The 115,343-nt window shown below is 68.7% G+C and carries 91 protein-coding genes, 1 tRNA gene and 5 pseudogenes (1 of these 97 only partly in view); 60 read left to right on the top strand and 37 right to left on the bottom strand.

Features of this window, described 5'->3' with window-relative positions:
* The first annotated feature begins 86 nt into the window (after positions 1–86).
* Positions 87–2,306, top strand: a complete 2,220-nt coding sequence (locus OG758_RS10600; RefSeq protein WP_326709755.1) for a peptidoglycan recognition protein family protein — start codon at positions 87–89, stop codon at positions 2,304–2,306.
* A gap of 55 nt (positions 2,307–2,361) precedes the next feature.
* Here the strand turns inward: OG758_RS10600 and infA are convergent.
* Positions 2,362–2,554: pseudogene (gene infA / locus OG758_RS10595) on the bottom strand (translation initiation factor IF-1).
* A gap of 142 nt (positions 2,555–2,696) precedes the next feature.
* A complete protein-coding gene (locus tag OG758_RS10590; RefSeq protein WP_326709754.1) occupies positions 2,697–5,744 on the bottom strand; it encodes a glycosyl hydrolase in 3,048 nt (1,015 codons plus the stop codon).
* A 584-nt stretch (positions 5,745–6,328) separates the two neighbouring features.
* On the opposite strand from OG758_RS10590, the gene OG758_RS10585 reads away from it, so the two are divergent.
* The 5 genes from OG758_RS10585 to OG758_RS10565 all read left to right on the top strand — a co-directional run bounded on the left by OG758_RS10585 (position 6,329) and on the right by OG758_RS10565 (position 19,175).
* Positions 6,329–8,683, top strand: coding sequence for an MGH1-like glycoside hydrolase domain-containing protein (locus OG758_RS10585; RefSeq protein ID WP_326709753.1), 2,355 nt, complete (start codon positions 6,329–6,331; stop codon positions 8,681–8,683).
* A 34-nt stretch (positions 8,684–8,717) separates the two neighbouring features.
* Positions 8,718–10,775, top strand: a complete 2,058-nt coding sequence (locus OG758_RS10580; protein ID WP_326709752.1) for a galactosylceramidase — start codon at positions 8,718–8,720, stop codon at positions 10,773–10,775.
* Between the two features lie 204 nt (positions 10,776–10,979).
* Entirely contained in the window at positions 10,980–13,052 is a 2,073-nt protein-coding gene (locus OG758_RS10575; RefSeq protein ID WP_326709751.1) for an alpha-L-rhamnosidase-related protein, read from the top strand.
* A 233-nt stretch (positions 13,053–13,285) separates the two neighbouring features.
* A complete protein-coding gene (locus tag OG758_RS10570) occupies positions 13,286–15,859 on the top strand; it encodes a beta-L-arabinofuranosidase domain-containing protein (protein ID WP_326709750.1) in 2,574 nt (857 codons plus the stop codon).
* A gap of 52 nt (positions 15,860–15,911) precedes the next feature.
* Positions 15,912–19,175 carry a family 78 glycoside hydrolase catalytic domain gene (locus tag OG758_RS10565; RefSeq protein WP_326709749.1) on the top strand — a complete coding sequence of 1,088 codons (3,264 nt, stop codon included), beginning with the start codon at positions 15,912–15,914 and terminating at the stop codon, positions 19,173–19,175.
* Between the two features lie 248 nt (positions 19,176–19,423).
* Here the strand turns inward: OG758_RS10565 and OG758_RS10560 are convergent, their stop codons facing one another.
* A complete protein-coding gene (locus tag OG758_RS10560; protein WP_266569625.1) occupies positions 19,424–19,756 on the bottom strand; it encodes a hypothetical protein in 333 nt (110 codons plus the stop codon).
* A gap of 34 nt (positions 19,757–19,790) precedes the next feature.
* On the opposite strand from OG758_RS10560, the gene OG758_RS10555 reads away from it, so the two are divergent.
* From OG758_RS10555 to OG758_RS10540, 4 genes are all read left to right on the top strand, one after another.
* Positions 19,791–20,894 (top strand): IS630 family transposase, encoded by a 1,104-nt coding sequence (locus OG758_RS10555; RefSeq protein WP_326709748.1) that lies wholly within the window; start codon positions 19,791–19,793, stop codon positions 20,892–20,894.
* A 665-nt stretch (positions 20,895–21,559) separates the two neighbouring features.
* Positions 21,560–24,649 carry an alpha-L-rhamnosidase-related protein gene (locus OG758_RS10550; RefSeq protein ID WP_326709747.1) on the top strand — a complete coding sequence of 1,030 codons (3,090 nt, stop codon included), beginning with the start codon at positions 21,560–21,562 and terminating at the stop codon, positions 24,647–24,649.
* Between the two features lie 16 nt (positions 24,650–24,665).
* Positions 24,666–27,149 carry a glycoside hydrolase family 28 protein gene (locus tag OG758_RS10545; protein ID WP_326709746.1) on the top strand — a complete coding sequence of 828 codons (2,484 nt, stop codon included), beginning with the start codon at positions 24,666–24,668 and terminating at the stop codon, positions 27,147–27,149.
* Complete coding sequence (locus OG758_RS10540; RefSeq protein WP_326709745.1) at positions 27,146–29,371, top strand: hypothetical protein; 2,226 nt, start codon at positions 27,146–27,148, stop codon at positions 29,369–29,371. Before OG758_RS10545 ends, OG758_RS10540 begins: the two co-directional genes overlap by 4 nt.
* Positions 29,372–29,589: 218 nt before the next feature.
* Here the strand turns inward: OG758_RS10540 and OG758_RS10535 are convergent, their stop codons facing one another.
* Together OG758_RS10535 and OG758_RS10530 are read right to left on the bottom strand one after the other, a co-directional pair.
* Positions 29,590–29,736, bottom strand: a complete 147-nt coding sequence (locus tag OG758_RS10535; protein ID WP_326709744.1) for a hypothetical protein — start codon at positions 29,734–29,736, stop codon at positions 29,590–29,592.
* A gap of 285 nt (positions 29,737–30,021) precedes the next feature.
* Positions 30,022–32,358, bottom strand: coding sequence for a hypothetical protein (locus OG758_RS10530; RefSeq protein ID WP_326709743.1), 2,337 nt, complete (start codon positions 32,356–32,358; stop codon positions 30,022–30,024).
* Positions 32,359–33,564: 1,206 nt separating this feature from the next.
* Between OG758_RS10530 and OG758_RS10525 the strand changes: the two genes are divergently transcribed.
* The 4 genes from OG758_RS10525 (at position 33,565) to OG758_RS10510 (ending at position 38,274) form a co-directional block, all read left to right on the top strand.
* Positions 33,565–35,622: a TerD family protein gene (locus tag OG758_RS10525; protein ID WP_326709742.1), complete on the top strand. Its 2,058-nt coding sequence runs from the start codon at positions 33,565–33,567 to the stop codon at positions 35,620–35,622.
* 231 nt (positions 35,623–35,853) lie between these two features.
* Positions 35,854–35,994, top strand: a complete 141-nt coding sequence (locus tag OG758_RS10520) for a hypothetical protein (protein WP_326709741.1) — start codon at positions 35,854–35,856, stop codon at positions 35,992–35,994.
* Positions 35,995–36,084: 90 nt separating this feature from the next.
* Positions 36,085–36,387: a GNAT family N-acetyltransferase gene (locus OG758_RS10515; RefSeq protein WP_382061555.1), complete on the top strand. Its 303-nt coding sequence runs from the start codon at positions 36,085–36,087 to the stop codon at positions 36,385–36,387.
* Positions 36,388–36,789: 402 nt separating this feature from the next.
* Positions 36,790–38,274 (top strand): UDP-N-acetylmuramoyl-L-alanyl-D-glutamate--2,6-diaminopimelate ligase, encoded by a 1,485-nt coding sequence (locus OG758_RS10510; protein WP_326709740.1) that lies wholly within the window; start codon positions 36,790–36,792, stop codon positions 38,272–38,274.
* 484 nt (positions 38,275–38,758) lie between these two features.
* Here OG758_RS10510 and OG758_RS10500 read toward each other — a convergent pair.
* Positions 38,759–39,073, bottom strand: a pseudogene (locus tag OG758_RS10500) (3-hydroxyacyl-CoA dehydrogenase NAD-binding domain-containing protein); the annotation flags it as partial.
* 269 nt (positions 39,074–39,342) lie between these two features.
* On the opposite strand from OG758_RS10500, the gene OG758_RS10495 reads away from it, so the two are divergent.
* From OG758_RS10495 to OG758_RS10485, 3 genes are all read left to right on the top strand, one after another.
* Positions 39,343–40,143, top strand: a complete 801-nt coding sequence (locus tag OG758_RS10495) for an AraC family transcriptional regulator (protein ID WP_326709739.1) — start codon at positions 39,343–39,345, stop codon at positions 40,141–40,143.
* A 74-nt stretch (positions 40,144–40,217) separates the two neighbouring features.
* Positions 40,218–41,063 (top strand): phytanoyl-CoA dioxygenase family protein, encoded by an 846-nt coding sequence (locus OG758_RS10490; RefSeq protein WP_326709738.1) that lies wholly within the window; start codon positions 40,218–40,220, stop codon positions 41,061–41,063.
* Positions 41,060–41,371 carry a hypothetical protein gene (locus OG758_RS10485; protein WP_326709737.1) on the top strand — a complete coding sequence of 104 codons (312 nt, stop codon included), beginning with the start codon at positions 41,060–41,062 and terminating at the stop codon, positions 41,369–41,371. The genes OG758_RS10490 and OG758_RS10485 overlap by 4 nt, the downstream gene beginning before the upstream one ends.
* Before the next feature lie 80 nt (positions 41,372–41,451).
* Here OG758_RS10485 and OG758_RS10480 read toward each other — a convergent pair whose 3' ends face one another.
* On the bottom strand, positions 41,452–41,574 hold the full coding sequence (locus tag OG758_RS10480) for a hypothetical protein (protein ID WP_326709736.1): 123 nt from the start codon (positions 41,572–41,574) through the stop codon (positions 41,452–41,454).
* Between the two features lie 236 nt (positions 41,575–41,810).
* On the opposite strand from OG758_RS10480, the gene OG758_RS10475 reads away from it, so the two are divergent.
* From OG758_RS10475 to OG758_RS10460, 4 genes are all read left to right on the top strand, one after another.
* Positions 41,811–43,280: an amidohydrolase family protein gene (locus OG758_RS10475; protein WP_326709735.1), complete on the top strand. Its 1,470-nt coding sequence runs from the start codon at positions 41,811–41,813 to the stop codon at positions 43,278–43,280.
* 42 nt (positions 43,281–43,322) lie between these two features.
* Positions 43,323–43,862: a DoxX family protein gene (locus tag OG758_RS10470; protein ID WP_326709734.1), complete on the top strand. Its 540-nt coding sequence runs from the start codon at positions 43,323–43,325 to the stop codon at positions 43,860–43,862.
* Between the two features lie 77 nt (positions 43,863–43,939).
* On the top strand, positions 43,940–45,091 hold the full coding sequence (locus OG758_RS10465; RefSeq protein WP_326715866.1) for a CaiB/BaiF CoA transferase family protein: 1,152 nt from the start codon (positions 43,940–43,942) through the stop codon (positions 45,089–45,091).
* Positions 45,066–45,905 carry a citryl-CoA lyase gene (locus tag OG758_RS10460; protein WP_326709733.1) on the top strand — a complete coding sequence of 280 codons (840 nt, stop codon included), beginning with the start codon at positions 45,066–45,068 and terminating at the stop codon, positions 45,903–45,905. Before OG758_RS10465 ends, OG758_RS10460 begins: the two co-directional genes overlap by 26 nt.
* A gap of 20 nt (positions 45,906–45,925) precedes the next feature.
* On the opposite strand, the gene OG758_RS10455 is transcribed toward OG758_RS10460, so the two are convergent.
* The gene (locus OG758_RS10455; protein ID WP_326709732.1) at positions 45,926–46,747 is read right to left on the bottom strand and encodes an IclR family transcriptional regulator domain-containing protein; all 822 of its coding nucleotides are present in this window, start codon (positions 46,745–46,747) and stop codon (positions 45,926–45,928) included.
* A 184-nt stretch (positions 46,748–46,931) separates the two neighbouring features.
* Here OG758_RS10455 and OG758_RS10450 point away from each other — a divergent pair, with 184 nt between their 5' ends.
* The 6 genes from OG758_RS10450 (at position 46,932) to OG758_RS10425 (ending at position 52,706) form a co-directional block, all read left to right on the top strand.
* Positions 46,932–47,837 carry a dioxygenase family protein gene (locus tag OG758_RS10450; RefSeq protein WP_326709731.1) on the top strand — a complete coding sequence of 302 codons (906 nt, stop codon included), beginning with the start codon at positions 46,932–46,934 and terminating at the stop codon, positions 47,835–47,837.
* Positions 47,838–48,249: 412 nt separating this feature from the next.
* Positions 48,250–48,984, top strand: coding sequence for a GNAT family N-acetyltransferase (locus OG758_RS10445; protein WP_326715865.1), 735 nt, complete (start codon positions 48,250–48,252; stop codon positions 48,982–48,984).
* 688 nt (positions 48,985–49,672) lie between these two features.
* Positions 49,673–50,581, top strand: a complete 909-nt coding sequence (locus OG758_RS10440) for an NAD(P)H-binding protein (protein WP_326709730.1) — start codon at positions 49,673–49,675, stop codon at positions 50,579–50,581.
* A 707-nt stretch (positions 50,582–51,288) separates the two neighbouring features.
* Positions 51,289–51,498 carry a hypothetical protein gene (locus OG758_RS10435; protein ID WP_326709729.1) on the top strand — a complete coding sequence of 70 codons (210 nt, stop codon included), beginning with the start codon at positions 51,289–51,291 and terminating at the stop codon, positions 51,496–51,498.
* Between the two features lie 652 nt (positions 51,499–52,150).
* Positions 52,151–52,435, top strand: coding sequence for an enolase C-terminal domain-like protein (locus OG758_RS10430; RefSeq protein ID WP_326709728.1), 285 nt, complete (start codon positions 52,151–52,153; stop codon positions 52,433–52,435).
* Between the two features lie 197 nt (positions 52,436–52,632).
* A tRNA-Met gene (locus OG758_RS10425) sits at positions 52,633–52,706 on the top strand.
* Positions 52,707–52,786: 80 nt separating this feature from the next.
* Here OG758_RS10425 and OG758_RS10420 read toward each other — a convergent pair.
* Positions 52,787–53,707, bottom strand: coding sequence for a LysR family transcriptional regulator (locus OG758_RS10420; protein WP_326709727.1), 921 nt, complete (start codon positions 53,705–53,707; stop codon positions 52,787–52,789).
* A 184-nt stretch (positions 53,708–53,891) separates the two neighbouring features.
* Between OG758_RS10420 and OG758_RS10415 the strand changes: the two genes are divergently transcribed.
* The 3 genes from OG758_RS10415 to OG758_RS10405 are packed head-to-tail and all read left to right on the top strand — an operon-like array spanning position 53,892 to position 57,715.
* Entirely contained in the window at positions 53,892–54,689 is a 798-nt protein-coding gene (locus tag OG758_RS10415; RefSeq protein ID WP_326709726.1) for an enoyl-CoA hydratase/isomerase family protein, read from the top strand.
* A 33-nt stretch (positions 54,690–54,722) separates the two neighbouring features.
* Positions 54,723–56,360, top strand: a complete 1,638-nt coding sequence (locus OG758_RS10410) for an acyl-CoA synthetase (protein WP_326709725.1) — start codon at positions 54,723–54,725, stop codon at positions 56,358–56,360.
* Complete coding sequence (locus tag OG758_RS10405) at positions 56,357–57,715, top strand: MFS transporter (protein ID WP_326709724.1); 1,359 nt, start codon at positions 56,357–56,359, stop codon at positions 57,713–57,715. Before OG758_RS10410 ends, OG758_RS10405 begins: the two co-directional genes overlap by 4 nt.
* A 334-nt stretch (positions 57,716–58,049) precedes the next feature.
* On the opposite strand, the gene OG758_RS10400 is transcribed toward OG758_RS10405, so the two are convergent.
* On the bottom strand, positions 58,050–58,487 hold the full coding sequence (locus OG758_RS10400; protein WP_326709723.1) for a type II 3-dehydroquinate dehydratase: 438 nt from the start codon (positions 58,485–58,487) through the stop codon (positions 58,050–58,052).
* Positions 58,488–58,654: 167 nt separating this feature from the next.
* On the opposite strand from OG758_RS10400, the gene OG758_RS10395 reads away from it, so the two are divergent.
* From OG758_RS10395 to OG758_RS10365, 7 genes are all read left to right on the top strand, one after another.
* Positions 58,655–59,473, top strand: coding sequence for a sodium:solute symporter family transporter (locus OG758_RS10395; RefSeq protein ID WP_406383889.1), 819 nt, complete (start codon positions 58,655–58,657; stop codon positions 59,471–59,473).
* 65 nt (positions 59,474–59,538) lie between these two features.
* Entirely contained in the window at positions 59,539–60,117 is a 579-nt protein-coding gene (locus OG758_RS10390; protein WP_326709722.1) for an IS607 family transposase, read from the top strand.
* Positions 60,110–61,759 (top strand): transposase, encoded by a 1,650-nt coding sequence (locus OG758_RS10385; protein WP_326709721.1) that lies wholly within the window; start codon positions 60,110–60,112, stop codon positions 61,757–61,759. Before OG758_RS10390 ends, OG758_RS10385 begins: the two co-directional genes overlap by 8 nt.
* Positions 61,760–61,774: 15 nt before the next feature.
* Positions 61,775–62,059, top strand: coding sequence for a hypothetical protein (locus OG758_RS10380; protein ID WP_326709720.1), 285 nt, complete (start codon positions 61,775–61,777; stop codon positions 62,057–62,059).
* Positions 62,060–62,143: 84 nt separating this feature from the next.
* Positions 62,144–62,491 (top strand): hypothetical protein, encoded by a 348-nt coding sequence (locus OG758_RS10375; protein ID WP_326709719.1) that lies wholly within the window; start codon positions 62,144–62,146, stop codon positions 62,489–62,491.
* Positions 62,488–62,640 carry a hypothetical protein gene (locus OG758_RS10370; protein WP_326709718.1) on the top strand — a complete coding sequence of 51 codons (153 nt, stop codon included), beginning with the start codon at positions 62,488–62,490 and terminating at the stop codon, positions 62,638–62,640. Before OG758_RS10375 ends, OG758_RS10370 begins: the two co-directional genes overlap by 4 nt.
* 46 nt (positions 62,641–62,686) lie before the next feature.
* A complete protein-coding gene (locus OG758_RS10365; RefSeq protein WP_326709717.1) occupies positions 62,687–63,898 on the top strand; it encodes an MFS transporter in 1,212 nt (403 codons plus the stop codon).
* Between the two features lie 91 nt (positions 63,899–63,989).
* Here the strand turns inward: OG758_RS10365 and lysA are convergent, their stop codons facing one another.
* A complete protein-coding gene (gene lysA, locus OG758_RS10360; RefSeq protein WP_326709716.1) occupies positions 63,990–65,390 on the bottom strand; it encodes a diaminopimelate decarboxylase in 1,401 nt (466 codons plus the stop codon).
* A gap of 13 nt (positions 65,391–65,403) precedes the next feature.
* Positions 65,404–65,820 carry an SAV_915 family protein gene (locus tag OG758_RS10355; RefSeq protein ID WP_326709715.1) on the bottom strand — a complete coding sequence of 139 codons (417 nt, stop codon included), beginning with the start codon at positions 65,818–65,820 and terminating at the stop codon, positions 65,404–65,406.
* Positions 65,821–66,356: 536 nt separating this feature from the next.
* Here OG758_RS10355 and OG758_RS10350 point away from each other — a divergent pair.
* Positions 66,357–67,313, top strand: coding sequence for a redoxin family protein (locus OG758_RS10350; protein WP_326709714.1), 957 nt, complete (start codon positions 66,357–66,359; stop codon positions 67,311–67,313).
* A 275-nt stretch (positions 67,314–67,588) separates the two neighbouring features.
* Here the strand turns inward: OG758_RS10350 and OG758_RS10345 are convergent, their stop codons facing one another.
* Positions 67,589–69,652 carry an alpha-galactosidase gene (locus OG758_RS10345; RefSeq protein WP_326709713.1) on the bottom strand — a complete coding sequence of 688 codons (2,064 nt, stop codon included), beginning with the start codon at positions 69,650–69,652 and terminating at the stop codon, positions 67,589–67,591.
* A 73-nt stretch (positions 69,653–69,725) separates the two neighbouring features.
* On the opposite strand from OG758_RS10345, the gene OG758_RS10340 reads away from it, so the two are divergent.
* The 7 genes from OG758_RS10340 (at position 69,726) to OG758_RS10310 (ending at position 79,224) form a co-directional block, all read left to right on the top strand.
* A complete protein-coding gene (locus OG758_RS10340) occupies positions 69,726–70,880 on the top strand; it encodes an ROK family transcriptional regulator (protein WP_326709712.1) in 1,155 nt (384 codons plus the stop codon).
* 55 nt (positions 70,881–70,935) lie between these two features.
* Positions 70,936–72,204, top strand: coding sequence for an ABC transporter substrate-binding protein (locus OG758_RS10335; RefSeq protein ID WP_326709711.1), 1,269 nt, complete (start codon positions 70,936–70,938; stop codon positions 72,202–72,204).
* A gap of 5 nt (positions 72,205–72,209) precedes the next feature.
* Complete coding sequence (locus tag OG758_RS10330) at positions 72,210–73,187, top strand: carbohydrate ABC transporter permease (RefSeq protein ID WP_326709710.1); 978 nt, start codon at positions 72,210–72,212, stop codon at positions 73,185–73,187.
* 19 nt (positions 73,188–73,206) lie between these two features.
* Positions 73,207–74,046 carry a carbohydrate ABC transporter permease gene (locus OG758_RS10325; RefSeq protein ID WP_326709709.1) on the top strand — a complete coding sequence of 280 codons (840 nt, stop codon included), beginning with the start codon at positions 73,207–73,209 and terminating at the stop codon, positions 74,044–74,046.
* A 33-nt stretch (positions 74,047–74,079) separates the two neighbouring features.
* Positions 74,080–75,420 (top strand): glycoside hydrolase family 27 protein, encoded by a 1,341-nt coding sequence (locus OG758_RS10320; protein WP_326709708.1) that lies wholly within the window; start codon positions 74,080–74,082, stop codon positions 75,418–75,420.
* A 27-nt stretch (positions 75,421–75,447) separates the two neighbouring features.
* Complete coding sequence (locus tag OG758_RS10315; RefSeq protein ID WP_326709707.1) at positions 75,448–77,808, top strand: glycoside hydrolase family 95 protein; 2,361 nt, start codon at positions 75,448–75,450, stop codon at positions 77,806–77,808.
* A gap of 141 nt (positions 77,809–77,949) precedes the next feature.
* Positions 77,950–79,224: an SGNH/GDSL hydrolase family protein gene (locus OG758_RS10310; RefSeq protein ID WP_326709706.1), complete on the top strand. Its 1,275-nt coding sequence runs from the start codon at positions 77,950–77,952 to the stop codon at positions 79,222–79,224.
* A 228-nt stretch (positions 79,225–79,452) separates the two neighbouring features.
* Here the strand turns inward: OG758_RS10310 and OG758_RS10305 are convergent, their stop codons facing one another.
* Positions 79,453–79,953 carry an MFS transporter gene (locus OG758_RS10305; protein WP_326709705.1) on the bottom strand — a complete coding sequence of 167 codons (501 nt, stop codon included), beginning with the start codon at positions 79,951–79,953 and terminating at the stop codon, positions 79,453–79,455.
* Positions 79,911–80,402: pseudogene (locus OG758_RS48930) on the bottom strand (MFS transporter); the annotation flags it as partial. The gene OG758_RS10305 and the pseudogene OG758_RS48930, both read right to left, overlap by 43 nt.
* Here OG758_RS48930 and OG758_RS10300 point away from each other — a divergent pair.
* The 4 genes from OG758_RS10300 to OG758_RS10285 all read left to right on the top strand — a co-directional run bounded on the left by OG758_RS10300 (position 80,305) and on the right by OG758_RS10285 (position 83,003).
* The gene (locus tag OG758_RS10300; RefSeq protein WP_326709704.1) at positions 80,305–80,526 is read left to right on the top strand and encodes a hypothetical protein; all 222 of its coding nucleotides are present in this window, start codon (positions 80,305–80,307) and stop codon (positions 80,524–80,526) included. The pseudogene OG758_RS48930 and the gene OG758_RS10300 overlap by 98 nt on opposite strands.
* Before the next feature lie 191 nt (positions 80,527–80,717).
* Positions 80,718–81,635 (top strand): sugar kinase, encoded by a 918-nt coding sequence (locus OG758_RS10295; RefSeq protein WP_326709703.1) that lies wholly within the window; start codon positions 80,718–80,720, stop codon positions 81,633–81,635.
* 4 nt (positions 81,636–81,639) lie between these two features.
* Entirely contained in the window at positions 81,640–82,386 is a 747-nt protein-coding gene (locus OG758_RS10290) for an IclR family transcriptional regulator (protein WP_326709702.1), read from the top strand.
* Positions 82,374–83,003: a bifunctional 4-hydroxy-2-oxoglutarate aldolase/2-dehydro-3-deoxy-phosphogluconate aldolase gene (locus tag OG758_RS10285; protein WP_326709701.1), complete on the top strand. Its 630-nt coding sequence runs from the start codon at positions 82,374–82,376 to the stop codon at positions 83,001–83,003. Before OG758_RS10290 ends, OG758_RS10285 begins: the two co-directional genes overlap by 13 nt.
* Positions 83,004–83,137: 134 nt before the next feature.
* Here the strand turns inward: OG758_RS10285 and OG758_RS10280 are convergent, their stop codons facing one another.
* The gene (locus tag OG758_RS10280) at positions 83,138–83,422 is read right to left on the bottom strand and encodes an SbtR family transcriptional regulator (protein WP_326715864.1); all 285 of its coding nucleotides are present in this window, start codon (positions 83,420–83,422) and stop codon (positions 83,138–83,140) included.
* Between the two features lie 138 nt (positions 83,423–83,560).
* On the opposite strand from OG758_RS10280, the gene OG758_RS10275 reads away from it, so the two are divergent.
* The 4 genes from OG758_RS10275 (at position 83,561) to OG758_RS10260 (ending at position 87,832) form a co-directional block, all read left to right on the top strand.
* Positions 83,561–84,280 (top strand): GntR family transcriptional regulator, encoded by a 720-nt coding sequence (locus tag OG758_RS10275; protein ID WP_326709700.1) that lies wholly within the window; start codon positions 83,561–83,563, stop codon positions 84,278–84,280.
* Positions 84,277–85,269 (top strand): ADP-ribosylglycohydrolase family protein, encoded by a 993-nt coding sequence (locus OG758_RS10270; protein WP_326709699.1) that lies wholly within the window; start codon positions 84,277–84,279, stop codon positions 85,267–85,269. Before OG758_RS10275 ends, OG758_RS10270 begins: the two co-directional genes overlap by 4 nt.
* A 119-nt stretch (positions 85,270–85,388) precedes the next feature.
* Positions 85,389–86,867 carry a purine-cytosine permease family protein gene (locus OG758_RS10265; protein WP_326709698.1) on the top strand — a complete coding sequence of 493 codons (1,479 nt, stop codon included), beginning with the start codon at positions 85,389–85,391 and terminating at the stop codon, positions 86,865–86,867.
* On the top strand, positions 86,864–87,832 hold the full coding sequence (locus OG758_RS10260) for a PfkB family carbohydrate kinase (RefSeq protein WP_326709697.1): 969 nt from the start codon (positions 86,864–86,866) through the stop codon (positions 87,830–87,832). Before OG758_RS10265 ends, OG758_RS10260 begins: the two co-directional genes overlap by 4 nt.
* 383 nt (positions 87,833–88,215) lie before the next feature.
* Here the strand turns inward: OG758_RS10260 and OG758_RS10255 are convergent, their stop codons facing one another.
* The 4 genes from OG758_RS10255 to dnaE all read right to left on the bottom strand — a co-directional run bounded on the left by OG758_RS10255 (position 88,216) and on the right by dnaE (position 93,483).
* Complete coding sequence (locus OG758_RS10255; RefSeq protein WP_326709696.1) at positions 88,216–88,593, bottom strand: nuclear transport factor 2 family protein; 378 nt, start codon at positions 88,591–88,593, stop codon at positions 88,216–88,218.
* Positions 88,594–88,946: 353 nt separating this feature from the next.
* The gene (locus OG758_RS10250; RefSeq protein WP_326709695.1) at positions 88,947–89,183 is read right to left on the bottom strand and encodes a hypothetical protein; all 237 of its coding nucleotides are present in this window, start codon (positions 89,181–89,183) and stop codon (positions 88,947–88,949) included.
* 344 nt (positions 89,184–89,527) lie between these two features.
* Entirely contained in the window at positions 89,528–89,881 is a 354-nt protein-coding gene (locus OG758_RS10245; protein ID WP_326709694.1) for a DUF6300 family protein, read from the bottom strand.
* Positions 89,878–93,483 (bottom strand): DNA polymerase III subunit alpha, encoded by a 3,606-nt coding sequence (gene dnaE, locus OG758_RS10240; protein ID WP_326709693.1) that lies wholly within the window; start codon positions 93,481–93,483, stop codon positions 89,878–89,880. The genes OG758_RS10245 and dnaE overlap by 4 nt, the downstream gene beginning before the upstream one ends.
* 748 nt (positions 93,484–94,231) lie before the next feature.
* Here dnaE and OG758_RS10235 point away from each other — a divergent pair.
* The gene (locus OG758_RS10235) at positions 94,232–95,596 is read left to right on the top strand and encodes a glutamate decarboxylase (RefSeq protein WP_326709692.1); all 1,365 of its coding nucleotides are present in this window, start codon (positions 94,232–94,234) and stop codon (positions 95,594–95,596) included.
* A gap of 985 nt (positions 95,597–96,581) precedes the next feature.
* Positions 96,582–96,770 (top strand): hypothetical protein, encoded by a 189-nt coding sequence (locus tag OG758_RS10225; RefSeq protein WP_326709691.1) that lies wholly within the window; start codon positions 96,582–96,584, stop codon positions 96,768–96,770.
* Between the two features lie 586 nt (positions 96,771–97,356).
* On the opposite strand, the gene OG758_RS10220 is transcribed toward OG758_RS10225, so the two are convergent.
* Positions 97,357–98,676 (bottom strand): RNA-guided endonuclease InsQ/TnpB family protein, encoded by a 1,320-nt coding sequence (locus tag OG758_RS10220; protein ID WP_326709690.1) that lies wholly within the window; start codon positions 98,674–98,676, stop codon positions 97,357–97,359.
* Positions 98,677–98,702: 26 nt separating this feature from the next.
* On the opposite strand from OG758_RS10220, the gene tnpA reads away from it, so the two are divergent.
* Positions 98,703–99,134 carry an IS200/IS605 family transposase gene (tnpA, locus tag OG758_RS10215; protein ID WP_326709533.1) on the top strand — a complete coding sequence of 144 codons (432 nt, stop codon included), beginning with the start codon at positions 98,703–98,705 and terminating at the stop codon, positions 99,132–99,134.
* A 607-nt stretch (positions 99,135–99,741) separates the two neighbouring features.
* On the opposite strand, the gene OG758_RS10210 is transcribed toward tnpA, so the two are convergent.
* The 8 genes and pseudogenes from OG758_RS10210 to OG758_RS10175 all read right to left on the bottom strand — a co-directional run bounded on the left by OG758_RS10210 (position 99,742) and on the right by OG758_RS10175 (position 104,964).
* Complete coding sequence (locus OG758_RS10210; RefSeq protein ID WP_326709689.1) at positions 99,742–100,206, bottom strand: hypothetical protein; 465 nt, start codon at positions 100,204–100,206, stop codon at positions 99,742–99,744.
* Entirely contained in the window at positions 100,206–100,625 is a 420-nt protein-coding gene (locus tag OG758_RS10205) for a hypothetical protein (RefSeq protein ID WP_326709688.1), read from the bottom strand. The genes OG758_RS10210 and OG758_RS10205 overlap by 1 nt, the downstream gene beginning before the upstream one ends.
* A gap of 757 nt (positions 100,626–101,382) precedes the next feature.
* The gene (locus OG758_RS10200; RefSeq protein WP_326709687.1) at positions 101,383–101,856 is read right to left on the bottom strand and encodes a hypothetical protein; all 474 of its coding nucleotides are present in this window, start codon (positions 101,854–101,856) and stop codon (positions 101,383–101,385) included.
* Between the two features lie 270 nt (positions 101,857–102,126).
* Positions 102,127–102,378: a hypothetical protein gene (locus tag OG758_RS10195; protein ID WP_326709686.1), complete on the bottom strand. Its 252-nt coding sequence runs from the start codon at positions 102,376–102,378 to the stop codon at positions 102,127–102,129.
* A 282-nt stretch (positions 102,379–102,660) separates the two neighbouring features.
* A complete protein-coding gene (locus tag OG758_RS10190) occupies positions 102,661–103,053 on the bottom strand; it encodes a hypothetical protein (RefSeq protein WP_326709685.1) in 393 nt (130 codons plus the stop codon).
* Between the two features lie 69 nt (positions 103,054–103,122).
* Positions 103,123–103,230 (bottom strand): annotated as a pseudogene (locus OG758_RS10185) (tyrosine-type recombinase/integrase); the annotation flags it as partial.
* Positions 103,231–103,555: 325 nt separating this feature from the next.
* Positions 103,556–104,560 (bottom strand): IS3 family transposase, encoded by a 1,005-nt coding sequence (locus OG758_RS10180; RefSeq protein ID WP_326708051.1) that lies wholly within the window; start codon positions 104,558–104,560, stop codon positions 103,556–103,558.
* 20 nt (positions 104,561–104,580) lie between these two features.
* Positions 104,581–104,964 (bottom strand): hypothetical protein, encoded by a 384-nt coding sequence (locus tag OG758_RS10175; RefSeq protein ID WP_326708052.1) that lies wholly within the window; start codon positions 104,962–104,964, stop codon positions 104,581–104,583.
* A 97-nt stretch (positions 104,965–105,061) separates the two neighbouring features.
* On the opposite strand from OG758_RS10175, the gene OG758_RS10170 reads away from it, so the two are divergent.
* The 4 genes from OG758_RS10170 (at position 105,062) to OG758_RS10155 (ending at position 108,968) form a co-directional block, all read left to right on the top strand.
* Complete coding sequence (locus tag OG758_RS10170) at positions 105,062–105,496, top strand: YrhB domain-containing protein (RefSeq protein WP_326709684.1); 435 nt, start codon at positions 105,062–105,064, stop codon at positions 105,494–105,496.
* A 329-nt stretch (positions 105,497–105,825) separates the two neighbouring features.
* Positions 105,826–106,641: a sulfite exporter TauE/SafE family protein gene (locus OG758_RS10165; RefSeq protein WP_326709683.1), complete on the top strand. Its 816-nt coding sequence runs from the start codon at positions 105,826–105,828 to the stop codon at positions 106,639–106,641.
* Between the two features lie 885 nt (positions 106,642–107,526).
* Entirely contained in the window at positions 107,527–108,453 is a 927-nt protein-coding gene (locus OG758_RS10160; protein ID WP_326709682.1) for an immunity 49 family protein, read from the top strand.
* Positions 108,454–108,668: 215 nt separating this feature from the next.
* Positions 108,669–108,968 (top strand): hypothetical protein, encoded by a 300-nt coding sequence (locus OG758_RS10155; protein ID WP_326709681.1) that lies wholly within the window; start codon positions 108,669–108,671, stop codon positions 108,966–108,968.
* 8 nt (positions 108,969–108,976) lie between these two features.
* Here the strand turns inward: OG758_RS10155 and OG758_RS48925 are convergent.
* The 8 genes and pseudogenes from OG758_RS48925 to OG758_RS10120 all read right to left on the bottom strand — a co-directional run.
* Positions 108,977–109,087, bottom strand: a pseudogene (locus tag OG758_RS48925) (GNAT family N-acetyltransferase); the annotation flags it as partial.
* A 22-nt stretch (positions 109,088–109,109) separates the two neighbouring features.
* Positions 109,110–109,997, bottom strand: a complete 888-nt coding sequence (locus OG758_RS10150; RefSeq protein WP_326709608.1) for an IS3 family transposase — start codon at positions 109,995–109,997, stop codon at positions 109,110–109,112.
* A complete protein-coding gene (locus OG758_RS10145) occupies positions 109,994–110,293 on the bottom strand; it encodes a transposase (protein ID WP_114041739.1) in 300 nt (99 codons plus the stop codon). Before OG758_RS10145 ends, OG758_RS10150 begins: the two co-directional genes overlap by 4 nt.
* 51 nt (positions 110,294–110,344) lie before the next feature.
* On the bottom strand, positions 110,345–110,836 hold the full coding sequence (locus OG758_RS10140; protein ID WP_326709680.1) for a GNAT family N-acetyltransferase: 492 nt from the start codon (positions 110,834–110,836) through the stop codon (positions 110,345–110,347).
* A gap of 476 nt (positions 110,837–111,312) precedes the next feature.
* A complete protein-coding gene (locus OG758_RS10135) occupies positions 111,313–111,525 on the bottom strand; it encodes a hypothetical protein (protein ID WP_326709679.1) in 213 nt (70 codons plus the stop codon).
* 503 nt (positions 111,526–112,028) lie between these two features.
* The gene (dctA, locus tag OG758_RS10130) at positions 112,029–113,396 is read right to left on the bottom strand and encodes a C4-dicarboxylate transporter DctA (protein WP_326709678.1); all 1,368 of its coding nucleotides are present in this window, start codon (positions 113,394–113,396) and stop codon (positions 112,029–112,031) included.
* Positions 113,397–113,591: 195 nt separating this feature from the next.
* Positions 113,592–114,647 (bottom strand): tartrate dehydrogenase, encoded by a 1,056-nt coding sequence (locus OG758_RS10125; protein ID WP_326709677.1) that lies wholly within the window; start codon positions 114,645–114,647, stop codon positions 113,592–113,594.
* A 72-nt stretch (positions 114,648–114,719) separates the two neighbouring features.
* Positions 114,720–115,343, bottom strand: partial view of a LysR family transcriptional regulator gene (locus OG758_RS10120; RefSeq protein WP_326709676.1) — the 3' portion only. Its footprint extends 261 nt past the window's final position; only the last 624 of its 885 coding nucleotides appear in the window; its start codon lies off the right edge, out of view; its stop codon occupies positions 114,720–114,722.

Below are 115,343 nucleotides of genomic sequence, written 5' to 3'. Positions count from 1 at the left end.
GACTGTCTTCGGTGGCCCTTCGGGCCCTTCTTTGGGGTGGAAACTTCGTGAGTCCTCGTGTGTCTCATGCGTACAGATCATTGAGTTTGAAGCGGAGGGCGTGGATCACCCTCGGCGCTGTCGTCCTGGGCGGCGGGGGCGTGGCGGCCTACGCCGTAGCCTCCCCGTCCGATGGCGGAGGCGGTGTGGCGCTGCGCGACAAGCGGCCCGTCAAGGTCTACGACCTCGCGCTGCCGGCCACCGCGACCGGCCGCCGCGAGCTCCCGCGCAAGGACACGGAGCAGTTCTCCCTGCTCGGCGTCTCCTGGACCGGCGCCACCAAGCGGCTCCACGGCACCGCGCAGGTGCGGACGCACAGCATCGCGACCGGCGAGTGGAGCGGCTGGCGCGACCTCGAGCTCGACGTCGATCCGCTGGAGAAGCCGGAGGCGGGCACGCGCGGCGCGTCCGAGCCCCTCTGGGTCGGCGCGTCCGACGGCGTTCAGGTGCAGGTGGCCCGCAAGAACGGCACAACCACGGTGCTGCCCAAGGGACTTCAGGTCAACCTGGTCGACCCGGGCGTGGTGACCGATGCCGAGGCCAAGCAGCCCGGGGTCACGGCTGAGCCGGCCGGGTTCGCCGTGGAGAGCGACAGCCCCGCCGCCTCGACGAGCGCGGCGCCCACGGATACGACCTCGTCGAGCGCGGCGCCCACGGACACGACCTCGTCGAGCGCTGCGCCCACGGCCTCCGCCTCGGCGTCCACCTCGCCGAGCGCGTCCGCCACCGTGCCCACCGCACCCCCGTCCACCGTGCCCAAGCCGCCGATCACCTCACGTGCCGGTTGGGGCGCCGACGAGTCCAAGGTCGATGACCCGCCGACGTACAACACGGATGTGAAGGGTGTCTTCGTCCACCACACGGACGGCGCGAACGACTACTCCTGCGCCGACTCGGCCTCGATCGTGCGCGGCATCTACGCGTACCACGTGGACGTCGAGGGCTGGAACGACATCGGCTACAACTTCCTCGTCGACAAGTGCGGCACCGTCTTCGAGGGCCGTGCAGGCGGCACCGACTTGCCGGTGCTCGGCGCGCACACGTACGGCTGGAACCGGGAGTCCACCGGCATCGCGGTCCTCGGCAACTACGTCTCCACCACCGCCTCGAATGCCGCGCTGACGTCGATCGCGCGCATCGCCGCCTGGAAGCTCGGCCAGTATGGCGCTGACCCGGCCGGCACCGTCCAGCTCACCGCGGGCGCGACCCAGACCAACTACTTCGCCAAGAGTTTCACCGCGGGCACCCAGTACACGTTCAACCGGATCTCCGGTCACCGCGACGGCTTCAACACCCAGTGCCCGGGCGGCTCCCTCTACGGTCAGCTGCAGACCATTCGTGACTGGGCGGCCGGTCCGGTCCAGGGCCTGAAGACCACGACGGTCGACGGCGCCGGCCTGTCCGGCACTACGTACTACGCCAAGGGCGCCATCACCCTGCACTGGTCGGCCACCACACCGGCCGCGCTGATCTCCAAGTATGAGCTGCTGGTGGACGGCAAGGCGGTCACCACCACGGGTGGCAGCGCCACCTCCGCCGCCGCGACCCTCGCGCTCGGCAGCCACACCGTCGCCGTCCGCGCCACGCACCAATCCGGCAAGACGACGACCACGCCTGCGCTGAAGGTCGTTGCGGAGACCACAGCGCCGACCTTCTCCACCACGCCGAAGATCTCCCTGCGCACCGGCACGGTCAACACCACCGCCGTCCCGGTCGCGCTCGGCTGGAAGGCGGCGGACGACAAGGCGCTGCGCGAGGTGAAGCTGCTCTCGCCGGCCACGGCCACCTTCGGCCCGACGACCACCACCTCCAACCGCACGGCGGCCTCTGGCACGGCCTCGACCTGGTCGATGCGGGCCTACGACTTCGCGGGCAACTACCGCACGTCGTCCCCCTCCTACACGCCCGTGATCCTGCAGGAGACGTCGGCGGTCAAGTCCGGTAGCTGGACGTCCCGTTCGAGCAGCAGCTACCTCGGCGGCAAGTCGTACTCCAGCGGTTCCAAGGGCGCGAGCCTGACCTGGACATTCACCGGCAGTTCCGCCTCGTGGGTGGTCTCCCGGGCGGCCAGCTCGGGTCAGGCATACGTCTATGTGGACGGCGTCAAGGTCAGCACCGTCGACCTGAAGTCCTCCACCACCCAGTACCGGCAGGCGATCTGGACCAAGACCTGGTCGAGCAGCGCCACGCACAAGGTGAAGATCGTGGTGGTCGGCACGAGCGGCCGCCCGACGATCACGACGGACGGGCTCGTCTACGTCAAGTAGTCACGGGGGGAGGTGTCGGCGCCTGGCTGATGGCCGGGCGCCGACACCTTTCACGTCACCGGTAGTGGATCCGGCCGCGCGTGAGGTCGACGGGCCGAGCTCCACGAGCACCCGGTCGAACGGCAGGATCCGGATGTAGGTCTTGCGGATCTTCCCGATGATGTACGCGAGCAGCTTGTGCCCGTTCTGGAGTTCCACGGTGAAGGTGCGTTGCGCAGGCACTCGAGGACGGTGCCCTCGAGCTCGATGCCCTTTGATGTTCGTGCCGTGCTCTCTCGCTCACTTCCATGGTCGGCGACTGTGGGGAACGGCCGGCCAGGGCGTCAGCAGTACACCAACCTTGTCGTCCCCCCTGCTGATCACGAGAGGCCCGGGCGCGCCCCGAGGCTGTCAGCCGACGCGGGCCTGTCCGTACGGGACCAGTCGGACCGGGCCGGTCAGGCCGTACTGCTGGCGAGCGAGCCCGCCGTAGACATCGGGGTCGCTCACCCGCAGCCGGTTGGCGAGGGTGGATGCCACCTCCACCTCGATTGTGTTGTCACCTCGCTTCAGCCACGGGCCGACGTCCACCATCGGGTTGATCTGGTCGACGGGGTCGAGCTGTCTGCCGTTGACGGTCACGCGGCAGGTGCCGCTCGGCGTGCCCAGTTCCAGGTAGGCGCCGTATCCGCCGGTCCATGGCCGTTCCAGGGTGACGGTGGTGCGATAGCGGCCCACCCCAGAGACGTCCTCCAGGCCCTCCAGCTGCGACCAGGGCGCAAGAGCGTCGAGCTTCAGGTCGTGCCCCGTCACGGTGGTCGTGGTGGGGGCACCTCCCGGTCGCCAGTCCTCCACGTGCAGCTGCCAGGCCGACAGCACCCTGGGCTCCGGCACCTCACCGATCGTGGTGCTGACGGTCGTTGTGGAAGCGTCCTGGGACAGCACGGTGTCGAAGGTGCCGGCGGCTGAGTGGCGGACCGTCAGCTCACCGTTCACGAACTGCACGGATTCGGCCTGGCTGCTCACGGCGTGCGGCTGTTTGCCGCCGCGGTCGCCGAACAGGCCCGGCCGGCCGATGGCCACGAGCAGCGTCTCGGCGGGGTGGAGGGCCACGCGCAGCCGGATGGAGTCGCCGTCCTCCGCATACTGGCCGATGCGGCGAGCGTCCCCGGTCCACAGGTCGAGCAGATAAGGAACGCCGTCGTGTCCGGTCCGGCGCAGAGTCACCTCGTGGTCCATGGGGGCGACCGGTGGCTTCACGTTCTCGGCGTGCTTGCCGTTGCACAGGTAGTAGTAGTCGACGCCGTCGGCGACCCGATGGGCATTGAGCAGAGTGGAAGCAGTCGCGTGCCGGACGTCCGGCTGTACACCCAGGTCGGACAAGGCCGCCGGGACGTCGGCCTTGTCCGACACCCTGCGCACCCGGGGCTGGGTGAGCAGCTCGCCGATGACCGTCCGCAGACGCTCGTTCTCGCCGTCGGCGGGCAGGCCGGGCACCGTCGCGGTGTCCCAGGCGCCCAGCATGACGATGGGAAGGCCGGCTTTGGTGAAGTCCAGCAGCCGTTCGGCGTCCCGCACTCGGAGTGTGCAGGCGGAACCGGAGAAGAAGTCACCCTCGATGAACAGCGCCTTGTAGGCGGGGCCTTGGGGAGCGAGCCGGCCGCCCGAAACTTTCGCGCCCGGCAGTTCCAGCAGTGGGGCGCTGATGAACTGGTGGGTCCAGCCGAGCGGAACGCCGCTCGCGGTGAACCACGAGGCGCCGATCCCGGTCGCGGTGTACCCGGTCTGGCGAAACACCGCGACGTCGGCTCGGGCGGTGCCGGACTGCAGAACCTGGTGGATGCGGCTGAGGTAGCCGGAGATGTCCGGGACATGCTGCCAGGTCGGCTGCCGAGGTCCCCAGGATTCCCCGTAGCCGACCTTGCCGTGGTACGGGGTGAACGCCGCGTAGCCCGGCCACTTGACGCCGGGCGTCGTGGCGTACGAGAAACCGTGCACCACGGTCTGGTTGACCCCGGCCGCGTAGGCACCGCCCATCGTGGTCAGGAACTTCTGCCATGTCGTGTTGTAGGCGCCTCCCGTGTAGGCGCCCGACTCGCAGGACAGGATGGTCCGGCCGGCCATGTCGCGTCCGCCCGCCAGGCAACGGTAGTCGTCGAGGTTCTTGAATCCGAGTGATTCGCCTTCGGGTATGTCCAGGATCGAAGCGGTGGCGATCGCGTCGGTCTGCAGTCCGTACGGCTGCATCCGCAGCTTCAGGCCGAGGGAGTGCGCCCACTTCTTCAGCACCGCGACATGGTGGTCGTCGAAGAGTCTGGAGACGGTCTCCCAGAAGTCGTGCCGGACCTGGCGGGTGAGTGCGGCGTCGAAGGCGAAGACCTGGTTGCTCTTGCTGAGGATCACCGCGGGCAGATACGGCTCCAACGCGTAGCCGCAGTGCTTCTCGAATGCGGCGGGCAGGCCGGGGGTCCACTGGAGTGCGGCGGTCTCGATCTCGAGCGAGTCCTCGAAGAGGGCGCCTCCGGCCTTGTTGAGCAGCCTCCGGACCGGGGCGGTGAGGATGTGCGCTTCCCAGAAGTCGATCACTGCCTGGGCGCCGGCCTCGCTGAAGTGGTCCACGACGTACGCGGTGGGGGAGGTGTGGGGACCGGACTCCGGGGTCTGGCCGGAGCCGCGCAGCCAGTAGGCGATGAGGACCCATTCGCCGTCCGGCGGTGCGGTCCAGCTGATGGATCCGTCGGTGACCTGGCCGGTCAGATCGCGCACGGAGGAGAAGCTGAGTCCGGTCTCCTTGCGGGTGGAGTTGGCGGTGTCGACCCGCGCCGCCTGTACGAGGACCAGCTGCTGGCGTGTGACGCCCGACGCGGCGGCGATAAGGGGTGCCGGGACCGGTCCCGTGTAGGTCGCTCCGCCCGCCACCTGCACCGAACCATGGGCGAGTTCCTTGACGGCGGCCTCGCTGTCCGCAGTGATGGAGGGGACTGCCGTCGGCCAGCTGGGACCCGCTGTGAGGTCGATGGTGATCCCGCGTTTGGCGGCCTGGTCCAGGGCGGCCTCGACGCGGGCCGTCCACACCGGAGTGCCCCAACCGTTCTCGGCGACGTCGAGCACCGTCTTGTCGTCCAGGCTGTGGGTGACCGCGGCGATCTCCGCGCCGCCGAACCCGGCGTCGGCGATCTGGTCCACCTCGCGTCTGATCTCGCGCGGGTCCACCAGGCCGTCCGGCCACCACCAGCGGAACCTCGGCTGCACCGGCCGTCCGGGGTGCGCGAGCCAGCCTGTGCGGTCGACCTGGGCCGCCGCGGACGTCGGGGAGGCCGCGGGCCCGGTGGATGCGGCCAGCGCGGTGCCGGCTGGGGTGCTCCAGGCCAGCGCGGTGCCGGCTCCCGCGACGGCCGCGGTCCGCAGCAGTCGTCGGCGGGTGAAGCCGTGGTCGTCCTGGGCGTCGGCGTCACTCATCGTGGTGTCTCTCCTTGCTGCACGTGCCACGCCGACGAACCAACCGGGCGCACGCATGAGCGAAGCCGCTACGGATGGACCGTCGACGCTTTCTGAGGAAGATTTGAATCGTTTTAACGCATCGGGACGTTAGGGCGACACGGCTTGGGAAGCAAGGGGTCTGCGCCCAGCCAGCGAAATTAAGCGGTTACTTGCAGGTAGTGAGCTCATGTCTCGGTAATCACGACAGCACTCCCCGTTGACGGTTCCGATGGAGGGTGCTGAGAATGACGCCGCGAGTGAAACATTTCATGTCCGTCCGTCAGGTCGCCGTCACGCGCGCCGCGTGGTCGGTCAGTCCTCCATGTCCAGACGGTGACCTGTACCTGTGTGCGGAAACGAGAGGCCAGATGACGCACGGTCATGTGCCCAGACGTCAATTTCTCAGGACGGTGGGCGCCACCGGACTCGGCGCATCGGCGGCCGCCCTGGCTGCCGGCTCCGGCATCGCTCAGGCCGCCCCGCCGGGCTCGGCGTCCGGAGGGCGCCCCGCTCAAGGCCGCGGGACGGCCCTGCCGTATCCAACGGTGCAACGACCGTTCGCGATGCCTGGCATCAAGGACCAGGACTGGACAGGCGCGCTCTTCGTCGGTGAGGGCGAGTCCAGATTCGCGCTCCGCATAGGCCTGCTCACCGAGACGGGCAAGGTCATCCGCGAGAAGATGACGAACAACCTCTGGCGCATGGGGCCGATGGCACCCGACGGCGCCTACAAAGAGGTCCAGGTCAGCACCGACGAACGCAAGGTCACACCGACGCATCTCGAAGCCCTGCGCGAGGTGATCGCACACCCGGAGCAGTGGTCCGCCGCCGAAGTCTCCGACGCCACCGCGAAACTGCCGTCACTGCAGAAGCAGTACGACGACACGCAGAGCCAGAAGCACACCATCCGGGTCCGCTACGCCCGTGCCGACGACGGCAGTTCCCTGGTCGGATCCGTCACCGCACTCGACGACGACACGACGGTTTTCCTTGAGGTCGCGACGCCCTGGGGCGAGGACGCGGCCTTCGCGCTGGACGGCCAGAACGTGACCGGCAGCGCGCCGGGTCTGCTGCAGACGTCCCGCACCGGCCACTTCCGGCTGGCGCCCGCCGAACCCGCCGACAGCAGTGGCTGCTACGCGTCGATCGCCGACATGATCGCCGACATGACCGGCGCCACCACCGGTGCCCCCGGCACCGCGGCAGCCGCCCTGCGGTATCGGCTGAGCAAGGGCCAGGCCCTCACCTTCGCCGCCACCGTCGGCGGACGGCCGCCACGGCTCGACCCGCCGGAGCCACATGAGGTGGAGCGGGCACTCGCCACCGCCGAGGCATCGGTTCGTAGGGACAACCTGACCGGCTCGGGTCCGGCGGGGCGGGCGGCGGACGCCGTGCGCGACGCGCTGTCCCTCAACACCAACTACGACAAGAACCATCAACGCGCCTTCGTGATGTGGGGATGGGGCGGCGGGGGCGGCCTCTTCACGGGGTGGGACTCGGCCTTCGACGCCATCGACGCCGCACTCGTGAGCCGGCCACTGGCCACGCAGCACGAGACGGACATCTTCGACGCGGACGCACCGCCCAACCAGGTCCCGCTGAAGGGTCCGCGCTACGACCAGCAGAACTCCGGCCCGATGCACGCGTACGCCGCCTGGCGGCTGTACACCAAGTTCGGCGAGGTGGCGGTCCTGAAGAAGGCGTACCCCACGCTCGTCGCTTACTACGACCTTTTGCCGGAGTGGGACGCGGACGGCGACGGTCTGCTGGAAACTCCCTACTTCGGAGACCGGGTCGGCGGCCGGGGCAACCACCTCGGGCTGGACGACAGCCCCGTGTACGCCGACTACCGGCGCATCCCCAAAGTGGGCGGCAGCGGGGACCGCCGCGACAACACCGACCTCACCGACGTGGCGCTCAACTCGTACTACGCACTGCTCGCCGAGACGCTGGCGAAGATGGCCGAAGTGCTGGGCAGAACGGCGGACGCGGCACGGTTCACCGCGCACCACGAGACGATCCGGCGGCTGCTCAACGACAGGCTGTGGCACCCACAGCGGCGCCTCTATCTGAGCCGCTACCTGGACGGAACCTGGAACGAGGTGGTCACGCCGACCGTCTTCTACCCGCTGTTCGCCGGCATCGCGACGCAGGACCGGGCGAAGATCCTGGTGCGGGAGCACCTGCTCGACCCGGAGGAGTTCTGGGGCGAGTACGTCGTGCCCAGCGTCGCGCGCAACGACCCGGCCTACTGCAGCGGCGGCCCGGTGCACCCACTCTCCGAACACTTCAAGTTCTTCGACCGATACGGCGAGGACACCGCCCCAGAGCAGTGGAAGGGCGCGGTGTGGCCCCCCATGAATGCCACCGTGTACGACGGTCTCAAGCGGTACGGCTTCGACGACGTCGCCGGCGAATTCGCCGCGCGGAGCACCGCGATGTACCTCGATGCCTGGGACAGGGACAACTGGTTCCCCGAGTCCTTCGACCCCGTTCCCGGCCAGTCGATCATGGACTCCGCCGTCGACTCCGCCTGGCGCACCTACTCCTGGTCCAACGCCATGGCCGTGCAGAGCCTGCACGAACTGATCTCCGACAATCCCTGGGAAGGCGATCCGTCGGGCATCATGTTCGGCACCCTCTCGCTGCCCGGCACCAACAGCATCGCCAACGTGCGACTGCGTGGGCACACGTATGCCGTCTCCGCCGGGCCGAACCGGACCACACTCGTCCGGGACGGCAGCGTCGTGTTCCGGGCCACCGGTGCGCGCATCGCGGTACGCAACTTCCTGCTCCGAGCGTCCGGGGTCTCCTTCGACGTCAACGCGGACGGCCGGGTTGACATCGAGGTGTCCCCGGAGCGCGGCCGGGCGCGCCGGACACAGGTGCGCGCGGGACGGACCCATGTCGAGCTGTGACACCCGTACCCCTCGGAGCGAGAAGAGAGGTCCCATGCCCAGCACCAGAACACCGTCTTCCGGCCGATGGTGGCGGCCGGCCTGCCGTTCCCTGTGGGCGGTGGGCGCCCTGCTCATCGCCTGCGTGGCGGCGCTCGTCACACCCACGGCCAGTGCCGGCACCGGCACGGTCCAGTCGATCAGCGTCGACAGCCGCGGCACAGGACGGGTCTTCGACGGAATCGGGGCTATCAGCGGGGGCGGCGGCACATCACGGCTGCTCGTCGACTACCCGAAGCGGCAGCGCGACCAGATTCTCGACTACCTCTTCAGACCCGGATACGGTGCCTCGCTGCAGATTCTGAAGGTGGAGATCGGCTCCGACACCAACTCCAGCAACGGAGCCGAACCCAGCCACATGCGCACGCCGACCGACGTCAACTGCGAGCGCGGGTACGAGTGGTGGCTGATGGACCAGGCGAAGAAACGCAACCCGCAGATCCAGTTCTACGGACTCGAGTGGGGCGCGCCCGGGTGGTTCGACGGTGGATTCTGGTCGACGGACAACATCAACTACCTGATGCAGTGGCTGGGCTGCGCGAAGAAGCACCATCTGGACGTCAACTATCTCGGCGGCTGGAACGAGAAGGGCTGGGACGCCGCCTGGTACGGGAAGCTGAAGGCCGCGCTCGTGAAGAACGGCTACCCCGACGTCAAGGTGGTCGCCGCCGACAACGCGGGCTGGAAGGTGGCCACCGACATGAAGAACGACCCGGCCTTCGCCAAGGCCGTGGACGTCGTCGGCATCCACTACCCCTGCTCGGAGATCCACTGCTCGAGCTCACCGGACGCCCTAGGTCTGGACAAGCCGCTGTTCGCCAGCGAATCGGGCTGGAACAACTACCTCACCGGAGCGCCCCGGCTCGCCGCGGAGATGAACCACGAGTACGTCGATTCCCGCATCACAGGGTTCATCAACTGGCCGGCCGCGTACGCCTGGTACCCCACCGTCCAGATGCAGGGCAGCGGTCTGCTGCGCGCCAACGAACCATGGAGCGGCCACTACGAACTCGGCCCGACGCTGTGGACCATGGCCCAGACCGCGCAGTTCACGCGTCCCGGCTGGCGCTACGTCGACTCGGCCAGCGGCTACCTCGACGGCGGCGGCACCTACGTGACGCTGCAGTCGCCGGGCAAGCCGCCGGCCTACACGACGGTGTTCGAGACGACCGCTGCGACGGCCCCGCAGACCGTCGCGGTCACACCAGCCGGGCACCTTCCCCGCGGCGCGCTGCACCGGTGGTCGACCACACTGCGATCCACCGACCCGGCGGACTGGTTCGTCCGCGGCGCCGACGTGTCCCCGGACGCCCGGGGAAGTCACACCGTCACCCTGCAGCCCGGCACTGCCACGACGCTCACCACGATGCCCGGCGGGGAGGGCCGGGCCGCGAGGACGGCGCCCGCGTCGAAGACGATGCCGCTGCCCTACCGCGACACCTTCGACGGATACCGCGACGGTGCCACCCCCCGATACCTGTCCGACATGGAGGGCGCGTTCCAGGTGGCGCCGTGCTCCGCCGCACCGCAGGCCGCCCCCGGCAGCGGGGGCACCGGTGGTTGTCTGCAGCAGGCCATCACGACCCAGCCCATCAGGTGGTCGAAGGTCCCCAGCCCGCTCACCCTCGTCGGGGACAGCCAGTGGACCGACTACACCGTGTCCGCCAAGGTGATGATCCACCAGTCCGGCACGGCTTCGCTGCTCGGCCGGGTGGTGAACCAGCTCAACTCGGTCGGGCCCGACCACTCCAACGTGTGGGAGGGCTACCACCTCAAGCTGTCGGACACCGGCTCCTGGGCCCTGGAGGCCGTCATGCCGGACAAGACCAAGCGGACCCTGGACCAGGGCGACCTGCCGACCGCCGGAGCGGACACCTGGCACCGGCTCGCACTCGACTTCTCCGGGGAGCGGATCACCGCGACTGTCGACGGCACCCCGGTCGCCGAGGTCACCGACACCACGTACGACCACGGCCAGGCCGGTCTGGGGCTCGACTCCTATCAGTCCTCCCAGTTCGACGACGTGGCGGTCGCACCGGAGCCGAACCGGTAGGCCGGAACCGAACGCCGGTCCGCATCCCGCCGGTGAGACACCAAGGGGTGACGCCACACCTCGGCGGCATCCGCAGCAGGTATGCGGAGGTGGGCGCTGCATGGTGCCTGCCGACCGCTCATGGCGTCGGAGCGGCCCGCCTCGGGCCGCCGCGCCCGTTCCACCCACTCGTTCTCCGCGTTCATCCAGCTTTGCGAGGCATGTATGACCACTTGGAAGAGAAGACACCGGACCGCCCTCACCACCGCGACCTCGGCAGCGCTTCTGGCGATGGCCCTGCTCGCACCACAGGCGGCGGATGGGGCCACCGCCCCCGGCGCCGCTTTCTCCGGGGCCCTGCCTTCGGCGGCCCGGCATCCCTGGGATGCCTACAACTACTCACCGCAGTCCCGGACACTGAAGCCCGTGGCGATCCACAGCACCGTGGGTTCGGTGACGGACGCCTCCGCAGCGCTCTCGGGCAAGTCCACCCGACTGAGCGGCACCGGATCCGCCGTCACCTTCGACTTCGGCAAGGACGTCAGCGGTCTGGTCACGCTCCACTTCGCGGCTTCAGACGGCCCGCAACGCGTAGGTCTCGCGTTCAACGAGTCCTCGCAGTACGTGGGCACCACAAGCGACGCCTCCACCGGTGGTCCACGAAGCCGGGACGGAGCGCTCTACGCCGACGTCGACGGCGCGACCACTTACACCATGCCGGCGAAGAACCTGCGCGGTGGGTTCCGGTACCTGACCGTCTTCATGGACTCCGCCGGCAGTGCCGATCTCGACGGCATCACCGCGCACTTCACGGCCGCACCGAAGATGCAGGACCCGCGCGCCTACGCGAACTACTTCTACTCCAGCGACGACCTGCTCAACAGGATCTGGTACGCCGGGGCCTACACGATCCAGCTCAACACCATCGCCCCGAAGACCGGACGGGTCTGGGAGGCTCCCGCCCAGACATGGGACAACACCGGCGACGTGGGCGTGGGCGACACCATCCTGGTGGACGGCGCGAAGCGGGACCGCACGGTCTGGCCGGGTGACCTCGGGGTCGAGATCCCCTCCGCCTACGCGGCCTTCGACGACACCGAGTCGGCCCGCAACGCCCTCACGACGCTCTACCAGCACCAGAAGATCACGGGCGAACTGCCGTACTCCGGGCCCATGATGAACAAGTACGGGTCCGACACCTACCACATGTGGACCCTGGCGGCGTCCTGGGACTACTACCAGTACACCGGCGACCGGAAGTGGGTCGACGGCATCTGGGACCAGTACAAGCGGGGCGTCGACTACATCGGCGCGAAGACGGACGACCAGGGGTTGCTCTCGATCACCGAGACCGCCGACTCGGTGCGGAGCCTGCCGAAGGGCGAGAACCTGATCGCCAACGTCCTGATGTGGCGCGTGCTCACGACCGGCTCGCAGCTGGCGAAGGTCGAGGGCGACACCACGCTCGCCCAGTCCTATGCGCACCGGGCGGCGGCGCTGCGCACCGCGATCGACAGCCGTCTGTGGGACGAGAAGAAGGGGGCGTACCGGTTCTACCCCGACTCGGACGTCCACGCCCAGGACGGCAACGCGCTCGCGGTGTGGTACGGCCTGGCCGACCAGAGCAAGGCACGCCGCATCAGCTCGTACCTCACGACCAACTGGAACGACCGCGGGTCGACCTCCCCGGAGAACAAGGGGAACCTGGGCGTCTTCGCCGGGTCCATGGAGGTCAACGCCCACTTTGCCGCGGGCGGAACGACCGCCGACCAGGCGGGAGTCGATCTGATCCGGCGGCAGTGGGGCGCCATGCTCGACGACCCGCTCGGCACCAGGAGCACGTTCTGGGAGTCGTCGCGTCCGGACGGCTGCATCTGCAGCACCTACGTCAGCCTCGCCCACGCCTGGGCGACCGGGCCGACCACGGCGCTCACGTTCTCCGTGCTGGGACTCCAGCCGACCAGCGCGGGCGGCCGCGCCTTCGACTTCGTCCCGCACACCGCCGACCTCACCTTCGCCCAGGGGCGGATCACCACCACGCTGGGCCCGGTCGACGCCTCGTGGCGCGTCAACCGGAAGGAGGGGACGTACCACGCGGAGCTCACCGCCCCCAAGGACAGTGAGGGGCGAGTCGCGGTGCCCACCTTCGGAAAGCACATCTCGGTCTTCGTCGACGGCAAGTTGGCCTGGAACGGCAGGACCGCCAAGGCCTACGACGCGCACACCGACGGTGAGTACGTCTACCTGGAAGCGCTCTCCGGACACCACGTGATCGACAGCCACCAGCACGACAGCTGAGACGATCACGCCGCGCACGCCTCGCGCCGGCCCGCGTGAGGCGTGCGCGGCCTTCCGGACAGCCCGCGCTCCGCTCCCCGCCGCACAGAGCGCGCCGCGGCTGTCCGCTGCACGCCGCCGACCGGTTCGCGGATCGGGCCACCGCGCGCCCGCTCGCGCCTGCCGCCGCCGAGCCACACCCCGCGCCCCCTCGCTCGGCGGATCCCTCCGCATCCACCAGGAGCCCTGCCGTCATGAACGCATCGCACCATCCGGCACGCCCCAACCGCCGCCACTTCATCGCCGCCGCCGGAGCCGCCGCCATCGCGCTGAGCCTGGGCGCCCCCGCCGGGGCCACGGCCCGCCCCGCCGACCGGGGCCGCCCGGTCCCCGCCGGCACGATCCCGCCGCGGCTCACCCCTCTCCCCCTGTCATCCGTCACGCTCCTGAACAGCCCCTTCCGCGAGAACATGCGGCGCACCTGCGCGTATCTGCTGTTCGTCGATCCGGACCGGCTGCTGCACACCTTCCGTCTCAACGCCGGCCTGCCGTCGTCCGCCGAACCCTGCGGCGGGTGGGAGGACCCGGCGGTCCAACTGCGCGGTCACAGCACCGGCCATCTGCTCTCCGGGCTGGCCCAGGCCCACGCCAACACCGGGGACGACGCCTACGCCGCCAAGGGGCGGGTCATCGTCGACGCCCTCGCGGCCTGCCAGGCCGCCTCTCCCGCAGCCCGCTACACGCCCGGATACCTCTCCGCCTTCCCCGAGCAGGTCTTCGACCAGCTGGAGGCCGGCGGCCGACCCTGGGCCCCCTACTACACGATCCACAAGATCATGGCCGGACTGCTCGATCAGTATCTGCTCAGCGGCAACTACCAGGCCCTGGACGTGGTGCGTTCGATGGCCGCCTGGGTGGAGACCCGCACCTCGCGTCTGACGATGGACCAGATGCAGACGCTGGTCCTCCGGGTGGAGTTCGGCGGCATGAACGAGGTCCTGTCGAACCTGTACCTGGTCACCGGCGACCCGGCGCATCTGCGCACCGCCCGTCGGTTCGACCACGAGGACCTGTACGGGCCGCTGGCCGTGGGCCGCGACGAACTGGACGGCCGCCACGCCAACACCGAGATCGCCAAGATCGTCGGCGCCGCGCGCGAGTACGAGGCCACCGGTGAGCAGCGCTACCGCGACATCGCCGCCTACTTCTGGGACACGGTCGTGCATCACCACTCGTATGCCATCGGCGGCAACTCCAATCAGGAGTTCTTCGGTCCTCCCGGCGAGATCGTCAGCCGTCTCTCCGAGGTGACCTGCGAGAACTGCAACTCCTACAACATGCTCAAGCTGGGCCGGCAGCTCTTCCTTCACGACCCGGGCAACGCCGCGTACATGGACCACTACGAGTGGACCCTGTACAACCAGATGCTCGGCGAGCAGGACCCCGACGCCGAGCACGGCTTCGTGACGTACTACACGGGTCTGTGGGCGGGCTCCCAGCGCCAGGTCAAGGGCGGACTCGGGGCCGCGCCCGGCAGTTACAGCAGCGACTACGACAACTTCTCCTGCGATCACGGCACGGGCATGGAGACCCACACCAAGTTCGCCGACAGCATCTACTTCCGCTCCGAAGACGCTCTGTGGGTCAACCTGTTCATCCCGTCCCAGGTGACATGGGCCGAGCGGGGGGTGACGCTGCGCCAGGAGACCCGCTACCCCGACGCGGACACCACCAGGCTCACGGTCACCTCCGGAGGCGGCCGGTTCACCCTGAAGGTACGAATCCCCGGCTGGCTGGCCGACCATCGCTCTCACGCCCGGGTCCGGGTCAACGGGCGTCCGGCCGGTGCCCACTCCGAACCGGGTACGTACCTTGCGCTGACCAGGAACTGGCGCTCCGGAGACGTGGTCGAGGTGGTGCTGCCGATGGAGCCGGTCTGGCGTCCGGCGCCGGACAACCCGCAGGTGCGCTCTCTGTCCCACGGCCCGGTGGTCCTGGCAGGCGCGTACGGCAGCACCGTGTCCCCGACCATCCCGCACATCGATCCCGCCTCAGTGCGGCGGCTGCCGCGGTCTTCGACGGAGTTCACCGCCACCGCCGATGGCGCCCAGGTGCCGCTGCTGCCCTTCCACCGGATCCAGCACCAGCACTACAACGTGTACTGGGCCGTCTCGCCCAAGGCCGGCCGCGAGCGCGAGATCGTCCACTACGCCTTCGACGAGGGCCACGGAAGCACCACCGCGGACTCCCTGCGCTCCTTCCCAGACGGAGAGTTGGCCGCGGGCGCCGACTGGACGGCGGGCCGCACCGGCGCCGCCGTCGCCCTGGACAGCGCCGCCGGCGGCCACGTGGTCCTGCCGCCCGGTCTGCTCACCGGCCTGGCGGAGCTGACCGTCAGCGCCTGGGTGCGTGTCGACTCGCTCAGCAACTCCGCCCGAGTGTTCGACCTCGGCTACCACAAGGACACCTACCTCTTCCTCGCCGTGCGCACCGGCACCGGGAAGGCACGCGCTGCCCTGAAGATCGCGGGTATGGAGGCCGAGGACTTCATCGACGCCTCCGACGCCCTGCCGCAGGGCCGTTGGACGCATGTCGCCCTGACCGTTGGCGGCGGCACCGGAGTGCTGTACGTCGATGGCGCGGAGTCCGGGCGCAACGACGCGATGGTGAGCAGTCCGCTGCTGCTGGGCACCACCACGCACAACTACCTCGGCCGATCGCAGAACTCCAAGCACCCGTATCTGCAGGGCGCCATCGACGGCTTCCGTGTCCACAACCGGGCTCTCTCCGCCACGGACGTCGCCGCGCTGTTCCGCGCGGACGCCTGATCCCGCGCCTCCACGCCACACCACGTCCATCGCACCCGATCCAGGAGACCCCGTGTCCGCAGCCTTCCCCCGACGTGTCCGGCGCCGCCCGGCCCTCGTCACCGCCTCCGCCCTGACCGCACTGGTCACCGTCCTGCCCCCGGCTGTGACCGCCCAGGCGGCACCCGCCGGCGTCGTCGCCGTCACGCTGCGCACCCAGCACCTGAGCCAGGCACTCGGCATCGACGACACCACTCCTGACCTGAGCTGGCAGCTCAGCGGCAGCGGCACGGACGTCACCCAGCAGGCGTACCGCGTCCAGGCGGCCACCAGCCGCGCTCTGCTCACCAGCGGCCGTCCCGACCTGTGGGATTCGGGCCGGGTCGACTCCGACGCGCCGCGCACGACCTACGCCGGCAAGAAGCTCGGATCGCGTGCTCATGTCTACTGGCGCGTGACGGTGTGGTCGAACACCACGAACCGCCCGTCCCGTTGGAGCGACACCGCCGCCTTCGAGACCGGACTGACGAACCCGCAGGACTGGTCCGCGCAGTGGATCACCAACCCTGACTGGAAGCTGAGCACCCGAAAGGTGGAGCCGGTCGTCGTCCGGCTGCCGAAGACCACCGCCCGCTACGTCCGGCTCGACGTCACCAAGCTCGGCCTGCCGCTGGCCGACGACTTCCCGAACCGGTCCTGGCGGCTGCAGCTGGGGGAGATCGAGGTGCGCGACTCCGCCGCGCCGGACACGGACCTCGCCCAGGGCGCGGCCGTCACCGCCTCGGAGTCCAACACCCTGCGCAAGACCTGGGAACCCGCCCTCGCCGTCGACGGGATGACCAACAGCGCCCTGCAGACCGCGGCCGGGTACTCCAGCCAGGCCCACTCCGGCGCCGACGTGTCGTCCTCGCCGATCACCCTCACCCTCGACCTCAAGTCCGCCCGGACCTTCGACCAGGTCGTGCTCTATCCGCGCTCCGACGTCCTCACCGACGACGGTCGCGTACCGAACTTCCCCGTCGACTACACCCTTTCCACCGGGGACGCGGCCACCGGACCGTTCGCCTCCGCCGCGAAGGTCACGGGCCGGCAGCCCCCGAAGCCGTACCTGCCCTCCGGCCTCCCGCTGTTCACCAAGGACTTCGCGCTTGGCAAGAAGGTGCGCAGCGCCCGCCTCCACGTGGCCGGCCTGGGCATCTACACGGCCGACGTCAACGGCCGGCCGGTCGGCGACGCCGTGCTGGAGCCCGCGAACACCACGTTCGCGGACCGTGTGCAGTACGCCACGTACGATGTCACCGACCTGCTGCGGCACGGCGACAACACCATCGGCGTCGCCCTCGGCAACGGCATGTCCAACGTGGTCAGCACCGCCGACCGGTACCGCAAGCTCTACGGGAACCTCAGCGACCCCAAGCTGATCGCCCAGCTGGAGGTGACCCTCGGCGACGGCACCGTCAAGCGCATCGCCAGTGGCGCGGACTGGCGCACGGTACTGGGGCCGACCACGTCCTCGAACTGGTACGGCGGCGAGGACTACGACGCCCGCCGCGAGATACCGCACTGGGACCAGCCGCACCAGGACCGCTCGGCCTGGTCGCACGCGGTCACCGTGGACGGGCCCGGCACGCCCGGCCACCCGACACAGCTCAGCGCCCGCGAGACCGAGCCGATCCGCGTCGAGGAGAACCTCAAGGGCACCGAGGTCTCCGGCGCCGCCCCGGGCAGCCGCATCTTCGACCTCGGCCGCAACATCGCCGGCTGGCCTGAGATCACACTGGACGCACCGGCCGGCACAACCGTGCGCATCTACCCCGCGGAAAGCCTCAAGGACGGCCACGCCTTCCAGTCCATCAGCAACGTGGGCGCCCCCCTGTGGGACAGCTACACCGCACGCGGCGAAAAGAGCGAGACCTGGCACCCGCAGTTCTCCTACCACGGCTTCCGCTACCTGGAGATCAAGGGCCTGCCGGCCGGAGCCACCATCTCCGTGCGCGGAAAGGCACTGCACACCGACAACGCTTCCGCGGGTGACTTCAAGAGCTCCGACGACCTGGTCAACGGCATCCACTCGATCACCCGCAGCGCCATCGAGAACAACATGATGAGCGTGCTCACCGACTGCCCGAGCCGGGAGAAGCTCGGCTGGCTGGAGCAGGACCAGCTCGTCTTCCCGGCCCTGGCCGCCAACTACGACATGGAGGCCTACCTGCGCAAGATCGTGCGGGACATGGCCGACGCACAGACCACCGAGGGCCTGATCCCGAGCACCGTGCCGGAGTACACCAGCCTGCCGGGCGCCTACCGCAACGACTCCAACTGGGGCGGCGCCTTCGTCCTCGTGCCCTGGCAGCTCTACACCACGTACGGCGACACCGACACGCTGCGCACCTACTACCCGGACATGAAGAGGTATGCGGCATTCCTGAAGACCCAGGTCTCCGACGGCATCCTCGACTACGGGCTCGGCGACTGGTTCACCCCCGACAGGTCCTTCCCGCGTGCGGTCGCGGGCACCTACGGCTACTGGCGGGTGGTGGACGCGCTCAGCCGGATCGCCGGCGTGCTCGGTGACGACGCCGACGCGGCGTCCTACCGCAGCGAGGCCGACGCGAGCGCCAAGGCGCTCACCCGGAAGTACTACGACGAGGCGACGGGGACCTTCGGCGGCGGCGGCCAGGGCGCCGAGGTCCTTGCCCTCGACATGGGTGCGGTCCCCGACGACCAGCGGCAGCGGCTCCTCGACCACCTCGTCGGCAGCATCCGGGACGCGGGCTACCACCTGAACCTCGGTGAGATTTCATTGCCGGCGGCGTTCCGGGTGCTGTCCGGGGCGGGCCACGACGACATCGTGTACAAGATCGCCACGCAGACCACCAGCCCCAGCTACGGCTACCAGGTGGTGCACGGCAACACGGCGCTCGGCGAGTCCTGGGACGGCGGACCCGGCCAGTCACAGGACCACTTCATGCTCGGCGCGATCGACTCGTGGTTCACCAGCCGCCTCGCCGGGATCCAGCAGGCGCCCGGCGCGGCCGGCTACCAGAAGCTGCTCGTCGCGCCGGCCGTCGTAGGGGACCTGGCCTCCGCATCCGGCTCCTACACCACGCCGTACGGCAAGGCCTCCACCTCCTGGCACCGCGACGGCTCGGCCTACCGCCTGCGGGTGACCGTGCCGGCGGGGGCCACGGCGGAGGTCCACGTGCCGGTCACCTCAGGGGCCGTCCAGGCCGACCGGGGCGCCCGCATGCTGCGCACCGAGGGCGGCACGGCGGTGTACGAGGTCGGCTCCGGCGACTGGTCCTTCGCCTCCGTCTACACCCCGGCCGGGGACTGATCCCGGCACCGCCGGGCGGTGTCCTGGGAGACCTCCGCCCGCGCGGACGCCGATCTGGTCCTCACCACGCTCGAGTACGCCCTCGCCTCCCGCGAGGTCGAGCCCGGCACGCTCGTGCATCACGCAGACGATGAACTCGGCCTGTGCGCACCGGGTCGAGAGGCTGGGCAGCTGACGCTACCGAGCGTGGCGTCAGCTCGGTCCCGCCTACTAGTGCTGCCCCGCGCAAGTTCGTGGAGGGGTGTTGATCAGGGTGTCGGGTCGCCGAGGTAAAAGCCGCAGGCGCAGTCCAGGGCGTCTTCGGGTGAGCCGAAGGGCAGTCCGGTGGGCAGGAAGTTGTCCTCGTACTTGCCTCGGCTGGCGAGGTAGAGGGCGAAGCCCCAGGTGTGCAGGACGCCGGTGAAGCGCAGGCGGCACAGCGGCAGCGGTTCCTCCTCGCCCGGCAGTTCCCCTGCCACGTAGGCGAATCCGGAGCGGAAGCGCACCTGGACGCGGGCGAGCTGGGGCCAGCGTTCCTTGGCGCGGACGTTCAGACGGTGGCGCAGGTGATCCTGCATGGACTCGGGCGGATTCTTCGGCACGGGTCCATCCTGCTGGGTTACCCCCGCATACGCCATGATCATCACTTTGGTCGGGGTGGGCGAGGGTGTGGCCGGGATGGTCGAGGCGGTCGTGGTGGAGTTGGACGAGAGGGTGCGCGAGTGTCTGATCCGTACAGCGGTCTCCCTGAAAGCGCAGGTGCGGGCGGTGCTCCGGGCGCGGATTGTGCTGGCGGCGGGTGAGGGCCTGAGCAATGGGGCTATCGCGCGGGACCTGGCGGTCAGCGTGAACACGGTCCGTAAGTGGCGCGGACGGTTCGCCGCTCTGGGCCGGGACGGGCTGAAGGACGCCGCCCGCTCGGGCCGGCCCAAGGCATACGGGCCCCAGGTGACGGTGGCGATCGTGGCCGCCGCCACCAGTGTGCCCCCGCACCCGGAAGCGACCTGGTCGCACCGCACGATCGCCGCCCAGGTCGCCGGCACTGTCTTCGCCACCATTTCTGCCTCCCAAGTCGGCCGGATCTTGGCCGACTTGGACCTCAAGCCGCACCGGGTCCGCGGCTGGCTCACCCGCCGAGACACCCCTGACTTCTGGGACCGTGTCGCGGACGTGTGCGACCTGTACCGCGACCCACCTGAAGGGGCGGTGGTGCTGTCCATCGACGAGAAGACCGCGATCGCCGCCCGCGCCAGGCGCCACCCCGGTCGTCCCGTCAGGCCAGGCGAGCCCGCTCACGAGGAGTTCGAGTACCGCCGCCACGGCACCGCCTCGCTGGTCGCCGCCCTGGACGTGCGCACCGGCGAGGTCCTCACCGAGATCATCGCCCGCAACGACGCAGCGACGTTCACCGCCTTCCTCGACCAGCTCGACACGGTCATCGCCCCAGACCAGGACATCCATGTCGTGCTGGACAACGGCTCCTCCCACACCGCCAAACACACCAAGGCGTGGCTCGCCGACCACCCGCGCTGGCACGTGCACTGGACCCCGCCGCACGCCTCCTGGCTCAACCAGATCGAGCTGTTCTTCTCCGTCCTGACCCGCCGCGTGCTGCGACACGGTGACTTCTCCAGCCGCGATGACCTCATCGACAAGCTGGAGAGTTACGTCATCGGCCGCAACGAGACCGCGAAGCCGTTCAGGTGGACCTATGACGGCAGCCCACTCAAGACCGCCTGATCAGGCCCAACACCCCTCCACGAACTTGCGCGGGGCAGCACTAGTACGCGGGTGCGCAGCAGTCGGCGTTTCTGGATGCTGACGGCGGGTGACGCCTGCTGTGTCGCGTCGGGCGGCAGTTGGCTTCGGCATCGGTGGGGTCCGTGCTGGTTGGCCGGCCTGGCATGCCGCACGGATCGAGCTGCACCTTCTGCCGTCCTGCGCCCCGTTGGACCCCGACGGGCTGGGCGACGCTGACCTCGAGCGCAGCCTTCCGATGCACAGCCGAGTCTGAGGCCGGGCCGAACTCGCTGCGGAAACCAGCCGGTTCCTCCACCGCCGCCGGCGCCCACCCGGCATCGTCCGCAACTACTCCCAAGGCTCACGTGTGTTACGCCCTGGAATGGAGAGATTTGAGCTTCGGGTCGTTGCCGGAGCCCAGGCAGTCGGCGCGGGCGGCACTTCTGCCACTCCTGTGCACACCCATTGACACTGTCCTCGGCTCCTTCATAGGGTCCGAGGCAGAAGATATTGATACGTTTCAATTCGGCAAGTCAGGCCCATGACTCCCGAGTTGACGCACTTGTTGCACTTCACATCGCTCCAACTGCGCTTCCCGTCTTCCGCGGAAGTGGCAGCAGTCGTGTCCAGTTGAATCATTCAAATCCCTTCCTGGGAGCATGTGCATGAGCCTTCAGTGGCCGTTCCCGTTCCGGTCCGGTCTTCGGTCCGGTGTTGTCGCGACGGCCTTCGGGCTGACGCTTGCCCTTGCCCCGCCCGCGGTCGCGGACCGCGCAGGGCCCGATCACAGCCCCCAGGCGCCGGCCGGGCTCACGGTCGGCGACCGGGTCGACCCGTCGGCCGTCGACGGGACACCCCCCTTCGGCTGGCTGCCGCGCGACGTCGACAGCGACGAGGTGCAGTCGGCGTACGAGCTGGTCGTGCGCGACAGCGCGGGGCGCACGGTCTGGGACAGCGGCAAGGTGCCCGGCGCACGGCAGTCCTGGGTTCCCTACGCCGGTCCCGGCCTCGCGCCGGGCACGGAGTACCGCTGGACGGTGCGGACCTGGGACCGCCGGGGCGCGGTGTCGCCGTACGCGGGCCCCGCGACGTTCGTCACCGGCCTCGGTGACGCGGACTGGTCGGGCGCGCAGTGGATCCGCAGGCCCGCCACCGGCAACGACGCGGACAACCAGTGGACCGCCGCCCGCAAGGTGATGCGGGTGTCCGGAGGCAGTCCGGTGACCGGTGCCCGCGTCTACACCGCCGCCGTGGGGGACTGGCAGGTCCAGGCGAACGGACGCACGGTCCAGCGCGGCTCGTCGTACGAGTACGCGGGCGAGGGCCTCTACGACGTCGCGGAAATCAAGGGTGTTGAGGCGGGAGACGAGCTGCCGGTCGGCGTCGTCACGCACTACTGGAACTGCAAGTGCCAGGGGCGCGCCAATGGTCCTGCCGGCCCGGAGGGCCCCGACGGTCTGCTCGTGAAGGTCGTGGTCGACCACGAGGACGGCACCCGGGACGTGATGGTGTCCGACGGCAGCTGGAAGGTGCGCCGCTACGAGCCGCAGACCATCGACACCGTGTCGTTCCGGAACAAGGACGCGGGCGACCGGGTCGAGTACTACGACGCCCGGGCGGAACTGACGGGCTGGGACAAGGCCGCTTACGACGACGGCAGTTGGTCCGGCGCCACGGTGGTCGGCCCGCACCCGCGACCGAACCCGGCCGAATGCTCCTCGTACGCGTCCGGTACATCACCCTGCGCCTTCACCCACCTGTCCGCGACGAACGCCCACCTGACCCGCACGGTGGTCCACCCGAAGTCCCTGCTCCGCCTCCCGGACGGCACCGTCTTCGCCGACTTCGGCAAGGTCAACTCCGCCGTTCCCTCGGTGAGCTTCCAGCACGGCGTGGCAGGGCGGCAGTTGACCTTCACCACCAGCTACCGGCGCAGCAACTCCACGCTGACAGCGGCCGTAAGCGCCGGGGACACCACGGTGACCCTCGCCAGTACGGGCAACCTGCACGTCGGCGACCGTGTCACCGTCGACGCCCCCGCGACCGGTTACGGCGCGGGCGACCCGGAAACCCGCACCGTGACGGCGGTGGACGGGAAGACCGCCACCCTCGACCAGGCGCTTGGCAAGGACCACGCCGCCGGGAGCTGGGTGGAGAACTCCCGCGCCGGCACGTCGGCCCTCGACACCCAGGGCAGCAACATGCGCTTCTTCCACACCCAGCGGGACGGCGCCCAGGTCGCGCAGCCGTTCACGTACTGGGGCTGGCGCTATCTGCAGATCAGCGACCCCGGCGAGAAGCTGACCACCGACGACATCACGGCCGTCGTGCAGCACACCGACGCCGCCCACCCGGCCACCTTCTCCAGCAGCGACGACACCCTCGACGACGTCTTCGCGCTCATGCAGCACTCGGCGCTGCAGTCGGCGCAGAACGTCTTCCTCGACACCCCGACCCGGGAAAAGGGCCAGTTCCTCGGCGACGCCATCGACGAGTCGTACGCGACCATGGCGGCCTCCGGGGAGCGGAGCCTGACCCGGCAGGCGATCGTCTCCTTCATGAACTCCCAGGCGCGGTACTGGAAGAACGGCGCCATGAACGCCGTCTACCCCAACGGCGACGGCAAACGGGACATCCCCGACTACACCGAGATGTTCCCCGAGTGGGTGCTGCGCTACTACCGGACCACCGGCGACCGGGAGTTGCTGGCACAGGCCCTGCCCGTGATGAAGAACATTTCCGACTACATATCGTCCGCCGTCGACAGCCGCGGTCTGGTGGCCGACCTGCCCGGCGGCAGTGGCGCGTACAAGTACGGAATCATCGACTGGCCCGCCCCCATGCGCTACGGCTACGTCACGGACGGCAACGTCAACCGCACCGTCGTCAACGCTCTCGGCCTGGGCGCGCTGCGCTCGACGGCCGAGGCCGCCGACGCCCTCGGCGACGCGGACGCCCACACCCTGTATGACGACCGGGCGGAGCACCTGACCGCCGCGATGCGAGCCCAGCTGCGCGACCCCGGGAGCGGCGCCTGGTCCGACGGCCTGACCGCCACCGGCAGCCGCATCGACCACGCCGGCCAGCACGCGCAGACCTTCCCTGTCGCCTACGGAGCCGCAACTTCCGCCGAATACCCGGAACTCGGCGAGCGCATCTCCGCACTCGGCATGCAGCAGGGGCCGATGACCCTGCGCACGCTGCTCGAAGCCCTGCGCGTCACCGACCGCCCGGACACCGTGGTGGATCTCCTCACCGACCCGCGCCACGACGGCCCGGCCCAGGTGCTCGCCGAGGGCGGCACCTTCCTGTGGGAGCAGTGGACCCCCGGCTGCGAGACCTCCGACTGCACCGGTGCCCAGGTGTCCCAGAGCAGCAGCGAAAGCCTCTCCCACGGGTGGGGCGGAGCTGGGATCAATGGCGTCATCGAGAGCGTCCTCGGCCTGACCGTCACCTCGCCGGGCGCCGCCACGGTCCGTATCGCCCCGGCGGACAAGGGCCTCGACCACGCCTCCGGCACGCAGTGGACAGAGCGCGGCACCGTCGGCGTGGACTGGCGCAGGAACCGCCACGGCGTGGACACCGAGGTCACCGTCCCCGTCAATGTGACGGCGACCGTCGCCCTGCCGGTGGTTCACGGCGGCGCCTACCGCGTCACGGGCCAAGGCGTCCGCTACCTCGGCATCGAGGACGGCCGCGCCGTCTACCGCGTCGGGTCCGGACATGTGTCGTTCCACGCCCGGTCCACCGACTGAACGCGAAGGCCTCGCTATGAAGCAGTACAGAGAGCAGCGAGAGGTACGGCACGGAGCGGGCCGGCCGGTCGCGCGCGCACTGGCCCGGGCCGTCCTCAGCCTGTGCGCCGCCGTGGCCCTTACAGGCCTGGTGCCGGCCGGTAACTCCGCTGCAGTGACCGCGAGTTCAGACCTTGACGACAGCGTCGTCGCGTCCACGGGCACGGTCGTGGTGGCGAAGCCCGGATCCACGCGCGTGATCCACAACGTCGGCACATCCACCGTCACCGTGCGCCCCGGCGCGACCGTGCAGCAGACACTCGGCCGCCTGACCGCATCCGACCGCTCCCGCCAGAGCCGCACGATCGTCGACGCGTCCGGTGCCGTCCGGCGCGACGGTCCGGTCATGGCGGGCGACCGGCTCACTGTCCATGCCGAGGACGGCCGCACCGAGGGGAGTTACGCGCTGGCCGTGTACGACCCGGGGGCCGCGGGGCGCGACGGCGCCTACTGGAACCAGCCGCTCTACGACCGGATCGACTCCACCGTCAACGCCCACGTCCCGGTCTTCCCCGACCGCCGCTGCGACATCACCGACCCCGCCTACCGGTCCCAGGTCCGCCGGGTCACGGAGCGGTACGCCGTCGGGAACGAGGCCGGTGACCCCGCGGCCAAGACCTCGCCCCTTGTGTACGACTCCCAGCGGGTGTGGTTCTACGGCAACGCCCTCAACGCAGCGATCAAGGACTGCCATGACGCGGGCGGCGGCACCGTCGTCGTCCCGCCGCGAGGCTCCCTGAACGAGAACGGGGCCTACTACTCCGGCGCCATCAACCTGCTCAGCGGCGTCAACCTGCGCGTCGAGACCGGCGCCGTCGTGAAGTTCATGCGGGACAGGACCAACAAGTTCTACCCGGTCGTGCGCACCAGCTACGAAGGAACCGACCTCTACAGCTACTCGCCGCTCATCTACGCCCTGCACCAGCACGACATCGCGGTGAGCGGCGGAGGGACCCTCGACGGCCAGGAGGACATGTGGAACTGGCGCCCCTGGAAGAAGGGTTACTGGGGCGAGCCCTCGGTGGAGGACAAGGACCCGGACGGCTCCTACGGGCAGAACGGTGTTCTCAACCGCATGAACTTCGAGGACACCCCGGTCGAACAGCGCCTCTTCAGCGACGACGGCCACCTGCCGAAGACGATTCCCGTCGTCGAGGACGGCAAGGTCCGCCAGGTCACACCGCCCGCCGGGGCCAAGGCCATGAAATCGACGTTCCGCCCCTCCTTCATCCAGCCCAACGAATCGACGAACGTACTGATCGAAGACGTGAAGATTCGCAATACGCCGTTCTGGATCGTCCACCCCCTCAGCTCGGCCAACGTTCTCGTCCGCGGCCTCGACATCTACAGCGACAAGACGAAGGACTTCGAGGCCAAGGGCTGGAACAACGACGACGGCATCGACCCAGAGTCGAGCCATGACGTGGTCATGGAGCACAACCACGTCACCGTCAGCGACGACGGCGCCGCAGTCAAGGCCGGCCGCAACGTCAACGGGCGCGAGCACCGGACGCCGAGCGAACGCATCATCATCCGCGACTCCGACTATCGCAACGAGGCCGGGAACTCCGCCGCCATCTCCATGGGAAGCGAGATGTCGGGCGGAATCCGCGACGTCTTCATCCACGACAACGTCTTCGGCGGCCACGGCATGGCGATGGCCCTGAAGATCAAGACGAACTCCACCCGCGGCGGCGCTGTGGAGAGCATCTATCTGCGCGACAGCCTGCTGCAGTACGCCGTCCGGTCCCTGGTCGAACTCGACAGCAACTACAACGAGACCGTGCCGTTCCCGAACGCGGACGACTTCGACCCCCAGGTCCGCAACATCTATGTGGACCGTGTCGACACAGGCCCCGACATGCCGCCCGCCACGACCAGCTTCTCCTTCCGCAGCGCCGCGTCCCGCTCCCCGGTGGAGAACGTCCGCTACCGCGACTCCGTCTACCACTCGACCAGCACCCTCGCGGCGGGCTTCGCGGACAACAAGAACATCAAGGACCTCGTCGTCGACAACGTCACCTACATCAACCCGCAGACCGGCGCCACCACCCGCTACGACACCACACCGCTGCGCCTCCTCGACGCGACGCGGGCGGTCCCGGACACAGGTGACGCGACCGGCCTGACCGCGGCCGACGCCGGCCGCCCCGACACCGTCACACCGGTTCCCGGGCGCACGTTCCGGATCGCCGGCGCGGTGGACCTCACCACGGCACCCGACTTCCCACGCACCGGCACACTGCGCATCCTCGTCGACCGCGACGACACACCCGTCCCGGTACACGTCCGGGCCGACGGCACCTTCCTCAGCGACCCCGTCACCCTGGACGACGACCAGAGCTGGTATCGCGACCGGCACTACGTGTCCGTGAACTTCTGGGCGGACAACGGCATCGACATCAACACGAGCGTCTACCAGGTGGTCGTGTCCACCCAACGAGGAAGGAACCGTTCATGACCGACCAGCCGCACGTCTCCCGCAGAACCTTCGTCGGGGGAGTCGCCGCCCTGACCTCCGCGACGCTGATGTCCCGCGTCCTGCAAGCGGAGTCGGCGGCGGCCGCCGAACCCGGCACGGACGGCACCGGAACCCGCATCGACCGGCACGCGCTGGTGTCCCGTCACCGCGTCGTCCGGCACAGCAGCGACCTCGATCTGCCCGTCCAGGTCGGCAACGGCCGGTTCGCCTTCGGCGCCGACGTGACCGGACTGCAGACCTTCGTGCCGTTCAACACCCTCTCCGACTGGGGCTGGCACGCGGACGCCCTGCCGGCGGGCAAGGAGATCGCGGACTACCGGGGCACCGTCTGGGACACGTACGGCCGCGACGTCTCCTACTGGACGGACGACGACAACGAGCCCGAACTCCACAACTGGCTGCGCGAGAACCCCCACCGGGCGAACCTCGGCCGCATCGGCATGCGGCTGCTCAAGGCGGACGGGACCGAGGCGACCGAGTCCGACCTCACGGACACCGTGCAGGAACTCGACCCGTGGACGGGCATCCTGCGCAGCGCGTTCCGCCTCGAAGGACACCGGGTCACCGTCGAGACCGCCTGTCACCCCGGCCAGGACGTCATGGGCGTACGCATCGAGTCCGCACTCGTCCGGCTCGGGCGCCTCTCGGTCTTCCTGGACTTCCCGTACGCCACCGCGGCCGGACGCAACAAGTTCGAGGCGCCGTACGTCGGCCTCTGGGACCGTCCCGAGCTGCACACCACTGTGCTGCGCCGCCGCGGCCGCACACCGGTCGTCACCCACACCATGGACGCCACCCGCTACGAGGTCGGCCTGGCGCTGTCTCCGGGCGCCCGCGTCAGCCGCAGTGATCCGGGTCGGCACCGCTACGAAGTCATGGGCCAAGGCGACCAGTTGGACGTAGCCGCCCTCTTCGCGTCCGAGGTGCGAGGCGCCGTGCCGAGGGCCGGCGAGGTGGTGCGCCAGAGCGAGACCTGGTGGCCGCGGTTCTGGCGGACCGGCGGGGCGGTCGACCTCTCGGCGAGCGAGGACCCACGCTGGCGCGAGCTGGAGCGCCGCATCGTCCTGAGCCAGTACCACCTGGCCGTGAACGACGCCGGCAACGACCCCGCCCAGGAGTCAGGACTCGTCAACAACGGCTGGTACGGCAAGTTCCACATGGAGATGTACTGGTGGCACGCCTTCCAGTACGCGCTCTGGAACCGCTGGCCGCTCCTGGACCGCGGCACCGACATCTACGAACGGTTCCTGCCTACGGCGCGACGCCTCGCCACGTCCCAGGGCTTCCGCGGCGCCCGCTGGCCGAAGATGACGACGACATACGGCGACGCGATCGGCCGCGAGTCGCCCGGCACCCCGACCTGTCTGCTGATCTGGCAGCAGCCCCACCCTCTCTTCCTCGCGGAACTCGACCATCAGGCCCACCCGGGACGCAGCACCCTGCTCAAGTGGCGCGAAGTCGTCCACGAGAGTGCGGAGTTCATCGCCTCGTTCGCCCACCGCGAGGAGAGCGGCCGCTATGTCATCGGCCCGCCGATCATGTGCTGCAACGAACGCAACCCACCCGCCCAGACTCTGAACCCGGCCTTCGAACTGTCCTACTGGCGCTTCGGTCTGCGCATCGCCCAGGAGTGGCGCGAGCGCCTCGGCATGGCGCGTGAGCCGTACTGGGACGAGGTCCTCGACGGCCTGGCGCCGCTGCCCGTCGAGGACGGCGTGTATGTGCTGTACGAGGGCGTGACCGACATGTGGACCGAGTACAACACCAACCACCCCGACCCCGTCGCGCCGTTCGGGATGCTCCCCGGTGACGGCGTCGACGTGGAGACCATGCGGGCGACGACCCAAAAGGTCCGCGAGACCTGGCCAGTCGCCGACCTGTACAGCTGGGACTTCCCGCTCCTGGCGATGAACGCCGCCCGCCTTGGCGACCCGGACTCGGCCGTGGAGTACTTGCTCCACGAGCGGTTCGGGTTCACCGGCACCGGCCTGCCAGCCAGCGGGAAGAGCGGGGTGCCGTCCCCGTACTTCCCGGCCGCGGGAGGCCTGCTCTACGCCGTCGCCATGATGTGCGCCGGCTGGCGCGACTCTCCTGGCGGCCCTGCGGGCGAGCGGGGGCGTCCCGGCCCGCGGGGCGTGGCCCCGGGATTCCCGGACCAGGGTTGGACGGTCTGTTGGGAGGGCCTCACGCCCGCTTTGTGACCGGCGCCAGAATCAGTCGTCGTCCACGTTCGTTGCGGCGACAGGCCGGACGCGTCGCCTGCGGTGCCTTCGCCGCCGAGACGAGCTCCACGCCTGGGCGGCCGACCCCGACGACACCTCGGCGGCGGTCGCCACCGAGGTGTCTGCATGATGGTCAGCCACCTTGCCGCAATGATGTTCTGGAGCGGTGCGACGGCGCAGTCACCGCCGGCGGAACATCAGATGCATGCGGGGCATCGGATGTCAGGATCACCGAGGTCGAGATCCTGGTACTGCGGCACCAGCTCACGGTCCTGCAACGCCAAGTCGACAAGTTGCCGTTCATGCGGGGTGACCGGTTCTTGCTCGCCGGCCTGCTCCACCACCTGTCGATGGACAGATTACGAGGGTTGCACCTGCTGGTGTGCCCGGACACCATTGTGTGCTGGCACCGCGGTTTCCTAAAGCACCGTCATGCCACGACGTGCGCACCCTGGCGGCGAGGACGCCCCGCGCACTGTCGTGTGGGGCTCAAGAACGCGATTCGCCTTGTGGCGCTGTAGACCTTGCTCCACTGGAGAGGACGCGCACAGAGCCCTGAACGGCGTGGGCCACCGGCTCGCCCCACCCCCGTAGCCACTCAACCTTCAGAGAGGTGGTGGGCACCGCTCTCAGCGGCGCTTCTTGCGCTTCCTGGTGCCGCCGCTCTTGTGCCGGCGGGCGGCGTCCGCGCGTAGGCGCCCCAGCCGGGCGGCCCTGCGGCGGAGAGCGGCCAGGTCGATCCGGCTGAGCCGCTCCAGGCCCGCCTGGTCCGGGTGGCCGGAGGCGAGCGCCACGTCGAGCATGGTGGCGAACGCCGCGGCGTCGCCGCTGCTGTGGCCCACCTGCTCCAGCAGTGCCTCTTCGCCGCCGGTCTCTCTCATCAGCAGTAGACTCTCGGCGGCGGTCAGGGCGATCTCGTGGTCGTCCAGATCCTCGTCGGCCCGGGCCGCGGCGTCGGCGGCATCCCGCTCGGCGGAACCCTGCGCGGAGAGTGCCGCGGCGGCCGCCTGTGCCTGTGCCTGTGCCATGAACAGTGCGCTGGGGCGCAGTTCCTCCTCGTAGCGCAGGGTGCGCAGGAATTCGGGGCCGTGTCCGTCGGGCAGTTCTTCGGCCAGCAGCCGCAGCAGTGCGTGGCGTCGGGAGTGCAGTCGTGTGCGGCGCAGCGCCTCGGTGAAGGCTGGCCGTGCGGAGTTCCATCCGCCCCGTGCCGCGATCCACTCGGCGAGTTCTGCGCGGGCGCTCGCCGGGTCGTACTCGTCCAGGAGTGCGGCACAAAGCGTCGGGGCGTCGGCGTCCCGGAGGTCGCCGACGGCCGGGGCGCTGCGGTCGAGGGAGGTCAGCAGGGCGCGTACGGCATAGGTGCCGAGCTCGGTGAGCCGGACGAGTTCTACGTCGTCGCGGACCGCGAGGTCCTCTGAGCCGTCTGAGCCGTCTGAGCCGTCTGAGCCGTCTGAGTCGTCCGAGAGGTCTGAGGCATCGGCCGGTTCTGGATGTTCCGGCTCGTTCAGGTCGCGCAGGCTCTCGTGGAACAACGCGGCGGGCGTGCCGCGCTCGAAGGTCACCATCCCCACCTCCGCCAACAGGTCTATGACTGCGTACAGTTCGGCGGCGGAGCGGCGATGCGACGCCTGCCGCGCCTCGGGTGTGGCGAACCAGCCGTCGTCCCCGAGATAGCTGTCGCGCACCGACTGCCACAGCACGGGCCACGGCATGGCGGCGGGCATCCCGTACAGCGTGGCCAGGACGTCGGTGAGCAGGAGATCGAAGCGTGGATAGAGGTCGGACGGTACATCCCACACCGGGCCCATCAGGAGCGGGTCGCGCAGCTCGGGGAAGGCGGCGAGGGCTCGGACGGCCAGGGCGAGTGGGTCCTCGCGCACGGCCCGGGCGCCAGCGACCGCCACCAACCGGCCGCGGTACACCCGGATGAGGCGTGCCTGGCGTGCCCAGTCCACCAGGAGCCGGAGCATGGGGAGTTGATCGGCCCGGCGGATGTTCTCCCAGGTGTCCCCCGCGAGATGGATCAGGGGGCCGGCCGCCTCTCCCCGGCCGCGGTCGGTGCCGAGATGACGGGCCAGGGCGAGGGCATCGGCCACCTTCAGGCGGCCGGTATTCGTCACCGGCCGCCCTTCCGTGCCGAGCCACCGCGCCACCTCATCGAGCTGCCCCAGCAGGCCCGAGCCTGCGGCAGTCCGACGCAGCTCCTCCTCTTCACCCAGCACAACGACCGGCAACGGCAGCGCCCGCTCCTGGAGCAGGCTGCGGCCGCCGGGCCCGGCCCCGGTGTCCAGTGCCCTACCGAAGAACCCGGTGAACTGGTTCTTCATGACCTGGGCGAGCTGTTCCTCGCCGTACGGAACGCGCCCCGCACGGGCGTCTGCGAGGAAGCGGTCCAGGGCGCGCTTGTTACGGACGTCGACGCCGTTGCGGGCGGCGGTCAGCATCCAGAACTTGGCCGGGCCCATGAAACGCGGATCCTGCATGGCCTCCTCGTGGGCGGACCGCAGTTCCTTGGCCAGCGTGCGCAGTCGGCCGGGGTCGTCGGAGCGCGGGTCGAGTACGCCGGCCGCGGCCAGGAAGTCGACCAGAGCGGCGACGGCAGCGGGTGCGTCGTGCTCGGCCGCCTCGTCCGGGAGGACGGTGACGTGTCGCGGCAGCCACTCCAGGAGGACGGCCCGCACGTGTTCCTGCCGCCACAGGGCGAGCCGGCCGTCCACCGTGCCGTGGTGACGGTAGTCCAGAACGTGAGTGAGGATGAACTCATCGATCGTGTCGGTGAGTTGACCCGACGGCGCTCTCTCCTGCTGCTCGTGCCAGTATTCGGCCACCAGGCGGATCAGGGTGTCACGTGTCGCGTCGAAGGCGTCGCCTTCCTCCTCCTGGTGCGGCGGCTGGCCCACGACGCCCAGTGCCGTGGTTCCCTCTTCGTCGGTGACCTCGGATTCAGGGTCGAACAGCAACCTCACGTCTGATCCATCGCTTTCACCATCGCCGTTGTTTCTGGGCGTTCGCACCGCTCCCCATGCCGGACAGTCCGATCCGGGCGCCGTCAGGGCGGTGCAGCTGCCGACCCGACTCTAGGCCAGGTGGGGACTCCACCGGTACCGCACTTGACACGCGAGCCCAGCATCGCTTCTCGGCCTGGAATACGGGAATACGGCGGCGCCAAGACGCCCACCAGGGGCGATGTCACCGGCTTCGTCACTGCGGAGGAGTACCAGCCACTCGGCGCCTTCATGAATCGGTCCGGCGGCTGGCGCACCGACGCCGCGCAGACGTTTCGACGACCGCGGGCTTGAAGGCGAACGACGACACGCTCGGCCCCAGGTCGAACTGAGGAGGGCGAAGCGGACGCCGTCCGGAATGCCGAGACGGCGGCGGTGCATGGCCGCGGTGTGGGCCGGTCCTGGACCCGGCGTGGCGACAGACAGCCGGGGGTCAGTCTCGTGGCTAAGCGAGGAAGCGGACCGCTTGCTCTGGTGTCCAGATGCGCCGCTCCGGCGAGGGTGGCCGGCGCAGGACCGGGGGACTGGCGGGGTTGTGGGGGAGGCGGTGCTGGCGGATGGCGTCGCCGAGGGCGCTGGAGAGGGGGCCAGACGCCTGGAGAGGGTTACCTTGCCGCGGCCGGCGGCGAGTTGGCTGGCGGCGAAGGCGGCGAAGGCGGCGAAGGCGGCGAAGGTAGCGATGTGCCGGTGCCCGAGCTGGTCGAGCTTGAGGGTGCCGAGTCTGGGAATCAGGTCATTGTGGCTTGGTTCCTCTTTGGCCGGCCTCCGAGACGCCACAGATCTCAGTACAGCTCACTGGGAAGGCATGGGTGACCTAGGTCGAGAACTCGTCTGCCAACAGATTCGTCGTTCCTCGGAACTACCAACTCCGGCCCGCAGAAGTCAGGGTGGAAAGGGGTCACCATACGGGTGGGCATTTCTTAGAAGCGCACGAACCGGCATCGGTGTACGGCGCGTGGTGGTCGCCGACGCCTGTTGGGTCTCACCAGCAGCGCCGGTGCGTAGGGCCGACTTCAGACGCGCGACCAGCTCTGGCGATGTGAGGGCCAGCCTCCCCTACTGCCCGTAGACTCATTCTCTTCACGCCAGGCTCACCATATGCACACATGTACCGACGGGGTGAGTGAGGGGGGTTCCTCGTACCTGGGTGATCGGTTGGGAGGCCGCATGTACGAGATGGTCAAGGGGGCCAACGTTGGGCTGGGGGGCTTGAGCGGCAGCGACGTCGATTCGGTCGTTGTCAGTCTGGGATGGGTGAGTCCCACGGGTGAGGGGGACGCTGATGTCTCCGTGCTCCTGCTGGACGAGAACGCAAAGGTCCGCAGCGACGCCGACTTCTACTTCTATAACAACGCTTGCGCGCCGGACGGGAGCGTGCAGCTGCTGGGCAAAACGCCTGCGGGAGAGGGCAGCGAGGACCGGATCAGTTTCGACTTGACGGCGGTCCCCGGCGATGTCGCCACCATCCTCATCGCGGCGAGCCGATACGAGTCGGCCCGGTTCGAGGAACTCGAAGACCTGCAGCTGAGGTTGAGCGACGGGTCCGGCGAGCCGCTGCTGCGGTTCGCCATCGATGATGCCGGCGACGTGAGCGCGTTGATCTTTGGTGAGCTGTACCGGCGTGGAGAGGAATGGAAATTCCGGGCTGTAGGGCAGGGCTACGAGGCAGGCTTCGCAGCCCTGGCCGGGGATCACGGCGTAGACATCGACGACGACGCCGAGTCGGCGAACGCCACGCAGGCAGAGGAAGGCTCCGAGGACTTCCCGGCCCCTGATGTCCACCAGCAGAAGCCCGTGCCGGATTTGGTGCCGGACCCTGTCGTCACAGCGACCGCCCCAGGCCCGCGCCAGGCAGCCGAGGCAGCGGCGCCGCTCGCCAGGAAGCCGGTGCGTCCGCGCACGTCGAAGAAGAAAGTCACTGTTTCCAAGACGCCGCAGAAGTCCCTCGCGGAGAACGAGTCCTGGAGGGGCGCCCGTCTCTTCCCCGTGTCCGCGTTGAAGAGTGACCGGGGCCGGGAGGCTCGCGCCACCTCGGTCCTGCTGGCTGTGATGGCTCAGGTGCCGGAGCTCGGCCGGCGGCTCACCGCTGGGTTCGGCGCCCCCGCCGGGCGTATGGAGACCTTCACCGAGGTGTCACTGCCCCACGGAGAATCGCCCCGGCGCCCCGACGGTGTCATCCGTGTGGAGCGAGCGGGCAAACTGTGGACGGCACTCGTCGAGACCAAGACCAATGGCAATCCGCTCAGGGCCGAGCAGGTGCAGGACTACTCGGACATCGCCGCCAGGAGGGGTTACGAGGCGGTCATCACCCTCTCCAACGACGTGGCGCTGGAAGGCAGCCCGCTGGTCGAGGTGAAGATCGACCGGCGGCGGAAGAACAAGGTGAGTCTGTGGCATCTGTCCTGGGCCGAGGTGGCCCATCAGGCGCAGATGCTGATCCGGCATGAGGGCGTCGGGCACCCCGCACATGCTTGGCTCCTGGAGGAGCTGCTGCACTACCTGCTCCACGAGAATTCGGGCTGCCACGGCTTCCACAACATGGGACCGGCATGGGTGCCCGTGCGCAACGGGATCCAGGACGAGACCCTCTGCCCGGGTGACCCACGGGCACTCGAGGCCGTCGAGAGTTGGGAGCGTCTGGTACGTCAGGTCTCGCTGGGTCTGGGGGGTGAACTGGGACGGAAGGTCCTTCCCGTGCAGCGTGCCCGCCGCGGCACGGACGCGGTGGCCCGACGCACCCGCATGGCTGACGAGTTGTGCCAGAACGGCAAGCTCCATGCCGAGCTGCGTATTGAGCAGACACCAGGAGTGCTCGCCGTCACCGCCGATCTGCGTACTGCCAAGATCCGCACGTCCATCGACATCTCGCCCCCGGAGCAGGGTTACCCGCTCTCCTGGGCCAAGCGAATCGTCCGCGAACTGGCTGAAGCGCCCGCCGATCTCCACATCGAGACCTTGGTCGATGGCGATTCGGGAGGCCCCCGGGGAACGCTGGAACGTCTGCGCCCCGAGCCGGGTGATCTCCTCCCGAAGAGCGGGACGAAGATCACCGGCTTCCGGCTGTCCCTGTACAAGGGCATGGGCACGCAACGGGGAAACACGGAATCCGGATTCATCCGGAGCGTCGACGAAGCAATCCACAAGTTCCACACCGGGGTGGTGGCGCACCTCGACCGCATGGTGACCAGGAGGAGGCAGCCGGGAAGGCCGTCGGTCGGGGAGTAGGAGAGGCGCAGCCTGCGCCGCTCGAGAGTACGAATTGGTGCTGTGAGCTGCGGTGATGGGGTCCGGTCAGGCCGAGGAGGGGGCGTTGCGGGGCGCTGCGCGAATACCTCACCGCGTCCGGGAACAAATCCGTGCAAGATCCCCGGCTCTCTCCGCGAGCTGCACCATGGTCTTCAAACCGGCCCGCAAACGCCGCTGTACACCCTCGCGCTGACCCAGATCCTCACCGTCGTGGACGACCGAGGCCAGCGCGAGAAATCGGCCGGTGGCGAAGGCCCGCTACAGGATGGTCCCGACCTGGACGCCGACCAAACCTTCTGGATCGGCCTCGACTTCCTCCTCGACGGCATCGAAGCCCGCATCTCAAACTGACGCGTGGCCGAGGAGCCAGGCGGGCGCCGCCCGCGGCACCAGCTCGGCGCTGACGCATTGAGCCGACGCAACCTCACGAAGTGAAGCGACTTGCGCGTTCGACGGCAAGGCCGATCAACGTTCAGCCGATTCGGCGTCCTTGAGCAGCGCCACGAAACTTCATGGAGATCACTGCGGTCTATTTCGATCCGGCCTTCCGCGGGGCAGGGCCTGGCCGCCCGCCTGGTCCTGGCGGTGGCCCCCGGCGTCCGTGCCCGCGACAAGAGGCACTTCCTGCACGCCTCTGTGCGCAATACCAACGGCATCCAGCTGTACGGGTCGCCGGGCTTCCGGCTGCGCCACCGCACGGCGTTCCTCGTGGCGCGGGTGCCGGAGACGGTGCGGCCGCAGTAACGCAGATGCGCGGACGAGCGGTGGGCGATAGCCCCTGCGGCTGGACGTACACTCCACACATGGGTCGCACATGCGCAGTGAGGGAGTGCCTGTCCCAGGCCGCTCATGCCCTGTGCCCGTCCGCCGCGTGCGCGACGGCCGTCGACCCGATGAACGCGCCGGCGATCCGCTGTCGCGCGTTGCACGGCCACGGCTAGCGATTCCGGGCAATTCTTCGCATTTCCCGGATCATTCCGCCTCTGCAGGCGGACGATCTTCTGAGCCACCCCTCCCCGTCTCTGTAACCGCACGGCGACGGTCCTCGCCGCAATTTTCTGCTTTGTCATCCTTTGGCGCCCCTGGCGCCGCCTGCGCGCCGACCGCCGGACGACCGGCAGCCGGTGCATCTTCGAGAGGACCCTTGTGAAGTTGAGCGAGCTGCTCGCCGGGCACGATCATGAAGTCATCGAGGGCGATCCGGAGACGAGGATCACCGGAGGCACCTGCTTCGACGCCCACCGTGCCGCTCCGGGATCGCTGTTCATCGCGGTACCCGGTCATCGCGAGGGCGGCCCCGAGTCAGTCGGACCGGCTCTCGCGCGCGGCGCGGTGGCTGTACTCATCGACTCCGCGACGGCGCAACTTCCGGTCGCGACCTGGGCGTCGGCAGCTGGTGTATGCGTCGTAGCCGTCGCGGACACGCGCAAGGCGGCCGCGCTCGTCGCCTCCCGCTACCACGGGGAGCCAGGCCGGCAGATGAAGTTGGTGGCCGTCACGGGCACCAACGGGAAGACGTCGGTTTCCTCTATGGTGGAGTCGGTGCTGAGGGTCGCCGAGCACGCCAGGGTGGGGGTCATCGGGACGGGCGGCAGTCGGATCGGCGACGAACTGATCCCGATGCCGCAGTCGGTACTGACCACGCCGGAGTCGCCGGATTTCCAGTATCTGCTCGCATGCATGCGCGACCGTGGTGTTGGCACCGTGGCGCTCGAAGCCACGTCGATGGGCCTGCTGACTCACCGCCTCGACCATTCGTTCATCGATGTAGGGGTGTTCACCAACCTGACGCAGGATCACCTGGACGACCACGGCACCATGGAGAACTACCGGGACGCCAAACTGCTTCTGTTCCAGGGGCTGTGCCGGCGTGCGGTGGTCAACGCCGACGACCCGGTCGGAGCCCGCATCGGGGCGATGATGCCCGGCGCTGTCGTCACGTACGCCATCGACGCGGAGGCGGACTACCGGGCGACCGACCTCACCATGGACGCCGTCGGCACCCGCTTCATCCTGCACCACGCCGGCCACAAGTATCCGGCGGCGATCCCCGTGCCTGGACGATTCTCCGTCTCCAACGCACTGGCCACTGTCGCAGCCTGCCACCTCATCGGGCACAATCTGGCCGGACTGGTCGCCGCACTCGAGCAGATGTCCCCGATCCCGGGAAGGTTCGAACGCTACGAGACCCCGGACGGCACGTCCGTCATCGTGGACTATGCGCACTCCCCGGACTCACTGGAGAAGGTGCTGACCACCATCCGCGGCTTCGCCTCTGGGCGGGTCGTCACGGTCTTCGGCTGCGGCGGGGACCGGGACGTCACCAAGCGCGCCCGGATGGGGGAGATCGCCGGCACCTACTCCGATCTGTGCGTTCTCACTTCGGACAATCCCCGGAACGAGGACCCCCGGGCGATCATGGATCAGATTGTCCCGGGTCTGCTCGCGAGCGGCACCCCTTTCGAGCGGTTCGCCGACCGCCGCCGCGCCATCTCGTTCGCCCTGTCCGCCGCAGGGCACGGCGACGTCATCCTGATCGCGGGCAAAGGCAGCGAGCCCTACCAGATCGTCAACGAGGCACTGCTGCCGTTCAGCGACATGGCGACGGTACGGGAACTGGCCACGCGGTAGGCGTACCGGCCTTCTTGACGCCCGGCGCTGGTTGCAGTGCCGGGCACGAGGACGTGCGGTGGTACCGAGGCACCCTCCGTACCTGCCGTGCTACAGCCGGGTGCGCAGGATGAAGTCCAACTCCGAGAGTGCGCGGTGAAAGCACCGGATGATGGTGTGTAGTTGGGGGACCTGTATCTTCGCCGCGTGGCCGTGGGTCGCATGCCGGCGGACGGACGGTGGCTGGACAAGACCTTGGGGCTGGAGACCCAGGTGTCAACGGTGATCGTCAGTCCTGGAGTTCCCCAGTACGTGCCACACCGCAGGAAGCGCACCCATCGCCAGGGCCGCTTTCAGACATCGCCCACCAGATAGGGAGCGGCGCCAAGGGCCTCTGCCCGGTCCAGGGAAAGATGCAGGGACAGCGCGAGATACGGCACTCCGACGGTGTACACGCGCAAGGTGCCCAAGGCCATGACACCGGCCGTACGCAGCGGGCTCCGGTCATGCGCACGGCGGACAGCAGATACGGCACCAGCAGCGCGTTGACGACGAAGCCGGCCCGGTCCTTGGAGCGGATCGGCTGCTTGCCCAGGGTCTGCGCGACCCGTGACTCGGCCCTGTCCATGGACGCGTCGGACGTGTGCAGGGAGCTGACCAGTTCCACCAGGGGCATCGCCGGTACGGGGTTGAGGAAGTGGGTGCCCATGACCTGGGCCGGGCGACCTGTGGCCCCGGCCAGCTTCATGATGGGGATCGAGGAGGTGTTGGAGGCCAGGATCGCCTCCGGGTCCTCGACCACCTTGTCGAGGGTGGCGAAGAAGTTGCGTGGGCGCTCTCGACGTCCCGCAGTGACTGTTGGAGGACGAGGGCGGAGACCTCACCCAGCCCCGCTGGACACCTGATCCTCGACGACAAGACCTCGGAGTCGAAGCACGCACTGACTGCCGGCCGCTGTGACGTCGTCACCGGCGGGCAGTCGGCCTTCCTGACCGGGAGCATCGAGGGGACCGAGCTCGGAGCGGCACGTGAAGACGTCGTCGTGCAGACTCGGTCGGCCCGGACCCGACACCGATCCCGCGAGGCACCGTGACTGAACTCCTGCCCCCACGAACGGCTTGCGTACGACTCGACGCTCCGCCGGTCCTCGCAGCCATCGGCATCGGCGTGCACGGCCCGGCCGGCCACGTGGACGAGTTCGAGCTGCCGGACCTCTGGCAGTTCCATCTCTATGACTACGAGGCCGACTTGACCCTGGGCGGTGTCGAGCACGCCATCCGCCCGGGCAGCGTCAGCCTGGTGCCCCCAGGGACGCCGGTGCGCTACTGCTACCGGGGGCGCTCCGAACACCTCTACGTCCATCTGCGGCTCGGCGCGGCCGGCGAGCCCCGTGAGGTGGTGGCGGTTCAGCATGCCGGGGTGCAAGTCACCGCGCTGGACCGGCAGTTGCGGCAGGCGCTGGCCGCCTGGCCGAACACGCCCGGGCGGGCGGTGGCCGAGGTGTGGGCCGCGCTGTGGCGGGTGGCCGAGCTGGACCCGCCCCGCGAGCGGACCGCGCAGGCCGCACATCCGGCGGTGTTCGCGGCGGTGGCCCTGATCGAGGCGCGGCTCGCGGAGCCGCTGACCGTACCCGAGATCGCGAAGGAGGCCGGGGTCTCCCACAATCACCTGACCCGCCTCTTGCGCGCGGCCACCGGGCACACGGTGGTCGGTTACATCCGGGCCCGCAGAATGGCGCAGGCCCGTCACCTGCTGCGGGCCAGCACCCTGTCCATTCCCGCCGTCGCCGCCACCGTCGGTATCCCGGACCTGCAGGCGTTCAACAAGGCATGTCGCCGTGAACTGGGGGCCTCTCCCCGCGCCATCAGAGCTCGCGTCACCCGAGAGTGAGGAGGGTGAGAATCAACCACTGGACGGTGAACGCTGCCCACGCGATCCACCGCGGCCGCTCCTAGCGTGGCGGCATGGAAATGGAAGAAGCCGAGAAGAAGGCGCCGGAGACGGGCGGGACGCTGCTCAGTTCCGTGCAGATGGCCCGCTTCGTGGCGCGCGGGGCGCTGCGCCTCGACGCGGTGGTGCCGCCCGAGATGAACGACGAGGCGCTGCGCGTCCTCGCGGACGGCGTTCCGCCGGTGCCGTACGGAACACCGGTGAGCCGGGCCTTCGAGCCGGGGTCGTTCGCCCGCCGCCTGATCGAACTGCCAGCGGTGGCAGGGGCGTTGGGCAGCCTGGTGGGGCCGAATCCGACCGTCGACCACCACGCCGTGCACCTCCGCGAGCCCGGCGGAGGCGAGGCCCAGCCGCTGCACGCGGACGCCATCATCGACGTACGGCCGGACGCCTTCGACGTCCAACTCATGTACTACCCGCAGCAGGTGACCCTGGAGATGGGCGGCACGCTCAGCGTGCCCGGCAGCCATCTGCGGCGGACCAACGAGTCCGACACCGGCCGTTACCAGAACCTGCGCGGCCAGGACCGGCTCGTCTGTCCGGCCGGCACCGTGGTGTTCCTGCACCACGGACTCTGGCACGGCGGCCGCCGCAACGACAGTGACATCCGCCGCTACATGTTCAAGATCCGGTTCAACCCCCAGGTTCGGCAGCGACTCCTGTGGGACACCTCGGACCTGCACGATCCCCGCGTGCGCACCGAACTGGACGTGACGTTCCCGTGGTACGAGCAGGCTTCGGGTCGGCTCGAGCGATACAACCGCGTCCTGCTGTGGCGCGAGCTCACCGGTGACGACGCGTTCGACATCGACCACTGGGTGACCAGAACCGCCAATCGCCCCCAGGAGGCAGCCGTATGACCACCCACACGACCACTCCGGCTGCGACGCTGCGGCAACAGGTGTTGGTGCTGTACCTGTCGACCTCCGCTCTGGACTCCCCGGTCGTCGGCTGGTCGCGCTACGACGGGACTGGCCGCACCACCCCGACCACGGGGGACAGCGACGAACCGCCCTACGAGACGGGAGTCGAGGCCCTCCTCGACGGCTGGCGGCTGTTTCAGGTCTCCCAGTTGATCCCGCCCTCCCCGGGCCGTGAGTACGATGTCTCCTTCCTCAAGCATGAGTTCTTCTTCGAGCGGATCGCCGAGGGAGGAGCACGGTCGTGAGCGGCGCCTCTGTGCCGGGTGGCTTCACAGACGAGTGAGTCGGAACACCACAGCCGATGGTGCTGTGGAGAGCGACACACTCAGCTCTGCGCCAGGGGCTGCCACTCGGTCAGTGCTTTGGCGGATGCCGGTTGCAGCGCCTCGACGCGGACCGGCGTGTCCCGAAGGGTCGGCAGGGGAAGCGTGACGGTCTCGTCTCGCATCTTTCCGATGACGCTGCGCGCAGGGTCTGGCGGTCGTGTCCGGACTGGACAGGCGTGTAGCCGACCAGTTCGGGCCAGGAATCCGGACGGCCCGAGCGCACACGGGTGGTATCGATCAGGCAATCAACTCACTTTGTAGTAAGGCGAGTTGATCAATGTGCCAGTCTGGCGCCCGCCTTGCTGACTGGCTAGCGTACGAATGTCCGTCAAGCGGCTAGTGGCTGCGAGGTGCGTCGATGCGCGAGGGCATATCCGGCACAGATGTACGGGACATGGCGCCAGGGCGCCCCGTGGTGCTGCGTGGCGGCACCGTGCTGCCGATGGACCGAGGCCGCCGGGTGCTGCCCGACACCGACGTGCTCACCGTGGGCGAGCGGATCGCGGCGGTAGGGCCCGCGCTGGCTGTGCCGGAGGGCACCCTGGAGATCGACGCCCGCGGCGGCCTCGTTCTGCCGGGACTCATCGACACCCACCGCCACATGTGGCAGACCGCGATGCGCGGCTACGGTGCCGACTGGACGCTCACCCAGTACTTCGTCTGGTACTACCTCGAGCACGGGCGGCACTTCCGCCCCGAGGACATCCACGCGGGAAACCTCCTGGCAGCCGCCGAGGCCCTGGACGCGGGTGTGACCACGGTCGTCGACTGGTCCCACGGCCTGAGCACCCCCGAACACGCCGACGCCGCGGCCGACGCGCTCACCTCGCTGCCCGGCCGGTACGTCCTGGCCCTGGGGAACATCCACCAGGCCCCCGCCCAGTGGACGGCCGACCCCGGCATCCGCGCCTTCCTGCGCAGGCGCCGAACCGGCGACGACGACATGCTCGCGTTCCAGCTGGCCTTCGATGTCACCGGCGACCCCGAGTTCCCGGAGAAGCCCGCCTTCGAGGCCGCCCGCGAACTCGGCCTTCCCGTCACCACCCACGCCGGGGTATGGGGCGCCACCGGCGACGACGGCATCCGCCTCATGCACGAGCACGGCTTCATGGGACCCGAGACGGTGTACGTCCATTCCGCCTCGCTCTCCGCCGACTCCTACCACCGCATCGCCGCCACCGGGGGCAGCGTCTCGGTCTCCACGGAGAGCGAACAGAGCGCGGGCCAGGGGTATCCGCCCACCTGGCGGCTGCGCGCGCACGACATCCCCGTGTCCCTTTCGATGGACACCAGCGTGTGGTGGAGCGGCGACCTGTTCTCCGCGATGCGCGCCACCCTCGGTGCCGACCGTTCCCGTGAGCACCTTCAGGCCCACGAACGCGGTGAGACCGTCACCCACAGCGCGCTGCGCGCCGACCAGGTCGTGGCCTGGGCGACCAACGGCGGGGCCAGGGCTCTTGGCCGCGGCGACGACCTGGGCACCCTGGAGGCCGGCCGCAAGGCGGACGTCGTCCTGCTGCGCAACGACGACTCCCCGGCGATGTTCCCGATCCTCCATCCCTACGGGCACGTGGTGTTCCAGGCGCAGCGCGGCGACGTCCACACGGTGCTGGTGAACGGGCGTGTGGTGAAGCACGCGCACCGTCTTGTCGGCGTGGACCTGGCCGCGATACGGCACGCCGTGGCCAACACCGTGGACCACCTGAGGGGAGCGCTCGGCGAGGAGGCATGGGCGCAGGGAATGAACCCGGGCATTCCTGAGACGAAGGTGCTCGACAACCCCTACACGTACACGGAGTTCCGCAGCGGGACCACGCACGGGCAGTGAAGACGACACACAGGGAACCGGAAATCTGGAGGGAGAGCGCGGATGGACCTCGGCCTGCTGCTGTTGCGGCTGCTGATCGGCGTGCTGTTGTGCGGGCACGCGGCCCAGAAGCTCTTCGGCTGGTTCGGCGGTGGTGGGCCGTCCGGTACTGGAGCGGTGTTCGCCCGCTGGGGCTTTGTTCCGGGGCCGCGGATGGCCGTGCTCGCCGGCCTGTGCGAAGTGTCCGGAGCGGCATCGCTCGGGCTCGGTCTGCTGACCCCGGCGGGTGGCGCGGTCGTCGTCGGCACCATGACGGTGGCCGTCGCCGCGACGGCGGGGAACGGATTCTGGGCGCAGCAGGGCGGGTGTGAAGTGCCGCTGCTGTACGGGGTGTTGGCGGTCGTGCTCGCCTTCACCGGTCCCGGCGGATGGTCGCTGGACGCCGCCGTGGGGCTCGGGGCCCGGCACGGCTGGATATGGGGACTCGGTGCGCTCGCGCTTGGCCTTGCGGCAGCGGCCGTACCGCTCAGGGAGCGGGCCCGCGTGCTGCGGGGGAGCGCGGCACACGAGAAAGGGCAGGAGCAAGGAGGTGACCCCAGGTGAGCGAGCACCGTACGACGGGAGACGGTGCGGGAGACGGTACTGCCACCTCGGCCCCGGCCGAGTCCGCACCCGGCCCCCTGTCCGGGCTGCTCGTCGCCGACTTCTCCCGCATCCTCGCGGGCCCGTACGCGACGATGCTGCTCGCCGATCTCGGCGCCGACGTGATCAAGGTGGAGTCGCCGGGCGGGGACGACACCCGCAGCTGGATGCCGCCCGTGCGCGACGGCGTCGCCACGTACTACCTGGGCGTCAACCGCGGAAAGCGCTCCCTCGCCCTCGACCTGCGTGAGGAGGGGGACGCACGGCTCGCGCAGCGGCTGGCCCGCCGCGCCGACGTCCTGATCGAGAACCTCAAGCCCGGCGGCATGGCCCGCTACGGCCTCGGCTACGACGACCTCAAGGCGGACAATCCAGGCCTGGTCTACGCCTCGATCTCCGGTTTCGGCAGCGGTGCCGGCCGCCAGGTGCCGGGCTACGACCTGATGGTGCAGGCGGTCTCCGGCCTCATGAGCCTCACCGGAGACCCGGACGGGCCCGCCTACCGTGCCGGTATCTCGGTGTTCGACGTCATGGCGGGCAACCATGCGGCGATCGGCGTCCTGGCGGCGCTGCGTCACCGCGACGCCACGGGGCAGGGGCAGCATGTGGAGGTCAACCTGCTGTCGTCGGCGCTGACCGGCCTGGTCAACCACAGCTCGGCGTATGTGGCGGGCGGCACCGTGCCCTATCGGATGGGCAACGCCCACCCCAGTGTGTTCCCCTACGAGCCGCTGCCCACAGCCGACCGGGAGCTGATCGTGGCGGCCGGGAACGACGGCCAGTTCCGGCGGCTCTGTGCGGTGCTCGGCATCCCGGAGGTCGCGGACGACCCGCGCTTCGCACGGAACGCCGACCGAACGGCCCGCCGTGAGGAGCTGCGGCCCCTGCTGGTGGCGCGGCTGGCCGCGAGGGGCGCCGAGGAGTGGTTCGACCTGCTGGTCACTGCCGGGGTGCCCTGTGCTCCCGTCAACACCATCGAGGGCGGCTTCGCGCTCGCCGAGCGCTTCGGGCTCGACCCGGTGGTGGTGGTCGGCGAGGGTGAGCGCGCGGTGCCCACCACCCGCCACCCCGTGCGCTTGTCGGTCACCCCCGCCCACTACCGCCTGCCGCCTCCCCAACTCGACGAACACGGACTCGAGTTGCGGAGCTGGCTCAAGGAGAACGATGACAGCAGCGACGCCACCACCTGAGAACGGCGGCCCGGCAGGACCCGACTACCCGACCGCGCTCGGCGCCGCCACCCCCGAGACCATCACCCTGCTCGGTCAGGATCTCGCGCGCGACGTAATGGGTGAAGTCCCGTTCGGGGAGCTGGCGTTCTGGCTGGCCACGCAGCGCCGTCCGGACAGCGGCGAGATCCGCGTCTTCGAAGCGGTGCTCGCCGCCCTCGCCGATCACGGTTTCACGCCGACCGCTCTCACCGCCCGGCTGACGTTTCTGTCCGCGCCGGACTCGGTGCAGGGCGCGCTGGCAGCCGGGCTGCTCGGCGGCGGCTCGCGCTTCCTGGGCGTCACCGAAGACTGCGGGCACTTCCTGCACAGCGTCCTGGCCGAGGCCGATGAGCCCAAGAACACGGACGACGAGGCGAGTTGGGACGCGCTCGCCCTGGATGCGGTACGGCGGCAGCGCGCCGCGGGCCGCCTCGTGCCCGGCCTCGGGCACCCCGTGCACAAGCGCGTGGACCCGCGTACCCCACGGCTCTTCGCCCTCGCCCGCGAGGAAGGGCGGCTCGGCCCGCACCTGCGGCTGTTCGCCGCCATCGGCCGCGTACACCCTGAGGTACTCGGTCGCACCCTTCCACTGAACGGGGCCGGAGTCTGCGGGGCCGCACTCGCCGACCTGGGCCTGCCCCTCGAGCTGCTGCGCGGCTTCGCGCTGCTCGCCCGCACCGCAGGCCTGATCGGCCAGCTGGCCGAGGAGCTGCGCCGGCCGATGGCGCGCGAGGTGTATCTGTCGGTGGACCGCCACAGTCGGGCCGTGCCGCCCGAACCGCACGATCCCTGACGGAGGTCGGCCGCAGGCCTCTAACGCGGCGGCATCAGCGGTGGCCGTGGCACCGTCTCCAGCGGCCTCCCGTGCCAGGCCTCCCAGTCGGCGCCGATCGCCCCCGCCGTGCGCAGCAGCCGTGGCAGGTGTTCCTCGAGCAGCACGCCCATGGACGTCTCGGCGGCATGCGCGTTGACATTCACGGCGGCGACCACACGCCCCTGCCCGTCGCGCACCGCGGCCGCCACCGAGCGGATGCCCAGGGCCAGTTCCTGGTCGGTGGCCGCCCAGCCCTGGGCCCGCACCTCGCGCAACGCCGCGTCCAACTCCTCGCGCTGCGGACAGCGACGTGGCGTGATCCCAGAACGCCCCGGCTCGGCAAGGGCCTTGTCGAGCTCGTCCGGGCCGAGCGAGGCGAGCAATACCTTGCCGAGTGAAGTCTGCACGGCCGGGAAGCGGGTGCCGATCGTCACCGACAGAGTCACCAGCCTGGGCACCGCCACCCGCGCCACGTAAACGATGTCCGACCCGTCCAGCTGGGCGATCGAGCAGGACTCCCCGGTCTGTGCCACCAGGGCGCGCAGATGCGGCCCGGTCAGGTCCCAGACGCGGGCGGCGCCGATATAGGCCATGCCGAGCTCGAGCACCCGAGGCGTGAGCCGGAAGCGACCCTGGTCGGCGTGGACGTATCCCAGTTGCTCCAAGGTGATCAGAAGGCGACGAGCCGTCGGCCGCGCCAGAGCGGCAGCCGACGCCACCTCGCTGAGCGTCATCGCGGGACGCTCCGGGCCGAAGCAGCGCAGCACGTCGAGGCCGCGCGCAAGAGCCTCCACGAAATCCGGGTTCGCATCGCGTCGCATGCCCTGAGGCTAGCTGTCCGTACGGCGGTCCGGATACCGGTCATGGGGCAATCCTGGGCCAGTTCGTACCGTTGTCTTGCCGCTCATCGCCCAGGGCGGCACCCTCGCCCGTAGTACGGACATGCGTCCGCAACGCCGCTGCCAGATAAGGCCGTTGAGTATCCCGCACTCCGAGGAGAACCCGATGGACCACACCCCGGGCGCCGAAGCCTCCGGGCTCACCGAGCCCACCGCCCCAGACGAGTTGGCCGACGTCACCAAACGCGCCATGGACCGCTGGTCCACCGCGCACTCACCGCGCCTCGCCGAGTTGATGACCTCTCTCGTACAGCATCTGCACGCCTTCGCCCGCGAGGTCGAACTGACCGAAGAGGAGTGGATGCGGGCGATCGAGTGGCTGACGGCCACCGGCAGGCTCAGCGACGACAAGCGCCAGGAGTTCATCCTCGCCTCCGACGTGCTCGGCCTGAGCATGCTGGTCGTCGGCCTCAACCACCGCTTCACCCCCGCGGCCACCCCGGCCACCGTGCTCGGCCCCTTCCACATCGACGGCTCGCCGGAGGTCCCCTGGGGACACGACATGTCGGACGGCCTGCCAGGCACCCCCCTCTACGTCACCGGGCGCGTCACCTCCACCGACGGCACACCCGTGCCCGGCGCCGTCCTCGACGTCTGGCAGGCGGACGCCGACGGTGCCTACGAGGCCCAGCTGCCCGAGGTCGACGAGGCCCGGCTGCGCGCCAAGTACCGCGCCCGCGCCGACGGTTCCTTCTGCATCCGCACGATCGCGCCGCACGGTTACTCCATCCCCATGGACGGCCCCGTCGGCGACCTGATCCGGCACACCGACATCAGCCACTACCGACCCGCCCACTTCCACGTCCTCCTCGACGAGCCGGGCCACCGCAGGCTGATCACCCACCTCTTCCGGGCGGGCGCCGCATACCTCGACACCGACGTGGTCTTCGGCACCAAGGACGCCCTGATCGTCCCCTTCACCCCCAGGCCGGCAGGCCCGTCCCCGGACGGCGCCACCTGCCAACGCCCCTTCCTGTGCGCCGAGTTCGACTTCGTCCTGCAACCGGGATGAGTCCGGCGCCCGGGTCGGCAGGCCCGGCAGGACGGTGCCCTGTCCGTGGCCCCTTCGACACCGCCGTGGACCGGCTTCTGGAACTGCTTCGGCTCCGGGGAAGGAGGCGACCGCCGCGCACTACGCCACCGCTTCTGCCGTGGGCTGTCAAAGTTCACGCATCTGCAATGAACCCTCGGTCGTCTGCCTGCTAGACATGGGCAGGTGAGCCAAAGCCCTCAAGCGCTGTACCGCAGGTTGTACGTGGATCTGGCACGTGTGGACGCCTCCACGTGTCGGTGCTTTTGACGTTCCCTCACCATCCGTCGAGATGTGAGGAGACCACCCGCGTCCTTCCTGTGTGGCACCCGGTCCATCGCATCCCGATGCCTGCTCACGCATCACGAAAGGCCTCTGTTCCGCGGCGTATCCGATCGACGTTCGTGGCGGCGGAGCCGCGATCACCCCGAACACACGACATCTGGACAACGCCGTTTGGGCCGCCCTGACCGGACCGCACACCCACGTCGCCGAGAGGCTGGGCAGGGCCGCCCGCTATCCGGCGGACATGTACGGGTTCGCCGCCCTCGCCGATCCCGCGGACCCGGCCGCCTGGGCAGATCTGCACACGATCGCAGGACCGTCGACGACCGTGCGTGTGAAGGGGGTTGAGCGGGTTCCGTCGGGGTGGGAGGTGGTCGGTGGGGGACGCGGAGTCCAGCTGGTCGATGTGCTCCTCCGGCCCGAGCACGCGCCCGAGGCGGTGCGGCTTGGGCTCGGTGACGTACCGGAGATCCTTGAGCTGGTCGCCCGCACCCGACCGGGGCCGTTCCTCGCCCGGACCGTGGAGCTCGGCACCTACTTGGGCATCAGGCAGCATGGGCGGCTGATCGCGATGGCCGGAGAACGGCTGCGGCTACCCGGCTGGACGGAGATCAGCGCGGTCTGCACCGACCCGGCCCACCGTGGGCGTGGCCTCGCGACGCGACTGGTACGTGCGGTCGCGGCGGGCATCAGGGAACGCGGGGAGACACCGTTCCTGCATGCATCGGCCGCCAACGAGACGGCGATCCGCCTGTACCAGTCGATCGGCTTCACCCTGCGCACTCGCACCCGGATCCTTCAGGTGCACACGCCAGGAACAGACGGCGGGCCGAGGCCTTTGTGATTGTCGACGGCCGGCGGCGCACGGCGCCATCCCGGTCGGCCCGGCGGACGGAGGTGTGGTCCATACGACGCCTGCGCCTTTTGAGTTCGCCGTGCACTTGGCGGTATGCCCCGTGCGGGTTTTCGCGGACCTGACGCAGGATCAGGGCGGATGGAGCGGACGGTGCGTGACCGTCCGGACCGTTTGGAGCGTGAGGTCTTCGCGTGGTGTGCGCAACGCCAGCGTCGCACTGAGACTGCCGCACTTGCTATATCGGCACCAGCGCCTACGCCGCCTGCCGCTACCCCCGTGAGCTGGTCGACTGCCTGCGCGGCCGCGGCCGCACGAAGGTGTTGTTCGGCACGAACTATCCCGTGATCACCCTCGGCCAGCCGCTGGAACACTTCGGGGACCGGGCCTGGACGAGGAAGTCGCCGAGCTGTTCCTGTCCGTCAACGCACGACGGATCTTCATCCTCTGACTGCTCCCCGCTGCGCCCCTTGAGAGTGTGCGGTGTGTCATTGGACGGGCGTTCCTGCGGCTCGGTGCAAGGGTGAGAGCGCGGCCCTGGACGGCCAGCCGCGCGAAACCGGGTAAATAATGTGACTCGGTTACGTTATTCTCGGCGTAGTGACAGCATCTGACCCCGCCCTCGACGTGATGCGCCTTCTGAGTCACGGCGAGGCGGACGGAAGTACGGGAGGTCCCGGTGACCAGCAGTGCACAACAGATGGACCGCGAGCAGGGCGAGATGCAACCCGTCCTGGTGACCGGAGCCACGGGCCGAATTGGGCGCGGGGTGATCGCCGAGCTCTTGGCTGCGGGTGTGCCGGTACGGGCGCTCACGCGCACACCTGCGGCGGCCGGGCTTCCGGCGAATGTCGAGGTCGTTGCGGGCGACTTCACCAAGCCCGAGTCACTCGACCCCGCGCTGCGGGGTGTGGGCTCGGTGTTCCTCCTGTGGACTGCTCCGCCCGTCACGGCTGAGGCCGTAGTCGAACGGCTGGCATCGCACACGCGGCGGGTCGTCTTCCTCTCCTCGCCGCACCAGACACCGCACCCGTTCTTTCAGCAGCCGAACCCCATGGCTCGCTTGCACGCCGAGATCGAGCGCCTGATCACAGCCGCCGGACTCGAGTCGACCTTCATCCGGCCCGGGATGTTCAACTCGAACGCGCAGTACTGGTGGGCGCCCACGATCCGTGACGGCGGCGTCATCCGGTGGCCCTACGGCGCAGCCGAGACCGCACCGGTCGACGAACGTGACCTCGCGGCTGTCGCGGCACGCACCCTGTTCGAGGAAGGGCACTCCGGCGGCGACTACGTCCTCACCGGCCCCGAGTCGCTGAGCCAGGCGGAGCAAGTGGGCGTGATCGGAGACGTCCTCGGCCGCCAGATCCCGTTCGAGGAGCTCTCGCCTGAAGAGTTCCGGCGTGCGACGCAAGGTGTCTGGCCGGGCCCGGTCGTGGAGATGCTGCTCGACGCATGGGGTGCGACGGTCGGACGCCCGGCGTACGTGACGTCGACTGTGGCCGACGTCGTCGGTGCACCGGCACGGACGTTTCGGCAGTGGGTCTCCGAGCACGCCGACGCGTTTCGGAAACCCCCAGCCAAGTAGCCGACGGCTTTCGCCGCTCGGGCCGGGGCGGTCCGGGCGGGGCGGCGGAGAGCCTGGTCCCATCGCGAGCGGCGATCTTCGCCTGATCGTGCGGGTAGTGGCGGTCTTCTCCCACCGAGCGCTGGGGTGTGATCAGGCGGGCTTCACCGATCGCTTGTGGGTAGGCAGGTGCGCTGCCGACTATTTCGGTGACCCGGCCCATGGCGTAGGCGGGGTTGGCGGCGTCTTCAAGGCGACGCGGGGAGTTCTCTGCGACACGTTCCGCTATCGATCGACAACGGTCAGTTCCCTTGGGTGGGACGAGAACCCGGATTCGGCGAATCTGCACATCGAATGCGCAACTGCGGCACGAGACGGTTGGTTCCGCCCAAGAGACTCCCGGATGATGACCTGTTGGTGTGAAATGTCCCGGTCGGGGTCACCGTGGCAACATCTTCACCGCCCGGTGCGCTGCAGCGTGTGGAGAAGCTGCCCCCAATTCGTGTCCGGGCCCGCACGGATGGGTGGCCAAGGCCTTCAACTGCTATGGCAGGAGCACCGATTGATTGGGTGCCGGCGCGTTCCGTGGTTTGATCCTTTGCGCCGCCGGGCTCGCGCGAAGGTTTTCGAAACCGGATGTTGCGCGCCCGCGGCAGCGGCCCGCCGTCTGTCCCCAGCGGGGGCGCCGCTCCCCTTGTAGAACACCCACGCGAAGGGAAGTTTTCATCATGAACTCCGCTCCCCAGGTTCAGACCGCTGAGATCTCCGACGCCGAACTCGCCAACGTCTCCGGCGGCCTGAGCCCGCACGCCAGCGTCACCGCCGGCCCTGCGACGATCAGCGACGCGAGTGTCCTGGCTCAGCTCGACGCAGCCAAGAACGAGGCCCTGGGCGCCCTCGGCCAGTACCACCAGGCCGGCGTCAGCGTCTCCTTCTGATCGGCAGCCTGCCCGTCGGTCGGTGAGGTCCCTTCCGGCCCAGCGGTGTGGTCGGCGGGGCAAGGCCTGCGCAGGCTGAGTGGTACGACAAGCTCCTGGCAGGCACGGGCTATCGATCAAGATTTCCTGTGCCTGCCAGGAGCTTCGCGTTCTCCTGCACCTGCGGCCGTTGATATGGGGGCGCAGGTCGCAGGTCGTTCTCTCGTGGTTGAGAGGGCGGCCTCTTGTGTGTCTGGGGGCGTGGTGGTCTGCGTGGTCGCATGCCCAGGCCGGGGCCTGTCGGCAGCGGTGCCGAAGGCGGGCGAGCTGGGCTTGCCGAGTCGGCGGAGGTCTTCGCGGAGGCTGCGAGTGTGGTAGCGACTCGGCCGCGGTGCCGTCGCTATGCGCTCGGTCGCGGCTCGAAGTACCGAGTTGCCGGGCAAGCGCTCGCCCGGAGGGGTTGAAGCCAGGTGCCGTCGGTCAGTGGCTGTGTACGCACCGGCCCCTGACCACTGGCGTCGTCATCGGGGCCGGGGCCTCGCCGTCCTCCTGTGGAACTACCCCACGTCCGCAACCCGTGGCCCTTGTGCTCCTGCTCGTCGTGGTTGTCTTGATGATCCTGGGCGTCCGTCCGCTGCGACCGGAGCGGAGCAATGCTGACTGATGCGTCCCTGTGACTGGGTGCCGTGAGGGCCACCCATTCCTGCAGATCGTGCAGCTTGCCGACTACAAGGGCCTGGCCTTGGCCCGGCACTTCGGCATGGAGATCCACGCCCACCTCTGCGCCGCCGGCCCGCGTACCGCGTGGGTGGAGCACTTCGAGTGGCTGGAGCCGATGTTCAACGAGCGCCTGGAGATCGCAGACGGCCGTCGCGTCATCCCGAACCGACGAGGGTTCGGCCTGTCCCTCCGCGAACAGACGGCGGCCTGGACGGTGGATTCGATCAGGATCGGCTGAGTTCGAACCTTCGGCTTCTCATGACGTCGTCTCTGTGGCGCCGCTGGGATCAGTGTTGTGGAGACGCTGCCACCCACACCCCGGCAACCTACGCTCCGGCGATATCCGCAAGGCGGTGGTCCGACGGCCGAAACAAGAGCCCCGGGCGAAGGTGGTCTTCGGTACCCGTTGTGATGGCGTACTGTTGGGTTCACCGACGCGGGGTGGAGCAGCTCGGTAGCTCGCTGGGCTCATAACCCAGAGGTCGCAGGTTCAAATCCTGTCCCCGCTACTGCCGTTCAGGGCCCGGATCCACTTGGATTCGGGCCCTGACGCGTCTGTGCCACGCAGGGTCGGGCGGTTGGGCCCACGTCAGCCGTTCGACGCCTTGTCCGCGATGTGGTGTCCAGCCGCCACGAGGCCCTCTGCGACCGCTTCCGCGAACGCGGCGATCGCCTCGTTGTGCCGACTCGGTACCCACACCACCGACGTCAGCCATGCCAGGGGCGCGTCCTGCAGTGGCCGCCACACCAGCCCGTCGGCGAGAGGTGTGGTGGGAGCCGAGTTGAGGTGGATGCCGCGGCCCGCGAGTACCAGGCCGTGGACGAAGTTCGGATTGCGTGCGTGTCTGATCGAGCCCGGCAGGAACCCCTCGTCACGGCAGATGGTCAGCATGTGGTCGTACAGGCGCGGCGCCATCGCGCGCGGGAAGATCACCAGCGGCGCTCCGTCGAGGTGCCGCAGCCGGACGGGGCCGCCGGGCGCCGCCGCGGCCTGGTCCGACCGGAGGATCACGCCCAGTTCGCGCCGCGCCACGGGTCCTGACTCCAGACCCACTGTGTCCGACGGGTGGCGCACCACGCCCGCGTCCAGCTCGCCCTCCCGTAGCCGGGTCAACTGCTCGTCCGTGGTGAGCTCGTGGAGGTCGATCAATACGTCGGGCACGCGGTCGGTGAATCCCGCAGTCAGGTTCGCGAGCACCTGAGGGCTGGTGTCCGGCGGTACGCCGACGCGCAGCATGCCCGCCTCGCCCGGCCGGATCCTGCGCATCGCCTCGCGTGCGGTGTCCACCGCGGCCAGCACGGGCCGCACATGCTCCAGGAGCAGGGCACCGCCTTCGGTGAGCTGGACCTGATGACGGCTGCGGTCGAAGAGCCGTACGCCGAGCTCGCGCTCCAGGTCGCGGATGCGCTGGGACAGGGGTGGCTGGGCCATGTGCAGCCGTGTCGCCGCTCTGCCGAAGTGCAGCTCCTCGGCCAGGACGGCGAAATAGCGCAGGTGACGGAGCTCCATGGGCGGACCATATCGCTTCGATATCACCGCCAGTCCCGATTGGTGTTGGCCGGATCACATTCCCGGCTGTTTGCATGACTGCTGCCGGGAAGCACGCTCGCGGACATCCACCCGGCACCCCCGTCTCCCGCACGGCGCCACTGCCGCTGATCTCGCCTGCCCGTTCCCAGAGAGGCACACCGTCATGACCGAGAACAACACCGTCGTCGTCACCCGCCACCCGGTGACCGACGCGACCACTGGCGCCCACGTCGCCGAGGTCGCCCTCAACCGGCCCGACAAGCTCAACGCGTGGACCGGTGCCATGCGCGGCCGCCTGGTGGAGGCGCTCGAGGAGCTGGGCGAGGACGAGGGATGCCGCGCGGTCGTCCTCACCGGCAGCGGCCGCGCGTTCTGCGCAGGCCAGGACCTCACCGAGACCGCCGCCATCGACCCCGACGACCACGCGGCCGCCGAGGCGTGGATCGACGACTTCGGGCGTCTGTTCCGCGCCGTACGCGGCCTCGACAAGCCGGTCGTCGCCGCCGTCAACGGTGTCGCCGCGGGCTCGGGATTCCAGTTCGCGCTCCTCGCGGACCTGCGCATCGGCCACGCGGCCGTCCGCATGGGACAGCCGGAAGTGCTCTCCGGCATCCCCAGCATCACCGGCATCTGGGCCATGAGCGGCATTCTCGGCCGGGCCAGGACCGCCGAGTTCGCGCTCACCGGCCGCCTGGTCGACGGCACCGAGGCCCTGCGTCTCGGGCTGCTCTCCCGACTGGTCGCCGAGGACGAGGTCAAGGCCGCCGCCTTGGCCGAGGCCGCCCGCCTCGCCGAACTCCCGCCCGGCGCCGTGGCCCTCACCAAGGGCCGGCTCCGCGAGCTCGACGACGCCGGCCTCGACGACGCCATCGAGGCGGCCAAGAAGGTGCACGTCGCCGCCTACGCCACCGGGGAGCCGCAGCGCGAGATGGCCAGGTTCCTCGCCGGCCGTCGCGGCTGACACCGCCCACCGGCTTCGAACGAGAGGACCCCCATGACCACCAGTGTCACGTCGGACACCCGCACGGCCGACGACGGCGAGCGCGCCTACCGCCGACTTGTCGAGGAACACCGATGGGCCGTGCCCGCGCGCTACAACATGGCGGCGGACGTCGCCGACCGGCACCCGAGCAACCGGCTCGCGCTCATCTTCGAGGACCACAGCGGCCACCGGGAGGAGGTCGTCTGGCAACAGATCCAGGACCGGTCCCGCCAGATCGCCGCCCACCTCCACGTGCTCGGTGTGCGCAAGGGCGACCGGGTGGCGGTGCTGCTGCCTCAGCGCCCCGACACCCCAGCCACCTATCTCGGCGTTCTGCGCACCGGCGCCGTCCTGGTGACCATGTCCCTGCTGTGGGCCGACGAGCCCATCCGCTACCGGCTCGCCGACTCGGGCACGACCGTCCTGGTCACCGAGACCTCGGCCCTGGAGCGTGCCGCGGGATTCGGCGGCACGGTGGTGAACGTCGACGACCCGGCCATCGGCGGCCTGCCGCCCGTGTACGACACCGCCGACACCGCCGCGGACGATCCGGCCCTCATCTTCTACACCTCCGGCACCACCGGCGCCGCCAAGGGCATCGTCCACGCCCACCGGACCCTGCTCGGTCACAACGAGTTCCGTCACTGCCACGACCTGCGGCCCGGTGACGTGTTCTACGGGGCGGGGGACTGGGCCTGGTCGATGGCCAAGCTCATGGGCCCTCTGCGGGCCGGTGCCGTCCACTACGTGTACCGGCCGGCCGGCGGTTTCGACCCCGTCGGACTGCTGGCGGGAATGTCCCGTAACAAGGTCACAACGGCCCTGGTCAACCCGACCTTTCTCCGTAAAATGATGCAGGATGTCCCGGATGCGGGCAGCCGCCATCCGCAGTCGCTGCGGGTGGTGTGCTGTTCGAACGAGCCACTCACCGCCGATCTCATCGAGTGGTTCTCCGCCCAGTTCGGCGTCACCCCGCTGGACTACTACGGGTCCACCGAGTCGTACCCCCTGCTCGGCAACTTCCCCGGTGTACCGGTCAAACCCGGCTCCATGGGGCGGCCACTTCCCGGATGGGAGGTCGCGCTGCTGGACGCCGACGGTCATGAGGTGGCCGTCGGACAGCCGGGCGAGATATGTCTGCAGGCCGGATCCAACCCCCAGTTCCCGCTGGGCTACTGGAACCGACCGGAAGCGTCGGCCGAGTCCTTCGGCGGCGCCTGGTACCGCACCAAGGACCAGGCAGTCATGGACGAGGACGGCTACTTCTGGTTCCTCGGCCGCACCGACGACGTCATCAAGACGTCCGGCTACCGGGTCGGACCGTACGAAGTGGAGGCCGTGCTGCGCGGTCACCCCGCCGTCGCCGAGGCCGGAGTCGTGGGCGTCCCCGACCCGGTCCGCGGACAGGCCGTCAAGGCCTGGATCGAGCTCAACCCCGGCTATGAGCCGGGGGAAGACCTGGCACGGGAGATCTCGCGCTTCGCGCGTGCCGCGCACTCCCGCTTCGCCTATCCCCGACTGATCGAGTTCGTCGGCAAACTGCCCCGCTCGGCCACCGGAAAGATCCAGCGTGCGGCCCTACGCGCCCGCGACGTCGGATCCGCCACCCCCGACATCGCGACGCCACCTCGGAAGGACGGACGGACATGACGACGGACAGACACACCTCCGTGCCCACGCCTACCACCGAGAAGGCCACCGGCCCCGACGGCCCCGACGCCCCAGGGATGCGCCGCAAGGTCGCCGCCGCCACGGCCGTCGGCAACTTCGTGGAGTGGTTCGACTCCGGCGCCTACGCCATCATGTCTGCGACCATCGCCGGACTCTTCTTCCCGCAATACGACAAGACCGCGGCACTCCTCGCCACATGGGCCGTCTTCGCCGGCGGATTCATCGCACGTCCGCTCGGAGCCGCGTTCTTCGGCCGCTACGGCGACCGCATCGGCCGCAACCGCATGCTCGCGCTGAGCGTGCTGTGCATGAGCGGCTCGACATTGCTCATCGGGCTGCTGCCCACCTATGCCGGGCTCGGCATCCTCGCACCGGTGCTGCTGTTCCTGCTGCGGGCGATCCAAGGGTTCTCCACAGGTGGCGAGTACACCGGGGCTTCGGCGTTCATCATGGAGTACGCGCCCGAGGGCCGCCGTGCGCGCTACGCGAGCGTCGTGCCGATCACGGTCGGATTTGCCTCCGTGGCCGGAGCCGCGACGGGCCTGCTGATCACCTCCACACTGAACGAGGGCGCCCTGAACAGCTGGGGCTGGCGCATACCGTTCCTGCTGGCCGGGCCACTCGGCCTCATCGGCCTCTACCTGCGCAGCCGTATCCAGGACACCCCGGTCTTCCGCGCGATGGAGAAGCGCGAGGCGGTCCAGGAGGCACCGCTGCGCGAGGCGTGGCGTACGTGCCGCCGACAGGTTCTGACGCTGTTCGGCTACAGCATCACCAACGCCGTCGGGTACTACCTGATGAGCAGTTACATGATCGCCTACATGTCCGAGGAGGTCGGGTACACCAAGTCGGAAGCCATGCTCACCAGCGTGGTGGCGATGCTCGCGTACAGCGCGGCGTGTCCGCTGATGGCCGCAGCCAGCGACCGATTCGGCCGCAAACCGATGCTGCTCGTGGCGTGCGGAGGCTTCGCGGTGGCCACACTGCCCGCCTTCTGGCTGATCGGTACCGGTCTCGCGGGTGCGATCGCCGGCACGGTGGTCCTCGCCGTACTGGTCTCGGTGATCGGCACGTCCAACGTGCCGGCGATGGTCGAGATGTTCCCCGGCCAGCTACGGGCCAGCGGTTCCGCCATCGGCTACACCGCCGCGTACGTCCTGTTCGGAGGCACGGCACCGTTCGCCGCGACCGGCCTGGTGTCCCTCGCTGGTACACCGCTCGCGCCGGGCTTCTACCTGATGGGTCTGGCGATCGTGTCCGGACTCGTGGTGTGGTTCTCCTTCCGCGAGACCTTGCGCCTGCCCCTGACGCGCACGACCGTGCTCGCGGATTAGAACCACTGCGGATACGGCAGGCCCCAGGCATCCCGAGGCCTGCCGTATCGTGCCGGTCGCCGACGATGCGCCGGTGTCGTCAGCGGGCCAGAACCTTCTCGTCGACAAGCTCCAGCCGGGGTGTGCCGCCAGTCCCATCGCCGTCGCAAGCTCGTCGCGGAGCAGGTCGACGACGGCGCGTATGCCGTCGGCGCTGTCCGTGGCGAGGCCCCCCACGTACGGCCGCCCGATGAGGGCAGATCGAACGGGTGCCGCACGCCGAGGACATGGACGTCTCGGGTGTCGAAGATCCCGGGCGGAGACCTCTACGCGGTTTCGAGGCCGGCGGTCATGCTCACGCGTCCTTGATCTTGGCGGCGAGTGCGTCCAGCGCATGCGAGTACCCGCGCCAGCCCATGCCCGTGGCGTAGACGGTCGCGGACGCGGCGAAGATGTCCCGGCGTGTCTGTCCGTCCATGGCGTGGAACGGAGAGATGTGTACGACGGCGAAGGGCAGACCGGTGTCGTTGAGGGCGTCGAGGAGTGAGTAGCCGTACGGAGTGAGGCCGGCGGGGTTCACGACGATGAGGTCGATGCGGTCCTGGCGTTCGTGGAGCCAGTCGATGAGTGCGCCTTCGTGGTTGGACTGGAAGTGCTGGACCGTGACGCCGATGCGGGCGGCGGTGGCATCGATGTCGCGGTCGATGTCGGCGAGCGTGGTGAGCCCGTACTTGTCGGGGCGGCGCTTGCCGAGCCGGTTCAGATTCGGTCCGTGGAGTACTGCAGCGTGCATCGCGTCTCCTCAGAGACTGTGGGGATGGTCGGTCGTGGTCGTGGATGGTCCGTACTGCGGCCAGTCAACTTCTGTGAGCAGGCGCGCGGTTGACTGCAGGGCACGCTCGGCGACCCAGGCCAGGGGCAGTGTCTCCAACGCGTCCGAAACCGGTTCGATCGTTATGGGTGGGGGAGCCGTCTCGCCGGCCGCTGTGCGGACCGCGCGCAGGAGGCCGGTCAGCGGCCGTCGCCTCCTACGGCCACATATCCGCGCACTGGGCCATCGTCATCGGCGCGGTCGCGCTGACCGTATACGTGACGATCTCCGGCATCCACGGCTCGGCCTGGACCGCGCTGCTCAAGGACATCACGATCCTGGCGGTCGTCCTCTTCCTCGGCCTCTACCTGCCCCTGCACTACTTCCACGGCATCGGGAACATGTTCCATGCCGTCGACCACGCCAAGCCGGAATTCCGCACCCTGCCTTCCAGCGGGATGAGCACTTCATGGTTCGCCTCCACAGTGCTGCTGTCGGCGATCGGCCTCTACATGCGGCCGCACACCTTCAGCGCCAGCTACACAGCTCAGAACGAGAAGGTCTTCCGGCGCAACGCGATCTTCATGCCGCTCTACCAACTGGTGCTGCTGTTCGTCTTCTTCGCGGGCTTCGCGGGCTTCGCGGCGATCCTCGTCGTGCCCGGCCTGAAGGGCGCGGACGCGGACCTGTCACTGCTGCGCATCACCACGGCGACCTTCCCGCCCTGGGTTGTCGGCATCGCCGGCGGAGCCGGCCTGCTCACCGCGCTCGTTCCCGGCTCCCTGCTGCTCATGACCTCCGCGACCTGCCTGGCGAAGAACGTCTACCGCGTCGCCCGCCCGGCCACCTCCGAGGCGCAGGTCGCTCGGACCGCGAAGCTGCTCGTCCCGGCCCTTGCCTTGATCTCCCTGTACTTCACCTTCCACGGAGGCAGCTCACTGGTCTCCCTCCTGTTGATGGGGTCGTGAACTGTTCGCGGTTGAGTCAACTCTGGTGTGTATTACAGCCTTTGAGTGGGTGTTATGGTCTCCGTGTGAACCTCAAGGAGTGGGCGGTGGCGAACGGTGTGCATCCGCATACCGCGTATCGCTGGTTCCGTGAGGGCACGTTGCCGGTACCTGCTCAGCGGGTCGGTCCGCGCACGATCCTGGTGAACATCGAGGCAAACTCCTCACCGTCCGTGACGGGCGGCCTGGGCCTGTATGCCCGTGTCTGTTCGCATGACCAGAAGAGTGATCTGGAACGGCAGTTGGCGCGCCTGGTCGTCTGGGCGGCCAGCACCGGTCACCGGGTGGTGCGTGTGGAGTCCGAGATCGGGTCGGGCATGAACGGTGGCAGGTCGAAAGCGAAGCGCCTTCTGGCCGACCCGGATGTGACCACGGTCGTGGTCGAGCACAAGGACCGCCTGGGCCGGATGAACGTCGAACTCGTCGAGGCCGCGCTTGCCGCTTCTGGGCGTCGTCTCGTTGTTCTCGATGACGGCGAAGTCGAAGACGACCTGGTGCGGGACATGGTGGAGGTACTGACCTCGTTCTGCGCCCGCCTGTACGGGCGTCGTTCCGCGAAGAACCGGGCAGAGAAGGCTCTTGAGGCGGCTGCCGCCGATGACTGAGCCGAAGAAGAAGCAGCTCCGTACCATCGATGCGCCGTTCGTTGCCCTCGGGCCGTCCGGTGTCGCGATCCGTGACCGGCTGCGGCGCCTCACGCCCGAGGATGAAAAGGTGTTGCGCCTGGTCGGCGAACACCTCGGACACTTGGCGTCCCGCGACCTCAAGGCCCGCTGCCAGGACGCGGGTGACCATTCCACCGATACGTGGGCGGCGCGTAAGCGGGACCTGACGGGCGCCTCGTCATCGCGGTGGGCCGGAGCGATCACGAAGGCCACGCACGATCAGTGGGCGCTCGCCCGTCGCTGCCAGCTCGCCCACATCCAGGGCCTTGAGGCCGGTGTGCGCATGCTGATGCACCGCCTGTCCCTTCCGGTCGGTGAGAAGGGCACCAAGCGTGCTGCGGGCGGCTACCACTCGAAGGGCGAGTGGTTCCACAAATCGCGTCGCCTGGCGATCCTGGAACACCGCCTCGACGTGGCGCGCGCGGACCGGGAGGCCGGTGTCGTGCATGTCGTGCGTGGTGGCCGCAAGCTGCTGGGCAACCGGCACAACCTCGAAGCCGCGCAGCTCACCGAGGCCCAGTGGCGGGAACGTTGGCAGGCCCAGCGCTGGTTCCTCGCCGCCGACGGGGAGTCGGGCAAGCGATACGGGAACGAGACGATCCGCGTCGCCCCCGACGGCGAGGTGTCCATCAAGCTGCCGGCCCCGCTCGCGGATTGGGCGAACGCCAAGCACGGCCGGTACGTCCTTGGCTCCAAGGTCGCGTTCGCGCATCGGGGCCAGGAGTGGGCCGACCGCATCGACAACGACCGGGCTGTGGCCTACCGCATCCACTACGACGTGGAACGTGGCCGCTGGTACTTGACCGCCTCGTGGCAGCGGCCGGTGGTCCAGACGATCGGGCTGGAGACCGCACGCGCAGCGGGCATCATCGGCGTCGACACGAACGCGGATCACTTCGCCGCCTACCGGCTCGACCCGCACGGCAACCCGGTAGGCGACCCACACCGCTTCTTCTACGACCTGTCCGGTACTGCTGATCATCGTGACGCGCAGATCCGGCACGCCATCACCCAGGTCTTGCACTGGGCGAAAAGCTGCGGCGTCGCCGCCATCGGTATCGAGAACCTGGACTTCACCGCCGAGAAGACCCGCGAGAAGCACGGCCGCAAGAAGCGGTTCCGGCAGCTTATCTCAGGCATCCCGACCGGGAAGCTCAAAGCCCGGCTCGTCTCCATGGCCGCCGAGATGGACCTGTCCATCGTGGCCGTTGATCCGGCCTACACCTCGATGTGGGGCAACCAGCACTGGCGCAAGCCGATGCGGACACCCCACCGCAAGATGTCCCGCCACGATGCCGCTGGCATCGCGATCGGGCGACGCGCCCTCGGGCACCCGATCCGGCGACGGACGGCACCGCCCCCACAGCACCAGAGTGATGCTGCGGGGCATCGGACCGTCCAGGCCCGACCGGGTACCCCAGGGCGTGAGGGAACCCGCCCACCCGTCACGGACCGTGCACACGATGCACGCCGCCGAGCGGGTACACAACAGGGCACGCGGGGGACCAGTGCATCCAAAACCGTTCGGGACGCGCGCAGTGCCGGGCAGTGGGTCCAAAACTCACTCCTGCACACTGATTAGGAACGGTACGCACTGGTGACCCAGCTGTTCCCGGCGGTGCTGGGCAGCCTTTTGCGGCGGCCGGTGGTCACCAAGCAGGGCGCGGCCGCCGGAATCATCGTCGGTGTGAGCACCGTGGCCGCCGTTACTCTCACCGGCGTCACCGTGGGCAGCCTGCTGCCGTACCTGCCAGAGCCGGTCAAGGACCTCAACGTCGGCATCATTGCGCTCTTCCTGAACGTTGTGGTCACGCTCGCGGTCTCCGCCGCAACGCGCGAGCCGGCACGCCGGAATCTGCCCCTCGCAGCCGAGACGGTCTGACCTCCAGTCGGTCACAGATCCGGTGGATCTGCCTGTCAACGTGCAGGCGCGTTCACCGCGGGGCCTGAGTCGCTGACAACAGTGATGTCCGGATGGCGGGCCGCGTCCAAGCGCTTCGGGCGCCCGGTCATGCTCGTCACCGGCTTCGTCACGCTGCTGCTCGGCGCGCTCGCCCTGTACGGCACCGACGCCTCGATGCCGTACGCGCGTGTCGCCGTCGGCACCCTCCTCATCGGCGCCGGATCCGCCTTCGTACCGTCCGCGGCCGCCTCGATCGTGGTCTCCAGCACCTCCGGCGAACAGGCGGGGCTCGCCTCCGGCGTACAGAACACGCTCCGCCGGAGCGGCGGACTCATCTCCGTCGCCGTCTTCGGCTCGATCCTCAACACCTCCGACTTCGTCGGACGACGGGCGTGGCCCTCGCCGTCATGACAGCGGCCGTCCTGCTCGGCATCGGCAGCGGGCTGATCGCCATCCGCGATGACCGAATGGCGAGACGATTCATCTCAGATAATGGAGAGGATGTCATGGTGGTTGTATCGACCACCGACAACTCGGCTGCTTCGTCGGGCCGTTCCTGATGCCCGCCATCAGGGCCGCCGGAGAGATCAAAGGGAGGACCCCCAAATGCGGCGCTGGCTCATCCTCGCGCTGGGCACCGGGGCACAGACTGCCGCCTGTGTCTTCGTCTACGGCCTGCCCTACATGTCCGACGAGCTGCGTCATGACAGCTCCCTGAGCCTGAGTCAGGTCGGCCTTGTCGTCGCCTGCCCCACCGCGGGCCTGGTCCTCGCCCTCGTCGCCTGGGGCGCGCTCGCCGACCGCATCGGCGAACGCATCGTCATCACGGCGGGCCTGACGGCGACCGCGGCACTCCTCGCCCTGGGCACCCAGGTCAACGGCCTGGTCCCACTCGGCCTCCTCTTCGCCCTGTCCGGGGCCGCCGGCGCCTCGGTGTACGCGGCCAGCGGCCGCCTGGTGATGGGCTGGTTCTCCGCCGAGGAACGCGGCCTGGCGATGGGTATCCGGCAGACGTCGACGCCGCTGGGCATGGGCGTTGCGGCGCTGTGCATCCCCGCACTCTCACAATCCTTCGGGGTGCAGGGCCCGGGCGTCTTCTGCGCCGCGCTGTGCGCCCTGTTCGCACTCCTGGTGGGAACCCTGGCGGTCAACCCCCCTCAGGCGCAGCCGACTTCGGGCACCAAACCTGAGGAGCAGTCCGGCACCCCGTACCGCAACCCGTCACTGTGGCGCATCCACGGCGCCAGCGCCCTTCTGTGCGTACCCCAGTTCACGGCAAGCGCCTTCGCCCTGGTCTTCCTGGTGGACGTACGCGGTTACGGTGCTGTCGCGGCCGGCCAGATCCTCGCCCTCGCCCAGGTCCTCGGCGCTCTTTCCCGCGTGGTGGCAGGCCGTTGGTCGGACCGCGTGGCCAGCCGGGTGCGCCCCATGCGCCAACTGGCCTGGGCCACGGCCGCGGTACTCGCCTTGACCGCGCTCGGCGCGGTGTGGCCCTCGCCTGCCTCGGACGCCCTGCTGATCATTGCCTGCGGCGTCACGGCCAGTACCAACGGCCTGGCGTTCACCGCGGTCGCGGAACTCGCGGGCCGCTCCTGGTCGGGCCGCGCCATGGGTGTCCAGAACACCGGCCAGAACCTGGCCGCCTCCCTGACCCCACCCCTGCTCGGTGCCCTGATCAGTGCCGCCGGCTATGCCACCGGCTTCGGCTTGGCGGCGGTGATAGCGGGCATCGCGGCGCTGGCCGTGCCGGTGCCACGGCTCGGACGCAAGGCCGGGGCTTCGGTTGAACCTGAGCAGGGGGCAATGAGCATGACTTAAGTGGTTGCACCGGCTGCGCCTTTGAAGTGGTCTCCGCCGCGAGGGAGCTTCGGCGGAGACCGTCACCACGTACAGGGCGGCGGTACTTGGGTTAGAGGCCGACGTCCCTGCGGCTCATGTCGTCCAGCGATTCACGGCGCACGAGGACGCGCGCGATGCCGTCGGACACAGCGACGACGGGCGGACGGCCGACGAGGTTGTATCCGGAGGCCATGGACAGGTGATAGGCGCCGGCCACCGGGACGGCGAGGAGATCGCCGGGGCGCACGTCGCCGGGGAGGGCGACCTCGTCCGCCAGGACGTCGCCCGCTTCGCAGTGCCGGCCCACGACGGTGACCAGGCGGGGCGGGGCGCAGGAGGCGCGGCCTATGAGACGGGGCGCGTAGCGCACCCCGTACAGCGCGGGCCTGGGGTTGTCGCTCATGCCGCCGTCGACGGCGACGAACGTGCGATCCCCGGTGCGCTTGACGGCGAGGACCCGGTAGACGGCGATCCCGGCCGGTCCCACGATCGCGCGGCCCGGCTCCAGGGTGAGCCGGGGCACGGGCAACCCGGCCCGGGCGCAGCCGTCCTCGAGTTCGGCGCGGATGCGTCCTGCCAGGACACCGACGTTCATGCTTGCCTCGCCGGGGCGGTAGGCGATGGCGTGCCCGCCGCCGATGTCCAGCTGAGGGAGGGCGACGCCGTGTTGGTCCTGGATTCTGGCCATCAGCCCGACGACGCGCCGAACCGCCGCGACGTAGGGCTTCACAGCGGAGATCTGCGAGCCGATGTGGCAGTGCAGGCCGACGAGTTCGAGGTGTGGCTGGTCGAGGATCCGGGCGACGGCGTGCTGGGCGGATCCGTCCGTGATGGACAGGCCGAACTTCTGGTCGTCGGTGCCGGTGCGGATCTTGGCGTGTCCGCCGGCCGCGACACCGGGCACCACGCGCACCATGACTTTCTGGCGGGTGTCGGACGGGGCGAGCGCGGCAAGACGTGCGATCTCGGAGGCGCTGTCCACGGCGATGCGTCCGACGCCGAGGCGGAGAGCGGTACGCAGGTCATCGGGGCTCTTGGCGTTGCCGTGCATCACGATCTTCTCCGGCGGGAAACCGGCGGTGACCGCGAGCATCAGCTCTCCCGCGGAACACACGTCCAGCCCCAGGCCCTCCTCCTGCACCCAGTGCGCCATCGCGCGGCACAGGAACGCCTTGGCCGCGTAGACGACGTCGGCGTCGGGGAACGCCGTGCGGTACGTGCGGCAACGCGTTCGGACTTCCTGCTCGTCGAGCACGTAGACGGGGGTGCCGAAGCGGTCGGCCGCCTCGGTCAGGGAGACCCCGCCGACGCAGACGTCCCCGCCGGCCTCGACGCGGGCGGAGCCCGGCCAGACCGACAGGCCCTCTGTGTCGCCGAGGTACCGGGACAGTTCGTGGGGATCCGCGGGGAGGGACGGCGTGAGGGACGCCGTGAGGGGCGACGGAACGGAAGACGAAACGGAAACTGACATGGAGCGAGCCTCCTCAGCCGATCAGCAGGTTCAGGCAGACGACGATGGCGGCGGCGCAGGTCACCCGCAGGGCACCGACATGCTGGGGGTGCCAGCGGCGCCAGGAGTTCTCACGCTCACGGATCTGTGCCGCGGTGCGGTCGGCAGCCGGGGCGGAGAGCGGCGGGTCGACGGTGAGGGCCGTGACGCCCAGTGGCGCGGCGAGTGCGCGCAACGCTGGTTCGGAGAGCCTGATGCCGGCCTGGTCTGTGCCCAGCGTGGCGGCGAGCTTGGCCGCCGACGTGAATCCCACGGCCGTGCGGCCACCCAGCGGTGTGCGGAAGAACCGGGCCGTACAGCCCGCGGGCCCCGACCGGACAGGGACGTGGAGAAGTCCGGCCGGGGCGCGTTCAGCGGGCTCCGGGTCCTCGGAAAACTCGACTGGAGACATGGCGCTGCTCCTTGAAGAAGGCGACGTGCGCAGTCCGGCCGAACTTGCCCGGGCGCTGCATCGAAGCTATGCCCGCCCATCAGGGGACGGGACCCACGCTGACGGATGCTTGATGCGAAGCCGCGTACCCATGACGCAACGCTGACGGAGGGGTCGCGTCTGTCATAGGTGGACCGGGTGAACGGTCCGCGGGGGTGCGGAGACAGGCGACCGGCTCACGCGACGGCAGCATCGCCGTCCTCGGCGCGAGAACCTCCGCTGCACCACGATCACAGCAGCAGGATCGATCGGCGGCGCGGTGCTGGGCGGCCTGCTTCGTGGTGTGTTCCCCGACCTGGTGCTCATGCCCATGCTGGCCGTGATCTTGCTGGTTTCGGCGGTCGAACTCGCCCGTCACGGCTGAGTCTGCCGCCGTCGTCTTCCTGCCTGAGGTGCCTGCGTTCGTCGCCGGCCCCAGGCCTGCACAGTGGGCCATCCTCGCCGCGACTTGACCTTACCCTTGGGGGCAAGGTTTAGCGTTCTTCGAGGTGAGAGGCATGCAGATCAGTGAGCTGGCCCGCCGAGCGGGCGTGACGACGAAAGCGGTGCGCTACTACGAATCGCTGGGCTTGCTCACGCCCGGGCGGCTGGCCAACGGTTACCTGGACTACAACGAGCACGACGTACGACTCACGCAGGAGATCCGGGCGCTGGGCAGTCTCGGAATTCCGGTTGAGCGCACCCGCCCGTTCCTGGAGTGCCTCACGGCCGGACATCGGCACGCCGACGACTGTCCTGCCTCGCTGGCCGGTTACCGGGACGCAATCGGCGAGCTCACTCAGCGGATCGAGGGACTCACCGCCCGTCGGGCGGTACTGGTCACGCACCTGCAACAGGCCGCTCACCGCGGCAGCTGCATCTCACCGGCCGACGAAGGAGAGGACCTGATGACTGACTACACGAGCGTGCCCGCCGATCTGCCCGTTCCCGAGGACGACGGCGCGGCTGCTCATTTGCCCGGCATGAAGGTGCCGCACCTGGAACTCCAGGGCACCGGCGGCACGGCCGTCCGCCTCGACGCGCTCGGCGCGGGCCGCACGGTGATCTACGTCTACCCGCTCACCGGACGCCCGGGCGTCGACCTGCCCGACGGCTGGGACTCGATTCCCGGGGCGCGCGGTTGCACCCCCGAGGCATGCGGTTTCCGCGATCATTACCAGGATCTTCTCGCCACCGGCGCGGACGGCGTATTCGGCCTGTCAAGCCAGGGGACCGACTACCAGCGTGAGGTTGTCGAGCGGCTCCATCTGCCGTTCCAGATGCTCTCCGACGCTGCACGGAGCCTGGCAGAGGAACTCGGCCTGCCCACGTTCGAGACCAGCGGGCTGACGCTCTACAAGCGGCTGACTTTGATCGTCCGCGACAGCGTGGTCGAGCACGTCTTTTATCCGATCTTCCCGCCGAACGAGCATGCCGACCAGGTCCTGACCTGGCTGAGGGACAACCCGCTGTAGGGGCCGGCATTTCTTCCACGGCAGTTCGGGCATCCGGATCGCACACGACCACTACGACAAGGGCCTCAACACGTAGTGGCAAGCCACGGCTGATCCTGGTCGTTGAGTTGGTCAATGGCCGGCCGGGGCGAGGCGGTCGCGAGCACCAGCCTCGCTCCGGTGCACCGTCGGCGGGGGCCGGCCGTGCTCGCGACAGCCGAAGGGCGCCCCCGCGCGGCCGGGTCGCGTGTCCCGGGTGACGCGCCGACCATGGCCCCGGCACCGACCGCGTCAGATCATCGCCGGGTCAGCCGTATCACGGTGCTCGGCCGGTCCGTCCGGGGCAACCGCAGAGGCAGGCCGTGCGAGAGGAGGTTCGCCCCGGCGTGTTCGGCGCCGGTGGACTCGTCGACGTAGACCGCGGCGGGGGAGAGGCCGGTCAGCCGCAGATCGCGGTCCTGGCCCCAGGCGATGACCACGACGCGATCGCCGGCCCGGTACTGCACGGCGTCTGCGAGCCGGTATTGCACGCCGAGCTGCACCACTGAGCGGATCTCCTTGTACAGCGCCACCAGGTCGCGGGCCTCTGCGAGTTCGGCCCCGGTCCAGCGCGAGAGGTCGCCGCCGATGCCCAGTGCGCCTGCCATCGCCACGTGGAAGCGGTAGGTGAGCGGAGTGGTGCGCCCGGTGTGCGGGTTCGGGCTGTCGGTCACCCAGGTGGACATGGTGCGGGCCGGGTAGACCTGGCTGTAGCCCTGCTGGATGACAATGCGGTCGTCGGCGTCCGTGTTGTCGGAGATCCAGGTCTGATCGGTGCGGGCCAGCATCCCGAGGTCCGCGCGGCCGCCGCCGCCCGCGCAGCCCTCGATCCGCAGACCGGGGTGGGCGCTGCGCAGCCGGTCGAGCACCGAGTAGACGCCCTGCGTGTGGTCGGTCCACAGGCGTTCGGCGTCGGGGTGGCCTGGCCAACCCGCCTCGGTGAATGCCCGGTTCATGTCCCACTTCAGGAAGTCGATCGCGTAGGTGGAGACCAGCCGGTCGAGCCATTTGAAGGCCCACTCCGTGACATCGGTGCGTGCGAAGTTGAGGACGAGCTGGTGGCGCAGCTCGGTGCGGCGGCGGTGCGGCATGTGCAGTACCCACTCGGGGTGCTCGCGGTACAGGTCGCTGTCCGGGTTGGTCATCTCCGGCTCCACCCACAGGCCGAAGCGCATTCCGAGCCGTCGGATCTCGTTGACCAGCGGGCCGAGCCCGTGCGGGAACCGCTCCGGGTTCGGGTGCCAGTCGCCGAGCCCGGCCCGGTCACTGGTGCGCCCTCCGAACCAGCCGTCGTCCACCACGAACAGCTCGACACCCAGGTCGGCGGCGCGCTCGGCCAGGCTCCGCTGTCCCTCCAGGGTGACGTCCCAGCCGGTCGCCTCCCAGCTGTTGTAGACCACGGGGCGCACTTCGTCGGGCCGTGGCAGTACGTGGGCGGAGGCGTACCGGTGCCAGCCGCGGCTCGTCGCGCCGAAGCCGCCGCGGCTGAACTGCCCGGCAAACACGGGGGTTCGATGGCTTTCGCCGGCCTTGAGTCGCCAGGTCAGGCCGTCGTGCCCGGCGCCACCGGTCACGGTGAACGGGCCGCCTGCGTGGTCGCGCTGTGCGGTGATCCGCCAGCTCCCCGACCAGGCGAGGACCATGCTCCACACCTCGCCGTGGTCCTCGTCCGTGTCACCCGCGTCGACCATCAGCCAGGGGTTCCCGTAGTGCCCGGAGATGCCGCGGCGGCTTGTGAACAGGGTCTCGGCATAGGGGGCTTCGGTGCGTCGCAGCTGTGTCTCGCCCGACCACTCGCCGACCGTGTGGCTCAGCCGTACGCCCGACGCCGCCGGCACGGACCAGCTCGCGGCGTCGCAGCGCAGGATCTCGATGGGCTCGTCGGCCGCCTCGGCCGTGCCCAAGTGTCGCAGTGTCAGGGAGCGTTCGACGACGTCGCTGTCGGGGTGCACCGCGTAGTGCAGCGTGCAGCCGAGTGGGTAGTGGCGGTCGCGCAGCCGTACGTGGAGGTGGCCGCCGTCGATCTCGTGGCCCTCGTAGGCCCACTCGATGCCGCGCGTGCCGTCCGCGTACCGCACCAGCAGTGACGGCACCCCGAACCGGGGGCCGCCCTCAACAGTGAGCTCTTCGCCGGCTGTTGAGGCAAAGCTGCTGGTCAGTCCGTCGTGTGTGGGCAGTGCGGCGGCCTGGTCGAGTGTGAGGGGCGCGCCCCAGTGCACATGCCGTGGGCTGTCGTCCGCGTCGATGCGCAGCGCGTACGCGGAGTTTGGGGTCGTGAGCAGGAACGTGCGACTGGGCTCGTCGAAGTACACCTGAGACATGAGCGGGAGCCTAGATCCGAACTCCCTGAATTTAAATATTGACGAAGGAAATTATTGCCTCTACGTTTCCCCCATGTTGCTGAACCGAGCGAAGCTTCTCGCGTCTCCGGCGGCCAACACGGTGTTCACGACAGTGCTCACACGTGGTCCGGTCGTCCGCCCGGAGATCGCCCGGATCACCGGTCTCTCCTCCGCCGCCGTCACCAAGGCGGTCAAGCCGATGATCGAAGCCGGATACCTGGAGGAGCTGCCGCAGGGGCCGAGGACCGTCGAAGGTGCGGGGCGTCCCGCGCACCCCCTCGCCGTCCGCGCCGACCGGGAGTTCTTCGTGGGCGTCAAGGTCACGGCCGACGAACTCATCGGTGTGGTCACCGACTTGAGGGCGCAGGTGCGGGCCGCGCACCGGATCCCGGTGACGGACCGGTCGGTCGAGCAGGTCGTCCGTGGCATCGCCGCGCTCGTCGCGGAGCTGACCCCCGCGCACGCCGAGCGGACTCACCACATCGGGGTGTCCGTCTCGGGTGACGTGGACCGGGTGGGTGGCCTCGTGCGCTACTCGCCGTTTCTCGGCTGGCGCGACGTGTCGCTGGCCGAACTGGTCCGTTCGGCAACCGGGTTGGCGGTCACCGTCGAGAACGACGTGAAGGCCCTCACCGTCGCGGAGCAGTGGTTCGGCGAGGGTGTGGGCGCGGACTCCTTCGCCCTCGCCACCGTCGGTGTCGGTATCGGCTGCGCGCTCGTGGTCAACGGCCGGCTGGTGGCCGGAAGTTATGGCGTGGCCGGCGAGATCGGTCATATCCCGGTGGCGGCCGGTGACGGACCCGCCTGCCACTGCGGCGCCCGCGGCTGCGTCGAGGCCATCGCCTCCGAGGAGGCCATCGTGGCCCGGGCGCGTCGCGCGGCAGGCGAGCCGGACCTCGACATGGCCGGGGCCGTCGACCGCGCCCATGGCGGAGACGCCGCCGTGCGCGCCGTCTTCGACGAGGCGGGCAAGGCCATCGGGCTGGGCCTCGCCGCCATGGTCAACCTCGTCGGCCCAGAGAGGGTCGTCGTCTCCGGTGAGGGCCTTGCCGCGTACGACCTCTTCGAGGAGCAGATCCGCGCCGCCTTCACCACCCAGGCCTTCGGGAACGCGGCCCGTTGCCCCCTCGTCGTGCGTCCGCTGCCCTGGGAGGAATGGGCACGCGGGGCCGCCGCCGTCAGCATCCAGTCACTGTTCGCCGCGTGAACCCACGCGAGCGCCTGATCTCTCGCACGCATCCGTTCCCCGGAAGGACCCTGTCATGACTGCGAGTTCCGCTCTGTCCCGCCGGGGATTCCTCGGCACGTCCCTGCTGTTCGTCGCGGGTGCCGCCGTCGGCTGCTCCAGCAACCCGCAGGAAACCGCGTCTGCCAAGGGGGCCAAGGTCACCCTCACGCAGTGGTATCACCAGTACGGAGAGGAGGGCACCCAGGCCGCGGTGAAGCGGTACGCCGAGGAGTTCACCAAGGCCAACCCGGACATCGCGATCAACGTCGTGTGGGGCGCCGACACCTCCCAGTACGAGACCAAGCTGAACGCGGCCCTGCTCGGTGCCGACGCCCCGGACGTCTTCGAACTCGGCGACTTCCGCGCCGAGATGGCCCGCAAGGGGCAACTCGAACCCCTCGACGACGTGTACGGATCCGCCAAGGACGGCTTCAACAAGGCCGACCTCGACTACCTCACCGTCGACGGCAAGCTCTACGGCATGAAGACCATCGACGACATCATGATGCTCTTCTACCGCAAGTCGATGCTGAAGAAGGCGGGCGTCGCCGTGCCCACCACCTTCGCCGAACTCGCCGACGCCGCGAAGAAGTTGACCGACGGCGATGTGAAGGGCCTCTTCATAGGCAACGACGGCATCGGCGACAGCCCCTACCTCCTCGCCTGGTCCCAGGGCAAGGACCTCATCGACGGAGACAAGGTCGTCTACGCCGACGCCGCCAAGTCCATCGGCGGCCTGCACGATCTGCACTCCGACAAGTCGGTGCTGCTCGGCTTCACCACCGACTGGTACGACGCGGGGGCGTTCACCCAGGGCGCCACCGCCATGCAGTGGTGCGGCCTGTGGGCGCTGCCCACCGTCGAGAAGGCGCTCGGTGACGACTTCGGGGTCGCGCCCTGGCCCGCGTACGACTCCTCCGGGAAGCCCGTCGCCCGGCTCGGCGGCTGGACACAGGCGGTCAACGCCAAGAGCAAGCACGTCGCGGAGGCCAAGAAGTACCTCCAGTGGCTGTGGGTCAAGCAGGTCGACATCCAGATCGACTGGGCCGTCAAGTACGGCTTCCATGTGCCGCCGCAGACCGCGGTCGCTGCCAGGACGCCGGAGCTGAGCAAGGGCGCCTCGAAGGACACCGTCACCATCGGGACCAAGTACGGCATCTCCTTCCCGGCCGAGTGGACGCAGGCGATGCAGGCCGAGTTCATCGCCGCGGCAGCCGACATCGCCAAGGGATCGGCACCGGAGAAGGCCCTGAGGAAGGCCCAGTCCAAGGCGCAGTCCGACCTCGACAAGCAGATGGGCTGAGCGTCATGACCGCCACCGGCACCACGCCCTTGCAGGGGAGTGCCGCCCGCCCGGCGCCCGCCACAGCTCCGCGCCGCCGGCGGCTCACGGAGCGGCGCTCCAAGGCGGTTGCCTTCGTCGTCCTCACCGCCCCGATGCTGATCGGCCTCGGTGTCTTCCGCTACGTGGCCATCGGCTGGAGCTTCCTGCTCAGCTTCAGTGAGGCCCGCCGCACCATCTCCCTGGGGAGCTGGGTCGGCCTAGACAACTACCAGCAGCTCCTGAGCGACGAACGGTTCCGGGACTCGCTCACGATGATCGTCCTGTTCACGGCGATGATCGTGCCGATCACCTTCGCCGGATCCCTGGGCCTCGCCGTCCTCGTCAACCGGGTACGGCGCGGCCGGGCCTTCTTCCGTACGGCGTTCCTGCTGCCCGCGGCGGTCAGCTACGTGGCCGCCGCGATGATCTGGAAGATGGCCCTGTTCAGCGGGGTGCCGTCCGGTCTCGCGAACACCCTCGGCGCGCTCTTCGGCGCCGACGCCACCCCGTGGATCCAGACGCAGAGCCCACCCCTGTACTGGATCGTGCTGGTGACACTGCGTCTGTGGCTCCAAGTCGGCCTGTACATGATTCTCTTCATCGCGGGGCTGCAGTCCATTCCGCAGCACCTGTACGAAGCCGCGGCCCTCGACGGCGCCGGTGCCTGGCGCACCTTCCGCAGCATCACCTTCCCCATGCTGCGCAACACGTCGGTCGCGATCCTGCTGCTGATGCTCATCGCCGCCCTCCAGGCCTTCGACGAGTTCTACGCGATCTTCTCCACCGGCGCCTCGCTCGGCAGCGAACCTGTGCGCACCCCCCTCATGCACCTGTACGGCGTCGCCCTCCAGGACCAGGACTACGGCGTCGGCTCCGCCGGAGCCTTCCTGCTCACCCTCCTGATCGTGCTGGTCACGCTCCTCCAGGGCCGGATGCTCGGGTTCTCCCGCGACAAGGACTGATCGGACAAGGACTCAACCCATGAACCGTTACCGAGGGAGCGTGCTCGGCTCCGCCGCCACGTACCTGGTGCTGTGCCTGCTGGCCGTGGTCTTCCTGATCCCGTTCTACGTGCTTGTGCGCAACGCCTTCATGACGACGCCGGAGGTCACAGCCACCGACTGGCACTGGCTGCCGTCCTCGCTGAACTGGGACAACTTCAGCTCCCTGTTCGACAACCCGGAGCGACCCTTCGGCCGGTCCCTTGCCAACTCGCTGCTGATCGCGGTGATCTCGGCCCCGGTGTCCACGCTGCTCGCCTCGATGGCCGGATACGCGCTCGCCCGGATCAACGTGCCCGGTCGCGGGGTCGTCCTCTCGCTCATCGTCGGCACGCTGATGATCCCGCAGGCCGTGACCTTCCTGCCGACGTTCGTCGTGGTCGGTTCGATGGGCGGCGTGAACACGATGTGGGGCCTGATCGCACCCGGCCTGTTCAACGCGTTCGCCGTCGTGCTCTTCCGCAGCTTCTACCTGTCCTTCCCCGCCGAGATAGAGGAGGCGGGCCGCCTCGACGGCCTCAGCTACCTCGGTGTCTACGGGCGCATCATCCTGCCCAACTCGGTCACGATGATCGCCTCACTCGGCGCACTGTCCTTCATCGAGGCGTGGAACTCCTTCCTGTGGCCCCTGATGATCGGCCAGGACCCCGAGAGCTGGACCGTGCAGATCGCGCTCTCCAGCTTCCTCACCTCCCAGACCGTCAACCTGCCCGAGCTGTTCGCCGGCACGGTCGTGGCGATCCTCCCGCTCGTGATCATGTTCCTGGTCGCTCAGCGCCACATCGTCCAGGGCATAGCGATGTCCGGCCTCAAGTCCTGAAACTCCCTCTCCCCAGTACCGGAGGTACTTCCAGTGACCCGTACGACCAGAACGACCCGGCGCGCGGCGCTCACCGCCGCCTGCGCACTGCCCCTCACCCTCGCCCTGTCCACCGGCACCGCTGAGGCCAAGACCCCGTACGTCAAGCCGTTCATGGGCTGGAGCAGCTGGAGCGTCGAGTCCTCCTCGCGTGACGGCTACGGCACACACTGGCTGAACGAGGGCAACATCAAGAACGCCGCCGACGCGCTCAGCAGCCAGCTGTCCTCGGCCGGCTACAGGAATCTGAACATCGACGCCGGCTGGAACTTCGACTACGACTGGAACTTCCACACCGACGCCAACGGCATCCCGAACGCCGACAAGGACCGCTTCCCCAGCGGTATGCAGTCGCTCTCCGACTACGTCCACGGCAAGGACCTCAAGCTCGGTCTGTACGGCGCCGCAGGACTGGAGAAGGAGGTGTACGACAAGAACGCGCCGATCCTCGGTACTGACTGTCATGCGCAGGACATTGCGGTGAAGCCGCTGACCCCGACCAACAAGTGGGGCGGCAGCTGGAAGATCGACTACAGCAACCCCTGTGCCCAGGAGTACATCGACTCGATCGTCGCGCGGTACGCCTCCTGGGGCATCGACTTCATCAAGATCGACGGCGTGACGAAGGACAACGTCGCCGACATCAAGGCCTGGTCCACCGCCATCGACCACAGCGGCCGCAGCATGTGGCTGTCCGCCAGCGCCTGGCCCGTCGACCTCGAGGCCGGCGACGGCCTGCGGCCCTACGCCAACGGGGTCCGTGTCGACACCGACATCGAGTGCTACTGCGAGACCACCAGCACGTGGACCAGCTCCGTCGACGACCGCTTCGCCGACCTGCCCAAGTGGCTCGACAAGCTGTCCGCCCCCGGCTACCTCGCCGACCTCGACTCGATGCCCATCAACAACAACTCCGGCAGCGGACTCCAGGACGGCATCAACGACACCGAGCGGCAGACCGTCATGACCTTCTGGTCGATGGCCTCGTCTCCGCTGTACGTCGGCGGCGACATCTACTTCCTCGACGACAAGGCCAAGGCGATCCTGGCCAACCCCGAGGTCATCGCCGTCGACCAGGCCGCCGTCCTGCCCAGGCAGATCCGCGCCGGTGACACGCAGGTGTGGACGAAGAAGGCGGGCGGCGCCACCTACCTCGCGGTCTACAACCTCGGCTCCACGGCCACCGACATCACGGTCGACCTCAAGGACCTGGGCATCAAGCGCCCCCAGCACCTGCGCGACGTCGTCGCCCGCAAGGACCTCGGTACCGCCAAGGGCTCCTGGACCGCCACCGCCGTCCCGGCCCACGGCTCCCGCCTGATCAAGCTCTCCTGACCGCCCGTCACGCCCAAGGAGCCGCACATGAGCAACGGACCCTCCAGACGCCTGGTCCTCGGCCTCGGCGGAGCCCTCGCGCTGAGCGCCCTGCCCGCCTTCACCGCGCACGCCGCGCCCCGCCGCCCCACCACATCCCCGCTGGTACCGGCCGGCGAGGCGACGACCCTGTGGTACCCCGAGCCCGCCGACGAGGACCTCCTCATCGAGCAGGGCCTGCCGCTGGGCAACGGCCGCCTCGGTGCCCTCGTCGGCGCCGACCCGGCCAGGGAACTCCTGCACGTCACCGACGCCACCCTGTGGACCGGCGGCGCCAACACCACCCTCGACTCCGACGGCCAGTTCCCTTACGGGCGCGATGACTTCGGCAGCCTCACCCTGCTGGCCCGGGTCATGCTGTACCTGCCGGGACACGAGCTCTCCGCCGTCACGGACTACCGCCGCACCCTCGACCTCAGCAACGGCCTCGTCACCACGACGTACACCAAGGACAAGGTCCGCCACACGCGGGAGATGTTCGCCAGCGCGCCCGACGACACCATCGTCGTCCGGCTGAGCCAGAGCGGCGGCGGCTCCCTCACCGGCGCCGTCATCCTCTCCGGCACCCACGGCGAGACGACCGGCGTCGACAAGGGCCGCAACCTCGCCTCCTTCTCCGCCGCCTTCGGCAACAAGCTGCGCTACGCCGCCACGGTCACCGCTGCCGGGGACGGGACGATCACCGCCACCGGAACCCGCGTCACGTTCACCGACTGCTCCGAGGTCACCCTCGTCATCAGCGGCGGCACGGACTACGCGCCGGACCACACCACCGGCTACCGGGACCCGGACGCGGACCCGCTCACCCTCGCCCAGGACAAGGCCCTCGCGACGGCCCGGACTCCGGCCCTACGGCTGCGCGACACGCACGTCGCCGACTACCGCGCCCGCTACGACCGGCTCACCCTCGACCTCGGCCGCTCCAGCGGCGGGCAACGCCGGATGGACACCTGGTCGCGCCTGAAGGCGCGCGCCTCCGACGGATCGGCGCCGGACCCCGAACTGGAGGCCAGCTACCTCCAGTTCGGCCGTTACCTGACCATCTGCGGCTCGCGCGACGGGCTGCCCATGGGACTCCAGGGGGTGTGGCTGGAGGGCAACACCCCGGACTGGATGGGCGATTACCACACCGACATCAACGTCCAGATGAACTACTGGCTGGCAGACCGGGCCGGCCTCGGGGACACGTTCACCGCCTTCGCCGACTACTGCCTGGCCCAGCTCCCCGCGTGGAGCGAGGTGACGCAGAAGCAGTTCAACGACTCCCGCAACCGCTACCGCAACACCTCCGGCAAGGTCGCGGGCTGGACGGTCGCCTTCTCCACGAACCCCTACGGCGGCCTCGGCTGGTGGTGGCACCCGGCGGGCAACGCCTGGCTGTGCGAATCCCTCTACGAGCACTACGAGTACACGCAGGACGTGCAGTACCTGGCGCGGATCATGCCGCTCCTCAAGGGCGCCTGCGAGTTCTGGGAAGCACGCCTGATCACCACGACCGTCGACGGACGTGAGGTCCTCATCGACGACCACGACTGGTCGCCCGAACAGGGCCCGCAGGACGCCCGCGGCATCACATACACACAGGAACTCCTGTGGTCTCTCTTCGGCCACTACGAGCAGGCCTGCCGCACTCTCGGCCGCGACACCGAACACGCAGCCGTCATAGGCACGTTGCGTGCCCGCCTCTATCTCCCGAAGGTCAGCCCGAAGTCCGGCCGCCTCGAGGAGTGGATGAGCGAGGACGACCTCGGCGAGACCACCCACCGCCATCTGTCGCCGCTCATCAACCTGTTCCCCGGCGACCGTATCCGCCCGGACGCCGGCGACGCCGAACTCCTCAAGGGAGCAACGCAGCTGCTGACCTCCCGCGGCATGGAGAGCTACGGGTGGGCCTGCGCATGGCGGGCAGCGTGCTGGGCGCGGCTCAAGGACGCCGACAAGGCCTACCGGCTGCTGTTGACGAACCTGCGGCCCTGGGCGGGCGGTGACACCGGCACGGCCATGAACTTCTTCGACATGTACCGGGTCTCCGACACCCGGGCGATCTTCCAGATCGACGCCAACCTCGGCACGCCCACCGCGATGCTGGAAATGCTCGTCTACTCCCGCCCCGGTCACATCGAACTCCTGCCGGCACTCCCCGACGCCTGGGCCGAATCCGGCTCCCTCAAGGGCGTGGGAGCCCGCGGCGGCTTCACCGTGGACATGACCTGGGAGCGAGGCCGCGTACACCGGGCGACGCTGCACAGCGTCGGGGGGCGCAGGACCACCGTCACCGCGGGCGGCCGCAGCACGACTGTCACCCTGCGGCCCGGTCAGTCGATGAGGCTCACCGACCTCCAGGGCTGAACCGGTCGGTACGACCGGTGCACGGCAGGGCGCCCGGCCCCACGGTCGCCCTGCCCCGCACCGCGCTTTCCCGAGGACGTACGTGCCTGAACGACGACCTGAACGACGACCTGAACGTCGAGAAGAACGGAGAAAGTGCCGATGACCCTCGATCAGCCGCACCGAGCGGTGCGCAGCCGCGCCCGCCGCAGACCTTCGCGGTCCCTGTTCGGAGCGCTGCTCGCGCTCGCCCTGGCGGCCGCGCCGGTGGGCACCGCGCGCGCGGCCACGCCGTCGGCCAACGCCCCGGGCACCCGGGTGAGCGCCTGGTCGCCGAGCATGACGACCGGAGGCCCCACCTTCGAGAACCAGACCATTCGCATGGTGGTGCACAGCAGCGTGGCGGGATCGCGCGCCCGGATCACACTTTCGAACCGCTACAGCCCCGGGCCGCTCGAGGCGGCGGCCACGAACGTCGCCGTCCAGGCGCACGGCGGCGAGGCAAGGCCAGGCACCGCCCGGCGCATCACCTTCGGCGGCTCGGACCGCGTCACGGTCCCGGCCGGCGACGAGGTCGTCAGTGACGTCGTCCCGATCTCGGTGGAGGCAGGACAGAACCTGCTCGTCAGCCTCTACGTGCCCGGCGCGACCGGCATGTCGACCTGGCACTCGGACGCCTTCGACACGACCTACACGGCCTCGGGCGACCGCACAGGGGACGACAGCGCGGCCGGGTTCGTCACCACCACGACCTCCTGGTACTACCTGGCGGGTCTCGACGTCCTGTCCCCGACGGCGAAGGGCACCGTCGTCGCGTTCGGCGACTCCATCACCGACGGCTACCACTCCTCGACCGGTACCTACACCCGGTGGCCCGACGTGCTCGGCCGCCGCCTCGAAGCCGAGCCGGGCCCGCAGCGGCTGAGTGTCGTGGACGCCGGTATCGGCGGCAACCGCGTGCTCACCGACGTCCCCAACCCTTGGCAGGGCGTGAGCGCCCTGAAGCGGTTCCGCCATGACGCTCTCGGTCTGCCCGGCGTCAAAGACGTGATTCTCTTCGAAGGCATCAATGACATCGGCAACAACGCCGGTCCCGACGGCGGACCGCTGACCGCGCAGGACCTGATCGACGGCTGGCGCACCCTCGTCGACGAGGCACACGCCGCCGGCGTCCGTGTCGTCGGCGCGACCCTGATGCCGGTCAAGGGCAACGGCTACTACACGCCCGCCGCCGAGGCGCTCCGCCGCAGTGTCAACGACTGGATCCGCACCGGCGGTGCCTTCGACGGCGTCATCGACTTCGACCGGGTCATGCGCGACCCCGCGGACCCCTCGGCCCTCAACCCCGCCTACGACTCCGGCGATCACATACACCCCGACGACGCGGGCATGAAGGCCATGGCCGATGCGATCGACCTTCACCTGCTGCGGCACTGACGCCGGACCGGCCGTCCTTGGAGGCACACATGGCGCCGGTGGGCGAAGTGCCGCTCCACCGGAAGCTGTTGCGCCCGGTGGAACCAGCACTACGCCGTCAACGACTACGCGCCGTACCGCCGGGTCGCCGAACGCGTGGCGATCACCGAGGCCGGCCCTTCGGCTGAGCCGGCGCGCGGCAGCGTCACCGGGGTGTGCCGCCGGATGCCCCGCTCGCGCACCGCGAGATCACCGAGGCGACCTGCTCAGCGGCCGGAGAATCGCGGTGCGCCCTGCGGGCCAGGAGCAGGTCGAAGCGCTCGGGTTCCTCGAGCGGGCGGCACCGGCCGGGCGGACGGTGATCACCCGCGTGATCGCCACCGCGTCGCCGATCATCACCGGCTTGCGGCCGACCCGGTCGGACAGGGCACCCGCCAGCGGGATGGTGAGGATGGAGATCGCCGAGGCGATGGTGATGCCGAGGACCGAGGTGTCGGAGGACAGGCCGAGCTGGTTGGTGAGGTAGCTCGGCAGGTAGCCCTGGATCGCGTACGAGGCGATTGCGGTGGCGCACCCGGAGTCGATGAGCAGGGCGATCGCCTTGGGGCGGCTCTTGACCGTGGCGAGGACGGGGAGCTTCTCGCGCTTGCCGCTGTCGCGAGTGGCCTCGAACTGCTCGGTCGCGCCGCGTTGCGGATGACGAGAGCGATGATCACGACCAGGGCGCTCGCCAGGAACGGGATGCGCCAACCCCAGCCGAGGAAGTCGTCCTCGGGCAGCGTGGAGACGGCGGCGACCGCGCCGGAGGCGATGACGACGCCGATGAACTCGCCCGCACCGGGCAGCGATCCGTAGAAGCCGCGCTTCTCGGCCTTCGCCGCCTCCGTCGACATGACGTACGCGCTGCCGAGCTCGGCGCCGACGCCGAAGCCCTGCATCATCCGGCAGAGCACGAGCAGCACCGGGGCCCAGATGCCGATCTGGTGGTACGTGGGGAGGAAGCCGATGGCGAGGGTGCCGGCGCCCATCAGGACCACGGTGAGGATCAGCACCGGGCGGCGGCCTATGCGGTCGCCGAGGTGGGCGAGGACCAGGCCGCCTATGGGGCGGACGGCGAAGCCCAGGCCGAAGGTCGCGAAGGAGGCGAGCGTCGCCGCGAACGGGGAGACGTTCGGGAAGAAGACCTTGTTGAAGACGATCGCGGCCGAGGCACCGAAGAGGAAGAAGTCGTACCACTCGAGGATCGAGCCGACGACGCTGGCGGCGGCGGTGCGGCGCTGCGGGGTGCGGGCGCTCATCGCCGCCTGCGGTCCGGCCTCCTGATGTGCGTTCTGATGGGTGGATGCCCTCGGCGTCGTGCACTCCCTTTCGCTTCACGCTGGTGGGGGGATTCTGTGCGGCTCATGCTCGTGTTGCAACATATGCACGCCTGTTGCACAAGGGCTGCTAACGTTCTTCATGACCACTGCGGGATGTCAATGGCATGTCACTCATGCCAATGGAGGGACGGCGCGATGACCACCACAGCCGCTACGGCTGTCTGCCTCGGCGAGACGATGGCGCAGGTCACGCCCGCCGATGGCGCAGGCCTCGAGCACAGCGGGGCGCTGCGGCTCGCCGTCGCGGGCGCCGAGTCGACCGTCGCCCAGTACCTCGCCGACCTCGGCCACGGCGCCGCCTGGGTGAGCCGGGTCGGCGACGACCCGTTCGGGCGGCGGATCGTCGCGGCGGTCGCGTCACGCGGTGTGGACGTCACCGGTGTACGGCGCGACACCTCGGCCCCGACCGGCGTCTACTTCAAGGACCCGGGACCCCATGGAACGCGCGTGCATTACTACCGGGCCGGCTCGGCGGCCTCCCGGATGAGCGCGGCCGACGCGGACGGCATCGACCTGACCGGCGTGCGGCTGCTGCACCTGACCGGGATCACACCCGCCCTGTCCGGCACGTGCGCGGCGCTCGTGGCCACGCTTCTGGAGCGGGCGGCCGGCACCAAAACCCTGGTCTCGTTCGACGTCAACCACCGCCCCGCGCTATGGAGTTCGCACGGCGAGGCGGCCGAGGCGCTGCTCGCCCTGGCGCGCCGCGCCGACATCGTGCTCGTCGGCCGCGACGAGGGCGAGACCCTGTGGGGCACCGCTACCGCGCAGGCAATCCGCGACCACATCGGGCCGCGCGGCACGCTCGTCGTCAAGGACGGCGCCGTGGGAGCCACCGAATTCACCGACGGGAAACAGGAGTTCGTGGCCGCGCCCGCCGTGGACGTGGTGGAGGCCGTCGGTGCGGGTGACGCCTTCGCCGCCGGATACCTGAGCGGGCTGCTCGACGGAGCGGCGCCGCGCGAGCGCCTCGCCCTCGGCCACCGTCTGGCCGGGCGCACGCTGCGCAGCATCGAGGACTACGTCCCCATCTCACCGAAAGGCAGGAGCTGAGGTCATGTCACAGACCGTACGGCGGGCCATTGACGCCCTGGAGTGCATCGCCCGCAGGCCGCGCACGCAGACCGAGGTCGGTGAGCACCTGGGCGTGCACCGTTCGACCGCGCTGCGCCTGCTGGAGTCGCTGGCCGAGGGCGGACTCGCCCGCCGCCTGCCCGATGGGCGGTACGCGGTCGGCCACCGGCTCGCCGGGCTCGCCCAACTCGCCGTGGAACAGTTCGGCTTGAAGGACGTCGCAAGCGAGCACTTGCGCGGGCTCGGGGAGCTCAGCGGGCACACCGTGCACCTCGCCGCGCTCGAGGGCGAGCAGATCGTGTACGTCGACAAGGTCGACCCGGTGGACGGAGTGCGGCTGTACTCGCAGATCGGCCGACCCGTCACGCTGCACACCGCCGGCGTCGCCAAGGCGATCCTCGCCCACGTACCCCGCGATCGGGCCGACGCGCTTCTCGCCGGCTGCGACTTCGCGCCGCACACCGGCACGACGATCACCGACGCAGCCGCCTACCGCGGGGCCCTGGACGAGACCCGGGCGCGCGGCTGGGCCGTCGACGACGGCGAGTACGAGGACTACGTGAACTGCCTCGCCGTCCCCGTGCGCGACAGCGGCGGCGACGTGGTCGCCGCCGTGTCCGTCACCGCCCTGAAGGCGAAGGCCGACCTGGCCGCCCTCGAGGCCGACGTACTGCCTGACCTGATGACCACCGCCGAGACGATTTCCAAGGAGCTGGGATGGCGCCCCTGACCCCCGTAGACCCCGAGACGCCGACGTTCGACGAGCTGTTCGCCAAGTCGCCCGTGATGGCGATCCTGCGCGGCATGCCGGCGGACAAGTCCGTGGAACTCGCCGTACGAGCCTGGGACCTGGGCATCGAGTGCGTCGAGGTACCGGTGCAGACCGAGGAGGCCGCGCGGGTGCTCGCCGCCGTGGTGGCCGCGGGCCGCGAGCGCGGCAAGGCGGTCGGTGCGGGCACGGTCACCACGACCGAGCGCCTCGAGTGGGCGGTGTCGGCGGGTGCCGCGTTCACGGTGGCACCCGGGCTCGACGCCGAGGTGGCGCGGGCCAGCACCAACGCGAGCCTGCCGCACCTGCCCGGCGTCGCCACCGCCACCGATGTCCAGGCGGCGCGGGCGCTCGGCCTGACCTGGCTGAAGGCGTTCCCGGCGAGCGTGCTCGGCCAGGGCTGGTTCAAGGCCATGAGGGGCCCGTTCCCGGAGGTGCCGTTCGTGGCGACGGGCGGCATCGACGCGTCCAACGCTGCCGCTTACCTGGCAGCCGGGGCCAGGGTCGTCGCCGTGGGCTCAGCCCTGGAAGACCCGGAGCAACTCCCGCTGCTGGCCGATCTGTTGGCATCCCGGTAGGCGCGGGGTACCTGCTTTTCCGAGGCGCGGAACTGCGCGACCAACCACGACGAACCCGCAGAAAATAACCGGGACGAACGGAGACCCAGACCTACTCGGCCGCTGGGCGGGAGTCTTCTCGTCGACAGTCGCGCTCAGCACTTCGGCCGCATTCCCGTGCAGGCTATGTCGATCATGCGGTCGCGGGGCCCCGGGTCCGCGAGGTCCCGGTCGCAGGTTACGCAGCCGATCATCAGGTCCCGCATGTCGGCGACGGTCGGATCGGCCCGGACGGACCCCGCGCGCCAGGCGCCGGCCGGCAGGTCCTTCTCGGCGGCCGTCAGGCTGCGGGACTCGTCGGCGACGGTGCCCGGGATATCGAGTCCAGCTCTGATCATTGCCTCGGTCGGTCCCCGGTTCCGGCCGAACCGATGGACCAGGTAACGCGCCGATGTTCAGTGTGCGCAGGCCGACAGCGATCTCGGGTCCGGCCTGGACGGCCCCCGGCGCCGCGGTCACACGGAAAAAATCCTCTGCAGCTATGGACCTGAGAGGACCTGTCCATTTACTGTCTGGACATGCCTGGACAGGTCCACAAACATCAACGCATCGCCAGCGTGCTCGCCGACGAGATCCGAGCCGGGGTCCACACCGGAGGCAGCCGACTCCCGGGGGAGTACGCGCTCACCCAGCGCTTCGGTGTCAGCCGCACCACCCTGCGGCAGGCGCTTCAGGTCCTCGGCGAAGAAGGGCTCATCTCCACCCACGCCGGGATCGGCTCCTTCGTCACCTACGAGGGAACGCCACTCGACAACCGCCTCGGCTGGACCAGGGCGCTGGCAGAGCAGGACACCACACTGCACACCGAGACCCTCCGCTTCGAGGAGGTGACCGACCGCGATCTGGCCGAGGAGCTGGGACTCGATTCGGGTGCGTTCATCGCCCTGGACCGGGTCAGGCGGCTCGCCGACGGACAGGGCGTATCGCTGGAGCGCAGCAGAGTCCCTGCCACCGGGGGCCTGGCCGGGCTGCCCGAACGCGGCCTCGACGGTGGCTCACTGAGCCGGACGCTGATCGCCGCGGGCCGGACCACCGACTCCGGCGAAGGCGTGGTGTCGGTGCGCGGGCTCGACGCGGCGGAGGCCGCCGTACTGCACCGCTCGCCCGGCGAGTCCTTCCTGCGGCTCACCCAGGTGTACCGGGCGGCCGACGACTCGGTCGTCGAGCATGTCACCAGCCTGCTCGACCCCGCCAGATTTGAACTGCACGTACGTTCGGGCCGAGGAGGCCGACTGTGACCGACCAACTCGACCGCGCCCTCGGTGCCTACTACGGACTCGCCCTCGGTGACGCTCTCGGCATGCCCACGCAGGTGATGTCCAGGGAGGACGTCGTCCGGGTGTACGGGACGCTCACCGGCTTCGAGCCCGCCCGCCCCGACAATCCGGTCAGCGCGGGTATGCCGGCCGGGTCCGTCACCGACGACACCGACCAGGCCGTCATCGTCGGCCGGCTGATCGACGAGGGCCGCGGACGGATCGACCCCCTGCGCCTCGCCCATGAACTGCTCGACTGGGAGAAGGAGATGAAGGCCAAGGGTTCCTTCGATCTCCTCGGCCCGTCCACCAAGGCCGCTCTGGACGCGGTGGCCCGTGGTGTCCCGACTCAGGAGGCCGGCAGGCACGGCACGACGAACGGCGCGGCCATGCGCGTCACCCCCGTCGGAATCGCCTTCGCCGTCGAGCCGCTGGACGCCTTCCTGGACCATGTCGTGGAGTCCTGCCAGGTCACCCACGACACCGGCATCGGGATCGCGGGCGCGGCCGCCGTCGCTGCCGCCGTCAGCACGGGCGTCGGCGGAGGCACGCTGGGCGAAGCCGTGGCCGCCGCGGTGGCCGCGGCGCGCGCCGGTGCACGACGCGGGCACTGGATCGCGGGGGCCGACATCGCGTCCCGGATCCAGTGGACACAGGACCTCGTGAGGGATCTCCCGGAGGCCGAGGCCCTAGACCGGATCGTCGCGCTCGTCGGCACCAGCGTCGCAAGCCAGGAGTCGGTGCCCGCCGCGTTCGCGGTGCTCGCCGTGGCCGGCGGCGATCCCTGGAGAGCTGCCCTGCTCGCCGCCAACCTCGGCGGCGACAGCGACACCATCGGTGCGATCGCCGGTGCGGTCGCCGGGTCGGTCACGGGGCTCTCGGGACTTCCCCCCGAGGCCGTCCGAACGCTCCGCGACGTCAACTCCCTCGACCTGGAACCTCTGACCGCCCGGCTGCTCACGCTCCGCTGAGCTGCCCGGAACCCTGCTCCGGGCAGGGGCCCGAGGTCCCGCCGCTTCGCGCAGCACACGCGCACACCTTCCCCGCTCTCCCCACCCGTCCTTTTCGCACCCTGCAAGGAGGTTCCGTCATGGCCGCTTCGAAGGCGAACGATCGCGTCGGTGCCATCGAGACAAGAGGGATCGAACCGGTCCCCGACAACGAGCGGCACGGACAGGCCGGCCAGATGTTCTGGACCTGGTTCGCCGCCAACATCAGCATCCTCGGGCTCCCGCTCGGAGCGACCCTCGTCGCCTTCCGCGGCCTGAACGTCTGGCAGGCGATACTCGTTGCCGTCGTCGGTTCCTTCGGTTCCTTCGCGCTGGTGGGAGCCCTGAGCCTGGCAGGCAAGAAGGGGGGCGCGCCCGCACTCACCCTGTCCCGCGCGGTCTTCGGACAGCGGGGCAACGCGGGTCCGACCCTGATCACCTGGCTGAGCCGGGTCGGCTGGGAGACGATCACCACCACGACCGCCGCGTACGCGCTGCTGGCGATGCTGAACACCGCCTTCGGGATCGGCCGGAACACCGTGCTCACGCTGGTCTGCTTGCTGATCTTCATCACCTGCACGCTGCTGATCAGCGGACTCGGCCATGCCACCATCATGTGGATCAACAAGTGGGCCACGGTCGTCTTCGGCGTCCTCAATCTGGTCGTGATGGGTTTCCTCGTCGCCACCGTCGACTGGTCCAAGGTCCTGCATATCCCGGCGGGGCCGACCAGCGGAGTGATCGCGGGTGTCGGCTTCATCGCCGCGGGCACGGGGATCGGCTGGGCCAACGCGGGGGCGGACTACGCCCGTTACCTGCCCCGCGAGATTCCCGGCCGCCGGCTGATCGGGGCCTCCGCGTTCGGCGCAGGCATCCCTCTCGTGCTGCTGATCTCGCTCGGCTCGCTGCTCTCAGCGGGCGACCGGACGCTCGCCACCTCCTCCGACCCGGTCGCCGCCATCAACGCGATGCTGCCCTCCTGGATGGCGATCCCCTATCTCATCGCGGCCTTCGGCGGGCTGCTCATGTCGAACCACCTGTCCACCTACTCCGCCGGGCTGACGATGATCACTTTGGGGCTGCGGGTGCCGCGCACCGCCGCAGTCGCCCTCGACGTGGTGCTGATGTTCGCCGGCGGCATCTACTTCATGCTGATCGCCGGCGACTTCTACGGGCCCTTCTCGACGTTCCTGACCCTGCTGGCCGTACCCATCTCGGCGTGGATCGGAGTCATCGCGGTGGACTCGCTGCGCGGGCGTACGTACGCCCCCGAGGCGTTGATGGACACCACCCGAACCAGTCGGTACTGGTACTCGGGCGGATTCCATCTGCCCGCCGTCCTCGGCTGGGCCGCCGCCATCGTGGCCGGTCTGCTCTTCACCAAGGCCTCGACCAGCGAGACCGACGTCTGGTTCGCGGGCCCGCTCTCCGGCACCTGGTTCGGTGTGAACGGTCTCGGCTGGGCGATATCCATGGTCGTCGGTGCCGCGGCGTACGCGCTGTTCGCCCGCCGTGCCGACTCCGCCGCCGGCAGCGGGAACGAATCCGCAGCCCCCGCTCTTCAGGAAGCCGGACAATGAACGGCCGTCTCGTCCTCGCCGGGAACGTCATCGCCGATCTGGTGATCGAGGTTCCCGAGCTGCCCGAACGCGGCAGCGATGTCATCGGCACCCGTACCGAAACGACCGCCGGTGGCGGTTTCAACACCCTGGTCGCGGCCCGCCGCCTCGGCACGGAAGCGGTCTTCGCCGGGCTGCACGGCACGGGACCCTACGGCGATCTGGTACGCGATGCGCTCGCCGCCGAGGACATCGGAACGCTGCTGCCCGTCCGTACGGACGGCGACACCGGCTTCACCGTTGCCCTGATCGACAGCGGTGGCGAACGAACCTTCGTCACCAGCTTCGGAGTTGAGGCCACGCTGACGCCGTCGGACATCGACACGCTTGCCGCGGACCTGCGTCCCGGTGATCTGCTGCAACTCTCCGGCTACGGGTTGGTGCTGTCGGCCAACGGCCCGCTGCTGTCCGGCTTCGCGGCGGGGCTCCCGTCGGACATCACCGTCTGCCTCGACCCGGCGCCCCTGGTGGCCGACATCCCCGAGGCCGTTCTCGCGCCGGTCCTCGCCCGTGTGGACTGGCTCAGTGTCAACGCCCGCGAGGCCCGCCTGATGTCCGGGCACGAGGATCCGCGGGCCGCGGTGACGGCGCTGCGGGACCGGCTGAGCTCGGGCGCGGGCGTGCTCGTGCGGGCCGACAAGGACGGCTGCTGGCTGGCGGCGCCCGGCCAGGCACCGACGCATGTGCCGGGCTTCCCGGTCGACGCGGTGGACAGCAACGGTGCGGGAGACGCCCACGTCGGTTCCTTCCTGGCCCTGATCGGCCAGGGCCACGACCCCGTGACGGCCGCCCGCGGCGCCAACGCGGCGGCGGCCTACGCGGTGGCCCGCCGCGGCCCCGCCACCGCGCCGGACCGGGCGGCACTGGCGGCGTTCCTTGGACAGGACCCCCTCGCGCAGCGACTGTTCGGCGCCGATCCGCACTGAGGGCCGGACGGGCGCACATCGGCCACGCACATCCGCACGCTGGTGAGGATGTGCGTGGCGGTCGCACTCATGAGTTGATGGCGCAGGTGCACGAGGGCAAGAAGCAGCCGGTCGCAGAAGTCCAGCTTCGGCTTGCGCCCGGCGCCGGCCGCCCTGCGGCGTTCCCCACCTCGGGCTTCGCGAAGGCCGGACTGCCGTGCGGCCTCTCACGGGGCGGCGAGTTCGGCGAGAAACTCGCCGACGTGTGCGCGGGAGACACCAGACAGGGCAGGATGGGAGCAGGCCACGCGGCCCCAGGTCAGCCTCACAACTCACCCAACCCGCACGGCCCTTGCTACGGCACGACCAATTTAGCCGGAACGTCGCTGCGAGCGGCAACCGCTTCACATGGGCTCAACCAGAGCCGCCCGCCATTCCGGGCGCGGATCAGCCCCAACACTCGTCCAGTACTCCCGGCCACGCACGATCCGTCCCTGCTGGATGGTCCAGAACGAGGCCACCCGGAACACTCCGAACTCGTCATGCGGCACCTCGACTTCGGAGACCACCTCGCTGCCGTCAGCCACGATCCGCAGCACCCGAATCGACCAGCCCCCCGGGTATTCGCTGTTCACCGCGACGAAGTTCTTGTTGCCAACGATGCGCTCCGCGCTGACCGGCCACTCGACCACGACGTCCTCTGCGACCAAGTCGGCGACACCTGACCAATCGCGCGCCTGGATCCGATCCCACAATGCCTCAACCACTCCCGAAGGTTCCATGGGGGCACCCTTGCATGAACCACTGACACCCGGCCCTGGGAGCCCAGAGGCGACCCGGCACATCGCCCCTCAAGCAGCCGCTCTGCCGCTAATAGATCCCAATGTCGTTAGAACAAACAGCACGTCGTCAGCTGTCATCACCCGACGCAGACTAGAAGCGTCCGCCTGTGGCAGCGAACGAACTCCATGTCCCCGCTACGTCGTAGACAGCGCCCAGCCTCCATCAAAGTGTGCACCCGATACCACGCGGATGCCGCACTCTCGCTGTGTGGGAGAGCGGGGGAGTAGCGCAGGGTGCGGTACGGCCCCGGCGCTGACCGGGCCCGCACACGGCGCTCTCAGCAGGCAGACAGTCAACGTCCGCCGTAGCCGCCACCGCCGTAGCCGTAGTCGTTGTAGCCGCGGCCGTAGTAGCAGCCGTCGTTCCAGTTCCAGTTCCAGCCGCGGCTGTAGCAATGACGGTAGCCGGAGTCGTGGTAGTTCGAGCCTGAGGCCGAGGCTGTCCCGGCCGAGCCGATCGCGGCGCCACCGGCCATCAGAATTCCGGTGGCGGTCACCGCGATGATGCGCTCCACGCGAAGTGCTCGCATGGGGCCTTTCTCCCTTCCATCGTCTCGCGCACCGAGCGCGAGATGGATGGCCGCGCACGCAAGAAGGACAGCGCGCGCGGTCGAAATGTCATTGCTCTGGAAATTGAGAGACACGCCGTGGCCATCAAACCGGCCGTGCTGGCCAAGTGCGGCCCGGCTCTCGGGCGGCAGACAGACTCAAGCTGCCGGAGTAGCGGTCGGCCACCGCGGCCGCGCACTCGGCGGCACGCTCCGGGTAGAAAAAGTTGAGGAACGTGCTGCGAGCGGCAGTCGGTGGCGGCTCGGATGGCAACTCCACTTCGCTCGTGCCGAGGTTGACGGGATCTCGCATGAGGGGGAGCGGCTCACAACTCACCGCTCCACTGCTCATGTTCATCTGGCAGTAGCGTCTCGTCGGCCTTCTGGTGTCGTACGGACTCGACCCAGGCCGCGACGAGTGCGCCGAACGTCTCGATGTTGTTGATGCCGAGCTTCTCGTCGACGGCGAACAGCGCGAGCAGTTCGTCTGCGGCCGGGGTTCCCCGGTCGCACTCTGGGCACAGCGCTGCCTCGCGTAGCCCGGACATGGCCTCGCCCTGCATGTTCTTCCACGTGTGGACGAATCTGGCTTTGAGCACCCTTTGTTCGCCGCAGGCCGGGCACGCCTTCACGTCGTCGAGTTGGATGATGACGTCTTTTTCGTCAGCCGGTTCGGTCACGCCATGCCCTGCCAGATGTCCAGGCCGAAGCTGCCCTTGATGTCGGATGCGATCGTGCCGGCGTTCACCGTTTCCTGCAGGACATACACGGTGGTCTTGCGGGGTCCTTGGATGGCCAGGCGGACCGGGTTGGGGCCGGGGTGGGCGAGGAGGATGCGCTTGAGCTCCCGTACGGAGGGATCGTTGACCCGGTGGTAGGGGAGGTGGAGTTGGACGGGCGCGGCGCCGCTGCGTTCGGCGGAGGTCACATCGAGGACCTGGAGCTCCTGCCCGGCGAGGTTGATGGTGCCGTCACGGTCGTTGAGGCGGCCCAGGACAGAGACCACGCTGTCCGGGACGAGTGCACCCATGACGAGCTGGTAGGTGGCGGGGAAGAACAGTACTTCCAGCTGGCCGTCCCGGTCCGCGAGGTTGACGATGGCCCACGAGTTGCCCTGCTTGGTCATCTTCGGCTGCACGCTGGTGATGAGTCCGGCCAGCCGTACGACGCCTTCGGTCCGGCCGGAGGCGATCAAGTCGGGGATCGTGGTGTCGCGATTGGCCGCCAGGATGCTCTCTGTGCCGTCCAGGGGGTGCGCGGAGACGTACATGCCGAGCATCTCCCGTTCGGTGGACAGGAGTTGCTTGCGCGGCCATTCGCCTTCGTCGATCTTGATGTCGACGCCGAACGCCTCAGTGCCGTCGTCGCCTCCGCCTGCGCCCAGGCCCGCGAACAAGTCGTCCTGCCCGTAGGCTGCGGCCTTCTTGACGGGTACGACCGCGTCGATGGCGTATTCGTGGGCCGCGGTGAGGCCCTTGCGGGTATGGCCGAGCGAGTCGAAGGCGCCTGCCTTGATGAGCGATTCGATGGCGCGCTTATTGAGGGCGGGCAGGTCGACCTTGTCGAGGAAGTCGGCGAAGTTGCCGAACTTTCCGCCCGCCTTGCGGCCCGCGACGATCGACTCGATGACGTTGTCGCCCACGTTGCGGACGGAGCGCAGGCCGAAGCGGACGTCGTCGCCGATGGCCGCGAACTCGGCGACGGATTCGTTGACGTCCGGCTGCAGGACGGTGACCCCCATCTTGCGGGCGTCCGCCAGGTAGATGCCGGCCTTGTCCTTGTCGTCGCCGACGGAGGTCAGCAGTGCGGCCATGTACTCGGCCGGGTAGTTGGCCTTCAGGTAGGCGGTCCAGTACGAGACGAGCCCGTATCCGGCGGTGTGGGACTTGTTGAACGCATAGCCGGAGAAGGGGAGCATGACGTCCCACAGCGCCTTGATGGACTCCTCGGAGTAGTCGTTGCCCCGCATACCGCCGTGGAACTTCTCCCACTCGGCGGCCAGCACCTCGGGCTTCTTCTTACCCATGGCGCGGCGCAGCAGGTCGGCGCCGCCGAGGGTGTAGCCGGCGAGCTGACGGGCGATCGCCATGATCTGCTCTTGGTAGATGAGCAGATGGAAGGTGTTGCCGAGGATCGGCTCCAGAGCCTGCTCCAGCTCGGGGTGGATCGGCTGGATCTCCTGGCGCCCGGTCTTGCGGTGCGCGTAGTTCATGTGCGCGTTCGCGGCCATCGGGCCGGGACGGTACAGGGCGAGGGCGGCCGCGATGTCTTCGAACCGGGTCGGCTCCATGGCCTTGAGGAGTGTGCGCATGCCGCCGCCGTCGAGCTGGAAGACGCCGAAGGTGTCGCCCGAGGCAAGCAGTTCGTACGTGTTCTTGTCGTCGAGCGGGATGACGACCTGGTCCGTGACGTCGCCGTTGCCCGGGTCGACCGTGGCCAGATGGACACCGCGGTTCTCACGGATGTTCTGGATGGCGTGGTCGATGACGCCCAGGTTCCGCAGGCCCAGGAAGTCCATCTTGACCAGCCCCATGTTTTCGCAACTGGGGTAGTCGAAGCCGGTGATCTTGACGCCGTCCTTGGCCCGCATGTGCAGCGGGATCCGGTCGGTCAGCCTGGTCTTGGAGAGGATGACCGCGGCCGCGTGCACGCCGGTGCCGCGGGTCAGGCCCTCGACGCCCTTGGCCGTGTCGATGACCTTCTTGACGTCGGGCTCGTTCTCGTACATCGCCCGGATCTCACCGCACTCGCCGTGGCGGGGGTGCGTGGAGTCGAAGATGCCGTCCAGGGGGATGGACTTGCCCATGATGTCGTCGGGCAGGGCCTTGGTGATGCGCTCCCCGTGCTGGAAGGGATAGCCCAGGATGCGCGAGCTGTCCTTGATCGCGTTCTTGGCCTTGATCTTGCCAAACGTGTTGACCATGGCGGTGTACTCGTCGCCGTACTTCTCGACGACGTAACGGACCATGAAGTCGCGCTGACGGTCGTCGAAGTCGAGGTCGACGTCCGGAGGGTTGATCCGCTCCGGATTCAGGAACCGCTCGAACAGCAGGCCGTGCTCCAGCGGGCACAACTCGGTGATCCGGGTCGCGTACGCCACGATCGAACCGGTGGCCGAGCCGCGGCCCGGACCGACCGGCACCTTGTTGTCGCGGGCGTACTTGCAGATGTCGGCGACCACGAGGAAGTAGGAGGAGAACCCCATCGGGCCGATGACCGTCATCTCGGTCTCGAACCGCTCCAGGACCTCGGCCGGGATCGGGTCACCGTAGCGCATGACGAGGCCCTTCATGACCTCCTTGCGCAACCACGACTCCTGAGTCTCCCCGTCGGGAACATCAGGGAACTGCGGCATCTCGTCGATGTTGTCGAAGACCTCGTCGTACGACTCGACGCGCTCCGCGATCAGCAGGGTGTTGTCACACGCCTCGGGCATCTCGGAGAACAGACCGCGCATCTCGTCCGCGGTCTTGAGGTAGTAGTCGTTCCCCGAGAACCGGAACCGCTTCTCGTCGGCCTTGTTCTTGCCCACGCCGATGCACAGCAGGTTGTCGTGCGCGTCGGCTTGGTCCGCGTGGACGTAGTGCGCATCGTTGGTGGCCAGGAGAGGAATGCTCAGATCCTTGGCCAGACGCAGCAGCCCGTCCCGCACATCCCGCTCGATGGACAGACCGTGATCCATCAGCTCGAGGAAATAGTTCTCCCTGCCGAAAATGTCCTGGTACGCGGCCGCGACCTGCCGTGCCTCGTCGTACTGCTTCAGCCTCAGACGGGTCTGGACCGCACCGGAGGGGCAGCCGGTCGTCGCAATGATCCCGTCCGCATGCTCGCTGATCAGCTCCATGTCCATACGGGGCTTGCCGGCCGGGAACTGCCCCGTATAGCTGGCTTCCGTCGACAGGTAGAAGAGGTTGCGCAGACCCCTCACGTTCTGCGCCCACATCGTCATGTGGGTGAAACGTCCGCCGCCCGAGACGTCCTTGGACCCTTCACCGTCGTCGGACATGGCCCGCTGCCCACCGGGCCCCCAGAACTCCTGCTTCCGGTTGCGACGCGAGGACGGCGCGACGTACGCCTCGATCCCGACGATCGGCTTGACGCCGTCGAAGCCCTTGGACACCTGATGGAACTCGTACGCACCGAACATGTTGCCGTGGTCACTCATCGCGACCGCGGGCATGCCCTGCCGCTCGACTTCGGCGAACATCGGCTTGAGCTTCTGAGCCCCGTCAAGCATCGAGTACTCGGTGTGATTGTGCAGGTGAACAAAGCTGTCAGCCACCGGGCGGGCACCTCCGAAGGGGGTCGCGGGAAGCCCTCACCCTAGCCCTGAGATCAAGATCAAATTCGGCTTCTCTGTCCCTTCCAGAGCCTCACCGCACGACGCGGCCGCGATGGCCTCGCGGTATGACCGAGAGAGACATTTAGACTCCGGGGCGTGGCGCCGAACCATGCCGGAAGTCCCGCCTCGGGCTTGCCCAATTGGCCAGGGCCGCTGCCCGAGGTGCAGGTGAAGGCGATGCCTCCGCCGGGGGCGCGCAGGCTCCGGGACGGCGAGGGCGCCGTACGGGGATGCCGGCCGGTGGGGTGCTGAGGCGGGGACTCCCATCACGTCCACCGTCGACCCAGGTCAAGCCGAGCAGACACGGCACCGCCCGGATCGCCGACGATTCCCCGAGAGGACAGCCCGAAGCGTCAATCGTTCGGTGGGTCAGGCCGCCGAGCGGTGCCATGACCAATCCTCACAGTTGTTCGTACAGGGGCGCGCTCCATCTGGACGCCCGGCACCGCGCCTGCTCCGCATGCGTGTGGGGGGCGACGGCAGACGGGATGGGAGTGGGGTAGGCGGTGGGGCGGTGGGGGGTCAGGCGACCCTACGAACTTTGGGAGGCTGGTCGGTGCCTTTCCTCTAGGAAGGGGCTGTTCCGTAGCGTCCGTAGCGCGCAGGGCCGCAGCCAGTTCGGTGCCTCGCTGTTCTTCCTCGGCGTGTCCCTCGCCGAGGCATGCAGCGGCGCTGTTTGAATCGTCATATGACTAAGCGTGACGACGCGGCCCTGTTCGGCAACCGATTCTTGACCGTGCCCGCTCCCTCGGAGACATTCCCGGAGGAAGGCATGGCTGCGACGGACGCAATGAGGCTGCTGGATGTGGACCTCGCCATGGAGGGGGACCCGCAGCGGAACCTGGCCACGTTTGTCACCACTTGGATGGAGCCGGAGGCGCAACGGATCATCGCCGAGAACCTCCACCGCAATTTCATCGATCATGCGGAGTACCCGATTTCCGCCGAGATCGAGCAGCGTTGCGTGCGCATGCTCGCCGACCTCTTCAACGCGCCGGGCAAGACAACCGGATGTCGGACCCAGGGCTCGTCCGAGGCGATCATGCTCGGGGCGCTGTCGCTGAAGTGGAAGTGGCGGGAGCGCCGCCAGGCGGCCAATCTGTCGGTCGACCGACCCAACTTGATCTTCGGCGGGGACGTCCACGTCGTGTGGGAGAAGTTCTGCCGCTACTTCGACGTCGAGCCGCGCATCGTGCCGCTCGCCGAGGGCAAGTACACGATCGGCCCGGAGGACGTGGAGCCTCTCCTCGACGAGAACACGATCGGCGTCGTCGCCGTCCTCGGCACCACGTTCACCGGCCACAAGGACGACGTCGTCGGGATCGACAAACTCCTGCGGGACGTCCGCAAGGAGCGGGACCTCGACATCCCGATCCACGTCGACGGAGCCAGCGGCGCATTCGTGTGGCCCTTCCTCTACCCGGACTCGAAATGGGACTTCCGGCTGGAGCAGGTCCGTTCGATCAACGTCTCGGGACACAAGTACGGCCTGGTCTACCCCGGCATCGGCTGGCTGGTCTTCCGCGAGGAGTCCGACCTGCCCAAGGACCTCGTGTTCCACGAGAACTACTTGGGCAAGACCGACGCGACGTTCACACTGAACTTCTCTACCGGCGCGTCGATGGTGCTCGCGCAGTACTACAACTTCGTCCGGCTCGGTCGTCAGGGCTACACCTACGTCATGAAGATGTTGCAGGAGAACGCCCACGCGTTGGCGGACAACCTGCGTAACTCCGGCCGCTTCGAAGTGATCGGGAGCGGCCTCGAGCAACTGCCGCTGGTCGCTTTCCGTCTCGCCGGCAAGCACGCCTACGACGAGTCCGACGTCGCCTGGCAACTCTCGGCCGAGCGCGGCTGGATGGTACCGGCGTACACGCTCCCGCCCAACGCGGAGCGGGTGAAGATCATGCGTGCCCTGGTCAAGGAGACCCTGAGCCGCGAGCAGATCGATCGCCTGAGCCAGGACATTGCCGACGCGTGTCGCACTTTGGACGACAAGGGTGCGACCCATGCGATCGAGCGGGCCCAGGTCAAGCGCGGCACCGGCTACTGACGCTGGCGGACGCGAGCGCACAAAGGAACCGCGCCCGTGATGAGTCTCGATCAACTGAGGGGCGCGGAGCTCGGCCACGACTTTGCGTACGGTGCCGGACGCGACTCCGTACCGGGCCATCAGGTCCGATTCGCTGGGTACCGGAGACCCAGGCTAAAGCGCGTTGGATTGGATCTGCTCGGCCAGGTCGTCCGCGATCTGTAGGTACTTCGCCATCGCTGAAGACGCCACGCTGTCACTCGCCATAGCCCTACCCCACCGTCTGGCCGGCACCGGAAGACCATGGCGACGACCTCGATCGCACGAACAGCTCTCTGACGTGTCGACCGCGGTGACCTGGCTTGCCTCGGACGAAGTCATGGCCGCGATGAGCGAGGCCTACAGCGTCCGCATCGCAGATGCCCTGACGGCATGGCGCCCCACATCCGAACCCATGACGGACGCAACCTCACCGACCGATCAGGCAACTAGTCCAACTGCGGGGAGTCATAGAGCTGTTACGAGTTTCTCTACCTCATCAAGCACCCGACTGCGCTCCGCTCCGCCGGGCGGGCTTTCCGGCTCCGCTCGGGGCGCCGCTCCTGCCTTCGGCCCGCTCCGCCCCGGCTGCGCCGACGCCTGCCCACTCATGGATAGGGCCGTAGGCCAATCGGCGATCACCGTGTGAAGGGGCCACAGGCCAAGGCGTCTGCCTCCGGCGGGGGCGCTCAGACTCTGGGATGGCCGGGGCGCCGTACGCGAGTGCCGGCCGGTTCGTGGTGAGCGTGGTGGGCTCCCATCCCGTCCACCATCGACCCAGGCAGAGCCGAGCAGACGTGGCCCATGGCGTCCAGGTCGTTCGTCCAGTTGGGCGCTCCACCTGGACGCCATGAACCACGCCCGCTCCACAGACGTGTGGGTCGACGGCGGACGGGATGGGAGCTGGGGAAGTAGTGGGTTAGGGAAAGAGGTCGGGTGCGGGGCTGGCGGCACGTAGCCTCACCCCGTGAAGATCCCACGCCCGGCCGTGCCGGAACCCTTGGCCTGGGCCATAGCCTGGGTCATTGGCACCGTGATGTTCTGGTCGCTTGCCCAGGTGTTCGACGACCCGAAGAGGTGGTACACGTGTGCCCTCCTCGCAGGGATCGTCGTCGCCGCCGGAGAACTCCTCGACCGCTACAAGCAGAAGCGCTGACCAGGTCCGAGGTGCGCCGAACCTCTTGGCGATTAGCTGGCCACCTGTTCTACTGCGCGCATGATTACAGGGGTCTGTGCCTTCCTCGGCACGGTGATCGGGGCGTTTCTCATGGAACGGCGAGCGCGGCGAACAGCCGCTCGGGCCGAGGCAGGGGAAGCAGTCCTCTTCCCGGTCGGGGCCAACCTGCCGGACGAAGGGCGGCGCTACAGCCTCGGTCGCGTACTGGCCGGAGGCGAGTTCCGATGGATACCTCGCTGGTCGTGGACGCGGCTACGTGGACTCCCGACAGATCTGCGCTACATCCGCGCACGCGAAATGACCTTCCGCGGAAAGTTGTGGCTCCCGGACAGAGTGCTGGTGATCGAGTGCGAATCGTCTGTAGGGCCTGTACGGCTATGGGCCCACCCGGAGCAGGCGGTACAGGTGGTGGACATGATCCGGCGTGCAAGTAGCCCGAACTCGTCGAACACCCCGGTTCCTGACGTCAGCAGCTGACACCCGCAGGCGCGGAACAGCCGCGGTCGACGCTGGACCTCATTGAAGTGCTCTCCTCCCTTCGCAGGCTCAGGAAGGAGATTCCTGCTTACCTTGCAGCAGCGGGCTTGACGCCACGGGTGCGCCTGACGACTGCCCTCCCGGCAGCCGGGATCGCCACGAGGCCGATCCGGTACAGGTGCAAGACGTTCCGGGCCGCGTTCCAGTCGGCATTCGCCGACCATCCGCAGTCCGGGTTCTTGCATACGAACGTGGCCTGGTCTTCGCGGCTGCCGGGCGTGACGAATCCGCACGCGGAGCAGCGCAGGGAGGTGTTCGGGGCGGGTACCTTGACCAGGGTTCCGCCGTTTCGGGCGGTTTTGTACGTCAGCAGTGTCACGGTGCGGCCCCACGCCTCCTGGCTGATGGAACGGTTCAGGCCGGACTTCTGCGCGACGTTCCTCCCCGGGTTCTCGATGGTTCCCTTGGCGGACTTGACCATGTTCGTGATCTGCAACTGCTCCACCACGACCGTGCCGTACTGCTGGGCGATGGCGGTGGTGGACTTGTGCTGCCAGTCGATTGCTCGGCGCGTGGCTCTTGCGCGGAGCTGCCTGATCTGGTCGTAGGTGACGTGCAGCCGGTTGGAGCTGCGCTCTTTCGGCTTGCGGAAGCTCTTGCGGTGCGCGGCGCGCTGTTCCAGGCGGAGCAGCTTGGCCTTCTCCTGCGGGTTCAGCCACTTGTCCCGGTCGGCGGTGCCGTCCGGGAGCCGGGCAGGTCGTCCGTGGTCCTGGTGGTTGCCGTCGGACAGCGCAAGCGGCAGTTTCACCCCGGCGTCGATACCGACCTCGGGACCCTGGTGGGGCTCCGGCTTGAGCTCAAGGGTCTGGATACGGAAGGCGATGTGCCAGCCGAGCCCGTCTTTGACCAGCCGTGCCCCGGTGATCCGATTCTCCCTGTCGGCGAGCTTGCCGACGGGGAGATCCTTGGTCCAGCGGAACCGGACACGGCCCACCTTGGGGATGTTGACCATGCCCCACCGTCGGTGTACTCGCTTGATCTGCAAGTCCCGGCCCTGCGGGATGTCCACCGACAATGCCGTGCGGAAGCGGGCCTTGAAGTTCGGCTCGTCCGCACGCCCGTCCCAGCAGTTCCGCCACGCCTGGAAGTACGTCTTGAGTACCGCCTGCGCGGCCTGCGCGGGCAGCACCGCGTACCAGTCGATCTCCTTGCGGGCCTGCCGCAACGCCTGATCCATGCGCGTCAGAGCGCGCTGACACTTCGGCGTCATCTGCCACAGGTCGTGGAGCTGATTCCACATCGCGCGTGCCGCGTGCGCCTGGTCATCCATGAGCCGGACCTGTGCGGGCGTCAGCGCCAGCCGGGCGCGGTGCCCGAACTGCCGCTTCTCCCACACGAGTTCACCCATGACCATCACCCTACTACAGTTGGCTTATGTCACCACGATGGAACCCAAATCCTGACGTACGCACCGGCCGTCACGTCGTCCATAACCTTCACGTCCACTTGGTATTCGTCACCAAGTATCGGCGCAAGGCATTCACCGACGCCATGCTGACGCGCACCGAGGAGATCATGCGCGACGTCTGCACCGACTTCGAGGCCGAACTCAAGCAGTTCAACGGCGAGCAGGACCATGTGCATCTGCTCGTGCACTATCCGCCCAAGGTCCAGCTCTCCAAACTGGTCAACTCCCTCAAGGGCGTCAGCTCCCGCAGGCTTCGCCAGGAATACGACAGCCACGTCCGCCGCTACCTGTGGGGCGGACACTTCTGGTCCGGCTCCTACTTCGCCGGATCCTGCGGCGGCGCACCGCTGACCGTCGTCAAGCAGTACATCGAAAACCAGCAGCGCCCCACCGGCTGAGGACAACACTGCGGACCCGTGCGAACGTGCGGCTCAGAGCAGCCCTGAGATGGCCTTCACCCCCGCCGTAAACGGCGGAGCACTGGCCAAGATCAAAGGTAGACAGCCAGTCGAGGCACAAAGCGGGTTGGCCGAGGTCGACGTCTCCCCTTGATCGACCTGACAAGGATGACGACCAACCTCAAAACCCGTGTGTGGCCGTGCCCCATCCGTGCCCGATAGACAGGGAACTCACGGGGAATCGCGGTCACCAACAGGCAACGCGCATGACGAAGGCCCCCGGCCGATGTTCCTGGTCAGGGGCCTTCAACCTGGGCGGTGGGTATGGGATTTGAACCCACGGTGACTCGCGCCACGACGGTTTTCAAGAGCGTCACGCTTGCAGGGCATATGCCCTGGTCAGAGCCTGTTTAGGCTCCCACGGAGGGCACCTTGGCCCACGCATGGCCCACCGGCCCCGGGAAAGGGGCCTTAGAGCTCGTAGCACGATCTTGTTGAAGAGTGCTGGTTGGGCGTTACCGGTGTGACGATTCGGCCAACACCCCGAGCATGCCCACCAGTCACGCCGACGCACCGGGCAACTCCAAGATCCCCGGCAGAGTCAAGTTCAGCTATGGACTGTCTGTTTGACGCCATCCTTGTCGGTGATGCTGACGGAAACGCGCCACCGCGTCCGCTTGTCGGCCTCGATCTTGACCGTACCGCCGAACTTCCGGCCATCCAGGTCTTTCGTCTTCATCGAGGCACCGTAGGTGGCGCTGTCGTCACACACTTCGATCCCGGCGCGCAGCGCTGTCCCATTACTGACGTTCAGACCACCTGAGGGACCGAGACAGTCATACCGCACGGACAATGCGGCAATCCGGTCCGCAGCCACGGGCAGCTTCACCGTCCCCGGACCCAGCCGGCCCGGTGTCTTAGCGCCCTTCTCAGGATTTTCCGGATCGGACACCAGCGCTGCTGCCTTCGAGGCACTCGGCGAAGGCGGCGAAGGCGGCGTACTCTTCCCGCCGCTGCACCCGGACACCACAGCGGCGGACACCACCAGCAGAACAATCCCTGCGCTGCGCATCAGCTTTTCCCGTGCCACGTCTCGCGGCCGTTGTAGACCAGCCGCGCCGATCCCTTCCGCAGCACCTTGATCTTGCAGTTGGGCTCAGTTTGGTTGTAGTTCCACTTCGTGTACCTGGCCTTCACCCCGGCGTGCAGGTAACCGTGCCTCATCGTGTTCGGCACCTTCCACGACCACGTGTAGGTGGAGCTGTTCGTCCACTGCCAGGCAAAATGGTAGTCGAACTCAGCCGACGCCTTGACGAACACCACCTTGGCTTCGCCGGAGACCGCCCCGCCGACCGTCGACGTCGTCGTCTTGCCCTTGTGGAAGGTGATGCTGATCGTCGTGCCGCTGTCCCCGCCGGAACGGGGTTCCATGTCCCTGTAATACGTGTGGCAGCCCGAGAAGTCGTAGCCCCGGTCGGGCGGGCAGATCATCGGATGGACTGTCCCGGCACTGGCGGGTACAGACCCGCAGCGGCAAGTGCAGCGACGGCGCAGCCGACTGCGACGATCTTGGGTATTGGACGCACGTGTTTCCCCGTTTTTCTCTCGCTGAAAGCGGCCCCCGTCGACCGTCAGGAACTGACCCTAGGGAGCGACTCGCTTTCCTGTCGCGGCAGTTGAGTGAAACATGAGGTTCAGGTCACCCTAATCGTCACCGCTTGCGGGGGCCATCTGCTCAGTCGTCGTCACACAGCGGAACCCGGTGTCGTCGTCGTGCATCGTGTCGTTGGCGTCGTTGCGAACGGGCGTGAACCACAGCGGGCCACCGCCAGATCCCGACCAACAGACTTGGAAAGCGTGTTGGTCGGGATCTGCGCAGCCTGCCGTTCCGGCCGGCAGTCGTGGCCCCTGAGCAGGGCGACCACGAGTCACGTGTAGTGCAGGCTGACTTCACTGCGGTACAGCAGCGAAGTACAGCAACCTCAGCAACCGATCACGTCCGTTAGCGTCCTCGTGTGGCCATCTCGCGACCGGTATGACCACCGCCGACCGTTCCGCATAGAGCTACGGATCAGAAGGCACCCGTGCCCCATCCGTGCCCGGTAGGCCGGGAACTCACGGGGAACTGCGGTCACCAACAGGCAATCTGCATGGCGAAGGCCCCTGACCGATGTTCCTGGTCAGGGGCCTTCGACCTGCGCGGTGGGTGTGGGATTTGAACCCACGGTGACTCGCGCCACGACGGTTTTCAAGACCGTGTACGGATTGACGCTTCCAAAGCGTCGAGTGCGCCCACGGCCGCGTGGATATGAGCCGGGCCGCGACGCAACCGTTCTCCTGCGCACCACCAGAACAGTCGCTCCTGTGCATCCCCCCTTGGATGCATGCCCAGGCCATGCTCGGGGCACAGGGGCCACGCCTGCCACAGAAGCTCCATGACGGTCTCCTGCGCGGCGTCGGCGACGCTCGCCAGTGCAGAGGCAAGGCTGTCTTGTGAGTTCGGGTCCAGGCAATTGCCGTGCCACTCGCCGTTGGCCATGGCGACGTAGACGTCCTCCGGCTCATCCGCAGCGTAGGACGGAAGGGCCAGCAGTTGCAGGGTTTCCAGCTGGGGAAGCGTCACCGCCAGGTCCCGGTTCAGAAGGGCGAGAGCCTGGTCCCACTCTAGGTACTCGCCCGGCGAGACGCGGCGAGGCTCGGGGGGTTCGAAAAGAGCGCACATGAGCACCATCCTCCGCCACACCGGAGACAGCCCCAGTCGCTCAACAGCGTCGCCCTCTGCAAGAACCGCGTGTGACGGCTGACATCAGCGGCTGACACCAACAAGCACGAACAGCAGCGCTCGGCGGTGGACCTCAGTGGACGATCGGCCGAGGCGCAGGCCAGGTTGACCGGTGTCGACAGCCTCCTGTGATCGACCTGATAAGGATGAGGCCGGACATCAAACCCTCCGGTGCCGCAGCTTGATTCAGCCGCTGAGGCTCCGCCAACCTCACGCCGTGTCCGCCGCTGATGTCTCGCGATGCCTCCCACACGCCTTACCGCCAACCAGCAACAGCACAACCGCGGGGCAGGCCAGCCACCAGTGCCAATGCCGAACCGCTGTCAGCAACCAGACTCCGGCCGCCAACACGATGGCGATGTCCGGCACGATCGCGTTCCAGCGGCGCCGCAGCACCGACGTGACCAGGAAGAGCACCGCACAGACCTCGAACACGATGGGAAGCCAGAGGTAGAGGGTCACCCAGCGATCGTCGAGGATGCCGTAGAGGGGTGGCAAGGCGCCAACTGAGTCCGTGGGCAGCGAGCGGATACGGCGACAGCACAGGCCGCCGGTACTCACGTCCCTGACCGCGCCCTAGTGGCCCGCGGATCAGAGGGCCACATCACACCGTGAACAACGCTAGGGCCTGTCTATACGCACTTCCTTGGGCCCCACGGTACGGACGAGTTGTGGCCCCGCTGATGTACGCACGACGGCGCCCTCGGCCGCAGAAGAGTCAGCCAGGCTTTCAAGTCACGTCGGCTACGGCCCGGCTGTCGGCGGTGCGGGAGGGGGCGCCGAGCCCGGAGAGTTCTCGGACGGTTGCGAGTCCGAGAAGAGCCCAGTGCTCGGAGCGGGCGTGACGTGGTGCTCCTCCACGGTGGGGCGAGTCGTCCACCACAGCAGGGCCATGATCCCAACAGCGCACGCACCACCAACGAGCAGCCCGGCTGAGAGGTGCCGCGGGGAGCGCGCCATGCGCAGCCCCAGCCAGCCGATGCACGCCACGGCGAAGACCGTGATCGTCGAGTCGAGGTCACCGTTCCTGTAAGCGATCAGCAGGGCGTCGGAGTCGGTGAACAGCACCAGGAGTGTTGCGTAGAGCACCGCGACGACCGCGCACGATCCTTCCAACAGACGCAACACACGACTCATGCGGATCTCCTCCCCCTGCCGACCGTAGCGGTTGGCAGCCCCCAGTCATACCGGTGGGGCCAGATCAACTCGGTAGATCAGCGCGGCGCGCGAGGTGCTGTGGCCCATCCTCGTCATCAGCTCCCGCAGGCTCGCCCCGGAGGCGGCGAGGTTGTTCCCCGTGTGCCGAAGGTCGTTCGTACAGTGGCGCGCTCCACCTGGACGCCAGGAACCACGCCCGCTCCACGGTGTGTGGGCCAACGGCAGACGGGATGGGAGCTGGGGTGGACAGTGGGCTGAGGCAGCGGTGTGAGACCGCGCTTGAGACGCGGTCCAGGCATGTGCGACTGGTCCGTGGGGCTCGAAAACCGGTTGCGCCGTGGTGAAAGATGAAGGGCGTGGTCACCAAGGAACGCGCCGTGGAACTGGTCGAGGCCCTGCTTTCGAGGGAGCGGCAGGAGTCGCCATGGATGGCACGGCTGCCCGAGCGGAAGATTTCAAGTCCAGTGAGACGGTCGTGACGCTATGAGGTTTGTGGTGCGGGTTCCTGGCGTTTGGCCGGGTCGTTGATCCAGGCGGTCTGGGGTATCTCGGGTGGTCGGGGGCGGCGGCCGAAGCGTTCGGGGTGGCGGGCGTATGCCTCGGCGAGGGTGACCGCGCGCTGGTCGCGGACCTCTTCGGCGGTTCCGAAGTGGACGGAGGCGGGGGTGTGCCAGCCGATGCCCGAGTGCCGGTGCTCGTGGTTGTAGTACGCGATGAACGCGTCGAACCACTCGCGGGCGTGGGCCAGCGAATCGAACCGTTCGGGGTAGTCCGCCATGTACTTCGTGGTCTTGAACTGGGCTTCGCTGTAAGGGTTGTCGTTGGAGACCTTCGGCCGCGAGTGCGACCGCGTCACGCCCAGATCGATCAGCAGCTGGGAGACCTTCTTGCTCGTCATCGAGGTGCCGCGGTCCGCGTGCACGGTCTGGGGCACGATGCCGTTGCGGGCGATGGTCTCGCGGATCAACTCCTCGGCCCGCACGGCCGATTCGGCCCGCTCGACGGTGTGGCCGACGATGTACCGGCTGAAGATGTCGATGATCACGTAGGCGTGATACCAGATGCCCTTGACCGGTCCGGACGCCTTGGTGATGTCCCAGGTGAACACCTGCGAGGGCCCGGTGGCGACCAGCTCGGGCACTGCCTTGGCGGGATGGGTGGCCTGTCTTCGGCGCTCGCCGGACTGATCCTGCTCGCGCAGGATCCGGTACATCGTCGAGACGGAGCAGTGATAGCGCCCGGCATCCAGCTCGCGGGCCCAGATCTGCGCGGGCGCCAGCTCGGCGTACTCGTCGCCGTTCATCAACTCCAGTACCGCGGCCCGCTCTTGGGCCGTCAGGGCCGACGGCTGCACCTGCGGGGCGCGTGCTCTGCGTGGTGGCGGGGGCCGGAGCCGGCGGTAGTGCGTGGCGCGGGAGCGGCCGGTCAGCCGACAGGTGGCCGTGATGCCCAGCTGAGCCTCGACGCCGGTGAACGCCTCGTCCACGACAGGGTCGGCGGCGGGCTTCAGTCCGCGCTCTCGGAGAGCATGTCCAAGAGCGCGGAAGCTTTTCCCATGACTTCCAGCGCGGCCTTGTTCCGGGCCAGTTCCTTCTCCAGCCGTTCCACCTGGCGGCGCAGCTTCTCGTTGTCTGCCTCGGCGGCCGACTTCTTCGGACGGGCCGGGCTGGTGCGCTTGTCGACCAGCTTTTCCAGGGCCCCGGCGTCCCGCGCAGCCCGCCATTCCTTGACATGCGAGTGGTACAGGCGCTCGCGGCGCAGGACCGCGCCCTTCTCGTTCCTGGGTGCGGCGTCGTACTCGGCCACGATCCGCAGCTTGTACTCCGGGCTGAAGGAACGGCGCTTTGGCCTGGGAGCCGGGTCGGATCCGGCGGGCTTGGTGCTGGTCATGAGGGGGTGGTTCTCCTGTCGTGCCCTCTCAGGCTAACCCGCCGAAGCGGAACGTCTCACCCAAGGCTGACAGAGAGGGGAGCTCGCTGTCCTCGACGTGAAGGAGCACGCGCTCGGGTGGCTGGTCACCTGGCAGTCGGTTGAGTACATCCGCAGCCGCGATAGCGAGAAGATGTTGGTGGGCAGCGGGCCCTATCTGGTGGACCGCCAGGATGGGAGCATCCACCATATTCCTGTCACCACATACGTCGGTGAGGGCTGGGAGGAGCTCTATCTCCAGCAGGTCAGGGGGGTCCGACCGCCCGATCCGCTGATCACGGCTGTCCGGGCACTCGTGCACTCCGACGGGACGATGGCCGCGATACGCCACCTACGGAAGCAGGCCCCCCTGTTGAGACCACAGCAGGCGAAGGCCTATGTGATGGCCGTCTGGGACGGAAACGAACCTCCGGAGGAACTGGTCAGCCTCACTCGGAAGCCGGAGAAGTGTCCTCCATTGCCCATCACGACGCTGGCGGGCCGGGCTTGGTAGCGGTCCGGCAAAGGCGGGGCACCCTTGTCAAGACCACGTGCGGCGGCTGACACCAGCGGCTGACACCAACAAGCGCGAATAGCAGCGGTCGGCGCCGGACCTCAGTGGACGATCGCCCGAGGCGAAGCGGCCGTTGGTCGACGTTGGCTGACCCCCGTGATCGACCTGACAAGGATGAGGCCGCTGATTCAAATCGGGGGTTGCAGTTGGGGAGGCTGGCGGGATGGTTCAGAGGAGCCGACGAACGGTGAACAGGTCCTCCGGACCTTCGCCTGAAGGCTGGCCTGTGCCGTAGCGATCTCGGCCCTCTGCCAGGGAGGATGCCCGCCATGGCCATAGACCAGGATCTTGCTCCCGCATGCTCGTCGCGCTCGATGCCCTTGGCATTCGTAGCGGGAGGCGCCGTCGGGATCCTCGGCGGGATGATCGGTTTGGGCGGCGCGGAATTCCGGCTGCCGCTCCTGATCAGCCTGTTCGGGTTCGCAGCCCTGTCAGCGGTAATCCTCAACAAGGCCATGAGTTTGGTCGTGGTCCTGGCCGCGCTCCCTGCCCGCCTGGCAGCAGTCTCGGCGTCCGAGTTGGCTTCGCACTGGACGATCGCCGTCAACCTGCTGGCGGGAAGTCTGTTGGGCGCGTGGGCGGGAGCTACGTGGGCGGTCCGGATGCGCAGCTTCACCCTGTACAAGGTGCTGGCCGCGCTGATGGTGCTCATGGCCGCAGCCCTGATGATCACCCACGCCACGGCCCTGGGAACGCTCTCGCTGCCGCTGTGGGCGCAGGTGCTCAGCGGAGTCCTGGCAGGCTTCGGTATCGGTGTAGTCGCCGCGATCATGGGCGTGGCCGGGGGCGAGCTGCTGATCCCGACGATCGTGTTGCTGTTCGCGGTCGACATCAAGACGGCCGGGAGCCTGTCCCTGCTCGTGTCGTTGCCGACCATGCTGGTGGCCTTCGCCCGCTACAGCCGCGACGGAAGCTTCGCGGTGCTGCGCGCCAATCTCCCCTTCACCGTGGTCATGGCCGGAGGCTCGATCGCAGGTGCCCTGCTGGGCGGCCTACTGGTCGGCGTGTTCTCCGAGTTGGTTCTCATCCCCGCCCTGGCCGTCATCCTGCTGATCTCCGCGATCAAGCTTGCCCGCCACGACTGACCGCTTGAGTGTCCGTGCCCCTCGCGTGCCTGATCCACCGGGGAACCTCGGGGAACAGCGGTGAGCCACGGTCAAGGTCAAAAGAGAGAGCCTCTGACCTGTCTTGCTGGTCAGAGGCTCTCAACCACTGTGGTGGGTGTGGGATTTGAACCGACGATGACTCGCGCCACGACGGTTTTCAAGATTGCTCACGACCTGGGCCCCCATAGAGACTCCAACGCCCGCGGGGTAATCTCCCGGCGGAGGGGTGCCATGACTTCGTGGATCATGTTGGCCTGCGGATGCTTGTTGGCATCCCTGGGAATGCTGACCTTGAACGGTCGGCATGGAGCGCAGTACAGGCATCCGCGGAAGGCTGGTTGGGGCTTCATCTTGATTGGTGCCGGCTTTGCCTTGGACGGAGTGCCGAGGCTGGTCGGCTGGTCCTATGAAGTGGGCGCGGACCTCGCTGGCGTAGCCATGATTCTTTGCGTGCTCGGCGGGGTGCTTCAGATCCTCGGCAGGCCAACGCGACCGAAGCGGCGCCGGGCACTGGATGATCGGGACGCTGGTTGAACTGCTCATCCCGCCACTGGTCCTCCAGGTCGAGTTAGTGGTGCTTGTCAAGAACGCGTGCCGAAGCTGACATCAGCGTCTGACACCAACGAACGCGAACAGCCGTGGTCAGCGCTGTACTTCAGCGGACGAACAGTGAAGCTTCTCCAGTATGCCCAGGACCATGCCCGACCAGCGGAAACTCAGGGACTACAGCCGGAAAGGCAACGGCTTCCAACCTCTGCTTGGTTCGTCAGTCGCGCGGAGCTGCTCCCTGCAACTGCCAGGCCTCTCGGGCGTGGTCACGGCTGGGTACCTGCGGTGTCAGTGGCGGCTGCCAGGATGACGCTTATGACGATCAAGGACGTAGCCCGGCATGACGTGAGTGAGCCGCGGATCGAACAGGCGCTGGAGAACATCTGGCGGCGGGCCCGCAGCCGCTGGCACACGATGCAATACGACTGCTACTCCGATGAGGTGCTGCAGGGAATGCGCGACGAACTCCTCGACCACATAGCCGCCCGCACGGTGGCGGACCCCGAGCCTGGCACCGCCCCGTCACGCATCATCCTGCGCACCGCGGCCGAGTGCGCCCTGGGACTCCTGAGCCTGGGCTGCTACCCCAACGGCGACCAAGAGATCTCCTTCACCCTCATTGACGAGAAGCTCAGCAGCCAAGACACAGACTTCGAGGCTGTGGTGGAGCAGGCGGCCACCGCGAGGACCTGGCTGGACGCATTCGCTTTGTCTGTGATCAGCGGCATGGTCTGGGAACAGCGCCTGGTCATCGGGCTGCTGCTCCGCGGCGACTATGCGCCTGACATCCGTAACGGTGTGCCGCACTCGAAGCTGCAATCGAAGTCGGACCCGGGCGAGCTGGCGGAGATGGACGCCTTGTGCGGCTACCTCACCCAGGCCGAAGGGCATCTGCCCCGGCACTGGCCGTCGGTAACGCTGTGCAAGCCGAATGCCGGCGAGCGCACCGATGCAAAGCGGCAGCTGGACACTCTCGATGCGCTGACGCCAGATCAGCGCCTCCTGCACGTGCTTTTGGAGGATGACCAGGTGGCCTTCGAGCAAGCCCTGGAGCATCGTCTTGTCCAGCACCGGGAGAGCGCACCATCCGATGCGGCGCCCCGCAGCCTCCTGCCGCACAAGACCATCGCCCTGGCCGCCCTCGCAGTCCAAGCACACGGCTGGGACTTGCGCGTCCAATCCGCCTACCTGCCGCAGGCCATGCTGAGTGCCCCCGAAGGCACGCCGTCGGCCAGTTGCTGAACCTGTGCCCTCACCACTGTCTCGAGTGCTGCCTCAGCATGAGTCTTGACGGCCGACCGACTGGCTCGCCTGGTCTACGCGGTGTTTCCCGCCGGTTTTGCCCGATCCGGGGCGGACGACAAGAGGTTCCGGAATGCCAGGGCACCAGCAGGCCGGCCCACAGATGTTCCGTAACCGTCCTTCCCGGAGCACTCGAGATGTGTGGAAGGCTCGTGATGCTGGCCGAGACCGAAGCACGACTCGCGGATCTGTCCACCACTCGGAAGGTCATCGCGGAACTCGCACCGGCAGGAGACGAGCCCGCTGTTCCCGAGACGAACACCGTCTACCAGGCCATCGTGAACGCCTTCAACCAGCACCCCGACCAGGTCTTCTGTGTCCGTGGGCTGCACGAACTCCTCGGCATGCCTACCGGCGAACCGTCCATCAACGTCACCCGCAGCCGCCTCGGACGCCTCACCCGCCAAGGCTTCCTCACTCAACCCGGACGAGGCCGCTACCAGAAACGGACTTAACGCCGCTCTTAGCGGGCTGGAATCGGGAGGGGCGAAGGCCGCCACTCTCGCCTGATCAACCCGAACACCCACGAGTCGGATACCTCGCCGTTCACGACGCAGTCTTCCTGAAGCTTCCCCGTGATCTTGGACACTTGATCTCTATGCTGCGAGGCCGTGTTGGTGCCGTTGCCGGGTCTCGGCTGGGGTGAGGTAGCCGAAGGCCTTGTGCTTGCGTAGTCGGCGGCGGTTATAGAACGTCTCGATGAAGTCGAAAACGTCGGCGCGGGCGGTGGCCCGGTCGGGCCAGACTCTGGTGCCGATCTCTTCCTTGAGTAGGGCCCAGAAACTCTCCGCGGCGGCGTTATCGAAGCATGATCCGGTGCGTCCGCAGCTTTGCCGGAGGTTCAACTCGCCTATTTCACAGCGGAATTGACTGCTGGTGTATTCGCTGCCGCGGTCCGAATGCGCTATGCAGCCGGGCCGGAGCCGCCCACGGCCGGCGGCCATCTTCAGGGCATCCACGACCAGGTCTGCGCGGTGGTGGTCGGCCATCGAGTAGCCGACGACCTCGCGGGTGGCCAGGTCCAGCCAGCAGGCGAGGTAGAGCCAGCCCTCGGCGGTCGGGAGGCAGGTGATGTCGCCGACCAGCTTCGTGCCGGGGATCTCGGCGTGGAAATCCCGGCCGATCAGGTCCGGCGCCGGCTTCGCCTTCTTATCCGGCCGGGTCAGCGACCGCCGCCTGCGGCGATGGGCTCCCTGAATACCGTGTTCGCGCATCAGGCGGGCGACCCGCTTGCGGTTCACACGCCGCCCCAGACGCCGCAGCTCGGCATGGATGCGCGGGACGCCGTAGGTCTGGCGTGAGCCGACGTGGATGACGGTGATCTCGTGTACCAGGGCCTCGTCGGCGGCCTTGCGGACTGATCGGGTCCTGGCCGCGGCGAGCCAGGCGTAGAAGGAGGAGCGGGCAACCTTCAGCAGCCTGCAGAGGAAAGCGACGCCGTGGGTGGTCTTCTCCGCCTCGATGAACGCGTACGTGTCGTTCACCGATCGCTCTCCTTCGCGAAGAAGACCGCGGCTTTTCGCAGCACCTCGATCGTCTTGGCCTGCTCGACGTTCTGCCGACGCAGCCGCCTGAGCTCCTCGCGCTCGGCCGTGGTGAGCTCACCCGGGGCTCCCTCGCCCCGATCTGCCTTGGCCCGGCGATACCAGCCGCGCAGGGACTCGGAGCTGATGCCGAGATCCCGGGCGACCGCCGTGACCGTCTTGCCCGAAGAGTCGACGAGCGCGATCGCGTCCCGCTTGAACTCCTCGGTGTACCGCTTCGTGTACTTGCTTCCCACCTGGCGCTACTTCCTCTGGAACCTCAGGTCCCAGTCTCCAGGTGTCCACGATCAAGGGGAAGGTTCATCCCGCAACGTCCCTTCGCGCACGAATCCGATCTTCTCCAAGACCCGGGCAGATGCCAGGTTGCGCGTATCGGTCTCGGCCTGAACTCGATTCAGGTCCAGTGTGTCGAATGCCCACTGCAGCAAGGCGTGCGCGGTCTCCGTCGCGTAGCCGTGGCCCCACATCGCTTCGTCGAGGACGTAGCCCAACGATGCGCTGCGGTAGTCCGGGTTCCATTCGGTCAGACCGCACCAGCCGACGAAGGCCCCGTCGGAGGCACGGTCGATGGCCACCCGTGCCCCGGTGCCTTCGTCCGCCATCTTCCGGCACATCGCGATGAAGCGATTGGCGCGGGCCCGTTCGTTCCATGACGGGGAATCCCAGTAGCGCATCACGTAGTTGCTGCTGTGCAGCGCGAAGAGGGGGGCCGCGTCGGCGTCGGTGAAGGGGCGCAGTCGCAGGCGAGCGGTGTGCAGGATGGGGGTGGCCAAAGTCATGGGCACCATCCTGCGTCCTCATGAGGCAGGCAGACACCGAATATCCGATCCGCTCCCGGTCCGGTCCTCACAGCCAAGGCATCGCCTACCAGCAGACCGTGCACGCCTTCGACCAACTCCCCGGCCGGGCATTCCGGATCTACGAACGGCACGACTACATGGCCTGCCCGCCGACGATCCGGACAAAGCCTCTACCAGAAGTGGACTTAACGGCCTCTCAGACTCTGGGCTATGTCTGGGCCGGGGTGCGACCTTTGAGTAGGCGAGGGCCCTGCCGCCGGTTGTATCCGAAGGACACATGAGGGTCTTGAAAACCGTCCTGGCGCGAGTCACCGTGGGTCCAAATCCCACACATACCGCGCAGGCTGAAGGCCCCTGAGCAGCAATATCGGTCGGGGGCCTTCGTCCTGCATGCTGCCTGCTGGTGACCGCGACTCCCCGTGGGTCCCCGGTCTATCGGGCACGGATGGGGCACGCTACCCGCGTGGGCTGGGGACTTGCTTCCAGCCGTCTACAGACCGGGTTATGAACAGCATCCGGTAGACGTCACGGGTCCACACCGTGGCGCCCTCCCCGTGCTCGGCGAGTTCCGCGAACGCCTCCTCCTCCGAGTCGTAGTGATACTTCCGACCCTTCGCGCTCCGGATCATCCACTCTCTGTCGGGTAGCCCTGCGAGTCCCATAGCCACGACGATCGTCCCCTCCCCTTGCGTGGGCGAGATCGTAGCTCGTCACGCTCCAGGTCGGTTGACCCAACCTGGGCGATACATCGATGCCTACCTCAACCCACCACTCACCTCAGCTCCCATCTCGTCCGCCGTCGACCAACAAGCAACACGCCGGACTCCATTGTCCGCCCCCCCGGGCCAACGGGTCTGGCCCGCCCACCATCAGGAGGTTCAAAAGCGGCCGGGTCTTGAGAACGCTGGGCGACCAAGTGACCCCCGCCGAGGCCGATCCCATGCCAGCGGGCTGCCCGGCCGGCCATGAGCTTCACGATCGCCGGGCAGGCGCCAGAAGGCCCCCAGCCTGGCGAGACGCTGTCTCACGAAGTTGGTCTGGTGGGCCCGGCCGGACTTCTCCTGCCGGGCCCACCGCTGTGCGTACGCATGGGCGTACGGCTCGCCCGGACCGCCGGCGCGACTGGATGCGGCCCGGGACGTGGAGGTGAGGCGTTGGGGATGCCTCGGGGTCATGCCTTGGCGAGTGCCGGTTCGGCCTCGGTGTCGTGTGGTTGTGCCGCGGCGGGCTCTGGAGTTCCTGTGTGCAGGACGCGGTTGACGCGTGCGGTGTCGAGGACGTGTTCCCAGCGGGCGACGACGAGGGTGGCGACGCTGTTCCCGGCGAGGTTGGTCAGAGCACGGCACTCGGACATGAATTTGTCGACGCCGAAGATCAGCATGATGCCGGCGGCGGGCACGGTGCCGACGGTGGAGAGGGTGGCGGCCAGTGCGATGAACCCGGCGCCCGTGATGCCTCCGGAGCCCTTGGAGGTGAGGATCATGACGGCGAGCAGGCCGAGTTGCTGGCCGAGGCTGAGGGGTGTGTCGGTGGCCTGGGCGATGTAGACGGCGGCCAGAGACAAGTAGATGGAGCTGCCGTCGAGGTTGAACGAGTAGCCGGTCGGCACGGTCAGGCCGACGACGTCGCGCCGTACCCCGAGTCCTTCGAGCTTGGCCATCAGGCGCGGCAGCACGCTCTCGGAGGAGGAGGTGCCCAGGACAATGAGGAACTCCTCGCGCAGGTAGCGCAGCAGTCGGAAGATGTTGATCCTGAGCAGGGCCAGAACGCCGCCGAGGACCACGACGACGAAGAACACCGAGGTTCCGTAGAACAGCCCGATGAGCTGGCCGAGGCTGGTGAGTGTGGAGATGCCGTACTTGCCGATGGTGAAGGACATTGCGCCGAAGGCGCCGACGGGTGCGGCCAGCATGATGTAGTGAAGGATCTTGAACACCACGGCGCTCAGCCGGTTGATGGCGTCGACGATCGGGACTGCGACGGGTCCCACGGCTTTGAGGGCGATACCGAACAACACCGCGAAGAAGATGACTTGAAGAATGTTGCCTTCAGCGAAGGCGCCCACCGCGCTGGAGGGCACGATGTCGGTGAGGAAGTGCCACCAGCTCTGGCCCTCGCCGTCCTTGACGTATTGGGCGGCGTCGCCCGACAGATGCAGTTCGCCGGGGTGGGCGTGGACTCCGGCGCCCGGCTGGAAGACGTTGACAGCGATCAGCCCGACGGCCAGGGCGGCCAGGGTGCCGGCCTGGAAGTAGAGCAGGGATTTGAGGCCGACCCTGCCGACACGGCGCAGGCTCTCGACCCCGCCGATGCCGGCCACGATCGTCAGGAAGACGATCGGCGTGATGAGCATCTTGATGGCGGACACGAAGGTGGTGCCGACCGGCTCCAGAGCCACGCCGACGCTCGGCCAGAGCCAGCCGGTGAGGATGCCGCAGACGATCGCGGTCAGGACCCAGAAGTACAGCTGCTTGTACCAGGGCTTGGACGGCGGTGTGACAAGAGACGGGCTGGAGGCGGGGGACGCGGTTGCTGCCATGGCGTTTCTCCTCGTCGAGGAACGTGGACGCAGCCGGGACGCGGGCGGTCTTCGGGGCGCGGAGACCGGTGGGGAGAGGGCGCGGCTCGGTAGCGGACAGATACGGGTGCCGTGGGTTCGGCGCGGGATGGTGGTCCTGCGGCGGGCAGGCCGGGGCGGAGTCGTCCGTGCCGCCCTCGGCCCTGTGGGAACCGGTCAGAGAAGTTCGAGGAGCTTCTCTGCGAACTCGGTGGTCGTGGCACTGCCGCCGAGGTCGGGCGTGCGGACGTCGGTCTTGGCGAGCACCGCGGCGATGGCGTCGGTGACCTCCTTGGCCGCCTCGGGGTGGCCGAGGTGGCCGAGCATCATGGCAGCCGACCAGATCGCGCCGAGCGGGTTGGCGACGCCGCGGCCCGCGATGTCCGGCGCCGAGCCATGGACTGGCTCGAACATCGAGGGGAACTCGCGCTCCGGGTTGAGGTTGGCAGCCGGTGCGATGCCGATGGAGCCCGCCACGGCGGCGGCCAGGTCACTGAGGATGTCGCCGAAGAGGTTGGAGGCGACGACCACATCGAAGCGGGCCGGGTCGAGGACGAACTTCGCGGCCAGCGCGTCGATGTGCTCCTGGTCCCAGGCCACCTGCGGGTGGACGGCGCCGCGCTCGGCGACCAACTCGTCCCAGAACGGCAGAGTGTGCACAATGCCGTTGGACTTGGTGGCCGAGGTGAGCTTCCTGCCGCGCTGCGCGGCCAGCTCGAAGGCGTAGTCGAGGACGCGAGTCACGCCGCCACGAGTGAACACCGACTCCTGCACGGCCATTTCCTCGGGGAAGCCCCGGTTCAGCCGGCCGCCGATCTCGCTGTACTCGCCCTCGACGTTCTCGCGTACGACGACGAAGTCCACCTCACCGGCCGCGGCGGCGCGCAGAGGGCTGGCGACCCCCTCGAAGACCCGGATCGGCCGCAGGTTGACGTACTGACGGAAGCTGCGGCGGATCGGGATCAGCAGTCCCCACAGCGAAATGTGGTCCGGCACGCCCGGGTAGCCGACCGCGCCGAGCAGGATCGCGTCCTTGTCGCGCAGCTGGTCGAGGCCGTCCTCGGGCATCATCGCGCCCTCACGGACGTACCGCTCGCACGACCAGTCGTAGGAGGTGTAGGTGAAGGCGAAGCCGTGGCGGGCGCCGACGGTGTCGAGGACCTGCTGGGCGGGCGGCAGGACCTCGGCTCCGATGCCGTCGCCGGGGATGAGTGCGATGTGGTGGTCGGTCATGTGCCGATTCCAGCAATCAGGCCACGAGGTCGTCCAAGACGCTCTGCCGATCTGCCTTATAAGCCTGTCCTATCAGTGCTGAATGGCGGCAAGTGCGCAGGTCAGGAACGCGCTGGCGGCTGGGGACTGCTCCGCCCGACGGCTGACCAGCGCAATCTGCAGCGTCGTCTTCGGCTCGATATCCAACACCAGTGCGCCCGCTTGCTCGGCCGTCGTGCGCCAGGACTCGGTGACCACCGCCAGACCGACCCCCGCGAGGACCAGCGGAAGAATGGCCACCCGGTGCTCGGTCTCCGCCGCGATGGCGAACCCGATGCCACTCTCGCGCAGTCGATCGACGTACGCGCGCATCCCGGTGCCCCGCTGGCCGACGATCAGGCGCTGGCCGGCCAGTTCCTCGCAGGCGACCGGCCGCCCCGCCGGGAACGGCCCGTCGGGAGGGGTGACCAGCACGAAACGCTGCTCCCCGACAGCATGCGAGATCACCTCCTTGTTGGTGAGCGGACCCGACGTGGCAAGGAGCCCCAGCTCGGCGGCGCCGGTGCGCACCATGTCCACGACATCGCGTGCGGTGAAGGCGGCCCGGATGTTCACCGACACCCCGGGATACCGGCCGCTGAACGCACGGATCATCGTGGTCAGAGGCTCCACGGCCTGAGACGGCATCGCGGCAATGTCCAGTCGCCCCTGGCGCAG

Origin of the sequence: Streptomyces sp. NBC_01474 (genome assembly GCF_035918215.1) — a bacterium.
Taxonomy (GTDB): domain Bacteria; phylum Actinomycetota; class Actinomycetes; order Streptomycetales; family Streptomycetaceae; genus Streptomyces; species Streptomyces aureus.
The sequence above is the reverse complement of the archived record's forward strand: the minus strand, read 5'-3'. Positions and strand labels throughout refer to the sequence as shown.

Coding starts and splice junctions, on each gene's coding strand:
- OG758_RS10325 (WP_326709709.1), top strand. CDS start 73,207: ATGAACCGTTACCGAGGGAGCGTGCTCGGCTCCGCCGCCACGTACCTG.
- OG758_RS10310 (WP_326709706.1), top strand. CDS start 77,950: ATGACCCTCGATCAGCCGCACCGAGCGGTGCGCAGCCGCGCCCGCCGC.
- lysA (WP_326709716.1), bottom strand. CDS start 65,390: ATGTCAGTTTCCGTTTCGTCTTCCGTTCCGTCGCCCCTCACGGCGTCC.
- OG758_RS10200 (WP_326709687.1), bottom strand. CDS start 101,856: ATGTGCGCTCTTTTCGAACCCCCCGAGCCTCGCCGCGTCTCGCCGGGC.
- OG758_RS10220 (WP_326709690.1), bottom strand. CDS start 98,676: ATGGGTGAACTCGTGTGGGAGAAGCGGCAGTTCGGGCACCGCGCCCGG.
- OG758_RS10295 (WP_326709703.1), top strand. CDS start 80,718: ATGACCACCACAGCCGCTACGGCTGTCTGCCTCGGCGAGACGATGGCG.
- OG758_RS10550 (WP_326709747.1), top strand. CDS start 21,560: ATGAGCCTTCAGTGGCCGTTCCCGTTCCGGTCCGGTCTTCGGTCCGGT.
- OG758_RS10340 (WP_326709712.1), top strand. CDS start 69,726: ATGTTGCTGAACCGAGCGAAGCTTCTCGCGTCTCCGGCGGCCAACACG.
- OG758_RS10485 (WP_326709737.1), top strand. CDS start 41,060: ATGACCACCCACACGACCACTCCGGCTGCGACGCTGCGGCAACAGGTG.
- OG758_RS10315 (WP_326709707.1), top strand. CDS start 75,448: ATGAGCAACGGACCCTCCAGACGCCTGGTCCTCGGCCTCGGCGGAGCC.
- OG758_RS10580 (WP_326709752.1), top strand. CDS start 8,718: ATGCCCAGCACCAGAACACCGTCTTCCGGCCGATGGTGGCGGCCGGCC.
- OG758_RS10350 (WP_326709714.1), top strand. CDS start 66,357: ATGCAGATCAGTGAGCTGGCCCGCCGAGCGGGCGTGACGACGAAAGCG.
- OG758_RS10140 (WP_326709680.1), bottom strand. CDS start 110,836: ATGACTTTGGCCACCCCCATCCTGCACACCGCTCGCCTGCGACTGCGC.
- OG758_RS10410 (WP_326709725.1), top strand. CDS start 54,723: ATGACCACCAGTGTCACGTCGGACACCCGCACGGCCGACGACGGCGAG.
- OG758_RS10155 (WP_326709681.1), top strand. CDS start 108,669: ATGCTGGCCGAGACCGAAGCACGACTCGCGGATCTGTCCACCACTCGG.
- OG758_RS10545 (WP_326709746.1), top strand. CDS start 24,666: ATGAAGCAGTACAGAGAGCAGCGAGAGGTACGGCACGGAGCGGGCCGG.
- OG758_RS10400 (WP_326709723.1), bottom strand. CDS start 58,487: ATGCACGCTGCAGTACTCCACGGACCGAATCTGAACCGGCTCGGCAAG.
- OG758_RS10555 (WP_326709748.1), top strand. CDS start 19,791: ATGATCATCACTTTGGTCGGGGTGGGCGAGGGTGTGGCCGGGATGGTC.
- OG758_RS10490 (WP_326709738.1), top strand. CDS start 40,218: ATGGAAATGGAAGAAGCCGAGAAGAAGGCGCCGGAGACGGGCGGGACG.
- OG758_RS10275 (WP_326709700.1), top strand. CDS start 83,561: ATGCCTGGACAGGTCCACAAACATCAACGCATCGCCAGCGTGCTCGCC.
- OG758_RS10355 (WP_326709715.1), bottom strand. CDS start 65,820: ATGTCTCCAGTCGAGTTTTCCGAGGACCCGGAGCCCGCTGAACGCGCC.
- OG758_RS10285 (WP_326709701.1), top strand. CDS start 82,374: ATGGCGCCCCTGACCCCCGTAGACCCCGAGACGCCGACGTTCGACGAG.
- OG758_RS10460 (WP_326709733.1), top strand. CDS start 45,066: ATGACAGCAGCGACGCCACCACCTGAGAACGGCGGCCCGGCAGGACCC.
- OG758_RS10165 (WP_326709683.1), top strand. CDS start 105,826: ATGGCCATAGACCAGGATCTTGCTCCCGCATGCTCGTCGCGCTCGATG.
- tnpA (WP_326709533.1), top strand. CDS start 98,703: ATGTCACCACGATGGAACCCAAATCCTGACGTACGCACCGGCCGTCAC.
- OG758_RS10480 (WP_326709736.1), bottom strand. CDS start 41,574: ATGCGAGACGAGACCGTCACGCTTCCCCTGCCGACCCTTCGGGACACG.
- OG758_RS10365 (WP_326709717.1), top strand. CDS start 62,687: ATGCGGCGCTGGCTCATCCTCGCGCTGGGCACCGGGGCACAGACTGCC.
- OG758_RS10420 (WP_326709727.1), bottom strand. CDS start 53,707: ATGGAGCTCCGTCACCTGCGCTATTTCGCCGTCCTGGCCGAGGAGCTG.
- OG758_RS10475 (WP_326709735.1), top strand. CDS start 41,811: ATGCGCGAGGGCATATCCGGCACAGATGTACGGGACATGGCGCCAGGG.
- OG758_RS10330 (WP_326709710.1), top strand. CDS start 72,210: ATGACCGCCACCGGCACCACGCCCTTGCAGGGGAGTGCCGCCCGCCCG.
- OG758_RS10255 (WP_326709696.1), bottom strand. CDS start 88,593: ATGGAACCTTCGGGAGTGGTTGAGGCATTGTGGGATCGGATCCAGGCG.
- OG758_RS10525 (WP_326709742.1), top strand. CDS start 33,565: ATGTACGAGATGGTCAAGGGGGCCAACGTTGGGCTGGGGGGCTTGAGC.
- OG758_RS10405 (WP_326709724.1), top strand. CDS start 56,357: ATGACGACGGACAGACACACCTCCGTGCCCACGCCTACCACCGAGAAG.
- OG758_RS10265 (WP_326709698.1), top strand. CDS start 85,389: ATGGCCGCTTCGAAGGCGAACGATCGCGTCGGTGCCATCGAGACAAGA.
- OG758_RS10210 (WP_326709689.1), bottom strand. CDS start 100,206: ATGCGCAGCGCAGGGATTGTTCTGCTGGTGGTGTCCGCCGCTGTGGTG.
- OG758_RS10260 (WP_326709697.1), top strand. CDS start 86,864: ATGAACGGCCGTCTCGTCCTCGCCGGGAACGTCATCGCCGATCTGGTG.
- OG758_RS10190 (WP_326709685.1), bottom strand. CDS start 103,053: ATGAGTCGTGTGTTGCGTCTGTTGGAAGGATCGTGCGCGGTCGTCGCG.
- OG758_RS10345 (WP_326709713.1), bottom strand. CDS start 69,652: ATGTCTCAGGTGTACTTCGACGAGCCCAGTCGCACGTTCCTGCTCACG.
- OG758_RS10335 (WP_326709711.1), top strand. CDS start 70,936: ATGACTGCGAGTTCCGCTCTGTCCCGCCGGGGATTCCTCGGCACGTCC.
- dctA (WP_326709678.1), bottom strand. CDS start 113,396: ATGGCAGCAACCGCGTCCCCCGCCTCCAGCCCGTCTCTTGTCACACCG.
- OG758_RS10290 (WP_326709702.1), top strand. CDS start 81,640: ATGTCACAGACCGTACGGCGGGCCATTGACGCCCTGGAGTGCATCGCC.
- OG758_RS10575 (WP_326709751.1), top strand. CDS start 10,980: ATGACCACTTGGAAGAGAAGACACCGGACCGCCCTCACCACCGCGACC.
- OG758_RS10470 (WP_326709734.1), top strand. CDS start 43,323: ATGGACCTCGGCCTGCTGCTGTTGCGGCTGCTGATCGGCGTGCTGTTG.
- OG758_RS10235 (WP_326709692.1), top strand. CDS start 94,232: ATGACTAAGCGTGACGACGCGGCCCTGTTCGGCAACCGATTCTTGACC.
- OG758_RS10205 (WP_326709688.1), bottom strand. CDS start 100,625: ATGATCTGCCCGCCCGACCGGGGCTACGACTTCTCGGGCTGCCACACG.
- OG758_RS10435 (WP_326709729.1), top strand. CDS start 51,289: ATGAACTCCGCTCCCCAGGTTCAGACCGCTGAGATCTCCGACGCCGAA.
- OG758_RS10160 (WP_326709682.1), top strand. CDS start 107,527: ATGACGATCAAGGACGTAGCCCGGCATGACGTGAGTGAGCCGCGGATC.
- OG758_RS10385 (WP_326709721.1), top strand. CDS start 60,110: ATGACTGAGCCGAAGAAGAAGCAGCTCCGTACCATCGATGCGCCGTTC.
- OG758_RS10375 (WP_326709719.1), top strand. CDS start 62,144: ATGTCCGGATGGCGGGCCGCGTCCAAGCGCTTCGGGCGCCCGGTCATG.
- OG758_RS10585 (WP_326709753.1), top strand. CDS start 6,329: ATGCCTGGCATCAAGGACCAGGACTGGACAGGCGCGCTCTTCGTCGGT.
- OG758_RS10455 (WP_326709732.1), bottom strand. CDS start 46,747: ATGCGACGCGATGCGAACCCGGATTTCGTGGAGGCTCTTGCGCGCGGC.
- OG758_RS10450 (WP_326709731.1), top strand. CDS start 46,932: ATGGACCACACCCCGGGCGCCGAAGCCTCCGGGCTCACCGAGCCCACC.
- OG758_RS10175 (WP_326708052.1), bottom strand. CDS start 104,964: ATGACCAGCACCAAGCCCGCCGGATCCGACCCGGCTCCCAGGCCAAAG.
- OG758_RS10125 (WP_326709677.1), bottom strand. CDS start 114,647: ATGACCGACCACCACATCGCACTCATCCCCGGCGACGGCATCGGAGCC.
- OG758_RS10570 (WP_326709750.1), top strand. CDS start 13,286: ATGAACGCATCGCACCATCCGGCACGCCCCAACCGCCGCCACTTCATC.
- OG758_RS10250 (WP_326709695.1), bottom strand. CDS start 89,183: ATGCGAGCACTTCGCGTGGAGCGCATCATCGCGGTGACCGCCACCGGA.
- OG758_RS10370 (WP_326709718.1), top strand. CDS start 62,488: ATGACAGCGGCCGTCCTGCTCGGCATCGGCAGCGGGCTGATCGCCATC.
- OG758_RS10540 (WP_326709745.1), top strand. CDS start 27,146: ATGACCGACCAGCCGCACGTCTCCCGCAGAACCTTCGTCGGGGGAGTC.
- OG758_RS10415 (WP_326709726.1), top strand. CDS start 53,892: ATGACCGAGAACAACACCGTCGTCGTCACCCGCCACCCGGTGACCGAC.
- OG758_RS10300 (WP_326709704.1), top strand. CDS start 80,305: ATGGGGCGGACGGCGAAGCCCAGGCCGAAGGTCGCGAAGGAGGCGAGC.
- OG758_RS10590 (WP_326709754.1), bottom strand. CDS start 5,744: ATGAGTGACGCCGACGCCCAGGACGACCACGGCTTCACCCGCCGACGA.